This window comes from Hafnia paralvei ATCC 29927, from assembly GCF_001655005.1.
Lineage (GTDB): Bacteria > Pseudomonadota > Gammaproteobacteria > Enterobacterales > Enterobacteriaceae > Hafnia > Hafnia paralvei.
The window spans coordinates 1-84,772 of sequence record NZ_LXET01000064.1 but is presented as its reverse complement, the minus strand read 5'-3'; the positions used below and the strand labels follow the sequence as shown (position 1 = coordinate 84,772).

The 84,772-nt window shown below is 49.8% G+C and carries 83 protein-coding genes and 6 pseudogenes; 69 read left to right on the top strand and 20 right to left on the bottom strand.

From position 1 onward, the window contains the following. Positions 1-46: 46 nt before the first annotated feature. Complete coding sequence (locus M988_RS21325) at positions 47-382, bottom strand: hypothetical protein (RefSeq protein WP_064575698.1); 336 nt, start codon at positions 380-382, stop codon at positions 47-49. Then, entirely contained in the window at positions 379-630 is a 252-nt protein-coding gene (locus M988_RS21320) for a hypothetical protein (protein ID WP_223283632.1), read from the bottom strand. The genes M988_RS21325 and M988_RS21320 overlap by 4 nt, the downstream gene beginning before the upstream one ends. Positions 631-872: 242 nt before the next feature. On the opposite strand from M988_RS21320, the gene umuD reads away from it, so the two are divergent. The 4 genes from umuD (at position 873) to M988_RS21300 (ending at position 4,222) form a co-directional block, all read left to right on the top strand. Next, positions 873-1,298 (top strand): translesion error-prone DNA polymerase V autoproteolytic subunit, encoded by a 426-nt coding sequence (umuD, locus tag M988_RS21315; RefSeq protein WP_064575696.1) that lies wholly within the window; start codon positions 873-875, stop codon positions 1,296-1,298. A 1-nt stretch (position 1,299) separates the two neighbouring features. Continuing rightward, positions 1,300-2,559, top strand: a complete 1,260-nt coding sequence (gene umuC, locus M988_RS21310; protein ID WP_064575695.1) for a translesion error-prone DNA polymerase V subunit UmuC — start codon at positions 1,300-1,302, stop codon at positions 2,557-2,559. A 267-nt stretch (positions 2,560-2,826) separates the two neighbouring features. Further along, complete coding sequence (parM, locus tag M988_RS21305; protein WP_064575707.1) at positions 2,827-3,804, top strand: plasmid segregation protein ParM domain-containing protein; 978 nt, start codon at positions 2,827-2,829, stop codon at positions 3,802-3,804. Continuing rightward, positions 3,797-4,222, top strand: a complete 426-nt coding sequence (locus M988_RS21300) for a plasmid partitioning/stability family protein (RefSeq protein ID WP_064575692.1) — start codon at positions 3,797-3,799, stop codon at positions 4,220-4,222. The genes parM and M988_RS21300 overlap by 8 nt, the downstream gene beginning before the upstream one ends. Before the next feature lie 99 nt (positions 4,223-4,321). Here the strand turns inward: M988_RS21300 and M988_RS21295 are convergent, their stop codons facing one another. Next, on the bottom strand, positions 4,322-4,549 hold the full coding sequence (locus M988_RS21295) for a hypothetical protein (protein WP_064575690.1): 228 nt from the start codon (positions 4,547-4,549) through the stop codon (positions 4,322-4,324). Between the two features lie 42 nt (positions 4,550-4,591). After that, a complete protein-coding gene (locus tag M988_RS21290) occupies positions 4,592-5,218 on the bottom strand; it encodes a ParA family protein (protein WP_064575688.1) in 627 nt (208 codons plus the stop codon). Between the two features lie 258 nt (positions 5,219-5,476). Here M988_RS21290 and M988_RS21285 point away from each other — a divergent pair, with 258 nt between their 5' ends. The 3 genes from M988_RS21285 (at position 5,477) to M988_RS21275 (ending at position 7,443) form a co-directional block, all read left to right on the top strand. Continuing rightward, positions 5,477-5,710 (top strand): hypothetical protein, encoded by a 234-nt coding sequence (locus M988_RS21285; RefSeq protein ID WP_064575686.1) that lies wholly within the window; start codon positions 5,477-5,479, stop codon positions 5,708-5,710. A gap of 99 nt (positions 5,711-5,809) precedes the next feature. After that, a complete protein-coding gene (locus M988_RS21280) occupies positions 5,810-6,148 on the top strand; it encodes a hypothetical protein (protein WP_064575683.1) in 339 nt (112 codons plus the stop codon). A gap of 44 nt (positions 6,149-6,192) precedes the next feature. Next, complete coding sequence (locus M988_RS21275) at positions 6,193-7,443, top strand: hypothetical protein (RefSeq protein WP_064575681.1); 1,251 nt, start codon at positions 6,193-6,195, stop codon at positions 7,441-7,443. Between the two features lie 698 nt (positions 7,444-8,141). On the opposite strand, the pseudogene M988_RS21265 reads toward M988_RS21275, so the two are convergent. Continuing rightward, a pseudogene (locus tag M988_RS21265) lies at positions 8,142-8,610 on the bottom strand (tyrosine-type recombinase/integrase); the annotation flags it as partial. 88 nt (positions 8,611-8,698) lie between these two features. Further along, a complete protein-coding gene (locus tag M988_RS21260) occupies positions 8,699-9,070 on the bottom strand; it encodes a hypothetical protein (RefSeq protein WP_064575678.1) in 372 nt (123 codons plus the stop codon). A 234-nt stretch (positions 9,071-9,304) separates the two neighbouring features. Between M988_RS21260 and M988_RS21255 the strand changes: the two genes are divergently transcribed. Then, positions 9,305-9,541 carry a hypothetical protein gene (locus M988_RS21255; RefSeq protein WP_064575677.1) on the top strand — a complete coding sequence of 79 codons (237 nt, stop codon included), beginning with the start codon at positions 9,305-9,307 and terminating at the stop codon, positions 9,539-9,541. A gap of 251 nt (positions 9,542-9,792) precedes the next feature. On the opposite strand, the gene M988_RS21250 is transcribed toward M988_RS21255, so the two are convergent. Genes M988_RS21250 through M988_RS21240 form a run of 3 tightly spaced genes read right to left on the bottom strand, consistent with a single transcriptional unit; the run spans position 9,793 to position 11,690 of the window. Continuing rightward, entirely contained in the window at positions 9,793-10,566 is a 774-nt protein-coding gene (locus tag M988_RS21250; RefSeq protein ID WP_064575674.1) for a site-specific integrase, read from the bottom strand. Further along, positions 10,563-11,279 (bottom strand): hypothetical protein, encoded by a 717-nt coding sequence (locus M988_RS21245; protein ID WP_064575672.1) that lies wholly within the window; start codon positions 11,277-11,279, stop codon positions 10,563-10,565. The genes M988_RS21250 and M988_RS21245 overlap by 4 nt, the downstream gene beginning before the upstream one ends. Positions 11,280-11,324: 45 nt before the next feature. After that, on the bottom strand, positions 11,325-11,690 hold the full coding sequence (locus tag M988_RS21240; protein ID WP_064575670.1) for a hypothetical protein: 366 nt from the start codon (positions 11,688-11,690) through the stop codon (positions 11,325-11,327). Positions 11,691-12,220: 530 nt separating this feature from the next. Here M988_RS21240 and M988_RS21235 point away from each other — a divergent pair. The 4 genes and pseudogenes from M988_RS21235 (at position 12,221) to M988_RS21220 (ending at position 16,092) form a co-directional block, all read left to right on the top strand. Next, positions 12,221-12,489 (top strand): annotated as a pseudogene (locus tag M988_RS21235) (hypothetical protein). Then, the gene (locus M988_RS22720; RefSeq protein ID WP_064575668.1) at positions 12,477-13,142 is read left to right on the top strand and encodes a hypothetical protein; all 666 of its coding nucleotides are present in this window, start codon (positions 12,477-12,479) and stop codon (positions 13,140-13,142) included. Before M988_RS21235 ends, M988_RS22720 begins: the two are co-directional and overlap by 13 nt. 549 nt (positions 13,143-13,691) lie before the next feature. After that, positions 13,692-14,555, top strand: a complete 864-nt coding sequence (locus tag M988_RS21225) for a RepB family plasmid replication initiator protein (protein ID WP_046360943.1) — start codon at positions 13,692-13,694, stop codon at positions 14,553-14,555. An 871-nt stretch (positions 14,556-15,426) separates the two neighbouring features. Beyond that, on the top strand, positions 15,427-16,092 hold the full coding sequence (locus M988_RS21220) for a recombinase family protein (RefSeq protein WP_039187491.1): 666 nt from the start codon (positions 15,427-15,429) through the stop codon (positions 16,090-16,092). 99 nt (positions 16,093-16,191) lie between these two features. Here M988_RS21220 and copM read toward each other — a convergent pair whose 3' ends face one another. The 4 genes from copM to silR form a co-directional block, all read right to left on the bottom strand. Further along, positions 16,192-16,542 (bottom strand): CopM family metallochaperone, encoded by a 351-nt coding sequence (copM, locus tag M988_RS21215; RefSeq protein WP_008455279.1) that lies wholly within the window; start codon positions 16,540-16,542, stop codon positions 16,192-16,194. Positions 16,543-16,687: 145 nt separating this feature from the next. Next, a complete protein-coding gene (gene silE / locus M988_RS21210; RefSeq protein ID WP_000790483.1) occupies positions 16,688-17,119 on the bottom strand; it encodes a silver-binding protein SilE in 432 nt (143 codons plus the stop codon). Positions 17,120-17,369: 250 nt separating this feature from the next. After that, positions 17,370-18,845 (bottom strand): copper/silver sensor histidine kinase SilS, encoded by a 1,476-nt coding sequence (gene silS / locus M988_RS21205; RefSeq protein WP_032433718.1) that lies wholly within the window; start codon positions 18,843-18,845, stop codon positions 17,370-17,372. After that, complete coding sequence (silR, locus tag M988_RS21200) at positions 18,838-19,518, bottom strand: copper/silver response regulator transcription factor SilR (RefSeq protein WP_038633715.1); 681 nt, start codon at positions 19,516-19,518, stop codon at positions 18,838-18,840. The genes silS and silR overlap by 8 nt, the downstream gene beginning before the upstream one ends. A 189-nt stretch (positions 19,519-19,707) precedes the next feature. On the opposite strand from silR, the gene silC reads away from it, so the two are divergent. The 7 genes from silC to M988_RS21165 all read left to right on the top strand — a co-directional run bounded on the left by silC (position 19,708) and on the right by M988_RS21165 (position 29,386). Further along, positions 19,708-21,093 (top strand): Cu(+)/Ag(+) efflux RND transporter outer membrane channel SilC, encoded by a 1,386-nt coding sequence (silC, locus tag M988_RS21195; protein ID WP_038633711.1) that lies wholly within the window; start codon positions 19,708-19,710, stop codon positions 21,091-21,093. A gap of 28 nt (positions 21,094-21,121) precedes the next feature. Then, positions 21,122-21,475 (top strand): cation efflux system protein CusF, encoded by a 354-nt coding sequence (cusF, locus tag M988_RS21190; RefSeq protein ID WP_009654303.1) that lies wholly within the window; start codon positions 21,122-21,124, stop codon positions 21,473-21,475. Between the two features lie 113 nt (positions 21,476-21,588). Further along, positions 21,589-22,881 (top strand): Cu(+)/Ag(+) efflux RND transporter periplasmic adaptor subunit SilB, encoded by a 1,293-nt coding sequence (silB, locus tag M988_RS21185; protein WP_039187496.1) that lies wholly within the window; start codon positions 21,589-21,591, stop codon positions 22,879-22,881. 10 nt (positions 22,882-22,891) lie between these two features. Next, a complete protein-coding gene (gene silA / locus M988_RS21180) occupies positions 22,892-26,038 on the top strand; it encodes a Cu(+)/Ag(+) efflux RND transporter permease subunit SilA (protein WP_039187497.1) in 3,147 nt (1,048 codons plus the stop codon). Positions 26,039-26,124: 86 nt separating this feature from the next. Continuing rightward, entirely contained in the window at positions 26,125-26,565 is a 441-nt protein-coding gene (locus tag M988_RS21175; protein WP_000758228.1) for a DUF411 domain-containing protein, read from the top strand. 144 nt (positions 26,566-26,709) lie between these two features. After that, the gene (silP, locus tag M988_RS21170; protein ID WP_064575666.1) at positions 26,710-29,157 is read left to right on the top strand and encodes an Ag(+)-translocating P-type ATPase SilP; all 2,448 of its coding nucleotides are present in this window, start codon (positions 26,710-26,712) and stop codon (positions 29,155-29,157) included. A gap of 40 nt (positions 29,158-29,197) precedes the next feature. Then, on the top strand, positions 29,198-29,386 hold the full coding sequence (locus M988_RS21165) for a DUF2933 domain-containing protein (protein ID WP_033567140.1): 189 nt from the start codon (positions 29,198-29,200) through the stop codon (positions 29,384-29,386). A 33-nt stretch (positions 29,387-29,419) separates the two neighbouring features. Here the strand turns inward: M988_RS21165 and M988_RS21160 are convergent, their stop codons facing one another. Both M988_RS21160 and M988_RS21155 read right to left on the bottom strand, forming a co-directional pair. Further along, positions 29,420-30,157, bottom strand: a complete 738-nt coding sequence (locus M988_RS21160) for a peptidoglycan DD-metalloendopeptidase family protein (RefSeq protein ID WP_048797549.1) — start codon at positions 30,155-30,157, stop codon at positions 29,420-29,422. Positions 30,158-30,445: 288 nt separating this feature from the next. Then, a pseudogene (locus M988_RS21155) lies at positions 30,446-30,894 on the bottom strand (copper resistance protein). Positions 30,895-31,128: 234 nt separating this feature from the next. Here M988_RS21155 and pcoA point away from each other — a divergent pair. The 8 genes and pseudogenes from pcoA (at position 31,129) to M988_RS21115 (ending at position 39,138) form a co-directional block, all read left to right on the top strand. Beyond that, positions 31,129-32,946, top strand: a pseudogene (gene pcoA / locus M988_RS21150) (multicopper oxidase PcoA). 5 nt (positions 32,947-32,951) lie between these two features. Then, positions 32,952-33,842 (top strand): copper resistance outer membrane transporter PcoB, encoded by an 891-nt coding sequence (gene pcoB / locus M988_RS21145; RefSeq protein WP_179289136.1) that lies wholly within the window; start codon positions 32,952-32,954, stop codon positions 33,840-33,842. 39 nt (positions 33,843-33,881) lie between these two features. Continuing rightward, positions 33,882-34,262, top strand: a complete 381-nt coding sequence (pcoC, locus tag M988_RS21140; RefSeq protein ID WP_000025662.1) for a copper resistance system metallochaperone PcoC — start codon at positions 33,882-33,884, stop codon at positions 34,260-34,262. 55 nt (positions 34,263-34,317) lie between these two features. After that, the gene (gene pcoD, locus M988_RS21135) at positions 34,318-35,196 is read left to right on the top strand and encodes a copper resistance inner membrane protein PcoD (protein ID WP_306453573.1); all 879 of its coding nucleotides are present in this window, start codon (positions 34,318-34,320) and stop codon (positions 35,194-35,196) included. A 54-nt stretch (positions 35,197-35,250) separates the two neighbouring features. Then, positions 35,251-35,931: a copper response regulator transcription factor PcoR gene (gene pcoR, locus M988_RS21130; protein ID WP_001188930.1), complete on the top strand. Its 681-nt coding sequence runs from the start codon at positions 35,251-35,253 to the stop codon at positions 35,929-35,931. Next, entirely contained in the window at positions 35,928-37,328 is a 1,401-nt protein-coding gene (pcoS, locus tag M988_RS21125; RefSeq protein ID WP_008455299.1) for a copper resistance membrane spanning protein PcoS, read from the top strand. The genes pcoR and pcoS overlap by 4 nt, the downstream gene beginning before the upstream one ends. A gap of 217 nt (positions 37,329-37,545) precedes the next feature. Continuing rightward, a complete protein-coding gene (locus M988_RS21120) occupies positions 37,546-37,980 on the top strand; it encodes a hypothetical protein (protein WP_008455301.1) in 435 nt (144 codons plus the stop codon). 228 nt (positions 37,981-38,208) lie between these two features. Then, entirely contained in the window at positions 38,209-39,138 is a 930-nt protein-coding gene (locus M988_RS21115) for an Rpn family recombination-promoting nuclease/putative transposase (RefSeq protein ID WP_008455303.1), read from the top strand. Here M988_RS21115 and M988_RS21110 read toward each other — a convergent pair. The 4 genes and pseudogenes from M988_RS21110 to M988_RS23185 all read right to left on the bottom strand — a co-directional run. Further along, positions 39,135-39,746, bottom strand: coding sequence for a DUF2913 family protein (locus M988_RS21110; RefSeq protein WP_008455304.1), 612 nt, complete (start codon positions 39,744-39,746; stop codon positions 39,135-39,137). The two genes, M988_RS21115 and M988_RS21110, sit on opposite strands and share 4 nt — an antisense overlap. Further along, positions 39,743-40,138 carry a hypothetical protein gene (locus M988_RS21105; protein WP_034807919.1) on the bottom strand — a complete coding sequence of 132 codons (396 nt, stop codon included), beginning with the start codon at positions 40,136-40,138 and terminating at the stop codon, positions 39,743-39,745. Before M988_RS21105 ends, M988_RS21110 begins: the two co-directional genes overlap by 4 nt. 52 nt (positions 40,139-40,190) lie before the next feature. Beyond that, a complete protein-coding gene (locus M988_RS23395) occupies positions 40,191-41,054 on the bottom strand; it encodes a 3'-5' exonuclease (RefSeq protein ID WP_064575664.1) in 864 nt (287 codons plus the stop codon). Then, a pseudogene (locus M988_RS23185) lies at positions 41,047-41,166 on the bottom strand (DNA-binding protein); the annotation flags it as partial. The gene M988_RS23395 and the pseudogene M988_RS23185, both read right to left, overlap by 8 nt. Here M988_RS23185 and M988_RS21095 point away from each other — a divergent pair. Together M988_RS21095 and M988_RS21090 are read left to right on the top strand one after the other, a co-directional pair. Continuing rightward, positions 41,164-41,631, top strand: a pseudogene (locus M988_RS21095) (Tn3 family transposase); the annotation flags it as partial. The pseudogenes M988_RS23185 and M988_RS21095 overlap by 3 nt on opposite strands. Before the next feature lie 78 nt (positions 41,632-41,709). Further along, entirely contained in the window at positions 41,710-42,714 is a 1,005-nt protein-coding gene (locus tag M988_RS21090) for an IS110-like element IS5075 family transposase (protein WP_064575655.1), read from the top strand. A 1,018-nt stretch (positions 42,715-43,732) separates the two neighbouring features. On the opposite strand, the gene repA is transcribed toward M988_RS21090, so the two are convergent. Further along, entirely contained in the window at positions 43,733-44,584 is an 852-nt protein-coding gene (gene repA, locus M988_RS21085) for a plasmid replication initiator RepA (RefSeq protein ID WP_262984622.1), read from the bottom strand. Positions 44,585-45,611: 1,027 nt separating this feature from the next. Between repA and M988_RS21080 the strand changes: the two genes are divergently transcribed. The 40 genes from M988_RS21080 to M988_RS20885 form a co-directional block, all read left to right on the top strand. Beyond that, on the top strand, positions 45,612-46,148 hold the full coding sequence (locus tag M988_RS21080; RefSeq protein ID WP_064575649.1) for a transcription termination factor NusG: 537 nt from the start codon (positions 45,612-45,614) through the stop codon (positions 46,146-46,148). A 205-nt stretch (positions 46,149-46,353) separates the two neighbouring features. Next, positions 46,354-47,010, top strand: a complete 657-nt coding sequence (locus tag M988_RS21075) for a hypothetical protein (protein ID WP_223283629.1) — start codon at positions 46,354-46,356, stop codon at positions 47,008-47,010. A 58-nt stretch (positions 47,011-47,068) separates the two neighbouring features. Continuing rightward, positions 47,069-47,272 (top strand): TraR/DksA C4-type zinc finger protein, encoded by a 204-nt coding sequence (locus M988_RS21070; protein WP_064575643.1) that lies wholly within the window; start codon positions 47,069-47,071, stop codon positions 47,270-47,272. Between the two features lie 13 nt (positions 47,273-47,285). Next, on the top strand, positions 47,286-47,480 hold the full coding sequence (locus tag M988_RS21065) for a hypothetical protein (RefSeq protein ID WP_064575638.1): 195 nt from the start codon (positions 47,286-47,288) through the stop codon (positions 47,478-47,480). Between the two features lie 185 nt (positions 47,481-47,665). Then, positions 47,666-47,983: a hypothetical protein gene (locus M988_RS21060; RefSeq protein WP_064575637.1), complete on the top strand. Its 318-nt coding sequence runs from the start codon at positions 47,666-47,668 to the stop codon at positions 47,981-47,983. A 493-nt stretch (positions 47,984-48,476) separates the two neighbouring features. Then, positions 48,477-49,466, top strand: coding sequence for a TcpQ domain-containing protein (locus M988_RS21050; protein ID WP_064575632.1), 990 nt, complete (start codon positions 48,477-48,479; stop codon positions 49,464-49,466). After that, positions 49,466-49,897 (top strand): type IV pilus biogenesis protein PilM, encoded by a 432-nt coding sequence (gene pilM, locus M988_RS21045; RefSeq protein WP_064575630.1) that lies wholly within the window; start codon positions 49,466-49,468, stop codon positions 49,895-49,897. Before M988_RS21050 ends, pilM begins: the two co-directional genes overlap by 1 nt. Before the next feature lie 14 nt (positions 49,898-49,911). Further along, positions 49,912-51,537: a PilN family type IVB pilus formation outer membrane protein gene (gene pilN / locus M988_RS21040; protein WP_082919489.1), complete on the top strand. Its 1,626-nt coding sequence runs from the start codon at positions 49,912-49,914 to the stop codon at positions 51,535-51,537. A 4-nt stretch (positions 51,538-51,541) separates the two neighbouring features. Next, positions 51,542-52,822, top strand: coding sequence for a type 4b pilus protein PilO2 (gene pilO2, locus M988_RS21035; RefSeq protein ID WP_064575628.1), 1,281 nt, complete (start codon positions 51,542-51,544; stop codon positions 52,820-52,822). Next, positions 52,809-53,324: a type IV pilus biogenesis protein PilP gene (pilP, locus tag M988_RS21030; protein ID WP_064575626.1), complete on the top strand. Its 516-nt coding sequence runs from the start codon at positions 52,809-52,811 to the stop codon at positions 53,322-53,324. The genes pilO2 and pilP overlap by 14 nt, the downstream gene beginning before the upstream one ends. 2 nt (positions 53,325-53,326) lie before the next feature. Further along, a complete protein-coding gene (locus tag M988_RS21025) occupies positions 53,327-54,826 on the top strand; it encodes a GspE/PulE family protein (protein ID WP_064575624.1) in 1,500 nt (499 codons plus the stop codon). Continuing rightward, positions 54,819-55,934 (top strand): type II secretion system F family protein, encoded by a 1,116-nt coding sequence (locus tag M988_RS21020; protein WP_064575622.1) that lies wholly within the window; start codon positions 54,819-54,821, stop codon positions 55,932-55,934. The genes M988_RS21025 and M988_RS21020 overlap by 8 nt, the downstream gene beginning before the upstream one ends. A gap of 29 nt (positions 55,935-55,963) precedes the next feature. Continuing rightward, on the top strand, positions 55,964-56,560 hold the full coding sequence (locus tag M988_RS21015) for a type 4 pilus major pilin (RefSeq protein WP_046449666.1): 597 nt from the start codon (positions 55,964-55,966) through the stop codon (positions 56,558-56,560). A gap of 15 nt (positions 56,561-56,575) precedes the next feature. Continuing rightward, a complete protein-coding gene (locus M988_RS21010; RefSeq protein WP_064575620.1) occupies positions 56,576-57,049 on the top strand; it encodes a lytic transglycosylase domain-containing protein in 474 nt (157 codons plus the stop codon). Continuing rightward, on the top strand, positions 57,046-57,657 hold the full coding sequence (locus tag M988_RS21005; protein WP_082919487.1) for a prepilin peptidase: 612 nt from the start codon (positions 57,046-57,048) through the stop codon (positions 57,655-57,657). Before M988_RS21010 ends, M988_RS21005 begins: the two co-directional genes overlap by 4 nt. Next, complete coding sequence (locus M988_RS21000; protein WP_064575616.1) at positions 57,654-58,037, top strand: hypothetical protein; 384 nt, start codon at positions 57,654-57,656, stop codon at positions 58,035-58,037. Before M988_RS21005 ends, M988_RS21000 begins: the two co-directional genes overlap by 4 nt. Further along, a complete protein-coding gene (gene pilV / locus M988_RS20995) occupies positions 58,034-59,404 on the top strand; it encodes a shufflon system plasmid conjugative transfer pilus tip adhesin PilV (RefSeq protein WP_064575614.1) in 1,371 nt (456 codons plus the stop codon). Before M988_RS21000 ends, pilV begins: the two co-directional genes overlap by 4 nt. 30 nt (positions 59,405-59,434) lie before the next feature. After that, positions 59,435-59,884 (top strand): DotD/TraH family lipoprotein, encoded by a 450-nt coding sequence (locus M988_RS20990; protein ID WP_064575613.1) that lies wholly within the window; start codon positions 59,435-59,437, stop codon positions 59,882-59,884. Beyond that, positions 59,881-60,705 carry a type IV secretory system conjugative DNA transfer family protein gene (locus M988_RS20985; protein WP_064575611.1) on the top strand — a complete coding sequence of 275 codons (825 nt, stop codon included), beginning with the start codon at positions 59,881-59,883 and terminating at the stop codon, positions 60,703-60,705. The genes M988_RS20990 and M988_RS20985 overlap by 4 nt, the downstream gene beginning before the upstream one ends. After that, positions 60,669-61,871, top strand: coding sequence for a plasmid transfer ATPase TraJ (gene traJ / locus M988_RS20980; RefSeq protein WP_223283628.1), 1,203 nt, complete (start codon positions 60,669-60,671; stop codon positions 61,869-61,871). The genes M988_RS20985 and traJ overlap by 37 nt, the downstream gene beginning before the upstream one ends. Continuing rightward, a complete protein-coding gene (gene icmT / locus M988_RS20975) occupies positions 61,861-62,127 on the top strand; it encodes an IcmT/TraK family protein (protein ID WP_064575607.1) in 267 nt (88 codons plus the stop codon). The genes traJ and icmT overlap by 11 nt, the downstream gene beginning before the upstream one ends. Positions 62,128-62,138: 11 nt before the next feature. Next, positions 62,139-65,561 carry a DUF5710 domain-containing protein gene (locus M988_RS20970; RefSeq protein ID WP_064575605.1) on the top strand — a complete coding sequence of 1,141 codons (3,423 nt, stop codon included), beginning with the start codon at positions 62,139-62,141 and terminating at the stop codon, positions 65,559-65,561. 12 nt (positions 65,562-65,573) lie between these two features. Beyond that, positions 65,574-66,038 (top strand): hypothetical protein, encoded by a 465-nt coding sequence (locus M988_RS20965; protein WP_064575603.1) that lies wholly within the window; start codon positions 65,574-65,576, stop codon positions 66,036-66,038. Between the two features lie 63 nt (positions 66,039-66,101). Then, positions 66,102-66,779, top strand: coding sequence for a DotI/IcmL/TraM family protein (locus tag M988_RS20960; protein WP_064575601.1), 678 nt, complete (start codon positions 66,102-66,104; stop codon positions 66,777-66,779). Further along, positions 66,776-67,813, top strand: a complete 1,038-nt coding sequence (locus M988_RS20955) for a DotH/IcmK family type IV secretion protein (protein ID WP_064575599.1) — start codon at positions 66,776-66,778, stop codon at positions 67,811-67,813. The genes M988_RS20960 and M988_RS20955 overlap by 4 nt, the downstream gene beginning before the upstream one ends. Continuing rightward, on the top strand, positions 67,813-69,015 hold the full coding sequence (gene traO / locus M988_RS20950) for a conjugal transfer protein TraO (RefSeq protein ID WP_064575597.1): 1,203 nt from the start codon (positions 67,813-67,815) through the stop codon (positions 69,013-69,015). The genes M988_RS20955 and traO overlap by 1 nt, the downstream gene beginning before the upstream one ends. Continuing rightward, the gene (locus tag M988_RS20945; protein WP_064575594.1) at positions 69,012-69,767 is read left to right on the top strand and encodes a hypothetical protein; all 756 of its coding nucleotides are present in this window, start codon (positions 69,012-69,014) and stop codon (positions 69,765-69,767) included. The genes traO and M988_RS20945 overlap by 4 nt, the downstream gene beginning before the upstream one ends. 9 nt (positions 69,768-69,776) lie before the next feature. After that, the gene (gene traQ / locus M988_RS20940; RefSeq protein WP_046449679.1) at positions 69,777-70,307 is read left to right on the top strand and encodes a conjugal transfer protein TraQ; all 531 of its coding nucleotides are present in this window, start codon (positions 69,777-69,779) and stop codon (positions 70,305-70,307) included. A 15-nt stretch (positions 70,308-70,322) separates the two neighbouring features. Further along, the gene (locus M988_RS20935; protein ID WP_046449680.1) at positions 70,323-70,721 is read left to right on the top strand and encodes a DUF6750 family protein; all 399 of its coding nucleotides are present in this window, start codon (positions 70,323-70,325) and stop codon (positions 70,719-70,721) included. A 63-nt stretch (positions 70,722-70,784) separates the two neighbouring features. Continuing rightward, positions 70,785-71,393 (top strand): hypothetical protein, encoded by a 609-nt coding sequence (locus tag M988_RS20930; protein ID WP_064575592.1) that lies wholly within the window; start codon positions 70,785-70,787, stop codon positions 71,391-71,393. Beyond that, positions 71,390-74,452, top strand: a complete 3,063-nt coding sequence (locus M988_RS20925; RefSeq protein ID WP_064575591.1) for a hypothetical protein — start codon at positions 71,390-71,392, stop codon at positions 74,450-74,452. Before M988_RS20930 ends, M988_RS20925 begins: the two co-directional genes overlap by 4 nt. Before the next feature lie 17 nt (positions 74,453-74,469). After that, positions 74,470-75,690, top strand: coding sequence for a conjugal transfer protein TraW (traW, locus tag M988_RS20920; protein WP_064575587.1), 1,221 nt, complete (start codon positions 74,470-74,472; stop codon positions 75,688-75,690). Then, entirely contained in the window at positions 75,687-76,205 is a 519-nt protein-coding gene (traX, locus tag M988_RS20915; protein WP_064575580.1) for a conjugal transfer protein TraX, read from the top strand. The genes traW and traX overlap by 4 nt, the downstream gene beginning before the upstream one ends. A gap of 50 nt (positions 76,206-76,255) precedes the next feature. After that, positions 76,256-78,403: a DotA/TraY family protein gene (locus M988_RS20910; RefSeq protein WP_064575578.1), complete on the top strand. Its 2,148-nt coding sequence runs from the start codon at positions 76,256-76,258 to the stop codon at positions 78,401-78,403. Continuing rightward, a complete protein-coding gene (locus M988_RS20905) occupies positions 78,400-78,960 on the top strand; it encodes a hypothetical protein (protein ID WP_064575576.1) in 561 nt (186 codons plus the stop codon). Before M988_RS20910 ends, M988_RS20905 begins: the two co-directional genes overlap by 4 nt. Positions 78,961-79,694: 734 nt before the next feature. Next, positions 79,695-79,790 carry a DinQ-like type I toxin DqlB gene (gene dqlB, locus M988_RS23270; protein WP_021542841.1) on the top strand — a complete coding sequence of 32 codons (96 nt, stop codon included), beginning with the start codon at positions 79,695-79,697 and terminating at the stop codon, positions 79,788-79,790. A 143-nt stretch (positions 79,791-79,933) separates the two neighbouring features. Next, entirely contained in the window at positions 79,934-81,271 is a 1,338-nt protein-coding gene (locus M988_RS20900) for a secretion/conjugation apparatus DotM-related subunit (RefSeq protein ID WP_187989755.1), read from the top strand. Positions 81,272-81,371: 100 nt separating this feature from the next. Further along, a complete protein-coding gene (locus M988_RS20895; RefSeq protein WP_064575574.1) occupies positions 81,372-82,370 on the top strand; it encodes a thioredoxin domain-containing protein in 999 nt (332 codons plus the stop codon). Next, positions 82,333-84,546, top strand: a complete 2,214-nt coding sequence (trbC, locus tag M988_RS20890) for an F-type conjugative transfer protein TrbC (RefSeq protein ID WP_346211210.1) — start codon at positions 82,333-82,335, stop codon at positions 84,544-84,546. Before M988_RS20895 ends, trbC begins: the two co-directional genes overlap by 38 nt. Before the next feature lie 40 nt (positions 84,547-84,586). After that, the coding region (locus M988_RS20885) for a transposase (protein WP_001515700.1) at positions 84,587-84,772 on the top strand (186 nt) is incomplete at its 3' end.

Here is an 84,772-nt window from a genome sequence, read left to right as displayed (position 1 = left end):
ATATACAGACGTCGAAGAACAGGGCAGTCACTCTGCCCTGTCTGAATTAGCGGGTTATTTCCCGCCAGTCATTACCGTATTCGTCACAGATGACGGGGTCGTCCAGTGTTCCGGTCACAGGCCATGCATCAAGGAACTTCAGCCCACGCACAATACTGTTCTCAACATCGTCGAGCAAAATGATGCTGTTAAACCAAACACTCCCGCATGGCCAGCGCCAGCTGTACCCTTCGTGAACAGTTTTTCCGTCCTCCCACCACGTGCGTCCCATCATCATTGCTCCCGCATCGGCAAGCTCCGGGGTCTGCGCAGAAACCATATGGTAAACCATCATTTCCACGCCGCTGATTTCAACGGCGAATCCAACAAGCCACGTATTCATACGGATTTGACCTCATCAATCGCACACTGCAGAGCGTCCCAATTTAATCCGATATTGGCATCATGGCTGTCTTGCGCACGCTCCATAGCCGCTTCAATCATGTATTCATCGAGCGTGTCGTCGAGGGATAAAAAGTCGTCGGCCAGCCAGAACGTCCCGCAACACAAGGCATCGTCGGGGTAGCGTGAAAGTCGGCTTTTAAAGGCAGCAATTGTCATTGACCGCGCGGTTACATCAGGTTTCAACATAGAAATATCCTTCCACATAATGACTGCAGAACATTGTGGATAACCTGCCCGTAACCGATCGAGAGAGGGATGTGACAAGAGAAACCTGCAATTGTTTATTTTTTGAGCGACCGGAAGATAAAATGGCGAATTCTTTTTCAGTTAAAACACGTCATTAGGAAAAAGGAATTTTCCCAACTTGCCATATAGGAACATTCCCGCTCATAATACTGGTAATCCATACAGTATTGTGAGTTTTAACAATGAAAGCAGAAATCATCACGGCCATTACAACCTCACGCCTTCAACTGCCACTTTTTAGCGATACCTGCGCGGCCGGTTTTCCTTCTCCGGCTCAGGACTACATTGAAGCGCAGCTCGATTTAAATGATTTCTGTATCCGTCACCCTTCAGCGACATACTTCGTTCGTGCGCAGGGTGAATCAATGGTTGAAGCGGGCATTTTGTCAGGCGATTTATTGGTGGTAGACCGCGCCCTGACACCGTCTCACGGAGATACGGTCATCGCTGCAGTGGACGGAGAATTCACGGTTAAGCGGCTTTGCACACATCCGCAGCTCTGCTTGCAGCCGATGAACAGTGCTTACAGCCCAATATTTGTCGATCCTGACGAGTTGGATATCTTTGGGGTAGTCACGCACGCAATTCATACGCTGGACAAAAGTTAATATGTTCCTGCTCTGCGATGTAAATGCGATGTACGCCAGCTGCGAACAACTGTTTAGGCCCGACTTGAAGGGAAAACCGGTGATCGTGCTTAGCAACAACGACGGCGCGATTGTCGCAGCGAACAGAGAGGCGAAAGCACTCGGCATCAAACGAGGCGCCCCATTCTTTCAAGCTAAGGCATTGATACAACAGCATCAGATAGCCTGTTTCAGTTCGAATTACGCGTTATATGGCGACATCAGCCACAGGATAATGTCGATATTAGAGTCACTGGCACCGTCGCTGGAAATTTATAGTATCGATGAGGCATTTCTACAGATAGCCGGCATCGATGCCAGCGAGCCGTATCTTGATTATGGACGACGAGTTCGGGCGACCGTAGCCCAACGAACGGGCCTAACCTGTGGCATTGGTATCGCACAAACGCGGACGTTGGCCAAGTTAGCCAACCACGCAGCAAAGACCTGGCCCGCCACGGGAGGCGTCGTCGATTTAAGCGACCGCATACGTCAGCGCAAACTGATGGCGCTGCTTCCGGTCGACGAGGTATGGGGAATTGGACGCAAGCTGTCAGCAAAACTTCGCTTAATGGGTATCGAAACGGTCCTGCAGCTGGCTGACGCGAACTTGCAGTTGATGAAGAAAACATTCGGCGTCGTTGTTGAGAGAACCATCAGAGAGTTAAACGGCATACCCTGTATATCGATTGAAGCGCTGCCGGCAAAACAGCAAATCATCTGCAGCCGTAGTTTTGGAGAACGCATCACGCAGCTGCAGGACATGAAACAAGCGATATGTCAGTACGCCGAACGTGCTGCTGAAAAGCTGCGTGAGGAAAAGCAGTATTGCCGCCACGTTAGCGTTTTTCTGCGTACCAGTCCGTATGCCAACGAGCCGCAGTACGGCAACAGTGCTAATCAGATCATGATGTTGGCCACACAGGATACGCGCGATATTGTCGCAGCTGCGATGAAAGCGCTGTCTCAAATCTGGCGGGATGGATATCGCTATCAAAAAGCGGGGATCATGCTCAATGATTTCTGCAGTCGTCCGGGACAGATAGACATGTTTGATGAGACGCCGCCGCGCGCGAACAGTGAACAACTGATGAAAGTTGTCGATCGCATTAACAGCACAGGTGTCGGAAAAGTATGGTTTGGCGGACAGGGGATTGAGAAAGGCTGGAGGATGAAAAGAGAAATGCTATCGCCAGCATATACGACGCAATGGAAAGATCTCCCTATCGCAGCCTTGTCATAACCCCCCAGAGAACGCTTCAGGTCACACGCTAGATAGCTCGTTAACAAATACACCTACATGTCATATATATGACATGTAGGTGTGCGCAACTAAAAAACATCAACCATAAAATACTCATATGATAATACTTAAAAACACATATATGTATTGATATGAGATTTACAACCACTCACTAAGCCTGTAAAATCCCAACAAGAACACATATATGTATAAATGGTAATATATATGTGTATTTTAAACATGATTAGTGACTTTTTGAGGTTTATGATGCGTATATATGTTGATGACGGTTCTACGAACATTAAGCTCGCTTGGAAAGATAATGGTGAAGTTAAAACCTTTATCAGTCCTAACAGTTTTAAACCGGAATGGTCGCTAAATTTATTCAGCGATCAAATATCTGCCAACTATGAAATCGAGGGTGAGAAATTTAGCTTTGATCCAGGCAGCGTTGACGCTGTTGTTACAACCGAAACACGCTATCAATACAGTCTTGTCAATACAGTGGCTATCCATCACGCCTTACTCCAATCAGGAATTAAGCCGCAGGACATCGACGTTGTCGTAACTCTCCCACTATCCGAGTATCTTGATTCAGACTTCCAGCCTAAAACTGAAAACATCACGCGTAAGAAAAACAGCGTGAAACGAACTGTCTCTCTACAGGGAAATAAATCAGGGTTTTCAATAGGTAAGGTATCAGTATTGCCGGAGAGTATACCTGCCGGATTTAACGTGCTCACAGGGCTTGAGGATGATGATTCACTGCTTATTGTTGATTTAGGGGGTACGACACTGGATGTATCCCATGTACGCAGCAAAATGTCTGGTATAACCAATACGTGGTGCGATCCTAAAATCGGCGTTTCTATCATCACCAATGACATAAAAAATGTACTGGCATCATATACTCGTATCAGCTCACTTCAGGCTGATAAGATGATCATAAATCGCGATGAGAACGGTTGGTTAGAACACCGTTTACCAGATGCCGAGATGAGAACTCAAGTCATTAACGCAATTGAAGCTAAAAAGAAACTCCTTGTAAATCGTGTGCTTAATGTTATAGATCGGTTTAACGGTTATACACATATCATGTGTGTAGGAGGGGGCGCGAAATTGATTGCTGAAGATATCCAGAAGAATACAAACATCCCAGCCGCTCGTTTTTATACAAGTGATAATCCACAGTTTGATCTGGTTCTTGGCATGCTAGAAATGAAGGAAGGAAGCAGCAATGGCTAATACAGATGGTGCCCGTAAGATAGCGTTTAATTTATATCCGACAGAAGAGATAGGAGATAAGTTAGCCAGCGATTTACTAGACGAAACTCGTCTAAAAGAGCGAGGTCGAACTATGCGGGCATTTCTGTTAACTGGCGCTGCTTTAGCAGCAATAGACCGCCGCATTCCTAATCTGATAGCCGAACTAGCAACTAAAGACATAACCATCAGGGATATTCAACGAATTATCAGTAGCGTAATTCCAGATGCATTTTCACCCGATGATGCGATGGTAGAAACAATACTTAATCGCCTTGGTCAGTCGGTGACTGCAGAGCAAAGTAAAGGTTTTAAGAGCGAACCCACTAAATCTGAAGAAGATATCAACGTCATTAAGACTCGGTCTAACAGTAATAGTATGTTTCCTGACGACGACTAGCATCAGAGCACTACGGCTCCCAGCCTGCGAGATTGGGAGCCGTAAACAACTGAAAATTAATCATTTTTATAATAATGAAATCATGAAATCATACTTTCATTATTTCATTTTATTCCTATACATATCATAGCCTGCTAGAAGCATATCCGTCATCGATATCCCCTGCTCTGCTGCATAAGCCTTCATTTCTTTATGCTTAGACACTGGAACTTTTATCTGGATTGGTTTTACAGATGAATCCGGTGCAGCACCTTTCCCAGTTACATCCAGAGTTGGCTCATCCTCTTTTGGAGGTTCGATTTTGATTGTATTTTTTGGGCCCTTCATAGATAACCTCTCAACCTAAAATGAAATAATTAAATCATGCTATCATGAATTAATTATATCATGAACTTCTTCTATCATTTGCTTTGCTGTTTCGTTTAGCGATTTGAATGGTGTTTCATGCAACGCCTTTCCTGCGTCAAGAGCTTCTCCATAGCTGGTTTTAAATGGTATGACTGTATTAAGAACTTTATAGCCCCACGCTCTTATAGTGTCCTGAGCTTTTTCGCCTTGAGATGGCGAAGGAGATTTCGCGACTGCAAATACAATTTTCTCCTTATCAATGCCTTTTTTAATCAACTCACGCGCCAATTCGAGCGATGGCTCGAGATCATCAATAGTGGTACCAGTAGCGATAATGACAAGATCAGATTCATCAGCAACATCGAGAGATGTAGTTTCAGCGGCAGGACGGCCATCAATAATGAGCAGATGGCAGCTATCTTTCATTCTAATAGCGGTTTCTACACGACGATAAAGAGCGCAATCAATTTGGCTCAGACCACTTTTTTCACGTCGTTCCGCCCACTTCAAGGAAGTTTGTTGCTTCGTATCTATATCAGCTAAATGCGTTTTCCATCCAGCATCAGTAAATCCAACGGCTAACGTTCTAGCATCAGTACTTTTTGAACCACCACCCTTCTGGCCAACAATCGATATAACCTTTCCCATCACATCACCCCTTCATTAAATCATGATTTCATTATAGCAATCACGTAATTCATTCACTATGACATAGCTTACATTTAGCCACAACATTAAATCATGATTTAATGATTTCAATAAAACATGAAAAATATAACACAATGAATTATATATATAAAAACATGAATTAAATCATGCTTTCATTAAATCATGATTTAATGACTTGCGTAATAATCGGTGATATACTAACCATAATAAGTAAAACATCATCATATGGAGAAAGTCATGAAAGGCACTATCGAAACAACTGAAGGCCATATTTCTATTACGACTGATAGCCCATCTGTAGACGTCGCAGGTGATATTACTACTGAAGGCGCACCAGTAAACTTACGAAGCTTCAAAGTTTGTCGTAGTAAAAAAAATGAAAAATCTGCTTCTGAGACTCCGTTCTTTTTATCCAAACATGAACATAACGGACAAACATTTTACATGTTGGAATCGATGATAGATGAGTGAAGTGATAGAAGTCGTAATATAGTAAAAGTGGATGTCCTCTTATTAACATCCACACTGTCCACCTGATAGGCAGGCGGCAGCATAAAAGGAAATTGAGCCATGAAAGATACCATTCAAGATTTCATCATTGGTCAAATTGCTAATGAAGAAAGCGAGCAAGCTGCAAAGCTCGCATTCGCAATTCGTGAAGCAACTAAAGAGTACAAAGAAAACGCCGGTTATAACAAAAATAGCTTCTCTGTTGATGCCCAATACGAACACGGCGAATTTAATGCTCAATGCTCTTTCTCGGAAGACTCGACAATGACCGTAATGTATTACGAAGACACTGATAATATAACGGTTAACTCCTTGTTTAATCTCCAAAATGAAAAAGAACTGCGACGTTTGGCAGGCTTGATGCTCAGCCAAGGCTGGGTATCAGGATTCAAAGGTTAGGGTAGATAATAAGCCCAATTCGTCGTTTTATTGGAGTTAGACACATGATAGCTACGCACGCACCTAAGATGTTCAACGCACGCATTAAGTCCTCAGCTATTGCCGCAAAGATTGTGGGCAAAGTTCCGCCTTCGATGATTTGTTCACAGACAATTGAAATGCGCAGGGAAATGTGGGCCGCCCCAGTCAGCGCTGCAGAAATGAAAATATGGCGAGAAGCGGTGGCAAAACTCCCTAATGATTTTTCGCTTGAGCCACAGTTGCCTGACATTAAAGATCCTCAACTGAAACAACTTTTGATTCCAACTGATTGGCGCAATGATCAATATATTAGCGTTTCACCCGTTGCGAGCATGGGGGTCATACACGAGCTATATAAGCGGCTTTACGAGCAGAACCTCCTATTTAAAAAATGGGTTATTCAGCCGACACCTGCGGCGATGGCTAATCACGGTGAAGCTTTACTCATGCAAAGCGGTGCTGTTCGGATGTTATGTAGAGGACCTGCAAAAATCGCACAGGGAAATTGGCGAGGGGATTTCGTGCAGCTTACAGCTCGTTGCGAAGGCATGAACATATCTTCCGGAATGGTAGCTGCAGGCTTCCCAGCAATAACAGCAATTGGTGGTTTTGTTCACTCTCTTGAGCGAAAAATCGGTCAAGACATTGAATTCGCTTTTGGTTTTAAGTCTGCTGATTGGGTTTCTGGTGTACCCAAACTGACTCTTTATAAAGCTAGCGATAGATCTTCATCTCCAACTGGACGTGTGAAAGGGGCCTGTAAGGTTACCCCTGGGCCTGGATATTCCACAGAAGAGATTGTAGCGAACTGCGAGATAGTATTGCTTTTAAAAACTAAGGCAGACTCGGCAGAGTTGAAAGATATCCTTATGAATACTCACAGGATTTCTGGAGGTCGTTTGTTTAATGTGGAAGTTTCTGTGATTTCCAACGGCATCCCGCCCAAAGCGAGCTATATGCTGGATGCATCAGCCGATATTAATCGGAAGAGGAAAAACGAAGGGTTTGACAGTCTCCAAGCAGCACTAGAAATGTACGCGATGGACGGTGGATGGGTCGATGGTGAATGGTTTCAATTACGAAATGGCTACACATTAAATCAAACTGGCTACGCATTTCTAGAGCGTCCAATAGAGCGGACAGGCTCGAGGGGGAATTATCCGCACGCCTGGGCTGAACCTACATTCACATTGATCACACAAGGGAGTATGTCAGAAAACTGTTGGTGGTCGAAAAACAGTAACGATACTGGAATGTTTTGGAAAGGAAATTGACCTGACCACAATGCCGGCGGCAGAACTGGAGAGGGGGTTATTAAGTATAAGCAAAAATAACCCCCTTGCTTTATCCACCAACTGTCGATGGTGTAATGATGTAATGATGTAATGATGTAATTAAATCATGATTTAATGAAATAATGAAAAAATGAAAGCATCACACATCACTTGTATGTCTATTCATAGGATATGACGCTAGAGTCGCCTTGGGCGCGTAGTTTTACTAAACATCGTAACGGAAGCTTGTAGCGCGGCCTTTTGTGTTTGCACTCGAGCTTCAGGAAGTGGTTGAGCCCGTACCGTTCCGGGTCCTTCAGGGTACCTGACCTTAGCCTCATATTTGTCGCCAGAGAATCGCCGAAATGAAAACTCGCTCGTAGGCCGTAGACTTCCGTCCGGCATAATTTCCAGTAAAGTACGATCAGAATTGGTGACGACATGTCGTCGTGGGGGAATTATAGGTTCCCAAGATTGACGTATCTGTGTGGTCTCTTTTAACCAAAGTTCTGCGGGTTGAAAAATCGCGCGAAAGCTCGCCGTGATTTTATCGAAGAGTTCTTCTTCGCCAACAGCAATAATAAGCCGCTCTTTATTACTCATCTTAATCGTTATATTTGATCTGCGAACAATGCTTTTAGGTCATCTCAGTGACCTTCTTAAAACATAAAGCAGGGATAGTTAGGGAGTAGAGGATACTAACTGTTCCCTTTTAGCATGGCTACCGCATCGGTTTCTGGCATCTGAAACTGTACGCGGTGCCTTGCAGCGACATCGAGCGCAAACACCTTCGTATACACCTCGGTCGAACTGACCGACTTGTGTCCCATCAGGCTCTGCAGCACCTTCAGCGGAATACCGGCGTACAGCATGTGCATGGCATAGGAGTGCCGGAAAGTATGCGGCGTCAACAGCCTCATTGATCCACGTCCTGACGGTTCGGTCAGTCACGCTCCAGATCCGCGCCTTTTCCATTCTTCCGCTGCGTTTATTGCGTCGTTCCTGGGGAATTTTTAACGTCGCAATCATCATCTGCAGCTGCGAGACATACTGCGTGTCAGAGAGTGGGACCAGACGATGCGAAGTGCTTCCTGTCGGTGTACGACCTGCGGTTCTGGCGGCTTTTTCTTATCGCTGCTTTAACGTTGCCAACTGAACAAACGGGTATTCCCACGCCACTTTGGACATTTAGGTCATTCTGTCCAATTAAAGCCGAAGGATTACAACTCGGCTTCAATAAATTGGACATATCACATCATGCAAATGGCTGCACTGGAACTCTAGGTGTAGTGTAGTAACGATTTAGAACTATTTTCTGTTCATCAACACTGAGATGCTTTGGAGCATCATCATTAACAACTAAACACAGTTTCAGTCCATCTGCCGAACTTTCTTTCTGTACAACTTTTACTACTTCCTCGAATGCCTCAATTGCGTTTGTATTCGCGTGACAAATAATACGTTCGCAAAAAGTTTTGGGAAGCGGTGTCGTTACAGCAGTAATAGCTGATATTAATGCTCCGAATGTACCATCGCCGTGATGTTCAATAACGCCCCGCATAAATTTTGCGTCGGTTAGGTGAAACTCAAAGTTTTGGTGATATGGATACTTGTCTACTTGACTCATTACAAAACCTCTCATTAGGTGTTAGTTACTGTATTGTACCACTACGTCGCACACTATCGCCGTACCATTCGCAGTCCGGTTCACTCCGGCCTGGTTTATTCTCGCGGCCAACTGTACAGAAAGGTAATTCCTTCCAGTAACACTTGAATACTAAGTTCCCCCCCCAATATCTTGATTGCGGTGTTTCTCTACAAGCACAACCGATGAAAAACAATTTCACAATAAGGACTACATATGTCGTGGACACAGAGGGTTTCAACTTGTTTTGGCGATCAAGATTGCGTGTTTGCTGGTCATGCTACTGAAATACAGAATTCGAGGGTGGTGATTGAAGCCGCTAAAGAGGACGGAGCATTATTTGAGGATTTTGAAAAAGAAATGGTCTGGTACATCTACCAAAATTTTAAAGCCCCAGGAATGCTTCAGACTCACATTGAAAAACAAGTAGCCAAAGCTAAACAGATGTGGTGATACTTCAGGCTGCTGTAGCAGCCTTTTTTACTCCCCCCTTTAATTCCCCACGCCAGCTTGGACGTTCAGGTAATTCTGTCCATTTAGTGAAGACATCATCGGATTGCCTGCCGTACTCAACGAAAGACACATGAAAAATGCTGCTTGCCCTGGACATTCCGGCACTATCGGAAAAAATGTCCAGAGACACTATAATGCAGATCGTATTTATTCCGGTTGTCAAAAAACTAAAAATATGTGCTGGTTTTGACTTAACCTCGTCCTTTCAGCAACGCCACGGCTTCATCTCCTGGCATCTGAAACTGAACCCTGTGCCTCGCAGCGACATCGAGCGCAAACACCTTCGTATAGACCTCGGTCGAGCTGACCGACTTATGCCCCATAAGGCTCTGCAGCACCTTCAGAGGAATACCGGCGTACAGCATGTGCATGGCATAGGAGTGCCGGAAAGTATGCGGCGTCACCGGCACAGAGAACGTCACTCCATCGGCTGCTGCGGCGTCAACAGCCTCATTGATCCACGTCCTGACGGTTCGGTCAGTCACGCTCCAGATCCGCGCCTTTTCCATTCTTCCGCTGCGTTTATTGCGTCGTTCCTGGGGAATTTTTAACGTCGCAATCATCATCTGCAGCTGAGAGACATACTGCGTGTCAGAGAGTGGGACCAGACGATGCGAAGTACTGCCTGTCGGTGTTCGGCCCGCTGTTCTGGCGGCTTTTTCTTCTCGCTGCTTTAACGTGGCTAGTTGAACAAACGGGTAGGGCGGAGCCAGAGAAAAATCCCCCCGCGTCAACGCCAGCGCTTCATTAATACGCGCGCCGGTATTCCACAGCGTGGCCAACAGCATCTTACGGTGCAGATCGGGGACATAATGAAGCAGGGCACTCACTTCCGGTGCTAGCAGGTATTTCGGTAACTCGTCCTGAACAATCGCCATCTGACGCAGGGCAAGTGCCGACGAGTAGTCAATCGCGACAGGAAGATGTACAGAGGAGGTCTGGATATACTGAGCAGGCAGATTCACTGCGTTCCTCCTTGCTGATTGTTATTAGCAATATTGTGCTGTAGAGCAACATTGAGTTGAGCAAAAGCCTGTTGCCGCAACGTTGCCTGAACCGAACGTCTGGTTCGTTCCAGTCGCCACTCTTTCCAGAGAACGTTCTGTGCCGACCAGGGAGAAGCATCGAGACGAGTGTTCGGTAAGCCAGCAAACTGTCGCAACCGTCGCGCCTGGATGATGGCCTTGAGCCCGAGCCGGATGTATTGATACTGTCGTACCTCAAAAAATTCGTCGTAATCGGGAGGGTAAGCTTCAGCAGCATCGATGGCACGATCGGCCTCTCTCTGAATCACAGGCAATTCCCGTATACGGTACATCAGCTTAGCCGACAAAACCCGCCAGTCGCCTGTGACTGCATCGTAACTGAGGTTAGAAACAGTCGTTTCCGGAACGGTAATCCTGTCCTGGTTTAAGTAACCTTGATCGGTTGCGACGCTGGCGCAGGCTTCTGCAAATTGCTCGAGCAAAAAGACCAGCTCTGTGGCAATAAATAGTCGTTCACTGGATTGCTTCGCTGCTGCGGCCCTTTCCTCGCGCTTTCGGGTAAAATAATGCGTCAGACCCACGCCCCCCAGGGCCGCGCCAACCGACGCTACTGCCGTGATAATTTGTGGCGCCAGACTGGCGCCGTCCTTCACCACCTTTACACCTTCAGTGGCAATAAACCAGTCAGCCATGCTTTTTCCTTATTGAGAAATCCTGTTACTCATCATGATCGCTGCTTAATTTGTTGGTTGAGCGCGTTCTTTTATAATCTCCTTGGCGATATCACAAAATTGATCATGCTCACTCTCCAAATAGGCATAGTAGATCCGTGCATCCTGCTCGGTTAGCCCATTTGGGTTCCCTACAAAATACGCCCGCAACGTGGTAATGGCGTGTCGATAGGTGGCCAGATCATATGCCCAGTCGGCGAGCTCTCCTGCTGCGTCCATTTCTTGTTCAAACAAGACATACTGCTTTTCTAAGATATCCAGTCCAAGACGAGTCGCTGCATGGATATTACCTTCATCGCCATTCGCGATGGCGTTGCGGATTTTTTCAAATGAATATCCAAAGCCATCTTTACCGGTGATCGATTCAAACATCTCATTTTCCTTAAGGTGATAGTAATACGACTAAATATTATTTACGTGCATATAGATGTATAAGCATTTATCACTAAAAGTGAATACAACAGCAGTAACAGTCTCACCAAGTAATTATCGAATCCCGATGTCGGCATGATCCGATTTTCTTGGATATTAACATTTTTCGGAAGTCGGTCATGATGCTTAGGCGCACACTCTGGATGTACTCCCTCGCCACGAGTATGATAAGACAATATCAATACTACTATATATAGTGGCTAAAAATAAAATCCGACCGCGCATATTGATTTTTTCGACGAAGGACGACCTAGAGAGGAGCAAGATCCGTTTCTGCCAGAAATCGGATCTGCGTGATGAGAAAGGCGTAAGAGATATGATTTTATATAAAGATACATAAAATCATACTAGATGTGATATTTGTCATAATACATAAATTCATACCTGATTTGATATTTACCAAAGTAGAGATAAATCATTCACCATATAAATTTATCATTTTACGTACATAATCAGATGGAGCATGCAGGATGGATGAAAAAGTATACTTTCGCCTCAGCTATGAAACGATGACCGGCGATACGGAAGACTTCATTAACGCATGTCTTGAACGGGCAAACCGTGCGGACTGCAACGATACCGATGCGGAGATTGCCCGCGCACGCAGCGCCATCGAACTCTGGTACTGTCTGGCGCTGGCGGGTCGTGCCCAGACGACGTCGCCGACAGGGACCATCTGCGGTTCTCTGAAATGCTCCTGCGCGCCACGATAGCAGAACACCGCGCATGTCAGCAGTAACCTCCCGCGGGCCGTCGCCGCTGCAACGACGGGTGCTGATTGTGCTGGCTGCAATGGAACAGCGGGGGACACACCGCGTCCGTACCCGAGATTTAGAGCATCTGCTGGCGCAGGGTGGAGAGGTTCCGGTCTATGGACCCAACCTGCGCGCCTCCTGCCGACGGATGGAAACCGCAGGCTGGCTGCGTACCCTGCGGGCATCCAACTTGCAGCTGGCCGTGGAATTAACCGAGACAGGTCGGGAACTTGCCGAGCCTCTGCTCATCGAGGAACAAAACCGCTGTGAAGCCGAGCGTCGGGCAAGCGAAGTCAGAGTGCTCCCGCTGAGGGGATCACGCCCAACGGAATCCACGCAGGAAACGCCATTAGACATCCCCGTTGAGCTTGACGGTAACCGGCATACCGGTTGGCGTGGGGTTTATGTCATCCGTCTTGATGGCTCAACTTGCCTGCAGCTGTGGAACGCCGCTGGACAAATGAGCCGCCTCGAGGGGGACCCTTTACAGGTCGCCACGTGGCTACAAGCATGCCATGACGCGGGGTTAGATATACGCGTACAAATTAATGAAAGTCCCACTCAAACCGATGTCATCGATGTTCAGTGGCCAGCCGACCTAACCCCGACTCGTCCGAGCGAAGACGAAGAACAATAACTAAGTAAGTTTTATCAAAAGGTACAGCGAGTCACTTAAAGAAATGTCTTGGGTCAGCACGTTCATATCAGGATGTAGTCTCATTATATCCGGTATCGCCCTGATACTGACTAACGTGGTCTTTATGGCGGTTCTCGCATTTGCGATAGGGGTTATGGTCTGTGCGTTGTCTGGGGCAGTGTATCACGACAGCAAGCTGACAGAAGAGGATGAGAGTCGGTGAAGCGAGAAAGCACTATGGGCCTCCTGAAGCTATGAAACTCGTTATTGCCTGGCGTAGACATTATTTTTATCCACATATCCACTTAATAGATCCAATAACTTACCCTATATAGTCCAAATAGATCCAAACTGATCCCACTTACGCTGAGCCTTTTGATAGCAAGCCTCTCAGGGCATCTTGGTGTGTCGAAACGGGAAAAAGGTGGGTCCCAGTGGGGATATCGTGTGTCAAAACAGGAAAAAGGTGGGTAGAATTGGGAAAAATGGTGTGTCAAAGTGGGAAGAATAACCCATGATTCACAAAACTGCTGATACGGATATAACTATATGACCGGAAAGGTTTTTATTGGCGAGGTTCTAGGCCAGGATTCTGAAGTTGAACACAACAAACTCACAGTGACAAGTAAGGCAACTGTTCAGCCAGTCGCACTGATGAGACTTAACGTTTTTGTCCCATCCAGCAGACCCGCAAAAGGGCTACAAACGTCAATTGACGCAAGTTCAGTGTTTAAGGATCTTGAATATTCTCGTCGTGAAGGTTACGACGACATACGCATTACTGGCGAACGGCTGAGCATGGCCGTTGACTTCAAAGTCTGGGTCGGGATCATTGAAGCATTCAGCAAATATGGGCTTAACACTAACAGTGTTAAGCTTACCTTTCATGAGTTCGCGGGAATGTGCCGGTTTGAATCGAAAAGATTTGATTCTCGTCTTCGTAAAAGCATTTCAGATGCGCTTACCCGCATTCGTGGGAAAACAATTACTTTTACTAGGAATGGCACGGATGGGCCAAAAAAAGTATCAGTAACAGGCTTACTTAAAACCGGTGAACTGGACTTTGAGCGAGATCAGGTTGTGTTAGAAGCGGACCATCGATTGTGGGAACTCTATCAAACTGATTACACGGTATTACTCCGGTATAAACCCATAAATGCCCTTACTCGTAAAGAGGCAGCGCAGGCGCTATATACCTTCATCGAAAGCCTACCAACAAATCCAGTGCCCATATCGTTTAAAAGGATACGCGACAGACTGTCATTGTTATCTCCAGTAAAAGAGCAAAACCGTATCATTAAGCTCGCACTTAACCAACTGCAGGAAATTGGTTATCTGGAACATAGCATCACTAAAAAGGGTAAAGAAACTTTTGTAATGATCCACCGGCGTTCTGCAAATTTAAAACCTTGAAACGAAAGTTAGGTGTGTTGAAGTAGGAAGAACGAATTGAGTGTGTGGGAGTGGGAATTTCTGTTAGATGTGGCACAAGCCCTCAGATAACGGGTGTGTCCTAGTGGGATGCAGGCTTTCTTTCCCATACACTGGGATTTACGGACCCTACTGCTATCTGGTTTCCTTCAAGGTCATTATCAATACTTCCCGCTTCGGCCCACCTTTCCCATTTTGTATTCCCACTTCGACCCACTACACCAGATCAACATGATTTCCTCAGTACTCAGGTTGGCGAGCAGTGCGCAGCCAAGCTTTGAATGCCGCTTTGCGGCATGGAGGCGCCTGCTGATGTTTAATAAGGCTCTGTAAGTCACCGGCGCCGGTGACGCGGCGTAGCCGCTCTGTTCTGATAGGTATCCCCAATCCCTATCCCACCCCTGCAAAGCTAAACCCGCTTAAAGCAATGTGAGAGCTTCATTATGCGGTCGGAGTGACCACGACAAGGCTTAGCCGCAGTCGGGGTGTATCTCCGCGTTAGCGGGTCGTAGAGCCGCTTACGCGCATGTATTCAAACCTTTCCGCCACCTATCCAAGATTTTGTATGTGGTTAGAGTTATCTCGGATGGGGCCCGCCACTTGCGGTTGAAGGTACTTTCAATTATTTTTTCTTATCTCGGGTATATACATTCCGTCTCAAAAACCCCGTGTCCGTTCAAAACTCGCTTTTGGACTGGTGAGGGGGTTAGACAAGCCCGGAGGGCGCGTCAGCCAGCCACATTTAGGTATCCCTTAATGATACTATCTAACTAAATTCGAAAATCCTGTTATGATACCATTTAAAAGGTACCCCTATAATTGTTACCATTTAAAAGTTACCAGTGGTGAGAAAATGTACATTTATGCTTATCTTCGGGCATCTACAATTGAGCAAGACGCTCTTCGCGCAAAAAACAGGCTGAAGGAATTTGCAACTCATCATGGACAACGTATTGCCGGTTGGTATGTTGAGAATGCCTCTGGAGCCTCGCTTGACCGTCCTGAGCTTACCCGTATGCTTTCTGATATGGAGTCAGGGGATGTGATATTGATAGAGCAGGTCGATAGGTTGTCGCGTCTTAGCGATGAAGACTGGGACACACTGAAGCGTAGAATGCTTGAGAAGGACTTGTCAGTTATCAGTCTTGACCTTCCAACCAGTCATATAGCTCTTACTCATGCGGCTTCAGACAACTTTACACGAAGTATGCTTAGGGCTGTCAATTGTATGATGCTCGATATGTTGGCCGCTATCGCTCGTAAAGATTATGAGGATCGTCGCCGACGACAGAAAGAAGGTGTAGAAAAAGCCAGACAGGAAGGGAAATATGCCGGACGGCAACCTGATATGGCAAAACACGAGTTAATAACAACTTTACGGCTACATAACGGTAAATCCATAAATGAAACGGCGCGACTGGCAGGTGTATCAAGAATGACCGTTATTCGCGTATGCAAAACTAATAAAGGATGCTTAGAATCACAGTCGGAATCTGATGTTGCTTTAATATTAAAATGAAACCCCGAAATTAATCGGAGTTTCATTATTTTACGGTTAACAGGGTCCCGATCTCGGGAGTGATGTAAAAATACGCTTACAGAAGCGGTAATACAAATATTATTTTTGGCTGTCGAGCCATTTATTCATGTGCTCAATTTCACCTTTCTGAGCTTTTATGATGTCCTGCGCAAGCTTTCTCATTTCGGGATCTTTTCCGTATTTAAGTTCGGTCTCAGCCATGGCGATTGCCCCTTCATGGTGAGCAACCATACCTTTTGCAAACGCCTTGTCGGGATCGGACTCATTAACGGCGGCCATCATTTTGGCATGCATGTCTTTCATGCCTGCCATATATTCCTGTGACGATGCCGATGAGGACATATCAGACATTTTCATGTCCGAATGTTCGGCGGAAATGGCGGGCAGGGATAACATTAATATAACAAAAAGGCTGTTTCTGATTTTCATATAAAAATTCCTTTCAGGTAGGTACCGGTAAATTGTAGCTGAGTCAGTTAAAAAAGCCCCCTGGCGGGGGCAAAAAGAAGCAACAAATCCGGTAAAGGAATAATCTATCAGGGAAAAGGTAACAGCACGGATACTACCGTCGCATTCAGCCTGCATTGATCATGCGGCGGTGCGCTTCGGCCATGGCCTGATGTGGGCCGGATTGCCCGTTATTCATGAATTCATGGGCAACCGCTGCTCTTTCATGCTCATTCATCGCCGCGTAAGACGTTGACGGGACGGTCGTGGATACCGTGTTATTTCCCATCATCTTCTGATGACTTTCCACCATTTTCTGGTGCGCATCCGCCGAGCCGTTCGTCATGGTTTCATGAGCAATAATGGCCTGTTCATGCTGGTCCATACCGGTCATACGAGGAGCAGTCCCCTGGATCCCGACAGGAGCCGCAGCAGACTGCATCTGGTGAGCAGGAGCCTGTGCATTGTTGACGCGATCATGGATATTCACGGTTTCAGTGGCCCAGGCCGATGAAATTAAACCAAAGCCCAGCAAAGATGCTAATACGATATTTTTCATGATAACTCTCCATTTCTGAATTAGTGATGTCCGGGGAAGTACAACCGGTGTTTTCAGTTCCATAACTGAAACAAGTTCGGCAGCGTTTATTTCTCCGGAAGAGGGCTGGATATTCATTTCCTGGCGTACTCTGACGCCGGGTATTGATGAAGCAATCCAGCCTTCCTGATAAGTTGCACTAATTATATCGAATGGCTTCTGTTTGCTGCATGACAGGCTAATGACATCTTTGTCATTTACATCTTTATTTTCAGCATTGGGTTTCCGGGATCATTTTCTCCAGTCTGGGCACGGATAAGATAAAACGCGTGGAGCGTACGTCTGATTCCACCTGCACTCTTCCGTGATGTGCTTCCACGATTGACTTCACAATCGCAAGGCCGATGCCGCTGCCTTCTCCTTTTCGTTGTCTGGATGGATCCACCCGATAAAAACGGTCAAACAGCCTTGATAAATGTTCTTCAGGGATCGGTTTCCCTGGATTTTCAATCACAAGGTCAAAAAAGCTCTCCTGCTTTCTTATTGAGACGGTGATGGCCTGTCCCTCCGGGGTATAACGCAGGGCATTGGATAACAGATTATTGATCGCTCTTCTGAACATTTGTGGATCTCCCTCAACCAGGCAGGGCATCCCGTTAAATTTGAGCGTGATATTGCGTTCTTCGGCCCAGGCTTCGAAAAACTCGAAGACTTTCATGACTTCTGCTCTGAGGTCAAAACGGACCCTGTCAGGTATAAGCTGGTTATTGTCCGCCTGTGCCAGAAACAGCATGTCGCTGACCATTTTGGTCATCCGGTTATACTCTTCAAGACTGGAGTAGAGGACATCCTCAAGTTCCTTCTGGGTTCGATCCTGACTCAGTGCGATTTCAGTCTGCGTCACCAGATTGGTGATGGGCGTTCTGATCTCATGCGCGATATCGGCAGAGAAATTGGCCTGGCGGGTAAAGACGTCCTCAATCTTTCCAATCATATGATTGAACGAGATAACCAGTTGCTCCAGCTCAATGGGAACGCGTGTCGGTTCCAGCCGCGCATCAAGATTCTCGGAGGTGATGTTTTTAATGGCATTGCTGACATTACGAAGGGGCAGGTGCCCCTGACGGACAGCGATGCGAATGATCAGAACAATCAGCAGGCTTATCACGACGGCGATCGCAATCAGATTTTTTTTCAGCGCATCGAGGTAATGGAGATGGAAATTAATGGAGAGGCCAGTCAGCATGACATAATTCTGCTGTTTGCCCTGAAATATCGCCTGGCCAGAGGAGGCGATAATCCGGTATGTTTCCATCTTCATTTCAGACCCGGTATCCATCGGTCTCGCAGGATCCTCCACCGTCCAGAGAAAGACATCCCGTGCGCGGCTGTGCTCGCTAAAATCTGCGGAATTCACGGCCGGGTGTAGTGCCGCCCCCTGCGCTGAACTAAAGAGCACTTCCCCCCTGGGATTGAGGAGCAAAAGGGCAACGTTGCGGTAGCTGGCAATCGACTCCTTTATTTTGCTTACTTTTTTTTCATCCGGATCCACCGGGGACTGCAGTATACGGTTCAGGGTAGTGCTGATTTGTTGAAGATCGCTGACATCCTGCTCGGCAAAATGATTTTCAACAGAATGCAGCATAAACCAGGTGAAGGCGATAAAAGCCAGTATCGTGGACAGGCTGATAAAAAAGGTCAGCCGCAGGGCGAGTGAGAAAGGGCGCCTGGAAGGTTTGCTATGCATCCGGGGCCTCCAGCATATAGCCCACGCCCCGGACAGTCTGGATCAGCTTTGTCCCGTAATCGTTGTCTATTTTAGCGCGGAGTCGCTTTACGGCGACATCAATCGCGTTAGTGTCGCTGTCAAAATTCATGTCCCAGACCTGAGAGGCAATCAGGGAGCGGGGAAGAACCTCGCCCTGATGGCGAATGAAAAATTCCAGCAGGCTGAACTCTTTACTGGTGAGCACAATGCGGTTTCCGGCGCGACTGACTTTTCTGGATACGAGATCCATCGAGAGATCAGCCACCCTAAACTGGCTTTCCGTGATCATCGCGTTTCCCCGCCTCAGAAGGGTTCTCACCCGGGCCAGCAGTTCGGCAAACGCAAAGGGTTTAACCAGATAATCGTCCGCACCCAGTTCCAGTCCTTTGACCCTGTGTTCGATCGTGCCGAGGGCCGTCAGTAGTAAGACCGGCATACCCTTTCCGGCAGTGCGCAGCATGCGGATGATATCCCAGCCGTTCACATCAGGCAGCATGATGTCCAGAATGACTAAATCATACTCGGCTGTCATGGCGAGATGATATCCGGTAAGACCATTATCAGCGTGATCCACTACGAACCCTGCCTCTGTAAGCCCTTTGCTGAGATATTCACCTGTTTTAATTTCGTCTTCGACGATCAATATTTTCATCTTGCTCCCCGTCTGGCTGCTAATGTCATTCTATTGCGCCCACGATCGTAATCAACGAATTACCGTAAAAATGACAACATTGTCATTATTCTGTCACCCGACAAACAGAGTGCATTCTGTAAAGTAACCCTGGTAATACTCTGAACTTCATTTGAACCATTTACCAGGTCTGCCTGGACGAGAAGCAATATGTTCAAATTAAAACTACTCAGCATCAGCACAATCTTCATTCTGGCTGGTTGTGTCTCTCTGGCGCCTGAATATCAGCGTCCGGCAGCACCGGTACCCCAGCAGTTTTCACTGTCCCGTAACAGCCTGACGCCAGCGGTGAATGGCTATCAGGATACGGGCTGGCGTAACTTTTTTGTCGATCCCCAGGTCACCCGGCTGATTACTGAAGCCCTGACTAATAACCGTGATTTGAGAATGGCTGCACTGAAGGTTGAAGAGGCCCGGGCCCAGTTCAACGTCACGGATGCAGATCGTTATCCCCAGCTGAATGCCTCATCCGGGATCACATACAGCGGTGGTCTGAAAGGTGACAAGCCGACCACACAGGAGTACGACGCAGGTCTGGAGTTCAGTTATGAGCTCGATTTTTTCGGCAAACTTAAGAACATGAGTGATGCTGATCGCCAGAACTACTTTGCCAGCGAAGAAGCCCGTCGGGCCGTACACATCCTTCTGGTATCCAACGTTTCACAAAGCTATTTCAGCCAGCAACTGGCGTACGAACAACTTCGTATTGCGCGGGAAACGCTGAAAAATTATCAACAGTCCTATGCTTTCGTTGAGCAGCAGCTCGTGACCGGGAGTACGAACGTTCTGGCACTTGAACAGGCGCGAGGACAAATCGAAAGTACCCGCGCCGAAATAGCCAAACGAGAAGGCGATCTGGCTCAGGCAAACAATGCCCTGCAACTGGTGCTGGGAACGTACCGCGCACTTCCGTCAGAAAAAGGGATGAAAGGCGGGGAGATAGCCCCAGTAAAATTGCCACCAAATCTGTCTTCACAAATTTTGCTGCAGCGACCGGATATTATGGAAGCGGAATATCAGCTGAAAGCGGCTGATGCCAATATTGGCGCAGCGCGAGCGGCCTTTTTCCCCTCAATTACCCTGACCAGTGGTCTTTCCGCAAGCAGTACGGAGCTGTCCAGCCTGTTTACGTCAGGAAGTGGAATGTGGAATTTTATCCCTAAAATTGAAATTCCTATATTTAATGCTGGCAGGAATAAAGCCAATCTGAAGCTGGCTGAAATTCGCCAGCAACAGTCGGTGGTTAATTACGAACAAAAAATTCAGTCAGCCTTTAAGGATGTTTCCGACACGCTTGCGCTGCGCGACAGCCTTAGCCAGCAACTTGAGTCACAGCAGCGTTATCTTGATTCACTTCAGATAACTCTCCAGCGTGCCAGAGGATTATATTCCAGTGGTGCTGTCAGTTACATTGAAGTGCTGGATGCAGAGCGTTCTCTCTTCGCTACGCAGCAAACCATTCTCGATCTTACCTATTCCCGGCAGGTTAACGAAATTAATCTGTTTACCGCACTGGGTGGCGGTTGGGTAGAGTAAATTTATTTAATTAATCAGGAAATTTAAAATGCGTAATTCATTTAAAGCCGTTTTATTTGGTGCCTTCTCTGTCATATTTTCTGCCGGTCTTCATGCTGAAACACATCAGCATGGTGATATGAATGCTGCCAGTGACGCTTCGGTACAGCAGGTTATCAGGGGCTCCGGTGTCGTTAAAGCCATTGATATGAATAGTAAAAAAATCACCATTTCGCACGAAGCTATCCCTGATGTGGGCTGGCCTGCAATGACCATGCGCTTCACTTTTGTTAATGCAGACGACGCTATTAATGCCCTGAAAACTGGCAGCCACGTTGATTTCTCGTTTATTCAGCAGGGTAATATTTCTTTACTTAAAAGCATTAACGTGACGCAGTCCTGATTGGCTGTCCGGAGCGATTACATCCTGTGCGCCTGTACATTCACATAGGTATATGTGTGAGTTAACCGTCAGGCGCATATGCCAGGTGTTTTGATTTTTTAGCGGAAAATTGTATGGCTTCTTTAAAGATAAAATATGCTGCAATAATTATCAGCAGCCTCATAGCAGGGGGGCTGATATCGGTTACTGCCTGGCAGTATGTAAACTCAGCACAAAAGACAGAAAAAACAGAACAAAAGGCACCGGAACGAAAGGTGCTTTTCTGGTATGACCCAATGAAACCGGATACCAAATTTGATAAACCCGGAAAATCTCCCTTTATGGATATGGACCTGGTGCCTAAATATGCTGATGAAAGCGGCGAGAGCAGCAGTAGCGGGATCCGTATTGATCCAACTCAGGTTCAGAACCTGGGATTAAAAACGCAAAAAGTCACGCGTGGTATGTTGAATTATTCCCAGACAATCCCGGCTAATGTCAGCTATAACGAGTATCAGTTTGTTATTGTGCAGGCGCGTTCTGACGGGTTTGTCGAAAAAGTCTACCCCATGACGACTGGCGATCATGTGAAGAAGGGTACGCCACTTATCGATATTACCATTCCGGACTGGGTGGAAGCACAGAGTGAATTCCTTTTGTTATCCAGCACCGGCGGTACTTCCACGCAAATTAAAGGCGTTCTGGAACGGCTTCGCCTGGCAGGTATGCCGGAAGAGGATATTCAGAGACTGCGTTCTACCCGGAGCATCCAGACCCGTTTTACCATTAAAGCTCCTATAGACGGTGTTATTACAGCGTTTGACCTGCGTACCGGAATGAATATTTCGAAAGATAAAGTAGTGGCGCAGATTCAGGGGATGGATCCGGTCTGGATCAGTGCCGCAGTTCCTGAATCAATTGCCTATCTGCTGAAAGATACGTCGCAATTTGAAATCTCGGTCCCGGCATATCCGGATAAAACGTTTCATGTCGAAAAATGGAACATTCTGCCGAGTGTGGACCAGACAACCCGCACGCTGCAGGTTCGTCTGCAGGTCACTAACAAAGATGAACTCCTGAAACCGGGCATGAATGCCTATCTGAAACTGAATACCAAGAGCCAGGAGATGCTGCTGATACCAAGCCAGGCCGTTATCGATACTGGCAAAGAACAGCGTGTGATTACTGTTGATGATGAAGGCAAGTTTGTGCCGAAACAGATCCACGTTCTGCATGAATCACAGCAACAGTCCGGCATCGGTTCCGGCCTGAATGAAGGCGATATCGTGGTGGTCAGTGGCCTGTTCCTCATTGACTCCGAAGCCAATATTACGGGCGCGCTGGAACGTATGCGCCACCCTGAAAAAACAGAAAGCAGTATGCCAGCAGTGTCTGACCAGCCTGTAAATATGCATTCAGGGCACTGAGGAGACGACGATGATTGAATGGATTATCCGGCGCTCTGTCGCCAACCGTTTCCTGGTCATGATGGGGGCCTTGTTTCTCAGCATCTGGGGTACATGGACGATTATTAACACGCCGGTCGATGCCTTGCCTGACCTGTCAGATGTACAGGTCATTATCAAAACCAGCTATCCCGGCCAGGCCCCGCAGATTGTAGAAAACCAGGTCACCTATCCACTTACCACCACCATGCTATCCGTGCCTGGCGCAAAAACCGTGCGTGGTTTTTCACAGTTCGGGGATTCGTATGTGTATGTCATTTTTGAAGATGGCACTGATCTGTACTGGGCCCGGTCCCGAGTCCTGGAATACCTGAATCAGGTTCAGGGAAAACTGCCTGCCGGCGTAAGTTCTGAGATTGGCCCTGATGCCACGGGGGTGGGCTGGATATTTGAATATGCCCTGGTCGATCACAGCGGAAAACACGATCTGTCAGAACTTCGTTCTCTGCAGGACTGGTTCCTGAAATTTGAACTGAAAACCATTCCTAATGTCGCTGAAGTTGCATCCGTAGGCGGCGTGGTTAAGCAGTATCAGATCCAGCTTGACCCGGTAAAACTGACGCAGTACGGCATCAGCCTGCCAGAAGTAAAACAAGCTCTTAGCTCATCTAACCAGGAAGCCGGTGGCTCATCTGTTGAAATTGCTGAGTCAGAGTATATGGTCCGGGCCAGCGGTTATCTTCAGACTATTGATGATTTTAAAAATATCGTCCTGAAAACGGGGGAAAACGGAGTACCTGTTTACCTCCGTGATGTTGCCCGCGTACAAATGGGGCCGGAAATGCGGCGTGGTATCGCTGAGCTTAATGGTCAGGGCGAAGTCGCTGGCGGCGTGGTGATCCTGCGTTCGGGCAAAAATGCACGCGAAGTCATCACGGCGGTGAGGGATAAACTGGACACGCTGAAGGCCAGCCTGCCTGAAGGAGTGGAGATCGTAACGACATACGATCGCAGCCAGTTAATCGATCGCGCGATTGACAACCTCAGTTACAAGCTTCTTGAAGAGTTTATCGTTGTTGCTGTCGTTTGCGCACTGTTCCTCTGGCATGTCCGTTCTGCCCTGGTGGCGATTATTTCTCTGCCACTTGGCCTGTGTATCGCCTTCATTGTTATGCACTTCCAGGGGCTGAATGCCAACATTATGTCGCTGGGAGGGATTGCAATAGCCGTCGGAGCGATGGTGGATGCCGCCATCGTCATGATCGAAAACGCGCATAAACGGCTTGAGGAGTGGGACCATCAGCATCCCGGGGAACAGATTGATAATGCCACCCGCTGGAAGGTTATCACTGACGCCTCCGTTGAAGTGGGTCCAGCGCTGTTTATCAGCCTGCTGATTATCACATTATCGTTCATTCCTATTTTTACCCTGGAAGGGCAGGAAGGGCGTCTGTTTGGTCCGCTGGCCTTTACAAAAACGTATTCCATGGCGGGTGCAGCCATACTGGCAATCATTGTTATCCCTATTCTGATGGGGTTCTGGATCCGCGGGAAAATTCCTGCTGAGACCAGTAACCCACTGAACCGGTTGCTGATTAAAGCGTATCACCCGTTACTGCTCAGGGTACTACACTGGCCAAAAACAACCCTGCTGGTTGCGGCTTTATCCATTTTCACTGTTATCTGGCCACTGAGTCAGGTGGGCGGCGAGTTTTTACCGAAGATTAACGAAGGTGACCTGTTGTATATGCCGTCAACGTTACCTGGCGTGTCTCCTGGAGAAGCTGCTGCGCTCTTACAGACCACGGACAAACTAATCAAAACGGTGCCTGAAGTGGCCTCAGTTTTTGGCAAGACCGGTAAGGCTGAGACCGCCACGGATTCTGCTCCGCTCGAAATGATGGAAACCACCATCCAACTGAAACCTGAGGATCAGTGGCGTCCAGGCATGACGATTGACAAGATTATTGAAGAACTCGACAGGACCGTCCGTTTACCGGGTCTGGCCAACCTCTGGGTACCGCCTATCCGTAACCGTATTGATATGCTCTCAACCGGCATTAAAAGTCCGATAGGTATTAAGGTATCGGGTACTGTTCTGTCGGATATCGATGTAACAGCACAGAGTATCGAAGCAGTCGCTAAAACCGTACCTGGTGTGGTTTCCGCACTGGCTGAACGACTGGAAGGTGGACGTTATATTGATGTGGACATTAACCGGGAAAAAGCTTCCCGGTACGGGATGACTGTGGGCGACGTCCAGCTGTTCGTCTCTTCAGCAATCGGTGGGGCTATGGTGGGTGAGACGGTTGAAGGCGTGGCCCGGTACCCTATTAACATTCGCTATCCGCAGGATTACCGTAACAGTCCGCAGGCGTTGAGAGAGATGCCAATCCTGACCCCAATGAAGCAGCAAATTACGCTGGGCGATGTTGCCGATATTAAGGTCGTTTCCGGACCAACCATGCTGAAAACCGAAAATGCCCGGCCAGCCAGCTGGATTTATGTTGATGCCCGCGGCAGGGACATGGTGTCGGTGGTGAACGATATTAAGACGGCCATCAGTGAGAAAGTGAAACTGAGACCGGGGACCAGTGTGGCATTCTCAGGACAGTTTGAATTACTCGAGCACGCCAATAAGAAATTAAAACTGATGGTACCGATGACGGTGATGATCATCTTCATCCTGTTATATCTGGCATTCCGCAGGGTTGATGAAGCCCTGTTGATCCTGATGAGCCTGCCGTTTGCCCTGGTTGGCGGGATATGGTTCCTGTACTGGCAGGGCTTCCATATGTCAGTGGCGACCGGAACCGGGTTTATCGCCCTGGCCGGGGTGGCAGCAGAGTTTGGCGTGGTCATGCTGATGTATCTGCGTCATGCCATTGAAGCGCACCCGGAATTGTCCCGTAAAGAGACGTTCACACCGGAAGGCCTTGATGAAGCCCTCTATCATGGTGCCGTACTGCGTGTCCGGCCGAAAGCCATGACCGTGGCGGTGATCATTGCGGGTCTGCTGCCAATACTCTGGGGAACCGGTGCAGGTTCAGAAGTCATGAGCCGTATCGCGGCACCCATGATTGGTGGGATGATCACGGCTCCGCTGCTGTCCCTGTTCATTATTCCTGCCGCCTACAAATTAATCTGGCTGCGCAGACATAAAAAAAGCGTGTCCTGAACCTGAAAGGGCACCCCCTGTGGGTGTCCTTCTTTACTGATTCACCCTGACGTCAGGGTTTATATCGATAATATACAGAGGTGAGTATGAAAAAAGTGGTTCTAATGGCGCTGGCTCTCGGCCTTTCACTACCCGCGATGGCGAGTGAAAAAGTGATTGATATGTACAAATCTGAAAACTGTGGCTGTTGTTCCCTGTGGGGCAAAGCGATGGAAAAAGACGGGTTTGAAGTACGAACTCACGTCATGAATGATCAGGCGCTGTCAGCCCTGAAAGAAAAGCATGCTATTCCTGCAGGACTACGAAGTTGTCATACCGCGGTTGCCGGTAATTTGATCATTGAAGGCCATGTGCCTGCGACAACGATACATAAGGCAATGCAGTCTGGTTCGGGTATATACGGTCTCGCCACCCCCGGTATGCCAGCAGGAAGTCCTGGAATGGAGATGGGAGCCCGAAAAGAGGCTTACGATGTTATCGCATTCTCACCGGATGGAAGTAAAAAAGTCTTCCAGCGAATCGAATAGTCAGCGGAACGGCTGATAACGGGACGCCGGTAGCAGGCACTCCTGTGCCGGCGATATTCGTGGTAATCGCATCCATGACATACCCTGAAGACATGACATACCCTGAAGACAGAAGATGCTTCGGTATGCATAAGGAGAGTTACTGTGAAAAATGACAATGCAGTGCAACACAACAACCAGACTGCTTCTGAGCAGACATTATCCCCGGACGAGGGCCACGTATTGCATAAGGTGAGAGATCCCGTGTGCGGGATGGCCATCCTGCCCGACAGGGCGCACAGCAGCATTCGATACCAGGACCATCAACTTTATTTCTGCTCCGCCAGCTGTGAGAGTAAATTTAAAGCCCATCCCGATCGTTATCTTACCGAAGATGCCAGTGAACATTCCCATCACCATCACCACGATCATCACGAAGTCAGCCCTGATCAGATAAAACAGCCTCACCACCAGGCGGAAAAAGAGAATTCTGAAGGTGTGTGGACATGTCCGATGCACCCGGAGATACGCCGCAGTGGTCCCGGAAGCTGTCCTGTCTGTGGAATGGCACTGGAGCCGCTCGTAGCTACGGCATCCACGGGGCCGAGTGATGAACTTCACGACATGACAAGACGCTTCTGGCTGGGGTTGTTGCTGGCGTTTCCGGTTCTGGTACTCGAAATGGGATCTCATCTGTTTCCCGACTTGAGGAATATAGTACCGCCACAGTACAACACATGGCTGCAGCTGCTTCTGGCCTCCCCTGTCGTGTTGTGGTGTGGCTGGCCATTCTTCGCCCGGGCCGGAATGTCGTTACGTAACCGCTCCCTGAATATGTTTACCCTTGTTGCAATGGGGACCGGCGTAGCCTGGGTTTACAGCGTCATTGCAACCGTCTTCCCCTCCTGGTTTCCTGCATCGTTCAGAAACATGGATGGCCTGGTGGCCGTTTATTTTGAAGCCGCAGCAGTTATTACGGTGCTTGTTCTGCTGGGACAGGTTCTTGAGCTGCGGGCACGGGAACAAACCTCAGGCGCCATTACTGCGCTTCTGAACCTTGCCCCCAAAACCGCCAGACGGCTGGATCATGACGGTCATGAAACGGATATTAATGCGGAAGATGTCCTGCCTGGCGATAAGCTCCGCATCAGACCTGGAGAGAGTATTCCGGTCGACGGTATCGTGATCGAAGGCAAAACAACCGTTGATGAATCGATGGTGACCGGGGAGTCTATGCCGGTTACCAAAACGAAGGGTGACCCTGTCATTGGGGGGACGATTAATCAGACAGGTAGTCTTATCATCCGTGCAGAGAAAGTCGGTGATGAAACGATGCTCTCACGAATTGTTCAGATGGTCGCTGATGCACAGCGTTCGCGTGCCCCCATCCAGAGAATGGCTGACAGCGTTTCAGGCTGGTTTGTTCCTCTGGTGATACTTATCGCGGTTGTTGCTTTCGTGATCTGGTCTGTCTGGGGCCCCGAGCCCAGGATGGCGCACGGTCTGATTGCGGCTGTGTCGGTCCTGATTATTGCCTGCCCCTGCGCACTGGGGCTGGCCACACCGATGTCGATAATGGTGGGGGTAGGCAAAGGAGCCCAGGCCGGGGTGTTAATCAGGAATGCCGAAGCCCTTGAGCGTCTTGAAAAAGTGGACACGCTGGTTGTCGACAAAACAGGCACGCTCACGGAAGGTTCGCCTACGGTGACAGGGATTATCAGTCTCAATCCGGGTGGGGAAACATCTCTTTTACGTGTAACGGCCGCAGTGGAAAAAGGCTCGCAACATCCGCTGGGTATGGCAGTAGTTAAAGCAGCACAGGAAAAGGAGATCGCAATACCCGCAGTCACTCATTTTGATGCGCCGTCGGGTAAAGGTGTCTCAGGCGATGTCGAAGGTCAACGGGTTGTTATCGGTAATGAACTGGCTATGCAGGAAAACAGTATCGTTATTGATAATCAAAAGGCCGTTGCGGATACGTTGCGGATGGAAGGCGCTACCGTTATCTATGTGGCCACAGACGGGCACCTTGCAGGCCTGATAGCTATCTCGGATCCCGTGAAAGCAACCACGCCGGATGCGCTTAAAGCTTTGCGTCAGGCGGGGATCCGCATTGTTATGCTCACCGGGGATAACCAGCTTACTGCTGAAGCAGTCGCACGGAAACTGGGAATAGATGAGGTTGAAGCCGGAATTCTGCCGGATGGCAAAAAAGCAGTGATAACCCGACTGAAAGCGTCTGGCCATGTGGTTGCGATGGCCGGAGACGGTGTGAATGATGCCCCGGCGCTGGCAGCGGCTGACGTGGGTATAGCCATGGGAACGGGTACAGATGTGGCAATTGAAAGTGCCGGAGTCACCCTTCTCAAAGGCGACTTGATGATACTGAACAGGGCCCGTCATCTGTCAGAGATCACCATGAAAAATATCCGACAGAATCTGTTTTTTGCATTTATCTACAACGCACTTGGCGTGCCTGTGGCTGCAGGTCTGCTTTATCCTGTGTATGGAATACTGCTGTCGCCAGTTATTGCGGCAGCGGCCATGGCTCTTTCCTCCGTCAGCGTCATTGTGAATGCGTTGCGTCTGAAAAGTGTCAGGCTCGGGAAATAACTCTGAGTGAAGGGTCTGTTACGAACAGAAGGAGTCCAGTATGAAAAGTACCACCTATGCGCTTATTGCTGTCGCCGCGATCGCGGCTTTTGCCCTCCTGCGCGAACACTGGTCACATGTGGCAGGTTACTGGCCATATCTGTTATTGCTGGTCTGCCCGCTAATGCATCTTTTCCACGGGCATGGAGATCACCAACATCACGATGGTGGGAACGATAAAAAAAATTAATTCGGCAAACGGGGCCGCGTCGCGGTCCCGTTATCAGTCCAGGTATCGTTCGTAGTCTCTGGCATGCGCAAAGGCATGCTGTTCGAGTTTGTTATCAGCGGGTGCCGCTGCCCGGAACGCCAGTGAGTTAACAGGATTGTTATTGATGACCAGCTCGTAATGCAGATGAGGACCGGATGAACGTCCGCTGTTACCGGATAACGCAATAGCGCCTCCCCGGGTAACCCTGGCCCCTTTAGTAACGAGTATTTTATTGAGGTGGAGATAGCGAGTTTTAACACCGGCTTTTCCCGTTACTTCAACAAAATATCCCATGGTACTGTTGTATTCGGTCCGGGTGATTTTTCCGTCGATGACGCTGACTATTTTAGTGTTCATGGGCATGGAATAATCAATGCCATTATGGGGACTCACTTTTCCCGATACCGGGTTAAGTCTTGCAGGATTGAAAGGTGAACTGAGTCTTGCTGTGGCCGGTAACGGATAATCGAGACTGCCTTTCCCGGAAGTATCGGAAAGGTTATAGAATTTTTTGTCGGATATACGATACGCCGTGTAATTAAATGAACCGGACGTAAATTTATAGGCCACTACACGTGATTTTCCCGCTTTCTTTTGCAGTACGAGTTTTAATGATTCATTTTTTTTCAAATGCCGAAGATTAAACCGGGAAGGCAAAGAGCGCTGAAGGGTAGCGATCTCGTTCGATTCCAGCCCCGAGCGGGAGGCTGAAAGGTAAGCATTTTCTTTTACGATATCGGTAGAATACATTTGCTGGAATTCGCCGTTAGCATGAACACTGCGGCGTATGCTAGGGGTTTTCAGGAGACGTGTCATCCGTCAGTTAATCGGGAGCACCGTTGATGTTCGGCATTTTTGTAACATACCTTGTTTCCCGTTTGTTCCTGAAGCTCTGGGAACTGTATGACCAGCCCGACGGTGATGATTAACGGGACTGAAACAGGTTACGGCAGAGCAATATGGGGCTCATGTCCTGCTACGTAACCCGCCAGTAAAACCCTGCTGCGCACCCGACGCTGAGCAATAACCCGCCTGCAGTTACCTTGATGAATACAGTCCGCGAAGCTTTCTTGCCTGCGTCTGATGTGCTTCCGCACCGGCATTATTGACCTGCTCATGCACGAGGGCGGCTTTCTCGCCGACATTCAGTTCGTTAAAAGAAGAAGATGAGGTCTTTGAATTTGCATCACTGCCGGACAGCATTTTTTATGTTCCTCAATCATTTTTTGATGTGCATAGGACGCGCTGTTGTTCATAAATGAATGAGCAACAATGGCCCTTTCATGTTCATTCATTTCAGAGAATGAGGGCGTGTTGTTTTTATTAACCCTGTCCGGCAAGTTTTCATGCGTCGATGAATTCACATGACTGACGGCTGAGGCATTATTCACGAATCGATGTGCTTCATGGGAAATATCACTGGGCAGAGCAAAAGCTGCCCCACAAAATAAAGCTGTAAACGCAGTGGTCGTAATTAATATATTCATGTGTAATTACCTTCTTAGGTACATAAAAGATGTCATCACGATCATATATAAAAATAATCAACCTGTGGGGAAGATGACGTAAATGTAATACAGTTGCGTACATTACACGATTGTAATGAATTTGTTTCTTAAGGTGTGTTAGCTTCATTTCATTGTAAGAGGATGAACCAGAAATTTAATTTAAATCGGTTCTCGAATTCTGTCAGTAACCATACTTTATATAAGGGAACGCGCATGCTGTTGAAAACGTCTCGACGAACTTTCCTGAAGGGGTTAACCCTCTCTGGCGTAGCCGGAAGTCTTGGCGTATGGAGTTTCAATGCGCGTTCCAGTCTGAGCCTGCCAGTTGCCGCATCCCTGCAGGGTACTCAGTTTGACCTGACCATTGGTGAAACGGCAGTCAATATTACGGGCAGTGAGCGTCAGGCCAAAACAATCAATGGAGGCCTGCCGGGGCCCGTTCTTCGCTGGAAAGAAGGTGACACCATTACCCTGAAGGTCAAAAACCGTCTTAATGAACAGACGTCCATTCACTGGCACGGCATTATTCTTCCGGCCAATATGGATGGTGTTCCGGGGCTGAGTTTTATGGGTATCGAACCTGATGATACCTACGTTTACACCTTTAAGGTTAAGCAGAACGGGACTTACTGGTACCACAGCCATTCCGGTCTGCAGGAACAGGAGGGGGTATACGGTGCCATTATCATTGATGCCAGGGAGCCTGAGCCGTTTGCTTAGGATCGTGAGCACGTGGTCATGTTGTCTGACTGGACCGATGAAAATCCTCACAGCCTGCTGAAAAAATTAAAAAAACAGTCGGATTACTACAATTTTAATAAACCAACCGTTGGCTCTTTTTTCCGCGACGTGAATACCAGGGGGCTGTCAGCCACCATTGCCGACCGGAAAATGTGGGCTGAAATGAAAATGAATCCGACTGACCTCGCGGATGTCAGTGGCTACACCTACACCTATCTCATGAACGGGCAGGCCCCGCTGAAAAACTGGACCGGACTGTTCCGTCCCGGTGAAAAGATACGCTTACGGTTTATCAACGGCTCGGCAATGACCTATTTCGATATCCGCATCCCCGGGCTGAAAATGACGGTCGTGGCTGCAGATGGCCAGTATGTAAACCCGGTTACCGTTGACGAATTCAGGATTGCCGTTGCCGAAACCTATGATGTCATTGTGGAGCCGCAGGGTGAGGCCTATACCATCTTCGCACAATCTATGGACAGGACCGGTTACGCTCGCGGGACACTGGCCACGAGAGAGGGGTTAAGTGCTGTCGTTCCCGCCCTCGATCCCCGTCCTCTGTTGACCATGGAAGATATGGGTATGGGAGGAATGGGACATGATATGGCAGGAATGGACCACAGCCAGATGGGAGGCATGGATAACAGTGGAGAGATGATGTCTATGGACGGTGCTGACCTTGCCGATAGCGGGACGTCCTCCGCGCCCATGGATCACAGCAGCATGGCCGGTATGGATCATTCTCAGATGGCCGGAATGCCGGGTATGCAAAGTCATCCTGCGTCAGAAACGGATAACCCACTGGTTGATATGCAGGCGATGAGCGTCTCCCCGAAATTAAACGATCCGGGTATTGGTCTTCGAAATAACGGAAGAAAGGTTCTCACGTACGCGGATTTGAAAAGCCGCTTTGAGGATCCTGACGGACGTGAACCTGGCCGCACCATAGAACTGCATTTAACCGGCCACATGGAAAAGTTTGCCTGGTCATTTAACGGAATCAAGTTTTCAGATGCCGCACCGGTGCTGCTGAAATACGGTGAGCGACTCAGGATCACGCTGGTCAACGATACCATGATGACTCACCCCATTCACCTGCATGGCATGTGGAGCGATCTGGAAGATGAAAACGGTAATTTCATGGTTCGTAAACACACAATAGATGTTCCCCCTGGTACAAAACGCAGTTACAGAGTGACAGCAGATGCGCTTGGCCGCTGGGCGTATCACTGCCATTTGCTCTATCACATGGAAATGGGAATGTTTCGTGAAGTCCGGGTGGAGGAATGATGCGAATGAAGAGAAGTTTTAAGGCCATACCTGTTCTGGTCGCCGGTTTGTTTACCTCACAGCTTTCTATTGCGGCGGGCTCCGTCTCTGCAGATCCCCACGCCGGGCACGACATGTCTGCCATGCAGATGCCAGCAGATGAGAATTTCACTGAGATGACGTCAATGGAGCCCATTGTAACTGAGAGCAGAACGCCAATTCCGCCTGTTACCGATGCCGACCGGAAGGCTGCATTCGGCAATTTACAGGGGCATGCGATTCACGACAGTGCGATTAATTATCTGGTTCTGCTGGATCAACTGGAATGGCAACGGTCGGATAACACCAACAATTTCAGCTGGAGTGTTAACAGCTGGATTGGAGGCGACACAGATCGGATTTGGCTAAAGAGTGAAGGTGAACGAAGCAATGGGGAAACGGAGGCGGCTGAAGCGCAGTTACTCTGGGGACATGCGGTTGGCCCATGGTGGGATTTGGTTGCGGGTGTCAGGCAGGATTTCAGACCTGCTTCTGCCCGGACCTGGGCTGCTGTCGGTTTTCAGGGGCTGGCACTCTATAATTTTGAGTCTGAAATTACGGGTTTTGTCAGTAATGGCGGAAAAGCAGCCCTTCGTCTGGGAGGAGAATACGACGTTTTACTGACTAACCGGCTCATACTCCAGCCATCCTATGAGGTGAATTTCTACAGTCAGGATGATGAATCGCGGGGTCGCGGCAGGGGACTGACTGACACAGAGCTGGGGCTCCGGCTGCGCTATGAAATACGCCGTGAGTTTGCACCCTATATAGGCGTTTCCTGGAATCAACTTTACGGGAAAACATCCGATATGGCGAAAAGAGAAGGTGAGAAAGACCATCAGGTAGTATTCCTGGCGGGAGCCAGAATCTGGTTTTAACGCACTGATATAAAACACTCAACTAAACAGGTAAATAAAATGTCGATTTTAAATAAAGCCATTCTTACAGGCGGCCTCGTTATGGGCGTTGCTTTCTCTGCTATGGCCCATCCGGAATTAAAAAGCTCTGTGCCACAGGCTGATTCAGCCGTAGCGGCCCCGGAAAAGATTCAGCTTAATTTCTCGGAAAATCTGACCGTGAAATTCTCAGGTGCAAAATTAACGATGACGGGTATGAAAGGCATGTCATCACATTCTCCGATGCCGGTCGCGGCAAAAGTGGCGCCAGGCGCTGACCCTAAATCGATGGTCATTATTCCGCGAGAGCCTTTACCCGCTGGCACTTATCGTGTTGACTGGCGCGCGGTTTCTTCAGATACGCACCCTATTACCGGTAATTACACCTTTACAGTGAAGTAATATTATGAACGACCTGATTATGATTGTTATTCGTTTTCTTCTTTATCTGGATTTGATGGTAATATTTGGATTGCCATTTTTTCAGATATATGGAATAAGCGGTGTCAGATATGAAACCTATAACCTGACTAATTTCAGGTCGTTTATAACCTTTGCTGTTGTTACAGGCATCATTCTTACTGGCATTAATATGCTCCTGGTATCTAATGCCATGAGTGGAGTAACTGACCTCAGAGAATTATCCATCCATGTTATCGAGATGGTGATAGAAGAAACTGATGTGGGTATTAGCTGGATTGTCAGGCTCTGTGCCCTGTTTACCACACTCGGTGCTTTGTTCCTTTACACTAATAAGAGAGTATTGTCCTGCCTGCTGATGACGATGAGTGGGGGCGTGGCGCTGGCTACACTTGCCTGGGGAGGACACGCCGTTATGCATGACGGTCTGCATTACTATCTCCATTTACTGAGCGATCTGACCCATCTCGGCGCTGCAGGTGCCTGGACAGGTGCTCTGGTTGCATTTGCTATCCTGCTGATGCGCAGAAACGAGCATAATGCACAGAGCGTCATTGTGATATCTGACTCCCTGGCAAAATTTGCCACGGCAGGAACGGTGATTGTTGTAGCCCTGATCCTGAGTGCGCTGGTCAACTATCTGTATATTGCTGAGGGTAACTTAACTCCCTTATTCAACAGTTCCTGGGGGAGGATATTGCTTGCCAAGACGGCTCTGTTTGTTCTGATGCTTCTTCTGGCTGCAGCAAACCGGTTTCACCTGGGTCCCCGGCTTGAAGTTATGGTCAGGGAAGGGAATTATGATCGCAGCGTTGCCCTGATGCGAAACAGCATCCTGACAGAATTCGTTGTTGCGATTATCATTCTGGGCGCCGTAGCGTGGCTCGGAATGCTTGCTCCGTCTCAGGTCAGCTAGGGGACAGCCAAAGCTCATGCGTGAGATTTTTACTTTCATATCAGCGAGTTGACCATGCAGCGTATTTTAATCGTTGAAGACGAACAAAAAACAGGTCGTTACCTGCAGCAGGGACTGGTTGAGGAAGGCTATCAGGCCGATCTCTTTAATAATGGCCGCGATGGTCTCGGGGCCGCGTCGAAGGGACAGTATGATTTGATAATACTGGACGTGATGCTGCCTTTCCTCGACGGGTGGCAAATCATCAGCGCACTGAGGGAGTCCGGGCACGAAGAACCGGTCCTGTTTTTAACCGCAAAGGACAACGTGCGGGACAAAGTGAAAGGACTGGAGCTTGGCGCAGATGACTACCTGATTAAGCCCTTTGATTTTACGGAGCTGGTTGCACGTGTAAGAACCCTACTGCGCCGGGCACGCTCGCAGGCCGCAACAGTCTGCACCATCGCCGATATGACCGTTGATATGGTGCGCCGGACCGTGATCCGTTCGGGGAAGAAGATCCATCTCACCGGTAAAGAATACGTTCTGCTTGAGTTGCTGCTGCAACGCACCGGAGAAGTGTTACCCAGGAGTCTTATCTCGTCCCTGGTCTGGAACATGAATTTTGACAGTGATACGAATGTGATTGATGTCGCCGTGAGACGTCTGAGAAGTAAAATTGATGATGACTTTGAGCCAAAACTGATCCATACCGTTCGCGGTGCCGGATATGTCCTGGAGATCAGAGAAGAGTGAGGTTCAAAATTTCCCTGACCACACGCCTGAGCCTGATTTTTTCTGCGGTGATGCTTACGGTATGGTGGTTATCAAGTTTTATCCTGATTAGCACCCTTAATGGCTATTTCGATAATCAGGACCGCGATTTTCTGACAGGTAAACTTCAGCTCACCGAAGAGTTTCTTAAGACAGAAACGTTCCAGAACAAGACGGATATAAAATCATTAACTGAAAAAATAAATGATGCGATGGTGGGGCACAATGGTTTATTCATTTCTATAAAAAATATGGAAAATGAAAAAATCGTGGAGCTGTATGCTAAAAACTCTGTTGTCCCTGCGATCCTGCTGAATAAGTCGGGTGATGTTCTCGACTATATGATCCAGACTGAAGAAAATAATACCGTGTATCGCAGTATCTCGCGTCGGGTTGCTGTGGTTCCGGAACAGGGTCGAAGCAAACATTTCATCATTACGGTTGCCACGGATACCGGGTATCACACCCTGTTTATGGATAAGCTCAGTACCTGGCTGTTCTGGTTCAATATCGGTCTGGTCTTTATTTCTATTTTTCTGGGCTGGCTGACCACACGTATTGGTCTGAAACCGCTACGGGAAATGACCAGTCTGGCTTCCTCCATGACCGTACACAGCCTGGATCAGCGTCTTAATCCCGATCTGGCTCCGCCGGAAATATCTGAGACCATGCAGGAGTTCAATAATATGTTCGATCGCCTGGAGGGGTCATTCCGGAAACTGTCAGATTTCTCTTCTGATATCGCACATGAGTTGCGTACCCCGGTCAGTAATCTGATGATGCAGACGCAGTTTGCACTGGCAAAGGAAAGGGATGTTTCGCATTACCGTGAAATTTTATTCGCGAACCTGGAAGAACTGAAAAGATTGTCACGAATGACCAGTGACATGCTTTTTCTGGCACGTTCAGAGCATGGTCTGCTGCAACTGGATAAACATGATGTGGATCTGGCCGCCGAACTGAATGAATTACGTGAGCTGTTCGAGCCTCTGGCAGACGAGTCAGGAAAGACAATCACGGTTGAAGGAGAGGGCGTTGTTGCCGGAGACAGCGATATGCTGCGACGTGCTTTCAGCAACCTGCTTTCCAATGCAATCAAGTATTCTCCCGATAAGACCTGTACTGCTATACGCCTTGAGCGTGACAGTGACTTTGTAAACGTGATGATTACGAATGCGATGTCTGGCTCAGTTCCCGCCAATCTTGAACGTTTGTTTGACCGGTTCTATCGCGCAGACTCATCACGGGTTCACAACACCGAAGGCGCGGGGCTGGGATTATCAATAACGAGGTCAATCATTCTCGCTCACGGTGGCGAATTGTCAGCAGTACAGCGGGGGCGGGAAATTGTGTTCAAAGTGCGTTTATTAAGGGATTAATCCCGTTATTCAGGAGAAACATGGAAGGTGACAAAATTGTCATCATTCAGTCACGCGATAAACAGAGGCGGTTTTTTATAATCATTCATAAATCAGGAGCAGAGTGATAACGCAATCGCCTGGTTCCTGGAGTGATGAATAACCCGCCCTGAGATCAAATGCTTTCTCTGTTATAAGCCGTTGATTGTTTGGGTATGAAAACACCGGAGACCCAACCATGAAAAAGATCCTTGTATCATTTGTTGCCATTATGGCTGTCGCTTCATCCGCCATGGCTGCAGAGACAATGAACATGCATGACCAGGTAAATAATGCCCAGGCACCCGCCCATCAGATGCAGTCAACCTCTGAAAAAAGCGCTGTTCAGGGAGACAGTATGACAATGATGGATATGAGCGGACACGATCAGGCTGCAATGTCCCATGAAATGATGCAAAACGGCAACGCTTCTGCCCACCAGGACATGGCGGAAATGCATAAAAAAATGATGAATGGCAAATCAGGAGCCACCAACGAAACCGCAAAGTCATTTTCTGAAATGAACGAGCATGAAAAAGCCGCAGTTGTGCACGAGAAGGCGAATAATGGTCAGTCTTCAGTGATTCATCAGCAGCAGGCTGAAAAGCATCGCAGCCAGGCCACTCAGAATTAACCCGCAGCCCCACTTGTTAGACCCTCTTTTGACGCCGATTTCACTGGCTTACGCTCCCGTCCGGGAGCGTTTTTTTATTCACTTATTTATCGTCAACTATCATGGTGACTGTATTTTATTGTGCTGTCCTACATGTCTGAGAAATTACCAAGGCTACCTCCTTGTAAACCAACGCAGGGGGACGTGATAAGATATGTCGGTTATTTTGCAGGCTCAGGACAGAGACAGATGAAGAAAAAAAACATGACGCCAACACCTCACGATGCGACGTTCCGACAGTTTCTGACACAGCCGGATGTGGCCCGTGATTTCATGGAAATCCATCTGCCCGCAGAGCTGCGCGCAGTCTGCGATCTCAGCACGCTGAAACTGGAATCAGGCTCGTTCGTTGAGGATGATCTCCGCCAGTATTTCAGCGACGTTCTCTATAGCCTGAAAACCACAGCCGGCGACGGCTATATTCATGTGCTTGTCGAACACCAGTCAACGCCCGACAAACATATGGCTTTCCGCCTCATACGCTATGCGGTGGCTGCCATGCAGCGCCACCTGGAGGCAGGGCATAAAAAACTGCCACTGGTGATACCGGTGCTGTTCTATACGGGTAAACGCAGCCCGTATCCGTACTCCACCCGGTGGCTGGATGAGTTTGACGATCCCGGGCTGGCTGGCAAACTCTACAGCAGCGCTTTCCCGCTGGTAGACGTTACGGTCATTCCGGATGATGAAATCGCTGGCCATCGCAGCATGGCCGCCCTGACTTTACTGCAAAAGCATATTCACCAGCGAGACCTGGCAGAACTGGTTGACCGGCTGGCGCCCATCTTGCTGACGGGATACTTGTCTTCATCGCAGGTGATATCGCTGGTACACTATATAGTGCAGGCAGGCGAAACATCCGACGCCGAAGCCTTTGTACGCGAACTGGCACAGCGTGTGCCGCAACACGGAGACGCACTTATGACCATCGCACAACAACTCGAACAAAAGGGTATTGAGAAAGGTATCCAGCTTGGAAGACAGGAAGGTCGTTCAGAAGGTGAGCGCGAAGCGACTCTGAAAATAGCCCGTACCATGCTGCAGAACGGCATTGACCGCAATACCGTCATGAAAATGACCGGTCTGACCGAAGACGACCTAGCGCAGATCCGCCACTAATCACCCTTTCCTGGCACTCCCTGTCCGGCCATCAGCGAATACTGGTGGGGCAGGGAGGCACCAGACTCAGGCTCTGCCTGCCAGCCACAGCGATTAAACAGCTTCATCACCCCCGCTACGTTCCCAGTCAGACGCGCTGTCAGCGGATTTATCTGTCGGCCGCTGTCGTCAAAAGCAACATCGAGGTTGGCCCGTGAGAGATAAATGCCGTTCACGCCTGCACTGAACGCCACAGCATTCCGGCCGGACCATTCCCGATCGCTCAGCAGACGGTAGTTCCAGTGCATATCTTTGGCTGTTTCCAGCGCATAGGTCAGCCGGAACAGATCGTTCTGTTCAGTCAACTCGCCGGTGCAGGAACGCCAGAGGTAATTCAGCTTGCTGACCAGCTTCGCGCTGACGCCCAGCTGACGTCCCTGTTTCAGAAGCCACTCGATATCGGGGGCAACATCACGCGAAAAACGCCGTTGCTTCAGCGCGGTCGCCAGCCATCGGGTGAGAAAGAGATTTTCCTGAGCCGGTGACAGCACATCGCCGTTCTGTCTGGCCAGCGCAAGCGCCACCAGGGCGCACCATGCCAGATGGCCTGATTTTTCTGTCAGCGTCACTGCTTCTCCCGTGAGTCAATAAACTGATGTAATTCATCGAGCATAATCAGCACACGTCGGCCAGTCTTGCGGGGAAACATCCTCCGCATCTCACGCGTCAGCTGCTTCTTCTCCCATCCGTAAGGGAAAATAATGCTGTATTCCCTCCTGTCAGGGAGGATATCAGGGCCCGCGACGATGCGCGCCACTTCCTTATTCAGGCGTTCTCCTCGCCAGCCATAAGCCGCCAGTCGCTTACGGATACGTGCAACGGGAAAACGTTTATCGGAGTGACGGGGGAAGAGTAACGTCCCGTCCTCATTTCGTTTGATACCAAACATATCCAGAGACTGTTCGATCACCACTTTTCGCGCAGAGAAATGCTCACGCATAGTTTTCATCATATTTTCCATTCCAGACTCCTGAATTAATACCTGCAGCTGTCTGACCAGCCAGAGAGCAGCGTTATGCTGGCTCACTCCCTGCGTCATCATTTATTTCACACTGGAGCTCATGCCAGTATCCGGCAATATTGTTTACCACCTGTGCCGTCATAACCGCGTCAGTGACGGCGGAATGAACCTCCCCGTTCCAGCTCAGGCCAGCCTGACTGACAGAACCGGAAAGCGATATGGTACCGTAACGATTGGTGGGTCCGTAATAACCCGCAGCGAGCCGCATGGCGCAGTACACCGTCAGAGAGTCCAGCCAGCTGGCAGGGTCGTTATGCGCTGCCGCAGTCTGCTTCAGAATGCGCGTATCAAACTCAGCATTGAAAATAACCAGCGGGCGCCGGCCGATATGGTGCTGCAGCTGCTGCGCAATATCGGGCCACGATGGTGCACTGACCAGATCATCGTCACTGATACCGTGTACTGCAGCTGCTGCCGGATCGATGCCGACAGTGGGTTTCAGGCGGGTCTCAAATATCCTCTCACCGCGGGCATTCACCAGACCGATTTCCAGCGCCTGCGCGTCGGCATCAAGTCCGGTCGTTTCGGTATCGAGGAAGACGGGGTCCAGCGCTAACCAGGTATGTGCCAGCATGGCGAACCTGCCACGCTCACTTTTCATCCGGGCCTGCAGGCCCAGACGTGTGCTGGCCAGCCGCTGTTTTTCTGTCTGAGGGCGTTTCGCCCGCATCGGGACACAGTCAGCCAGCCGCCATACGCCGTATTTCCCGCCGTAAGGACTTTTGTACATTCTGACTGGTTCCGCACCGGGGGCTGGCTTCATCCTGAACTCATCCCGAAGCCGCCCTTTGGTGTAGCATTTATCCTCCGCCCGGGGCGTTTCATCACAGGCGTCTGAATTGTCATCATCACGCATTCTGGCCACCTGTCTGTTTATTGCCTGAAAGCGCCGCCATCAGTGACTGGTTCTGACGCTTCAGGGCTTCAGCCTCACCACGCAGTGCCGCGACCGTTTCTTTCTCCCCTACCCAAAACAGAACGGACTCGCCAAAGCGCTGAGAGAGATTGGCCGCATCGAGCGGACACTATTTATGCTGGACTGGTTCCGAGATCCCAGTCTGCGCCGACGCGTACAGGCGGGGCTGAATAAGGGTGAGGCCCGTAATGCCCTGGCGCGAGCAGTTTTTATGCACCGTCTGGGTGAGATAAGAGATCGTGGGCTGGAGAATCAAAGTTACCGCGCCAGCGGGCTGACGTTACTGACAGCGGCGATCACGTTGTGGAACACGGTATATATAGAAAGAGCCATTGAGTTACTGAAACGAAAAGGTATCCCGATAAATGAGCAACTGGTATCTCATCTTTCTCCCCTGGGCTGGGAACATATCAATCTGAGTGGAGATTACGTCTGGCGTAACAATCTTAAGCTGGGATCCGGAAAATACCGCTCATTACGCACAGTCGACACCACATTGTACAAAAAACAGTCTTAGCGTGGGATAATTAATGAGATGGTCACTCCCTCCTTCCCAGTACTATGCTGAGGACAGGCTTTCATTCGGAGAACCATCATGGAAAACATTGCGCTTATTGGTATCGATCTGGGTAAGAACTCTTTCCATATTCATTGTCAGGATCATCGTGGGAAGGCCGTTTACCGTAAAAAATTCACCCGACCAAAGCTAATCGAATTTCTGGCGACATGCCCGGCAACAACCATCGCGATGGAAGCCTGTGGCGGTTCTCACTTTATAGCACGCAAGCTGGCAGAGTTAGGGCATTTTCCAAAGCTGATATCACCGCAATTTGTCCGCCCATTCGTTAAAAGCAACAAAAATGACTTCGTTGATGCTGAAGCTATCTGTGAAGCAGCATCACGTCCATCTATGCGTTTCGTGCAGCCCAGAACCGAATCTCAGCAGGCAATGCGAGCTCTGCATCGTGTCCGTGAATCCCTGGTTCAGGATAAGGTGAAAACAACTAATCAGATGCATGCTTTTCTGCTGGAATTTGGTATCAGCGTTCCGCGAGGTGCTGCCGTTATTAGTCGACTGAGTACCCTTCTTGAGGACAGTAGTTTGCCTCTTTATCTCAGCCAGTTACTGCTGAAATTACAACAGCATTATCACTATCTTGTTGAGCAGATTAAAGATCTGGAATCTCAGTTGAAACGAAAGTTGGACGAAGATGAGGTTGGACAGCGCTTGCTGAGTATTCCCTGCGTTGGAACGCTGACTGCCAGTACTATTTCAACTGAGATTGGCGACGGGAAGCAGTACGCCAGCAGCCGTGACTTTGCGGCGGCAACAGGGCTGGTACCCCGACAGTACAGCACGGGAGGTCGGACGACATTGTTAGGGATTAGCAAGCGGGGCAACAAAAAGATCCGAACTTTGTTGGTTCAGTGTGCCAGGGTATTCATACAAAAACTGGAACACCAGTCTGGCAAGTTGGCCGACTGGGTCAGGGAGTTGTTGTGTCGGAAAAGCAACTTTGTCGTCACCTGTGCTCTGGCAAACAAGCTGGCCAGAATAGCCTGGGCACTGACGGCGCGACAGCAAACTTACGAAGCATAAAGGCAGAAATACACCAGTTTAAACAATCATTCATCTGGTTTTGCGAATACTGATATTGATGATACTAACGGCCCACCGGCCTGTTGAGGAACCTGTAAAACGGAAAGGCTCATTGAAGCCGTATATTTTCTGGAGGTTCATCAGGCGCGGAACTCATCGAGGCGCGGGAATAAAATCCCATTCAGACGCCGGATAGATTCAAGCAAGCCAACTTGTCGTCAAAATCGGTGTTGCAAAAACGGGAGTGACCATAGATTCCGTTTTCCAAGCGGACCCCAACATGATTTCCTCAGTACTCAGGTTGGCGAGCAGTGCGCAGCCAAGCTTTGAATGCCGCTTTGCGGCATGAAGGCGCCAGCTATTGTTAAATATACCTCTGTACGTTAATGGCGCCGGTAGCGCGGCGTAGCCGCTCTGTTCTGATAGGTATCACCAATCCCCCTTCCATCCCTGCTAAGCCAAACCCACTAAAAGCGATGTAGAAGCTTCATTATGCGGTCGGAGTTAGCCCGACAAGGCTTTGCCGCAGTCGGGGTGTATCTCCGCGTTAGCGGGTCGTAGAGCCGCTTACGAGCATGTATTCAAACCTTCCCGCTAGCTATCCAAGATTTTGTATGTGTCTAGGTTGTCTCGAATGGGGCCCGCCGCTTGCGGTGGGAGGTACTTAATAAACTTCTGAGCGGCACGGCATGGCCGGAGCAAGCGAAGGCATTATTGTATTTTTACTTTATCCCCGTTATCCACAAATTTAATCCAGCGAATAATAACGTATTTATTAAAGAGAATAGGTAAGGGTGAAACCCTGAATAAATTGCAGGTTTCTCTTGGTCGGTTGCAAGTAACCTTCTCTGACTATTTGCAGATAAGTGTGGATAAAATGATAAGACTGGCTATGACGACACGGTTTGATCACCGATGCCACCTTTTAGTGACAGGGAGTGTTGTTTTTTTCACCAGAAATAAACCGCAGGTGTAGCGAAGCCTCCGCAGGAAGCGGATGGTTGAAAAGTAGGCAGGGTTAATGTGGCGGTGCTGAACCCGGCGGCTGGAGGTTCACTAGCTCCAACTGGTAAAGCTTCGTCCAGACCATTTTTTCGAATTGTTGTGGCGTCAGGTTCTGTGTCTGACCTTTCATTGAGCGGAATATCTGCTCAGCGACTTGGCGTTTACGTTCATCAAACGGGAGGTCTTCAAGCTGACGGCGCTGTTTACCCTCAATCGCACGTGTACGGCGGCTGAGAATAGTTTGTTGCCGGCAGCGTTCATACCAGCGCTTTCGCGCTTGCCTAACCGTTAGAAACTCACCAGGCTGTAACACGCCATCGTTGATAGCCCGCAGGCGCTCGTCACGTTCGGCACGCAGCTTATCCATGTCAACGCCCGTCAGCTGCCAGCCAATATCGGTAATGATGACATGCTTGGGAAAACGACAACCGTTCACAAAATCCCACTCAGTTTCCGGCGATAGGATGATGTTGAACTTGGCCAGCTCATCGATAAGACGAGAGACGCGGGAGGTGGTCACCGCTTTCTCGGCAATCACATTCCCTTCGTCATCATGTGGGCTCAGTTCTTCGGCCAAGCGCGTGATATTGATGGTGACTATACCGGTGGCCAAGTCAGCTTTATTGACCAAAAGCACAAAAAGCGCATCTAGAAGACGTCGACGGACTTCGCGAAACGCCCGCTTCCGGTCGCAGAAAGGACGTAAATAGGTAAAGACGGGGTCAGCTGATACACGGCGACGTATAACCCATTCACCGGTGGTTTTATCCCGGCTCATCAGGTTACGCAGAGCGCGACCATGTTGTTTGCTCAAAGGTTTATAGTGCGCAGGCCGCACATAAAGCGGGGAAGGACATTTGCACACCGTGGAATGTTCTCCCCGATGGCGTCTATCTTCTTTGCGATTTTCGAATGGACTTACATTATTCACGCCCGCCGACACTTATGGCGGTCTTCGGGTATTGTTTTCTGATTTGCATGCGTTATAATCTCTCACAGGCCAGCGCCTGCTTTGTGATCCCCTGATATCTGAGTCTTCCGCCAAGTTGATAACAGATTTCGGGGGATTTTTGCATTCAAGGCCCGCTGTTTTGAGCCTTTTTCCCTGAGCATTTAAGGATATGCCCTATCCCATCACGAAGTCCGGTCGATGACCGATCCCCGCTTTAATCCATTTTCAGCGCAATTTAAGGGCAAATTAGCCTAGAATTCAGCGCAGAGTGCGTAAATCTTACCGTATTTTCGTTGTCTTGCAACCAATGGATCGTGAAGAGCTGACTTGGTATCACTAATTTTTCTTTTGGCCCATTAGGTTCACCCGTCACGGTGACGTCAACGCCCATCTATCCTGCGCTAAAAACCACTCCATTAAAAGCCATACTTTCCGTGCGTGAATAGTACCTATTGAAAATATAACCATTCACAACAATGTGTTGCATCAGTAACCATGAGAACTATGTGACATATATCACGTTTTGCACTCTTTTTTTGAACAGTCGATTTATCCGACAAAATGGCAACTAGCGATCTAAAAGATCGTCTTTTCTTCTATTTCTGGTCAAAGGATCTAATAAATGGATCTGTACTAGTATTTTATGCTACAAAAACAGGCATTTAATAAAATATAAGATCGACATTTTACCTTTTAATAGATGTTTAGATCGTATCTACTATTACAACTAGTTTAAAACACTATTCATATAAGAACATTCCGCCATGTGTTCTTTCGGTGTTTTAGAGACAAGAATAGGTTGAGCTATAACGCTGTCAGAACTGCAGCCAACGTGCTTAGGTGCGCGTCCATAAGCCTGCTTCAGCGTTATCACTGAATGTATTCGTCCCCACATGAATACAGAATGGTCCCTACGGGGATCGGTTCGTGCGGAGCCTTCATGAATATTGAACAAGTGCAGCACTATCAGTGGTTTTTAGCGCAATACATCACAGGGGGACGTAATAGGGAGTATTTGTTTGACTGGTTATCGAGTCAGCACATGGTGCCTTGGACGCCGTTAACGGTCACTCATATCAAACGCAGCGATAAGATGTACAGCTATCGCAAGCGAGTGACTCCGGTTTTTCCCGGTTACTTTTTCTTGAAAGCCAACTTTGATGTACACAGCATCGCGAACATTCGTTGCCATACCGCTTTCTGCGACTTTGTTCATGTTGGTGGGACCATCAGTCCTGTTAGACCAATGATTGTTGAAGCATTAATGAAAACCTATCCAGACGTCGCGCTTAATATTGCGGCACAACCTGAGTTAGAAGCCGCTTCACGTCTTTGGTTAACACAAAAGCAATATGATTATTTGCTGGCTTTGGATAAAACGTCACAGCCTATATCACGGATCAGTATGTTGTACGAATTGGCGTTTAACACCGCCAACACCGCTTTCTCTCACTTTCCAACACCAGAGAAACTTTGAACCATGTAGCAAGTTCCTTTTGCCCCAATGGCCCCAAATTTTGGGGCATTTTTTTGACTATTTTGGCCTGATGCCTGACCGGCACCTTTCGATGAACATCCCCCGTTCTTTTGCCGTGAACTGTCTCAACCCTCGTTAACCTCAAGACAGCAGGGAAAACAGGCATCAGTCCAAAATAGTTTTCTACTCACCTTTGGTATCGCCTATGTCTCAACTCGAAAACCCGGTATCACATCTATTGTGGTGCATGCTGGTTGCTCTGCGTTGCGCCCATGATGACACACCCTTTCAATCTGAATCTTCACAACGAAAATTTCTGGCTCAGTGGCTCACTCAAGCACGTAGAGTGACGACTTTTTCTGGATTAGCCAGAGAGTTCAGTTCTCTACGAGAGCTTCTGGCCAAAGACAAACACATGCCCATCGAAGGTGTCTTAAGCGCGCTTTGGGAGCAGTCTGTGCTGAGTGACCAATGTGATTTTATTCGCTTACGTGATGCCAAAAATGCGCTGCATAGCAATCACTGGCGCAGCTGCGTGTGCCGTTTTCCAGAAGAAATCACCCTCGAAGTCATGAACAGGGCAAAAACGCGACACAACCACTATTTGCAGCTAACGCGTACAGAAGAGTCATTTCAGGCCACGGGGCAGATGAGCGCGCCGCTGACGTTCCAGCTCGTACTCAATAAGGAAGATCATCATTTTGAGGAGGTTTTTCATCAGTTCGGGTTTGCGGTTATGCGAGGCAATGAAATGGCGTTAGGCCGCACGGTATTACGCACACTGTACATCGGCATGTCGTCGTTATCTGAAAGTGTGTGGGGAGCAAAACCCGATAAGCTTTGGACACCGCAATACCACTGATTTTTCAGCAACACCATCCCACCTTCACATTTCCCAGCTGTTAACGATGGAGAACGCTATGTCTGATATTTGTGATCGCGCCGACGAAGAGATGGAATTTTTAAATCAGTTTCAATTTACCCGCACTTATTCATTACATCGACCATCAGCCACGCATTGTTGTGACTGTCACGACCCCATCCCTGAGCTGCGTCGAAAAACGCTTGTCGGCGTCCAACGTTGTGTGGATTGCCAGTCCATTCTCGAATTAATCTCACAATAATAAGGAACCTCATATGCAGCGTTGTTTTTCACTCAAAAAACACTATGCCCAAACGTTAGAGTTTCAGGCTATTCGTTCAACAAACGCCTGCAATATCCCGGTGAGTGCGCGTCATGTGCTTTGCGCTCTGATCGAGTTACTGCCAACACTTGAACCTGACGAACTCAATAAAGCCATTTCGCAGCTCAATCAGAGAAAAAACCCATGACACACTTATTGCGCCCCCGTCGTTGTCAACACGTTCTCCTCCTTCTTTCTGCACTTGCACTGGCATCGTGCACAACATCACAGCCTAATGAGCAGGTATTACCCACACCACGAACCTGTGATGTAAAAACAGGGATATGTCAATTTTCATGGGAAGTGTGGAGAGAGGTCCCGTCGAGCTCGGATGTGTCTCACAAAGAATTATGGGTTTCAGGAAGCGGTGCATACCCCGTCGATCAGGTGACAGCCGTGCCTTTCGAAGTAAAGGATAAAGACGACAACCAGCTCTCATTACTTTTCAACATTGTATCGTCCAGCCGTTCAAAATTTTCGGTTGTCACTCTCACAGGGAATATACAGCGTGGCAGTCTCAACAGCACGTTTGCGCATAAGCTGGCTTTACCTATAAAGGGAACACATGTGCAAGCGGGTTTCGGTGCTGAGTTGTTTGATATTTATATTTATCCACCAACATTTACCGCGCCTCCTTCGTTTACTCGTTAGCAATCTTAGGTAGACGGTGACTGGAAAATATGATGAAAACTTATCCTAATAAAGACCTGATTGTAGAGAACACCGATGATTTTATAAAAAGATTATCCCTGTTCAATCTGTCAAAAAAGTTGCAGTTAGAGGATAAGATAAGTCTGCTAAAAACATGTGTAAGGGAAGAGAGTTATGATTGGTCCGAATACTCTGATGTAGGGTATTCTCTTTTGAAAGCCATGATTAAAGTCAAAATGAAATACAGAAGGATTTTAGACAGTGATATAGCCGAGTGTATAACTCTATTTATCTATGAGCTCAGGGCCCTTCTTATTTTAAACATGGATTATGCGCTTTTCCTTCTAGAACTGGACATCTTCTCTGCTAACCCTTTTTACCAAGCCCTACCCGTCGTTATCTTACTCGTCATTTTGGCCACATGTATTTATGTATTCTCCTAGTTCTCATCCTAAAGCCACTTAACAAAAAAATCTCGCACCATGGAGCCCCCATGAAACAACACACTGTCACCGCCTTTGGGCTGTTGCTCAGTGGCTGCGCAGCTCAGGGAAGCCATGTACCTGATGTACCAGCCAATGATGTTGTCGACTCGATGATGGCGGTCAATACACAGAAAGTCAGCTTCGTACAACAACAACTGATTGCGGCCCTGACGCCTGTTTTGCCTGCACCTCCCCGAATCTCTCGCACAACGTCTTCGCTCCTGACTCAAAACGCCCACGGATTATCCCAACCCAAGCCGAACAATGCGCCGTCGCGTACTCCAGTAGCGACATCAGCACGCTTACCGACATTAACGTATCTCGGAAAGACGCCGACCATCCCCGCATTGGCGGCAGCAGGTAAAGCGCCAACGCTCCGGCAAGCCCTCGTTAACATTGTGCCGAGCGATTGGACCATCCACTATGACATTGGGCTCAAACCCGAGGTAAGGCGTCCGCTGGCATGGTCCGGCAATGACCAATGGCCTTATGTTCTCAATCGCGTTTTGGCACAAGAAAAACTCCGCGCAGAGATAAACTGGCCTGAGCAAAAAGTATCAATTTTTGATGCAGCCCAAACGACCGAGAACACCTCAAAGACAGCTGCAGTCAAATCAGCAACAGACAAACCTACAGGAAAAAATCCATTCACGGGAAGTCGCGTAAAAACATCAGCCGTCGTGGTAACAAATAGCCACGCGGTGGTGAAACCTCCCGTTATCAAGCCCCTCATCTGGCAGGCGAATACCGGTGCCACACTCAAGGACACCCTGCTGGATTGGACTATCCGTGAGAAATGCGCAGTCGGAGGCACTTGGAAACTCGCATGGAATACCAGCGTCAATTACCGTATTGACGCGCCATTGGTGTTCACAGGAACATTCCAAAAAGCCATCAACGACATTTTTATTCTCTACGGTACCGCTTCGACCCCGCTCTATGCGGCCACGCAGTCAGCGCAATGCGTGCTCTTGGTTGATGATAAGGAGCCACGCTGATGCCTTGGCTATTCTATTGTCTGGGGCTGTTTGCCGTGGTGATTTATGGCGGATCTTTTTCACCTTTAGGGCAGGCACGGGAAGAGCAGAACATTCACAATCAGCTACCCCAGCAGGCCAGACAAACCTTCACCTATGTCACCGCCCTCAATGACTGGCGATATAGTCATCCTTTAGAGAATGGCACCATCGATGTCCGTCAATTGGGCATCCCTCTCTCAAACCATCTGAAAAATCAGGTCGTCAACAGCCGTCTGTGGGTATGGCAACCGACGAAGCCCGGATTGTTTAACGCCTTGTTGGCCCAAAGCGATCGCACGGCATTAGTGGGTCAGGTACGCAGTCGGCGACTGTTTGATGCCACTAACACCGATATGCAGGTCGCAGTCCCTAGCACCGTGCCTGACGGCAGTCTGGTCTGTCTTAATTAAATAAGAGAACTCCAATGATGAAAAAAACGCTCACTGCGTTGGCGATGGCGTGCCTGCTCCCCGGCTGTAGCACGTTAGACAGAATTGACTCACTGGGTAAACAAGTCAGTGAAACCGAGACCACCACGACAAAGCATCTGCAGACCTTAAAAAGCGGCAATGTCGTTCGTGAGCTCCCGAGTCAGTGGATAAACCCGGTTCCTCTTAACGCCAAAGGACGCGATAGAGAACGCCTGCCCGCCTGCCTTATTCCAATTAATCGTCCCGGTGCCATATCTCTTAATGACATCAGCGCTTTTATTACCCGTACCTGTAATATCTCTGTGGTACTCACACCGGATGCACGTCAGATAACACAGGAAGGCGGCGCAACAGAACAAATCAAGGGCAGTTTGCCCGCCCCCGATGCCAACGGCATGATGCCGCTGGCACAGATGGGAGGCAGTTCGCCTGCACCGTCCCTATCCCGGCCAAGTGCCGGCCTTTCTCTACGTGGCGTTTACTGGAAAGGGTCACTCGACGGTTTTCTGGACAATATCACGGCGCGGCTAGGTCTTTCCTGGCGTTATGAGGACGGTCGGATAGTGATTTACTATCTCGACACGCAAAACTTTCCTGTTTTGTTTATGGACTCACAGGCAGGGTTCAGTTCAAAAACCGTCAGTGGCACAACATCCTCAACGGGCAGCAGCGGCGGAGGTAGCGGCGGCGGGATTAGCGGCGACTCCAACACCTCGCAGTCCACCGACATGTCCATCAAGTCAAACCTGTACGGTGATGTCTCTGCGACGGTGAAGTCGATGCTAACACCGGGTGTCGGCCGCATGAATCTCGCAGCGGGTGTTCTGACGGTTACCGATACCTCTCGCGTCCTGTCACAAATAGGCCAGTATATTGACGGCCGCAACCGTGAGTTGAACCGTCAGGTTGTACTCAACGTTCAAATCTACAGCGTCGAAAACAAACGCACTGACCAGCTCGGCATCGACTGGGACGCCGTTTTAAGCCTTGGTAGTGTCAAAGCGACCTTCTCAAACGCGTTCACCAACGCTAACGACGCGATTTCCAGCGGCGGTGCGATGATCGTCGATGGGAAAGGCGCAGGAACAAAAGCGCTGGTCAAAGCTTTATCAGAACAAGGCAAAGTCAGCGTTGCGACGCAATCATCCAGTCTCACCACGAACCTGAGTGCCGTTCCTATTCAGGTTGCCCTGCAGCAAGACTATATCTCTGATATTAGCAGTGACCAGACGGCCAACGTCGGCACGAGCGTTTCTGCCACACGTTCAACGATAACCACCGGCTTTAATATGACGGTGCTGCCGTATTTGATGCCTGACAGCAGCCAGATGCAGCTGCAATTCAGCGTCAATATGTCTGATGACCCGACCATGCGTACAGTCAAAGAAGGGGAGAACAGTTCTGTTGAACTGATGAAAACCCGTCTCAAAACCTTCACGCAGCGCGTCAATATGAAATCAGGTCAAACGTTGATATTAAGCGGCTATGAGCAGCTTAACACCACGGCAGATCATCAGGGTGTTGGCTCACCACGCTTCTTTGGTCTGGGTGGCGGTGCAAGCGGTGAGCAGAACCGGACTCAATTGGTCATGTTCGTTACACCAATCATAATGGGATAATTTCATGGAAAAACTGCCGAATATTTACGTCGTTGACCATGAAAAGTGTCACTACGTGGCGGGGCTCAACTGGGAGGTCACTTCACCCCAGTCGACTCGCCGTTCCCGCAAGAAAGCCCAAACAGAAGGTGCTGACCATTTCCTGGTGTGGCGCGGTGAAAAATGGCTTCTGGGCACGACGGTCCTGTCGGCCTTTCGTGAATCCCGTGACCGTCAGCCGTACCGCTCACTGGCGTTGCATCTCTTGCCTCATTTGCCACAAAACGGCTACGCCGTTATTCCTTTATCGGAGGAGCAATGGTGGTTTGTGGCCACGCTTGGCGGCCAGCTTTCCCCACTGAGCGATATCGTCGGCACAGCCGAGCAGATAAAGAACGCCATCAATGTCTTTATCATGATGAATCCCCTGCCCCCCGCAGGCTGGCAGGTCGTCGCGCCTGACAGTTTTGGGCTTGAAAATACGCAGCCTTCACCGAGCTTGGATGACTTATTGGCACGTGTGAAAGGACGTAAAACACCGCGTCTGGTGCCGACCAATGTCAAAGCCGCTGCGATGCTATGGCTTGTCCTTTTGGCGCTAATTATTGCCGGTCACTTTAGCTGGCAATACTGGGAGCAATACAAGGAACAGGAAGAAATTGCGGCGGCGCAGGCCGAACTGGCAGCAAAGCGAGCGGCAATGAAAAGTGAAAACGGGCATCGTCCGTGGGCCGACCTACCGCGTTTTAATACCGTATTACAAACGTGCCACAATCACTGGAAAACGCTGCCACTGTCTATCGCGGGCTGGACGTTTGCACAGGCGCAATGTACACCGATCGGAAGCCTGTCAGTTAACTACTCGCTACCTGAAGGGGGTACCGTAGCCGATTTTGCCAATCGACTTCCTCATTGGTATCCGGGGGTGGCGGCGGAATTTAATATTCCTGGTGCGGCTAATATGGGTAGTTTTTCGCTCAGCTTCACCGCCCCGCCAACCACAGGGGCGGAAAACGTACCGAGCAATGCCATACAAACGCAGCGCTTCACCAGTTTCGCTCAACGCATCAATGCAGCGCTGCAAATCGTCAAACAAGACAATTCGCTACGTGATGACGCCGGGAACCTTATCGACGTCCCGTGGAATACCTATGCGTTTACCTTTGTCACCGACATTCCCCCTGACCGCCTGTTTTTAACTCAACACTTTGATGATACCGGACTGCGTTTGTCGCAGGTTTCGTTGACTCAGCGTGACGGTCAACTGACTTATACCCTAGAGGGATATCTCTATGCTGCGAAATAGCCTACTGGTTTCACTGGCACTGTTTCCCGTGCTGGTTTTGGCTGCATCTGAACCCACACCGCCCCCGCCTGAAGCCATGATGGTTTCAACACCGCCATCGGGCGGTAATGTTGTCAATATGGAAGATATACAGGCGCAAACCATGCTCTATCAGGCTCAACTCCTGCGCGATAAAGCGCTCGTTGAGCTTCAAAAGCTCGGCAGTGATGGCGACAGTCGCACACTCGCCAGCGCGCCATTGCCTTATGATACTTCGGCCTCTCAGTCAGCTGCGCCGGCAGCACAGGCAAAAGATGATACCCCGCCTCTGGTAATCCAAATCACGGGGGCCGGAAAAACAGTCTCCGCGTTAATCAGAACCAGCGGGGGTAACCAACTGATGGTTCAAGCCGGCAACGCTATCCCCGGTACGAACCTAAAAGTCGAGAAAATCTCCTTCGATGCCGTCACCGTCAGCAGACCAGGCAAGCAGCCTTGGATACTGGCTTTTGCAGAGGATTAATTATGAGTGAATCGGCAGAACGCTATCTGTGGCAGACACACGATAAGCTTTACGTGTCGGCAGACCATGCAGCCTTACCCGAAGTGCAGAGCGCTGTCGCGCGAACGCTTCGCGAAGGCTCCGGTCTCATCCTCGAGACCTGCTCTCTGCAGCAACTTCGCGAGTATCAAAGTGGACCGCAAGCGCAGGCTGCTATGGCCAAAGGTGCCGTTGATAACTCTCAGGAACAAAACCGTGTACTGGCGTATTACCGTGACGCGCTAAAACAACACGCCTCTGATATTCATTATCGCATCGGTGAAAACGGACTGACCCGAATCCTGTTTCGCATTCACGGTGAACTCGGGGAGATCGGGCACCTTGAACCGGACGAAGGTTACACGCTGGCTTCAACCATCATTCAGTCGATGTGCGACGAGGCGGAACCGAGTTTTCACGCAAACCGCCCTCAAAGTGCGCGTCTGCGTAAAGAGTTTCTGCGTCAGGTGGGGCTGTTTGGGGCGCGCTATGAGCACTATCCCACGGAGTTTGGCCTGTTAGCCGTGATGCGCCTTATACCCGATGACGGTGACAATCCACCCTCACTGCCCGAGCTGGGTTTTCTTCCTGCGCAGATTGCCCTACTTGAACAGATGCTGATGACGCCCGAAGGGATGCTGTTAATCTCCGGTCCCACCGGTTCAGGGAAATCCACGACGCTGCGCACGATGTGCCGTATGTATATGGAACTCACCAACGGCACCCGACATCTCTTAACCTTTGAGGACCCCGTTGAAGGCGGAATACCCGGCGCTGTTCAGTGCGGGATCAAAGCGGACCGCAGTAAGCCTGACGCGGTGAGTCAAGCATGGAGCAGTGCGTTATCCAGCGGAATGCGACTCGATCCGGATGCGATTTTGGTCGGCGAGCAACGTGACCGTAACTCGGCGATGGCCAGTATTATCGCCGCACTCACGGGACATATCGTTCTAAGTACCGTCCATACTCCTGATGCTATCCGTATTATCGACCGTTTGATTGAAACCTTTGGTGTCAGCGCCTCATTGGTCATTGATCCACAGGTCATGATGGGGCTGATGTCACAGCGATTGGTGCAGGCGCTCTGTCCACGTTGCAAACTGACTTATGCAGAGCGACTGAAAACCCAAGCGCTGCCCGCCTTGCATCCGAGTCAAAAAGATCTGCTGGATGAACACACCGATACCCAGCACATTGCATTCCGTCATCCTGACGGTTGCCCTGATTGCTGGAAAGGCGTGATTGGACGCCGCGCTATTGCCGAAGTCATCCGACCCGATGCCATGTTTATGGACATGTACCAGCGTCACGGCAAACTGCAAACCCGCAGTTACTGGGTACATTACATGCAGGGCATCACTCGCCGCGCGCACCTGCAGCATTATCTAAACGCCGGTCAGGTCGATCCCCTCAGTGCGCACTTCACCTGCCCACTGGATGAAGACAAACGCCTGCTATTACCGAAAGAGGCCGTCAATGTTTGATATCGATGCGATCCATAAACAGCTCGCGCAGCTGCTGTCTCCATTACAAAAAGGATGGGAAAAGGCTGAGATTTGGCTGGGACGAAAGACCTTTAATGCCAGCGATCGCTTAATGATTTATGAGGATTTAGCCTTTTTACTCGATAACAGCGTCAAGCTCGAAGATGCCGTCAAGGGCATGGCTGCCAATCGACGAGAAGGGATATTTCGCCCCGGTGCCAGTGTCTACTGCCTTGAGGATATCGCCCAATCGCTCACGCAGGGCAAGTCACTGGATCAGGGACTTCGCCACTGGATACCCCGCAACGAAGCAGCCATCATTCAATCCGGCGTACAGGAAAAGCAATTAGCGGACGCCCTCAGACGTGCTAAGCAGCTGGTGTTATCTGTCCGTGATATTCGCTCAACGGTCATCGAACGGCTGACCCAGCCGCTGCTGCTGTTTTTTAGCCTGTTAGCACTGGCCTGTATGATGTCATGGAACTTTGTTCCGCAACTGGAAACCTTACAGCCGCGAGACCAATGGCAGGGAAGCCTGATGTGGATGGCCAGCATTTCTGATTTATTTGGTCAACACCTCAGCGTGTGGCTCATTGGGGTCCTCTTTATCGCCGCATGGACTTACTGGTCTTTGGGTAACCTGACAGGCCCTGCCCGACGCTTCATGGATAAATGCCCGCCTTGGTCAATTTATCGTGAAATTCAGGGGGCAACATTTCTACTGAATTTCGCCGCGCTATCCCGCGCGCAGGTGAAAGAAGAAGACGCCTTACTGCAATTGAGCCTACACGCGTCCCTCTGGCTACGACAACGACTCAACGCGACAACTCGGTTGATGAAAAGCGGTCGTTCACTGGGTCACGCGTTGTATGAAACTGGCTATCAGTTTCCTTCCAAGGATGCGATCAACCGCCTCAAACTCCTCACGCAAGGGGACGGGGGGGAAACCATCATCGACAGTTTTGCCCACGACCAGCTAGTCCGAACGCTGGCCAACATCAAGAGTCTGGCCGGGTGGTTAAACCTGATTATTTACGCTTTGTCAGGCCTGTATATGGCGCTCGTCGCCGTTTCAACGCAAAACCTCAGCGCTGTCACCGGCGCATAACTTAATCCAATCAAAAACAAGGAACCTTTATGGACAACATCACGTTATCCCGATGCCCTGCGTCTGTTCACCGTGGCGAGGCCAACTTATTGGCGCTGGTCATCACACTCGCTGTTGTCGCCGTTATGGTCATCAGCGTCATCAAATTTGGGTCGGGTATCTCTGATTCCAATAACGTCCAAGCCGAGTACAGCAACGGGACGAGCATTATCACTAACGCCCGAGCGCGACTGAAAACTGACGGGATTTATGATTTCAGCGGCGCAGCGGATATGACCGGTACGCTTATCCAGTTTGGCGGCGCACCCGGGGGAATGAAGATTGATGGCAACAAAACGTCAGGCACTGCCACATTAAGAAATTCCTTTGGCGGTACCGTCACGCTGGCTCCTGCGACCAGCAGCGGTTCAGCAAAATCAGCCTTTACGCTGACTTACAACGGTATTCCGTATGAAGCCTGTACACAGCTCGCCACATCCATGAGCAGCGCCCCAAGCATTATCACCACGTCGATTAACGGCACCGCAAACAACGGCACCGTATCTGCCGCTAACGCAGGTAAACAGTGCACCGCTAACAGCGGGAGTACCGGGCAAAACACGCTGGCGTTCACCACCAACAACTAAGGGATAGGAGGAGGCATGGCTGTCTTACGCAATACGCTCCTCCTGCTGGTATTGAGTCTGGGTCTAACGGCTCAGGCTCATGCCTGGTGTTTTACTGAGGCGGGACAGCGTTATCACATCGATCCCCTATTGCTGAGGGCCATTGCGATTCAAGAAAGCTCACTGAATCCCAAAGCTGTCGGCGTTAACCGAGACAAACAAGGAAAAGCAACCAGTCGCGACTATGGGCTGATGCAAATCAATGATGCGAACGCGAACCGACTCATATCGATGGGGATCATTAGCAGCCATCAAGAGCTACTCAGCAATGCTTGCCTAAATGTTCAGGCGGGCGCTTGGGTGCTGGCGAGGCATTTTCAGGTCTGTGGTATTACGTGGGATTGTTTGGGCTCGTATAACGCAGGATTCAGGGACAAAAATTCTCCCATCAGACAGCGCTATGCGCGGCAAGTATACACAATCTACCAGCGGTTACGGGGGGTTGGATGAGCCTGCTGTCAGGAATAGTCACTCTCTCGTTGTTGTGTTTTTGTCTCTATTTGCAAAGGAGGCAAGTTAACGCATTTTTGCGTGAACATGACGCGCCCCCATTGCCCGACCGTCTGTCCGACGCTGTATCGCTGGTCTTTTTGATGCTCGGCCTATTTCTCACCTATCAGGAGAAATTCTCCGCGCTGCTCATGTTCACCGCCCTACTTCCACTGCTGTGGCTCGATACCTTTCGACACTGGCTGCCGTTACGTTTCACCAACGCCTTCTGGTGTATTGGTCTGCTCACGCAGTTACTGTCCATTGAGCACGACTTATCGCTGCTATCGGCTGTCCTTGGTAGCACCCTCATGTTCTGTCTGATGGGAACACTATGGTGGGGCCTCAAACGCTACCACCGACGTGAAGTTTTAGGCTTGGGGGATGTTCATCTTATTGCAGGCCTTTTTGCGTGGCTCTCTCCCGCGACCGCACTGTACAGCTGTGGCGGCGCATTTTTGCTCATGCTTTTGCCGATGAGTCTCAATAAAAGCCCACAGCCACTCGCCCCCTATTTGTGCCTGTCATTACTGACCGGCCTCTTTATTGTGGAGTTCACCCCAAAATGAAGCACTTACCGCCGCCTCTCTTTGTGTTGTTGGTCGGCTTCACGCTGGGTCTTGGCGTGGGCTCTATCGCTAATTATTACCTACTCAATCTTCAAAAAGATGAGCTACTCAGTAATTTGAACAACCTACATGTAGAAAGCATCTACAACCTCAACACCAATGAATCGATATTAACGTTCAAAAGTGTTCATCAACGTCTGTGTGGCGAATATATCGGCCAGCTAGCCAGCTCACCTTTGAAAGAGATAAACGTCATCATCAATGGTGTACGTTTCGCGCGTTCAAAAACACACAGTAAAGCCGAAAATGCATGCTTACCTGATGATGGGTTTTTGGGTCAGAACGAACTTGTACTCTATTCAGCAGGGAGGTCGAAATGAAAAGAATCAACCAAGGTAATGCGCAACTGATAGCGCTCGCACTGGTTTTAGGGCTCGGGATGATGGCGGCTCCCCGAGGGGTTAAGATGATTGCACAGCAGCTATCAGAGCGAACATGGGACGTCACTGCCAGCCAATTTAATGCTGTTCAGCTGGCTGCCCGCCGCTACATCAGCGACCATATCGATACGCTCGCCACTCAGGTTAAGCCCAAACAACCTGTTTATATCAACATCACTACGCTCAAAAACGGCGGCTATCTTCCCGCAGGATTGGGGGCTAACGATCACCACCAAAACTATCTTATTGCGGTGGTCAGCAACCCAAAAATAGCCAGCCAGCTGCAGGCCTTTGTGATGACCACCGGCGGAACGCCGTGGGATTTTGGCGCGCTGCGCCATATTTCCAGCAATATCTCCGGACTGGGGGGCTATGTCTGGCCTGACAATCAGGCGATAGGGGCAGGCGGTGGGTGGAAAATGAGTCTCGCGGACTATGGCATGAGCAGTAAGCAAGGCGCGCTGGTCACCTTCATTCCGTCAGACCTGCTGGGCACATCTGGTCAGGGTAATGACAGGCTTTATCGCTACGCAGTCAACGGCCATCCCGACTTTAACCGTATGCATACGGCTATCGACATGGATGGTAATAACTTAAATAAAGCAGGAACGGTATCGGGTCAAAACGCGACCTTTAGCGGTGATATCAAAAGCACTGGGGGTTGGATAACCACACAAGGTAGCAAAGGTTGGATGAATGAAACTCACGGCGGTGGGTTTTATATGTCCGATAGCAGTTGGGTTCGCAGCCTGAACAACAAGGGTATTTACACCGGCGGGGAACTCAGAGGCGGCCAAGTTCGCTCTGAGGGAGACTTATCGGCAGGCGGCATTTTAAAACTCGATAAAGTCAGCCTGATAGGTTCGACATGTCCTGCCACGGGCGCAATAAGCCATGATGCGGCGGGCGCACCGCTTATCTGTAAGGATCGCGTGTGGAGCTCAATCGGCGACAGTTATCCTATTGGCAGCCCTATCCCGTGGCCGTCGACTACGCCGCCGACAGGCTATTTCCTTATGGCAGGCCAAAGCTTCGCCTGTGGTTCTAACCCTCAACTCGCGCGCGTCTATCCGAGCTGCGTACTACCTGACTTACGCGGTGTGTTCATTCGCGGTTGGGATAACGGACGTGGCTTCGATGCCAGACGTGCTCTGCTGAGTTATCAAGCAGATCAAAGTGACATGTTCTTGAATACGGGCGGGAGACTGAAGGGGCATCACAGCGGAATGGAGCACTATTATCGCTCGAAGGGACAGGAAGTCCGGCCTAAAAACGTCGCGTTCAATTATATCGTCAAAGCGGGTTAACCCCTCTTCTACTTCATTTAAGGCAAGCTCATGAAAAGACCTATCCTTATCGGGATACTGGTGCCATTCCTGCTGTCTGGCTGCCAGTACGCCCCAGCTTCAACCTCGACGTCTTCCATCCTGACACCCACGCCCGCTCAAATCGCTTTCAAACAAGAGCAACAGCGTCTTGCATTGACACTGACTGAAGAGGGTTGGTTGCTCCCCGGTCGTATTACGGCCAATTCACAACGCGTTTCGGTAGATTGGGATGGTGATGCCCTTGAGCTGCTGTCTCAGTTAGCCCATCAACGCGGCATTACCCTGCGCTATTCCGGCGTGCGCTTACCGCTCCCCGTCACTATCCATGAGCGAGACGTCAGTTTTGAAACGCTTCTGCGCCTTATCCGAACCCAAATCAGCTGGCGCGCGACCGTCACGCAACAGGCCGACGCGTTCGAAGTTGGATTTATGCCGCCGCTTAAGGGGAAACTGTCATGACAAAGTCCCGTATTCGTGCGGTGAGCGTCATCCTTTTGACGCTCATTTACCCGCTCAATAAGGTCATGGCGGCCACGGCGACGCCACCTACCGATATGCCTGCGCCGCCCTCGATGTCGGCTTATCTCAGTCCTGAAGCCGATGACCATGATGGCGTCAACGACACGGTCTACCAGATGCTGACTGAGGCGGGGAAAACCGAAGGCTTTCGCGGCGGCAAAGCTCAGCGGGCATGGGAGCTACGTCAGTCATTAGAACAACGTGCGAGCCAGCTCGATACAACGTATCTGTTTTCACCCTTGATTAATCGTCAAGGCTGGCTACCTCCCGTGATTGCCGAGGCGACGTCTCTGGCCACCATTACCGACAAGCAGATGCGTACTGCCAATCACGTTTACAACATTCTGGTGCCTGAGCGCTTTGTCAGTAATCCGCCGAGCTGGCGCCAATATCTCTTTGCTGGTTTATCCGTCAAATCATCGCCTACCGACACGGTGATCCCTCGCAACCGTGCAGAGCGCAATGTCTGGCAAAACGCCATTAAGAAGGGCTGGGAGGAAGGCAGACAAAGCGCTGATGACACGCTGGCGGCTAACTTCAACCGTCTGACACGTGATTACACCGGCATGATGCGCTATTCGCTGTTAGTCAAACAAAAGATGGTGACTCCGCCTGTGGTAACCGAACAGCAACAGACTGTCAGCGGTACGCGTGAAGAGTTGATGCTCGGCGACAAAGTGCGTGACCTAAAACAACGTGCCGGCTTTGAACTGGATAAAAAGCAGTGGAAACCGGTTATCCAAACAAGGGCTACACCATGATAGACGTGGATAAATTTGATTTTTCCAAGGGATTAACGCCGGATATCTTTCGAGCCTTCTTTGTCCATTGCTATCGGAACGGCGTATCCGATATTCATTTGCAGTCCAATGGACCGCTCATCATCGGCTTACATGGACGACTGATCCGAGCCTCATCCTTCTTGCTCGATCACTCGTCGCTACTCATGCTCATTGATTTTCTCTTTAACCCAACCATTAAAGCGCGCATTCAAAGCGGTAAAGGCGACGATGCTGCATTGCAACTCGAAGGGGACAGCCAGCAACGGTTCGGACTTGAGCGCGGCGAGCGCATTCGATTTCGCGCCAACTTCGTTCAATCCACCATACGCGGTATTAACACCGCCGTGGCAGTTACCCTACGTATTATCAATAACGACCATCTAAGATTAAACACACTAGGGCTTCCCGCCCCACTGTATCAGGCGCTCGCTAATCTTCCGGTGGAAGGTGTTGGCCTCGTTGTCGGTCCAACCGGTTCGGGAAAAACCACGGTACTGACCTCCGTTTACCAACACCACGGTGAAACCAACCCCAATTGTAAAGTCACCACCTATGAAGATCCGGTCGAGGGTCTATTGGGGGGACCTAACTGGTTGCTTCAGCCACAGCAGTGTGAAGTCGGTCGTGATGTGCCGAGTTTTGCTGAGGGACTCAGGCTATCAATGCGACAGGCACCGACCGTTATCGGTATTGGCGAAGTTCGCGACGGTGAAACGGTTGAAGGCATGGTGAGTGCGGCGCTGTCTGGCCATCTTTGTTTAGGCACCGAACATGCGTTTTCGCCGGGTCATGCGTTCTCACGTAGCGTGCGTATGCTTCCCGCAGAGAATCGCGAACCCTTGGCCCACGACATGCTGGAGTTGATGAGGTTTATCGTGATGCAGCGTTTAGTGCCAACGACCGATGGCAAGCGCCGCGCCGTACAAGAATACGTGCTGTTTGATGATGAACTGCGTGAGTCATTGCGCAAGCACGACTACACCCAATGGCCAACGTTGCTCAATCGCGACCTAACCCATCGGGAGGCGCGCATTAGCGATCATGTTTGGAAAATGTATCAGGAAGAGGCGGTAACCGAAGAGACGGCGCGCAGCTATATCGGAACTCATGAATTCAATCAACGGAGTCAACAACATGGCCAATGATTATCACCCCGGCCGTGATGCTTCACCGCCGGTATGTATTTTTGGTATTCCGGCGCTGGCATGGCTGGTGTTTGCTCTCTGGTTTAAGTGGCCCTCCACAAAGATGTTCATCTTCTGCGTCGGGCTCATCGTCTTTTACGCCGTTCTGGCACATTTTGGCTTCACGATAACCGTGCTTAGCCAACGTATCTTCCACCTGCTTCGCGGTCATCGACTTAATGGCCGACCTTGGTGGTATCGGAAATTCTTTGATTAAAGGAGATAACGATGAATACGCCCCATTCGCGTACTTATCTGGCGGTACCCCACAGCGAGAAAGATGAGGCTCGTGTGGCTGCAGGCAAACTGGAGGATAACAAACCGGCACTGCGCTTTGATGACGAACGTAAGCTTTGGTACGCCATCCCCGGTGCAGATATGAAAGCACTCCAGCCGTGGAAACCCGATCCGTTGATTGTCGGCGTGAGCGCGGGGGACGCGCAGACTCAGTTTGCCGATTTCTTACGGGCAAACGGAGCTGATCTGTCTAAACCGCTCGTCATGGACGGTACTAGGCAACGTATTCGTATGAACGACGACAAGCCCGGTAAAAAATCCTGTACCTATGTGGGACATCTGGATGGTCTACCCAATGGCTGGTTTAACGATTTTAGGGATGGCGGTACCGAGAACCAAAGCACCTGGTACTTTAGCGGTGAGGAACCCGATCCTACGGCGGCGCTGCATATCAAAGCGGTGACGGCACAAAGCCAGTGGGACCGTGCCGAAGCCAAACGGGTATTGCAGAATAAAAAAGCCAGCAATGTGCGCTACGTCTATAGCAAGAATAAGCAAGCTGACAAAAAGCATCCCTATTTGGTGAAAAAAGGGGTTGATGTGGCAAAGGGCGTACACATCGACGAAAAGCAAAAATTGCTTATCCCCCTGCAAAACATCGACGGCGTCATTCGCTCGATGCAGACCATAGACGCAGACGGTAATAAGCGGCTGACCAAAGACGCAGAGAAAAGTGGCAATTTTTTTGTCGTCGGTGGCTCGCTAAAAAATGGCAAACCCATTGTCTGTGCTGAGGGATATGCCACCGCCGCCAGTGGCGCAATGGCGCTAAAAATGCCCGTTGTGATGACCATCGATTCCGGAAATCTGGTCAAAGTTGCTGAGCAGCTCCATCAAAAATACCCCGACAGCCCAATGCTGTTTCTTGGGGATGATGATCCACCAAAGCCTAAACGTCCCGGTAATCCCGGCAAAGAGGCGGCAGAGAAAGCCGCCGAGCTTACTGGCGGGATTGCCGTGCTGCCTGCATTGACCCCCGCCGAAAAGGCACAAGGCTTCACTGACTTTAACGATCTCCATCAATCACGCGGACTCACAGCGCTCATTGATGAGCTCGCCCCATACCGTCAACGCTTGCTCCCCGAGTCCACACCGGACTCGCCGCCATCCCGACAACCGATTGAGACTGTTACCATGAATGAACCAGAGAGCGTCAATAATGAACCTGTAGGTCAGCATGAAGTTGAAAACCTAGAGGTAAATGGCGTCGAAAACGAACAGATATATGATGCAGAAAATCAGCAGGCCTATGAAGACTGGATGGCCAGAGGTCAGGCGACGCCTGAGCCGCCAATAGCACCAGAGCTGACGGTTTCGCCTCCTGAAACGCCTACGGTCACACCACCGAAAAAAACACGCAGAGCCAAGAAAATAGATCAGCCTGCCACCGGCGACGACAAAGGTAACGCCAGCACAGTTAAAACACCTGAAAGCCCACAGCAACAGACAACGGCAACCGCTGTTTCGCAGGAGAGTGCAAGCGCTGAGCCGCTTATTCCGATCGAGAGTGATGTTTTACCAGCGGCACCTGAAACCGCTGAGGCAGTTGAACAAGAGAACCACGTATCAATCGCGTCGTTATTAACTCAGGAATCTCCCCCCGTGGTGTCGGCACCGACTACCGAGGAGCAGGAAATATCGACGGTCACGCCGCACCAAGATGAACAGAAACCGCCAGTAAGTAAGAAAGCACAGACACCGACAGGCGAAAATGACACACCGGTAGATGAGGCGGCACCGGAGATCGAACCTGACGGCATTAAGTTTGAAAGAAGTCAGCAGGCACGAGAACGTATTGATCTCGTCGCATTGGAAGGGGCTTTATTGCACAAAGCGGGCAGTGAGCGCGGTACTCAGCACTATTTACTTGACGGCGAGCGTGCCTTTACACGCTATATGCAGCAAGGTCGTATCATTATGGCCACGCCGCAGGCGAGTCAAAACGACCGCATGATCCTCGGCGCGTTATTGGTGGCCAAACAGGATATGGTCCTGCAGGGAAACATCGAACTCACCGGCAGTCCCGCGTTTAAACAGCGCGCGATAAACCTGATTGCTGAATACGATTTACCGATCAAGCTCACCAACGATGAGCAAATAAAAATGCTCGAGGCAGCGCGAGAAAAATTACGCTCAGAGCCCCCATTACCTGATGAGCCAACGCCACTAGGTAGTGAGGCGGCTGAAATTCTGGTTCATCCGAGCCAGAGCAACGCAACATCTGCCCCTGCCTCATCGACGGTGCCAACGTCTGCACCACCAAACACGCCGGCAGATAACCTTCCTGCGGATATTCTGCCGCAGAAAGCACCTTCATCAGGCCCAATGAATGCCAGTCATGATGAGGCGTCTTCAGGACTCACGGGGACGTTGCTTAAACATGGTCCTGCGCCCTACAACTTTAAGAAGGGAGAAAGCAACAGCTACTACGCCCGTCTGCGTACCGCTGACGGGGAGCGTGTTGTCTGGGGGACAGAATTGCGCGCCGCCATTGCTGATGCTGGACTAAAAAACAATGACTTGGTCACGCTGCAGATGACCGGAAAAACCACGGTAATGGTGGAGGTCAAACAGAAAGATAAGGACGGGAAGCCGGTGTTGGATGATAACGGTAACGCCGTCACACGCAAGGAAGAACGCAACCGCAATAATTGGATAGCCAAACAGGCCATTGACCCTAGCGTTGTCAACACCAATACCCGTGAGATGACGCCGCCAAGCGAGATGCTGGCGTACTCACTGAAAACCTATCATGACCTGCAGGCCGAAGTGACTGAGTTGGCGAAAAAGGCCGAAGTCGCCTTGCCTGACTGGCCCAATCTTCCCGATGCATTGTGGATGGAACCCAATGGCAAAGGCGTCCCAACCCCCGACAGGCAACCTGATAGCCCAACGCTTCCCTCTGCGTCACGTGATGCAGGTAAAGCGTTGTTTCAATCGATGGATGCCGAAGGGCAGCTCAAATTATTACTGGTTAAAGCCCACGGCGATTTTGTTCAGGGTGTTGTGCTGCATGAGGATCGTTATAAACCCGTGCTGGGGCGTCTGTGTAAAAACGCTAACGGAAGCCCGCATATGACGCTCAATGAAATCACCCCTGACGGACTGCAACCGTTGGGTTACGGCAACCCCATTAACAATGAAACCGGCAGTTTTAACGACTACGTTTTTCGCCTCAAGAATGAGCCACAGCGTTTATATGCACAGGGCACTGAGCCGGAAAAGCGCTCGGCGGCACTACAGCAGCAGCTGGGGTTTGACAGTGCACCGGTGGCACCTGACCAGTTAGTAGTCCGCCGTGAACCTGAATCCACCCACCGGCACGCCCCTACCATGCCGCGTCCGGGTCACTAATGGAGCTTCCCCATGAAACAGATCGCCCTCACCGGCTTGTTGCTGCTTACCGTGCTTACTGCGCCCGCAGTACATGCCGCCAGCTGTGCGGCGGCAAACGCGGCACTTTCGGGAGCTCAGGCGGGTTACGAGCAAGACCGCAAAGCGGCGGAGTCTTGGGCTCAGCGAGAAAAGCAGGCAAACAGCGGCTTTTCTCAATGCCTTGGGGACATCAGCACCAGTATTACGGTGCCCACGTTCCCCGATTTCAGTCAGATATTTGACCAGATCAAAGATAAAATCTGTTCAGCGGCACGGGATAAGGTGTCATCGCTGTTGCCCGGAAATATCGATCCGTGGGGGGATTTAGGGCAAGGATATATCCCAACCACGAACGTTCCCGTCGGTACACGGAGCACACCACGGACCGAGTACAAACAGTCAGCCCCTACGTCCGTCACACCGCCTGCGGGCACTGCTTACCCCTTCTCGCTGTAACTTCTCTTGCCAACGTCTGTCCGTCTGAGTGTTCAGGCGGACACCGCTCTATGGAAATGTGTTATGAATAAAAAAAATGTCGCACCGAAGGTGACGGCTGAACAACCGTACTCGGCTGCGGTAGCACAGCATCAAAGTGCGCAACTGAATGTGGCCTTCACGCGAAAAAGTCTGTCAGTCAACGTATGGCAATCCATCGCTATCGTTATTCTGTTACTCAGTAATTTCTATCTCGCTTGGAAAGCGGCAAATCCACCACAAAGCGTTATCGCCAGTGACCACGGTCGTATCATTCCTATTCCGACTATCAACGAACCGGTGTACAGCGACGCCGATATTATCGATTACGGTGCTAGCCATATTCGCAAGGATTTCACCCTCGACTTTGTCCATTACCGCGAACAAATCAACGCCCGTCAGGACAGTTTTTCGACGGCCGGCTTTACCAGTTACTACAACGCACTGGTCAACTCGAACGTTCTGGCCAACGTCCGGGATAAAAAAATGAACCTGTCAGTGCTGACCTCAAACGGTGTCGTTAACAGCAAAGGTGTGCTGGATAACGGTGCCTACGCATGGCGGTTGCAGTATCCCGTCACATTCCGACTCACCGGACAGACATCATCACTGCCACCACAAAACTTCACCCTCGTCATGCTCGTGACGCGCGCCGATCCTCGGTTGAAAAAAGACGGATTGGAAGTGATACAAGTGGTCACCAGGGAGGCATCGGCACAATGAAGCAAACCCTACTCATTATCGCGGGTCTATTAAGCAGTGCGTCGGTTATCGCCGCAGACACACCGCCGCCGCAATGGCAACCGGCACAGTCATTATCAACCACGCCGACCGTATCGGTTCCGCCTGCGCCGGCAGCACTGCCCGTTGCACCGACACCGCCAGTCGCACCAGCAACGGCACCGACGACGCCCCCCGCAGCGGCGGTGGCAGACACGACTGCCACGAGTATTCCGACGCCGATGCCGCCCGATGCTGCTCTGCAGTATGCTGAGAACGTCACCACGCCGTTATCGGCTGAGGCCATTAAACAGCTGCGCTCGGGTCTTGATGGTGTGCAACGGAGTACCGGAATGGCGCCCGTCACCGCCGTCCCACGCATACGTTCACTGACCGTGAATCTCGAGCCGGGTTCGTCGCTGCCGATGGTGCAAGTGCTGCCCAACTATCCGGGTGTCGTGAATTTTACCGACCAGACAGGTGCGCCTTGGCCTATTGCCGCCCCCCCGGTCAATGGCAATCCCGCAGGATTTCAGGTGAATTACCTGCCCGACACCCCCTCGATGGCCATTCAGGCACGCCGTGCCTATGACACCGGGAGTGTGACGGTCTATCTCAAAGGGTTAGCGGTGCCCATCTCTATCAGTATGACCAGCGGTGAGCCCAGCAATACCCAAGCCTCTCAGCCCACCGACAGTCGTCTAGATCTGCGAATACCCCAGTCTGGCCCTTCGGCACGCCCAATGGCAGCACCTCGCCAGAAAGTGGGCCTATATGACAACACGCTGCAGGCATTTCTTGACGGTGTTCCCCCGAAAGAAGCCCAGCGCATCAAAACGCAGGGCGGCGTGCCCGATGTTCAGGCATGGCAGCTGGGCGATGATGTTTATCTACGCTCTCGCGCTGAGTTGCGCGATGCGTTTGATAGTACGTTGTCCTCCGCTGACGGCACGCACGTCTGGAAAATGCCGGTGACTCCCTATGTCACCTTCTCAGTTCAGGGACACAACGTCCCACTGACTCTGGAGCTGCAATAATGTCGATAGAAAAGGACGCAGCCAGCGACGGCAAAAAAACGCTCGGCTTGGTGGCGATAGGCATTATGGTTGTTGCCGCCGGTGGCTATCTGGGATGGGGGTGGATGCATCAGTCTGCCACCCCTGAGTCACAGTACAACTTAAATCGCGTGGCCAACAATGCATCAGTCACCTCACAGGAAAGCCGTCAATACCGCGACTTATTAAAACTGTCCAACCAACAAGGCGCTCAGGAGGCCGAAAGCGACGGTAATAGCTTTGTGGCCTCACTCAGTGAAAGCCAACGACTAGACGAGACGCCGCTGGTTCCTCACGTTCCCGCAACACCCGTTGCGCTCAATACCCAAAGTGATACCTCACCATCCCAAAACGGACAGCAAGGCGGTTTAAACGACGAGCAGAAGCAGCAAATCAACAACCTGCTGACTCAGCTTAGCGCGCGCTGGCACACCAGTGATATGCAGTTGGCCACCGCGTTTGGCAGTGAGAGCCAAGACGGGCAATCGCCCTTCAGCCAGTGGGCTCAGAGCGTACCAGGACTGGCATCTCATGATGCTGCGTCATCCGTGCAAACCACCGCGACATCAACAACAACGCCCGCAGTATCGCGTATCAGCATCCCCGGATTGGTTCGTTATCCGGGCACAATTGACACCGCGATTGACTCAGATAACCCCGAGTCAAAAGTGCTGGCCACTATCCCTGCGGGGCAGTTAGCGGGGGCGGTACTGGCAGCACAGAACGTTCAGCTGGCAGGGGATGGCGTCATCGTGAACTTTAAAACGCTCGATTTTAAAGGGATGACCTGCACCATCGATGCCTATGCATTGGATGATGAAACTCAGCGTTCGTCGGTGGCCAGTGATGTGAATCATCGCTATTTCACTCGTATCGTTTTACCCGCCATTGCAAGCGGCATCGGCAAAGTGGGACAGCTGTATGAGGACAGCAACACACAAATTCTGACGACCAACAGCGGCACCGTGACTGGTCGAACTGGATCACCCGATGGAAAGGCCGTCGCTGGCGTGATTGCTGGCGGTATCGGGCAACAGACGGCTCAAGTCATGTCGCAGGACGCTTCTCGTCTGCCCGTCACTCAGGTCAATGTTAATCGTCGTCAGGTCGTCTCTATCTTGTTTATGAAACCCGTCACTGACAAAGACTGCATACCCGCGCCCGTAGGAGAAAACGCGAAATGAAACCACACTTTGATCCCGAGTTAACCGCGCCCGAACCCTTGGACGACGATGAGCTCACGGCAGACTCGCCCATTATCTCATCGGATAAGCCTAAAAAGCGTCCGTTATATGACCAGCCCAAAGTTCAAATCGCCGCACTGGCGATTTTTGCTATTTTGGGGTTAACCTGGAAAATGAGTGGGAGCAGCACACAAGCGCCAGCTCAACCCCAATTCACGGCAGCGCAGCCCGTGGAAACCACGAGTCCGGTGGCAGTAACACCACCTCCCATACCTGAATCTTCACCGTCCCCTTCTCAACCGACAGCATTAGACCAAGACACGCCAACAATAGCCCCGCCCGAGACGCCCACGGACTCTCTCGCAGAGGAAGTCTCGAGGGCGTTAAATTCCCAACAGGTCTACAGCGAGAAAACGCGTGAAGGATTAACGGCATTAGCGCGCCGCCTTGACCACGTTGAGCAACAGCTCTCAGAGATACAAAAGACGCGTCAGGCCCCCACGGTCATTGCGGCACCGACCCAAACGGCATCGATGGCCAAAACCCCAGTAACGTCGACTAAAACGTCAGCGAAAACACGCTGGTCAGGAAATAAGGCGAAGATTAACAGCCTGTATCCCGGACTGGCATGGGTGACGTGGCAAGGCAGCAGCTGGGCATTAAGACCCGGTGACCACTTTGCCGGCGCGACGGTTTTACGCATCGATGAAAGCAAACGTGAAGTGGTGACCTCATCGGGCGTCATTCGTTAAGGAGAGGATATGGACTTTGTCCAGATGTTGGCCAATGCGGCAAACAGTTTATCCGCTATCACAACGCAACTGGTTCTAGCCATCGCAGGCGTCGGTGGCATCGCCCTTATCATTCTTTATCTGTCTGGTCAGGCGGGACGAACTCGGCGCGGTCAGCGAGCTGACTCCGCTGGCACCTTTCTCGCTGTCCTACTACTCGGGTGTTGCATCATCAGCATTGAGAGCGTTGTTAATGCTGGCGCCAATCAGTTTGCGTTAGGTGCCGTGACATACGATGCCATCTCGTATGTACCGGAGGCCCGTTATGGTCCCGCAGCCCAAGCGGTCAATGCGGGCCTAACCGTCTTGCAGACGGTGGGATGGTTTTTTGTTCTCAATGGACTGTTGCGCCTGCGACGGTCTCAAAAAGACGGTCACACCGGGCTATCACGCGGTGATGACATCACATCAGGTATCAAGCGCTTCGTTTGCGGCGTGCTTTTAATCTGCAATCCGGCGGTGCTTAACGCCATTCAAAACACAATCAATATTCACTGGTAATAATTAAGGAATACTATGAAAACGTTGAAAAATATCATGCTGTGGTCTGCAGTAGAACTTTCCCTGCGCGTTTATCAACTTCGCCGCCGCACTTCACTGTGGTTAAGCGGGCTGTTATTAAGCGCACTGGCCAGTCAACCTGCCCACGCCGCTGGCGATGACCTGAGTGGCATGGTGAATAGCGGACTGGGATTTTTCACGGACATTAAACAGCCGCTACTCGATGCGGCTCCCGTGATTGGGATCATCTTCATCATTTTGGCACTGCTGATGATGCGCTGGAAAAAGAACAACCCACAAATCAAACCGTGGGAGATTGCCGTGATGTTTGGCATTGGCCTGTTCTTATTAGCGCTGAGCCAGATTGTCAGTCGTGGTCAGAAACAGATGGGGCTAAACCCAGTAGGAATTTAATGAACAGAACTCCCCGACATTGTCGGGGAGTTTCACTTTATTCCTCACACAAAAGGGGGTTGCATGCTTAAGTTAGACCTTAAACACACCATTGCCGGTGACTCGCCTGAAGAAGACAGTGCGCTCAAAAATTCCCATGCGCAATCATTGGGCTGCGAATGTGAATATTGTGGTTATCCTTCTGGCCACAATACGGCAATACACCGTGATGGAAACCCACTCAATCGCGATGACAGCAATCTAACGGTAGTCGATCCGTTTTGTCGCGCATGGAAAGAACTCAATACGCTTACCGCAGACAGTGCAGTCATGGCAATCCTACCCGGCTTGTCACCTGAAGATATCAGCCACTTCCAACGCACGTTGTACGTGGCACTTCGTTGTGACGATGAACAGACGCGTCAGGATGCCCAACAACTGCTGGAATGGCTTACTGAGCATAAAACGCTGGCAGAAAAGCGCTTTGACACCTCACATCCCGGTGCTTTTGCGCAAGCGTTACATAGGACGGCACCCTTACAACGCAACGGGATACGTACTGCATGGCACAGCCTGTCACCGGTGCTAAACCCCTCACGTCTGCCAGCCCCCACTGACTTAACCCCACTCGAATCCACCCCTGATTGGTGGCCATTGATGTATCAACATTACCGCAAGCAAGGTGGAGCATGATCCTCGATAAAATTGAAGACGCACTGGCGTGGCTGTCACGCTACACGCTGGGCCAAAACTTCGCAGACTATTGTGACCTGCGCACCGTTATCGGCTTAACAGACGATGACAAAATCCGCCATCCGTCTATGGATGCGGCCTACATTCAGACGACCAAGAATAATGACTTTGTCAGCTGTCTGGAAATTAAGGGCGCATTTCGAGATTTCAGCTTTGAAGAATCCCCCGAAGGACAACCCCCTAAGTCAGGCACATTTCAGTTCTTTTATACCCATCTGGCCGACAAGCTGACAGGTGATTTTAAAGCATTAGGTTATAAGCTCAGTGTTGTGTTTGAACACGATCCCGATCGTGGAAAAGAAGAAATGACCGAGCTCATGAAGCCGCTGCGCCGCGGATGGAAGCACCTGCATCTGGATATGGACGACGTGGCACAAGAGCGTATCGAAAAGATGTCGCCCTATATGGCGCGTGAGCGGGTTTTTCTAGTGGTGTATACCGCCATCGGTGCCCTGCCTGCCGATGAACACAAAAACGAAATCCGCAGACAAAACGCGCTGGGTGAATTACCTGAAGCGCGATTCTCACAAAACCCGATCTACTCTGAATTTGAAGGTTTAAAACTTCGTCATGATGCATTTCTAGACAAGCTTATCTTCGACATGAACGCAGGAAACAACGGTGTGTCTGTCCGTCTTATGGATGCGCACGAAACAGGCCGCATCATTCGTGATGAAATCGAAAAAAGCAGCACGTCACCGTACTGGCAACCTTTACTTCCCGGTGACCGCGTCATGCCACATGGCAAAATAAGAGGTGATGGCAAAGATATCAGTGCATGTCTTGCCCCTCACCTGAACTATCAATACTGCGATACCCAAGTCTCCACAGAAGGGGCCATTGTGGAAGTAGACGGGTTCTTCCACGGTCAACTGGCCATGACGTTATTCCCGCAGCGGCCGCAAATCTTCCCCGAACTCTTTGCCAACGTCCCCCGTCAGGTGCCGTGGCGTTTACGGTTCGATATTATGCCGGGCGGTGCCTCACAGCTCGGTTATAAAAATTTCCTATTAACCTTTCTGGCGATTATCCCTGCCCTGCGTCAACAGTATGAATCCGTACAGTGGTTGCTGGAGCAGGATAAAAAGGACCCGATTGTCGTATTAAGCATTACCGCCAGTACGTGGCACCGCGACAATAAAGCGCTGCAGCGTAATCTCACCCTGCTCAAGAAATCACTGCAGGGGTGGGGGATCACTGATGTCACGGGAACCTTTGGTGATCCGGTGCGTGCATGGATATCAACACTACCCGCAGTTTCCAGCTATAGCGGCCCTAACCTGATGTTCTCTACCCTGTCTGACGCATTACGCCTGTTACCGCTGCAGCAGCCGTGCAGTCCCTGGTCTGAAGGCAACGTTGTCTATCTGACTCCGGGGCGCAAACCGTTCGTCATAAAGTTAGCCAGTCCTTTGCAGGAGAAACACACCGAGATCATTATGGGGCCACCCGGCTCAGGTAAGTCGGTGATCGCTAACAGTAGCCATCTCTCGTTTCTGGCCAACAGCAATATTGATATTCCCTTTATGTTACTCATCGATAAGGGATACACCACGCAAGGGTTCTACGACATCGTCCATGATGCGCTGCCAGACGATGCGAAACATAAGATTGTCAGTATTGTTCTGAAAAATACCGCTGAGCACTGCCGTAATCCGATGGATATCCAGCTGGGATTAAAAGCCCCACTAAGTACAGAACGTGATTACATTTTGAGCTTACTCAAAAGCTTATGCGCAGATCCAGCGACAGGATTGCCGCCTGACCCTACCAGCTGCGCCGATATTCTTGGGAGGATTGTCGATAGTGCTTTCAAAGAAAAGGGAGAAATTAACCCGACGCGCTATGGGGCAGGGCTTGTTCCTGAAGTTGATCGTGCACTCGAAGAAAGCGAAATTCTTCATGCTTACTCGCCAGAATGGTGGGTGTCGGCAACATGGTATGAAGTCCGCGATATGTTGTTTGATAAAGGCTATGTCTCGGAAGCAACACTGGCACAGTCACAGGCGGTGCCGCTACTAAACGACCTGCAGAATGAACTTAGCAAAAAAGAGCTAGCCGATAATTTTGTTGGCGTGACACGACCAGGAACTCAAGAATCCTTACTGCAGTATGTTTCACGGTGTCTGGCCAAAGCCCTGACCGACTATCCCCTGCTGTCAGGTAGAACTCGGCTTATATTCAGTCCAGAAACCCGTATTGCGATTGTCGATGTCAATAACGTCGCTGGAAAACCCACACCGGAAGGCAAATTAAAGACCGGCATCATGTATCAATTTGCGCGTCAGATTGGCGGAGGAAATGACTTTTACCTGCCGCAAATTCAGGATGAACTTTATGCCAATCTTGATCCTCGCTACATCCCGTTGCATCGCAAACGTATTGAACAGTTGGATCAGGAAACCAAACTGATATTCATCGATGAAATGCACAATATCAAAGGAGTACAGGTGTTGTGGGATGCGCTGCAGACCGAAGACCGTGAACAACGTAAGTTCGGTGTACGCACGGTTTTTGCTTCTCAATATCCTGATGACTACCCGCCTGATCTGCTTGAGTCAGCGAACTCCGTCTACATGATGCGCGTCCGTGAGAAAGATTTTTCACTACTCACCAAAGCCTATCAAATTCCGGAGATAACCCTGCGGCGTCTGCTGACAACCCCACCGGGCGCAGCGCCTGATGGTTCGGGAACCACCTTTTTGGGCATCTTCAAAACCTCACGCGGCAATGTTGCGCAATTGCTCAAACACGCCGTTGGACCTCGCGAACTGTGGGCGCTGAACTCAACGCCCGCTGACCGTGCCTTGAGGAAACGACTCACTGAAAAACTAGGGTCGCATGTCGCCCGTGAACTGCTGGCCACAAAATTTCCTCGCGGTAGCGCCAGCGCGCAACTTAACCATATGAAAGATAAGGCAAGTAATGAGGATGACACCAGCGTGGTCAATCTCCTTGCCAATCAACTTCTCAGCGATTACGGCTACCTGCAAGGGTGACAAACAGAGAGCGTAAAATGGACAAAAAAACTCACCGATATACCCGCCCCGCTATTTTCACGATATCCCTGATTTCATTACTCGTTACCACGCCAACGTGGGCCGCTACGGTTAACGTAAACAGTAGCGTGCCTATTACGCGCGATGTTATGCCTCAACTTCGCGCGGCTAATGGCACATTAACCGAGATATCGACGACGCAGCATCAGGTGGGCGCGGCCATCAATGCCAACGGCGACAAAATATCTTCTATGATCGAGCAGGCTGAGCAATCAAGAGCAACACAGGATAGCTTCGCGCGCCAGTCTGAACGGCTTGAACAAGCCCGACGAAGCTTTGCCGTTCCTGAAACGATTTGTACAGAATCTACCTCGGGAGCAGCGGCCCGCGTCAATAGTCAAGCCCGTGCCACGCAGAGCGGCTATTCGCGTGGCGGCGGCGTCAGTAATAGTCAGTTGAAGACGGCCTTAACCGAAGCCACACCGGCACCAGAACAGGTGCAATATCAGAGCGCAGCCCTACACGGGCAGTGGTGCGATGCCACAGATTATGCGGCTTACGGCGGTACCGATTTGTGTCCAAGCGTATCGCAGTATCCGGGCGGTGATAAGCAGTTAGCGTCTTTACTCGACGGTGCCGGAAAGGTGGGCAAAACGCCTGATTTGACGTTCACGCAGACTCAGATTGACGCAGCCGTCGCCTACACCCTCAATACCACCGCCCCTTCAGCGGGGCGTCAATTAGGTAAAGGCGAGGTCAAAACGGCTTCGGGTAAGCAGTATGCAGGACTGATGACACAGTACGAGGGCATCATGGATGCGGCCCGCGAACCGCAAATGGCCATGATTGCTGCAAGTTCTCCGAATGCGGCCACTAAAGATGCCTTGAAAGACGCGCTGAAGGTGCCTTCGGCACAAAGTTACTTTAATGACACCGCATCGCAACAGGCGCAATCATCCGGTCAAATGTCTCAGCGTGAATTTGAATCATTCGAAGTGGGAAGGCGCTATGCCAATACTGCCTACTTAGCTGACCTGCAGCAGATGGAAGGTGACAACCTTGTTCGCGAGCAAATTCGCGTGCAAAACCTGGGTAACTGGCTGGCGTTAGGCATCAAGCACGAACAGGAAAAGAGCAACATTCTGGTCGGTCAGCAGCTGGCGCTGATGGCCACAGAACATTACCGACCGCAGTTGGCTGGCAAGATGGAACAAGTTAAAGCGGGGGCTGCGCGATGAAGATAAAAACCGGCCTGTATTTTCTGGCCAACCTCTTTGTTCCGCTATCTGAAGCACGCTACACCAAAAACCGTATTATTCCTTCACTGGGTAAGCAACTGCAGCGCATGCGTGTGGCCAGAAAACTTATTGCGCGGCGTCGCCGGCAGCCCGAGTTAAGTTGGCAGGAAGCTGTAACAGCCAGCGGCATGGATATCGAGGCTATCGAACGCCAGCAGATCCGACGTAAACGGCTTTATCTGGTGATGAGCGCTATCCCCGCCCTATTGGCCTTCGGTTTACTGTTAGCCGTACTCGCCAGCGGAATATCGACTTTCTCATTACTGTTGCGAGCGAGTGTGATTATGGTGGTCTTGTTGGGACTGAGCAGTATTCCTTTTCTGCAGGCCATTGTCTGTACGTGGCGGCTCTGGCAGCTGCGTGAGCAACGGGTAAATACAGGTGAAAAAGGCACCTTCACTGATTTTCGTCATGAAACTCCGTGGATACGCATGACCTTATTTCCTTGGCGTTAGCGCCTCCCTCCCTGTCTTGCATCAACGGTCGTTCAGGCCGAGGTCAAAATATGAAATGGTTACGAACCCTTTATGCCAGTGTACTGGTCAATTTGCTTTGGGCGTCATACGCCTGCGCTGATACAGCGGTGAGTTTTGACAGCATTGAAGCGGCGGCAAAACGCTCAACTGACTTGTCTCGTCAACTCTTGGTGATGATATTCGGTGACGTTGTCACAGACCCGCTATCCACTAACGCGACAATGGTCGGTCAACTCTTCTTCATTTTTAACGGTATCGTCTTTGCCCTCGCTGTTATCTGGTTCTTGATGATAAGCCTCAAGCACATCACCAAAGCGGGACACACTGGGAAAGTGTTTGGCAGTGGTGCTACGCCAATGGCGGTCGTCACAACGGTCGCGGGTTTTCTATTTCTGGTACCCACGGTATCAGGCTGGTCACTAGCACAACTGGTCTTTCTGTGGGCCGTATCCGTTATGGGTATCGGCAGCGCTAACCTGATGACAGACAAAATTGCTGACCTGATGCAAAGCGGCTATTCACTGGTGATGCAACCCGTCGCGCCGCAAACCGTGAGTTCTGCGCGCGCTATTTATGAAATGAATTTGTGCATGTACGCGACCAACGCTGAACTCAGCAGCATGTATGGCCAATATGGGAAAAGCGATACGCCGCTCATGGCCATCAAGAGTGTCACGGACGGATTTGAAATCACCAACGGCAGTGCCAGCTGTGGTTCGGCGCGATTACCGGCGTCGAGTAAGAACAGCATGACGGGCTGGTTGTTCTCACCTAATGTGAACACGGATGCTATCGAGTCTGCGCAGCGTAATGCCATGAATCAGATGCAGAACACATTAAGTCAAAATGCCTCGGCGTTCGTCACTGCCCTGCTGAATAAGCAAAAGAATGGAAGTGGCGCTATCCCTGATGCAGAAACGGCCATCCAGCAAGCGGCACACACATATGAAGATACCATCAATAAAGTGGTAAACGCGCAGGGGAATGGCAACGAGCTAGCGACCGCCATGACAGCACAACTCAAGAAGAGTGGTTGGCTTTCACTGGGAGCGTGGTATCAGACATTCGCAACAGCTAACCAAAAAGTCAGTGATGCAGTGGCACTCAAACCCGTGGTCAGCGGTCAGACATCGCTTGGCGATATTGGTGTGAGTGATACGCTGAATAATGTGATGACAGCCTATCATGCACAACTTCAAAACTCCCCCTACACACCGCCTTTAGGTACCCAAACAGCAAAGAATACCCAAGAGGCCAAAGACGCATCAGATGCAAGTGCGGTCTTTGTAGGTATATTGGGGTCACCTATGCAGAGATTCACCAATGCAATTGCTACTTATGACCTAGGTAGCGATCAGGTCAATAGCAACCAGATGAGTCCTTTATTAAAAATGAAGGCAATAGGAGATCTGACATTAGGTGGCGCAGAAATTAGTTTTGGTCTTTTCACTACAGCTAAAGTGTTATCTCGAGCAACAACAAATGGCATTTGGGGTAGTGTATTATCGTTTCTATCAGGAAATACTTTAGAAGCAATTGCAGCAGTGCTCGACAGCATATCTCCATTTGTATATTTCATTTTGCTTATGCTTCTAGGTGTTGGATTTAGCCTTTCTATATATCTACCTATGATTCCATTTATATTCTGGTTATCCGCTGCAGCTAATTGGATTGTAAGTGTATTAGTTGGTGCGACAGGAGGTTCATTATGGGCTGCAACACACATAGGTACAGAGGAAGAAAAAGGGAGTAGATCAGCATACGGTTATATATTTCTAATAGATGCTCAGATACGCCCCATGTTAATGGTTTTAGGCTTTGCCTTTGCAAGCTTAGTTATCGTTGCTATTGGTACATTATTAAATATGTTATTTGGCCCTGTCATTGCAAACGTACAAGCAAATTCAATAACGGGAATTGTTTCTATGGTTGGCCTATTAATGGTTTACGCAAGAGTTTGTACTACTACAGTGACTCGTGTATTCGCATTACAAGTCACAATGCCAGATTATGTAATATCATGGTTAGGTGGCCGAGAAGCAGCGAGTATTTTAGGCGGAATGGCAGAGTCAACTAAAAGCATGTTTGCTGGTTTTTCTCATGGACTACAACGAACTCCAGGTGTAAAATCAAATAGTAACCAAAAACCAGGTGGTGGAGAGGATGGAATAAAATGAAATTTATATTTATATCACTTATAAGAGTTGTTTTTTGGGTAGCAGCTATATGGTCAATTGGGTTTTCACTTTTATTATTTATTAGTCCTGGACATGAGCTATGGCAGTGTTTCTTTTTAGCCTTTGGCATAGTAACAATATTCTTACTTAGAAAAACCATTGCCATTAGGAAAAAGAACAACAATGCACTGATTAGCAAATTCCAAGGTTCAGATTTCAACCCTCAAAACGAGCTCATATTAAATAGACCATATTTTGGTGAGTATTTAGGTATCGACACCACCAATGGTAATATTTTAATGATATCCAAACTTCAGAATATTGCTAAGGGTAGTAATTGTAAAAATCTTCTGGGATACGATTGTAGAGGTAAAGAACTCACATTAAAGTTCAATGACCTTTCATTTCCTTTCTTCAAAGCTTGCTTTAGTAGCGAAAAAGAAAGTATGGAGTTTTGTCATCGACTCGATGTCCTTTTATCAGCACAGTACCACCCGACAAAAGAATCTAATATAGATTTTGATAGCTTTGTAAAAGATAGGTTTCAAACAGCCTAAATAACTCACACCATCCCACCACTCCACTAAGGGCACCTTTTCAGGTGCTCTTTTTTCTGTCTGGTGCAAACAACCAGAAGGTTCTGTTTCTTTGAAAAGTCAGAGATTGGTTTTCTTCAGGCGTAAAAAAACCGACTGGTGAGGTCGGCTTTTTACTGTTCCAGCACTGAGTTGGTAGCTCTGGCCGGAGGAAATCACTCTACATCTAACTCTTTTATTGTACACCAAAATCCAGACGTAAAAAAACCGACTGGTGAGGTCGGCTTTTTACTGTTCCAGCACTGAGTTGGTGACTCTGACCGGAGGAAATCACTCTACAACTGACGTTGTTATTGTACGCCAAAATCCAGACGTAAAAAAACCGACTGGTGAGGTCGGCTTTTTAACTGTTCCGATACTGAGTTGGTGACTCTGACCGGAGGAAATCCCTCTTCATCTAACGCTGATAATTATATCCCCTAGAGCGCATTTTGCAAACAGCATTCTTTTGTAGTGGATGTATACCTGCGAGTAAGTATAATCAGCACGTTAGCGCTGTTCTGTGATTCTCCTGCCATTTATTCCAGCTTGCTGGATATGAACGATTTTAAAGTCCTGACTAAACAAACAGGTGGTGCTGTGTTTAGTGCTCTGGCAGGAGGAAATCCCTTTTCATCTAACAATGAGAGATCCGTTGTGACAGGCAATGTAAGAGTAAACAACGGTGATTTCTTCCAGTTTATCTGGAGAAACGGATGGTTAACCTGTTAATCATCGTTCTGAGAGCAGTAGCAGCGCTTGCAAATGCGCTGATTGCCATTCTCGAACTGATCCGCCAATTCATCGACTGATGACGGCTGAAACGTAGTTAAGGGTGGGGAGTTTACCGCTTCCCGCCCTTTAATAAATATTCCCTTCGTCAATATCCAGCTCGTCTTTCCGAACTCACCACATCCCGACTTCACAACCTGAAACCTTAATTGGAGACTTTGTCATGTCTGCCGCTCACCCGACTCCATCCTCAAATAATGATCAGGGGACCATGACGCTAATGGCGCTGGCGCTGATACTGATTGCCATCGTCATTTTTCATTCGATTTTCTACTATGCCTGCTGTGCCTTGCTTTATTACCTGTGGGCTCTGGCAGACTTTGCATCGATACATACCTACGTTGCCGATAAAATGAATCTTCTCGCGTGGGCAAGTAAACGGGTGGAAGAACTGAGTCTTGGCCAGTTTCTTGAGGTCATGAACCAGACTGCAGGAATTTTATATGTCTTTATGCTTCCCATCACGGTGTACGGCCTCATCACGACTCGAAACCATCCACTGAGTCTGACTCGCCGCAAAATTGATATCTATACGCTGCCAAAAATCATGTCCAAATTCTCCCCCGCCATTATTCCCGCATTGCAGTATGGCGACCCTAAAACGCAGCTGCTCAATGTCGATCCGCCTGAGCATCGAAGCGCCCAGCGCCCCGATGAATTTGCCATCGAGCATAAACTGGTGATCGGACAACGTCTCGACCATGAGCGCGCTAAGCGGGCTTTTGATGCTCAACTCGGGACGCCGTTGCACAACGCATCAAGCTTTAGCGCGCATGAGCGTGCATTAGTGGCCATCATCGGCTTACAGGTATTTTGTGATGACAGACCTGCCGCTCTCGAGCTGCGAGACGCTTTGAATCGCTCATGCGGCAAACGCCAGAAAGAGCAAGGAAAGAAGCGGGGTTATCCAAAGTTAAGCATTGCAGAAAAGGCTTTTCAGCTGGTTATGGCCACGCCTCAAGCTAAAGCGTGGATTAAACACCACAGCACAACGCGAACGGCCCTCTCTGCCCTACATGCTCAGGATTTGCGTTTACCTGCAGGTCAGTTTCGCTGGCTTAAGGGGCTAGACAGAACATTATGGTATGTCCTGTCGTCATCGGATCGCAGCAAAGTCTTTGTTGAAGGTGCTGGCGCAGTCGCTGCCGCACAGTGGGAAGCGCTCGTATCGAAACTATCGAAAAAGATGCGAGTGGTTATTCCACCGCCTGACAACCTCACCGTTTACGCTGTACAGGGTTTAGAAAGCGATTTACGCAGCATTGGTATGGTTATTGATGACCACGAACCTGACACCAGTAGCGAAGCCCAAGAAGACAGCACAACATTTGATGATCTGGTTTTCCTGCATAATGTTTCAAACCAATCAAATACTACTCAGCCAAAAGCCTCACTTCCAGACCAGCCTCATGAACGAGTACCCCCAGAGCCTTCTCAAAACTCAGCAGTAAAAAAACGCATCCCTCCACTATTTGTCCCTAAAAATGAAGACAGCTATTGAAGGTTGCCGTTCTATTTTTGGCCTGATTTATATTTTCTTTTCGCATCCAGAATTTATCCCCAAAAACGATTTTTATTATCTCTTTTAAAAGGATTACACAATGCAATCTAAATGCTCCGTCCTCTATAAGAACGGGATGTTAGCGGCTTACGCCGAAAATTCATCTGCGCCGTTATTTCTCATCATGCCTGGTCCATCAAGTCGCTTTTTCATCCAAGGAAACGTGCTGATGCATGACAGCAAAACACAAACACCACAGGAGATTTATCGTGCATCAACGCACGAAAATGCGGCTTTGTTGCTGCAGGCAATCCACGAAGAACGACAGCGCCGGATGGGAAAAATATCCATCGCCTTACTAAGATTTTTGGGTGTACCAATCATTCTCATCTGCCTTTACATGGCTTTCTCTGCGTTCATAAGATATCCAAAACCACAAACTCCACCGTCACCACCGACTGAGGTCAGTAGAAACACCACTATTCCCGAAGCACCACAAATAGAGCTTCCCGTCGCGGTTCCTCCTCCCGCAGCGGCACCTTTAGCGCCGGCAATCAAAGAAAGCAGCAATAACGCGTTGGCCATTCGCGCGGCGAGTCTTAAAAAGGCAGCGGATAGTGGCCGTTACACCATTAATTTATCAAGCGGTCGTACACGGACGATATACGTCTTCTCCGATCCTCTTTGTCCTCACTGCCAAGAAATCGAACCTACGCTCGAGGCACTCACCCGTGACTACAACGTAGTCATCTTCCCTGTAACACTTGTTGGCAAGCAGGACACGGTCGCAGCTGTTTCCCCTATTTTGTGTGTCGCACCCGATAAACGCACGTCGCTGTGGCAATCACTCTTCAGAGCAGACGGTAACGTATCTCTCTCACCGACTGCCAGCAAAGAAACCGCGCCCGACAGCTGCACTGATGGTCAGCACGCCATCAGCATTAATGACCGCGCTTTTGACTATTACCAGCTTCCTGGTACGCCGCAGTTAATCGCTGATGATGGCCGGGATATTCCTTTTAGCGCCCTTACCAGCGATGACGCGCTGGCCAACTTCATGAATGCACCGATACAGGGGGCCGATAATGCCATCCGATAATACTCAGCCCGTTGATAAGGTCAGAGTTAGGCAAACAACACAGTCAACATGGATAGATGATTATTTACTTGCGCCGGTTACTGTTCAGGCTGGACTTGTCGTTATCTTGATCCTCACTTTTTTACGTACCTGGGTGCTCATTCCGGGAGTATTTGCAACCGCCATATGGCTGCTGACATTCTTCGGTCAGCTGTTCAGGATGCCGTTGCGAATGCCCAAGGATATCGGTGGCCTCGATATGACAACCGAGCGGGAAAACGCATATGAATTTAAAGGCCCGATGGGCCTTTTTCGATTTACGCGCCGACGACTGTCGTGGGATAAGTCAGCCGGTATTATGTGTCTGGGCCATGCCAGACGACGCTTTCTCGGCCGAGAGCTATGGCTAACGAGAGACGACTGCCTTCGCCATATGCAACTGCTGGCCACCACGGGATCGGGGAAGACAGAAGCCCTACTGTCCATTCAGCTCAACAGCATTTGCATGGGGCGGGGAATGACGTTCTCCGATGGTAAAGCGGAAACCAATCTTGCCTACGCGATCTGGTCACTGATGCGACGCTATGGGCAGGAAGATAACTACTACGTACTTAACTTCCTCAATGGTGGCCGTGATCGCTTCGATGAACTACTCGGTAATGACAGAACGCGTCCACAATCAAACTCGATAAATTTCTTTGGCGATGCTACTGCCACATTCATTATTCAGCTGATGGAGTCACTGCTCCCCCAAGTCGGGGCCAGTGAAGCCGGCTGGCAGGATAAAGCGAAACCGATGCTTTATGGGCTGGTCTATGCGTTGTATTACAAGTGCAAAAAGGAAAGTCTTCGCCTGTCTCAATCAATGATACAAAAACACCTGCCATTGAAAAAAATGGCTGAACTCTACATCGAAGGTAAGCAAAATGGTTGGCACGACGAAGCCTTGAACGCGCTGGAGTCCTACCTCAACAATCTGGCCGGTTTCCGCATGGAGCTAGTGAGCAAACCTTCTGAGTGGGATCAAGGCGTTTATGACCAGCATGGCTTTCTTATTCAGCAATTCTCTCGCATGTTAGCCATGTTTAACGATGTCTACGGCCACATATTTGCAACTGATGCTGGCGACATCGATATCCGCGATGTTTTGCATAACGATCGCACGTTGGTCGTGCTTATCCCCGCCCTCGAATTATCCAAGAGTGAATCCGCAAACTTGGGGAAATTATATATTTCCGCTAAACGCATGGTGATTGCACGTGACCTCGGTTATCAGTTGGAGGGGAAACGTAAAGACGTTCTCATCGCCAAAAAGTTCGTTAACCCGTTCCCCTATCCAGATATACATGATGAGCTAGGGAGTTACTTTGCACCCGGAATGGATGACCTCGCCGCCCAGATGCGTAGTCTTGGCATGATGCTCGTCATTTCCGCGCAGGATATCCAGCGATTTATCGCGCAATTTAAAGGGGAATATCAGACCGTCAACGCCAACATGCTTGTGAAGTGGTTTATGGCGCTGCAGGATGAAAAGGACACCTTTGAACTGGCGAAAGCCACGGCAGGGAAAGACTACTACGCCGAGCTGGGTGAGATGAAACGAACACCTGGCACCGTCAGCAGCAGCTATGAGGAGGCCAACACAACCTATATCCGTGAGAAAAATAGGATATCGCTCGATGAGCTAAAAGATCTGAATCCCGGCGAAGGCTTTATCTCGTTTAAAAGTGCATTGGTACCCAGCAGCGCCATCTATATCCCTGATGATGAGAAGTTATCGTCCAAGCTTGAGCTCAGGATCAATCGTTTCATCGATATAGGAAGCCCGACCGAAGCCGACTTAATCGCGCAAAATCCGCACCTGAGCCGTCTACTGCCGCCTTCTGAAATGGAAGTCAGCATGGTATTACAAAGAACGGATGAAATCGTCGCCGGCAGTGAAACACACACCATACCGCCGCTCATGGACCCGATTCTGGCGAGACTGATGAAAGTAGCGATGGATCTCGATAACCGTTGTGACATTAGTTATAGCCCCACGCAGCGGGGAATACTCCTCTTTGAAGCTGCCCGCGATGTCCTCAATAAACGCGGGAAAAAATGGTTTACGGTGAAAACACAGCCTAATCCCCTCAAAGTCTCGGATGCAATGGCCCGCCGTTTGGCTAAGGAAGGTGCGAACAAGTTCCTGATATGAGATCATCATATTCATCCGGAGCGCATCCCAGAGGGACATCATGAGCCATCAACTCACCTTCGCCGATAGTGAATTCAGCACTAAGCGCCGTCAGACCCGAAAAGAGATTTTCCTCTCCCGCATGGAGCAGATTCTGCCATGGCAGAATATGACCGCTGTCATCGAGCCGTTTTATCCCAAGGCGGGCAATGGCCGACGGCCCTATCCGCTGGAGACCATGCTGCGT

Coding starts and splice junctions, on each gene's coding strand:
- M988_RS21325 (WP_064575698.1), bottom strand. CDS start 382: ATGAATACGTGGCTTGTTGGATTCGCCGTTGAAATCAGCGGCGTGGAA.
- M988_RS21320 (WP_223283632.1), bottom strand. CDS start 630: ATGTTGAAACCTGATGTAACCGCGCGGTCAATGACAATTGCTGCCTTT.
- umuD (WP_064575696.1), top strand. CDS start 873: ATGAAAGCAGAAATCATCACGGCCATTACAACCTCACGCCTTCAACTG.
- umuC (WP_064575695.1), top strand. CDS start 1,300: ATGTTCCTGCTCTGCGATGTAAATGCGATGTACGCCAGCTGCGAACAA.
- parM (WP_064575707.1), top strand. CDS start 2,827: ATGCGTATATATGTTGATGACGGTTCTACGAACATTAAGCTCGCTTGG.
- M988_RS21300 (WP_064575692.1), top strand. CDS start 3,797: ATGGCTAATACAGATGGTGCCCGTAAGATAGCGTTTAATTTATATCCG.
- M988_RS21295 (WP_064575690.1), bottom strand. CDS start 4,549: ATGAAGGGCCCAAAAAATACAATCAAAATCGAACCTCCAAAAGAGGAT.
- M988_RS21290 (WP_064575688.1), bottom strand. CDS start 5,218: ATGGGAAAGGTTATATCGATTGTTGGCCAGAAGGGTGGTGGTTCAAAA.
- M988_RS21285 (WP_064575686.1), top strand. CDS start 5,477: ATGAAAGGCACTATCGAAACAACTGAAGGCCATATTTCTATTACGACT.
- M988_RS21280 (WP_064575683.1), top strand. CDS start 5,810: ATGAAAGATACCATTCAAGATTTCATCATTGGTCAAATTGCTAATGAA.
- M988_RS21275 (WP_064575681.1), top strand. CDS start 6,193: ATGATAGCTACGCACGCACCTAAGATGTTCAACGCACGCATTAAGTCC.
- M988_RS21260 (WP_064575678.1), bottom strand. CDS start 9,070: ATGAGTCAAGTAGACAAGTATCCATATCACCAAAACTTTGAGTTTCAC.
- M988_RS21255 (WP_064575677.1), top strand. CDS start 9,305: ATGTCGTGGACACAGAGGGTTTCAACTTGTTTTGGCGATCAAGATTGC.
- M988_RS21245 (WP_064575672.1), bottom strand. CDS start 11,279: ATGGCTGACTGGTTTATTGCCACTGAAGGTGTAAAGGTGGTGAAGGAC.
- M988_RS21240 (WP_064575670.1), bottom strand. CDS start 11,690: ATGTTTGAATCGATCACCGGTAAAGATGGCTTTGGATATTCATTTGAA.
- M988_RS22720 (WP_064575668.1), top strand. CDS start 12,477: ATGTCAGCAGTAACCTCCCGCGGGCCGTCGCCGCTGCAACGACGGGTG.
- M988_RS21225 (WP_046360943.1), top strand. CDS start 13,692: ATGACCGGAAAGGTTTTTATTGGCGAGGTTCTAGGCCAGGATTCTGAA.
- M988_RS21220 (WP_039187491.1), top strand. CDS start 15,427: ATGTACATTTATGCTTATCTTCGGGCATCTACAATTGAGCAAGACGCT.
- copM (WP_008455279.1), bottom strand. CDS start 16,542: ATGAAAATCAGAAACAGCCTTTTTGTTATATTAATGTTATCCCTGCCC.
- silE (WP_000790483.1), bottom strand. CDS start 17,119: ATGAAAAATATCGTATTAGCATCTTTGCTGGGCTTTGGTTTAATTTCA.
- silS (WP_032433718.1), bottom strand. CDS start 18,845: ATGCATAGCAAACCTTCCAGGCGCCCTTTCTCACTCGCCCTGCGGCTG.
- silR (WP_038633715.1), bottom strand. CDS start 19,518: ATGAAAATATTGATCGTCGAAGACGAAATTAAAACAGGTGAATATCTC.
- silC (WP_038633711.1), top strand. CDS start 19,708: ATGTTCAAATTAAAACTACTCAGCATCAGCACAATCTTCATTCTGGCT.
- cusF (WP_009654303.1), top strand. CDS start 21,122: ATGCGTAATTCATTTAAAGCCGTTTTATTTGGTGCCTTCTCTGTCATA.
- silB (WP_039187496.1), top strand. CDS start 21,589: ATGGCTTCTTTAAAGATAAAATATGCTGCAATAATTATCAGCAGCCTC.
- silA (WP_039187497.1), top strand. CDS start 22,892: ATGATTGAATGGATTATCCGGCGCTCTGTCGCCAACCGTTTCCTGGTC.
- M988_RS21175 (WP_000758228.1), top strand. CDS start 26,125: ATGAAAAAAGTGGTTCTAATGGCGCTGGCTCTCGGCCTTTCACTACCC.
- M988_RS21165 (WP_033567140.1), top strand. CDS start 29,198: ATGAAAAGTACCACCTATGCGCTTATTGCTGTCGCCGCGATCGCGGCT.
- M988_RS21160 (WP_048797549.1), bottom strand. CDS start 30,157: ATGTATTCTACCGATATCGTAAAAGAAAATGCTTACCTTTCAGCCTCC.
- pcoB (WP_179289136.1), top strand. CDS start 32,952: ATGAAGAGAAGTTTTAAGGCCATACCTGTTCTGGTCGCCGGTTTGTTT.
- pcoC (WP_000025662.1), top strand. CDS start 33,882: ATGTCGATTTTAAATAAAGCCATTCTTACAGGCGGCCTCGTTATGGGC.
- pcoD (WP_306453573.1), top strand. CDS start 34,318: ATGGTAATATTTGGATTGCCATTTTTTCAGATATATGGAATAAGCGGT.
- pcoR (WP_001188930.1), top strand. CDS start 35,251: ATGCAGCGTATTTTAATCGTTGAAGACGAACAAAAAACAGGTCGTTAC.
- M988_RS21120 (WP_008455301.1), top strand. CDS start 37,546: ATGAAAAAGATCCTTGTATCATTTGTTGCCATTATGGCTGTCGCTTCA.
- M988_RS21115 (WP_008455303.1), top strand. CDS start 38,209: ATGAAGAAAAAAAACATGACGCCAACACCTCACGATGCGACGTTCCGA.
- M988_RS21105 (WP_034807919.1), bottom strand. CDS start 40,138: ATGGAAAATATGATGAAAACTATGCGTGAGCATTTCTCTGCGCGAAAA.
- M988_RS23395 (WP_064575664.1), bottom strand. CDS start 41,054: ATGCGTGATGATGACAATTCAGACGCCTGTGATGAAACGCCCCGGGCG.
- M988_RS21090 (WP_064575655.1), top strand. CDS start 41,710: ATGGAAAACATTGCGCTTATTGGTATCGATCTGGGTAAGAACTCTTTC.
- M988_RS21080 (WP_064575649.1), top strand. CDS start 45,612: ATGAATATTGAACAAGTGCAGCACTATCAGTGGTTTTTAGCGCAATAC.
- M988_RS21075 (WP_223283629.1), top strand. CDS start 46,354: ATGTCTCAACTCGAAAACCCGGTATCACATCTATTGTGGTGCATGCTG.
- M988_RS21070 (WP_064575643.1), top strand. CDS start 47,069: ATGTCTGATATTTGTGATCGCGCCGACGAAGAGATGGAATTTTTAAAT.
- M988_RS21065 (WP_064575638.1), top strand. CDS start 47,286: ATGCAGCGTTGTTTTTCACTCAAAAAACACTATGCCCAAACGTTAGAG.
- M988_RS21050 (WP_064575632.1), top strand. CDS start 48,477: ATGAAACAACACACTGTCACCGCCTTTGGGCTGTTGCTCAGTGGCTGC.
- pilM (WP_064575630.1), top strand. CDS start 49,466: ATGCCTTGGCTATTCTATTGTCTGGGGCTGTTTGCCGTGGTGATTTAT.
- pilN (WP_082919489.1), top strand. CDS start 49,912: ATGATGAAAAAAACGCTCACTGCGTTGGCGATGGCGTGCCTGCTCCCC.
- pilO2 (WP_064575628.1), top strand. CDS start 51,542: ATGGAAAAACTGCCGAATATTTACGTCGTTGACCATGAAAAGTGTCAC.
- pilP (WP_064575626.1), top strand. CDS start 52,809: ATGCTGCGAAATAGCCTACTGGTTTCACTGGCACTGTTTCCCGTGCTG.
- M988_RS21025 (WP_064575624.1), top strand. CDS start 53,327: ATGAGTGAATCGGCAGAACGCTATCTGTGGCAGACACACGATAAGCTT.
- M988_RS21020 (WP_064575622.1), top strand. CDS start 54,819: ATGTTTGATATCGATGCGATCCATAAACAGCTCGCGCAGCTGCTGTCT.
- M988_RS21015 (WP_046449666.1), top strand. CDS start 55,964: ATGGACAACATCACGTTATCCCGATGCCCTGCGTCTGTTCACCGTGGC.
- M988_RS21010 (WP_064575620.1), top strand. CDS start 56,576: ATGGCTGTCTTACGCAATACGCTCCTCCTGCTGGTATTGAGTCTGGGT.
- M988_RS21005 (WP_082919487.1), top strand. CDS start 57,046: ATGAGCCTGCTGTCAGGAATAGTCACTCTCTCGTTGTTGTGTTTTTGT.
- M988_RS21000 (WP_064575616.1), top strand. CDS start 57,654: ATGAAGCACTTACCGCCGCCTCTCTTTGTGTTGTTGGTCGGCTTCACG.
- pilV (WP_064575614.1), top strand. CDS start 58,034: ATGAAAAGAATCAACCAAGGTAATGCGCAACTGATAGCGCTCGCACTG.
- M988_RS20990 (WP_064575613.1), top strand. CDS start 59,435: ATGAAAAGACCTATCCTTATCGGGATACTGGTGCCATTCCTGCTGTCT.
- M988_RS20985 (WP_064575611.1), top strand. CDS start 59,881: ATGACAAAGTCCCGTATTCGTGCGGTGAGCGTCATCCTTTTGACGCTC.
- icmT (WP_064575607.1), top strand. CDS start 61,861: ATGGCCAATGATTATCACCCCGGCCGTGATGCTTCACCGCCGGTATGT.
- M988_RS20970 (WP_064575605.1), top strand. CDS start 62,139: ATGAATACGCCCCATTCGCGTACTTATCTGGCGGTACCCCACAGCGAG.
- M988_RS20965 (WP_064575603.1), top strand. CDS start 65,574: ATGAAACAGATCGCCCTCACCGGCTTGTTGCTGCTTACCGTGCTTACT.
- M988_RS20960 (WP_064575601.1), top strand. CDS start 66,102: ATGAATAAAAAAAATGTCGCACCGAAGGTGACGGCTGAACAACCGTAC.
- M988_RS20955 (WP_064575599.1), top strand. CDS start 66,776: ATGAAGCAAACCCTACTCATTATCGCGGGTCTATTAAGCAGTGCGTCG.
- traO (WP_064575597.1), top strand. CDS start 67,813: ATGTCGATAGAAAAGGACGCAGCCAGCGACGGCAAAAAAACGCTCGGC.
- M988_RS20945 (WP_064575594.1), top strand. CDS start 69,012: ATGAAACCACACTTTGATCCCGAGTTAACCGCGCCCGAACCCTTGGAC.
- traQ (WP_046449679.1), top strand. CDS start 69,777: ATGGACTTTGTCCAGATGTTGGCCAATGCGGCAAACAGTTTATCCGCT.
- M988_RS20935 (WP_046449680.1), top strand. CDS start 70,323: ATGAAAACGTTGAAAAATATCATGCTGTGGTCTGCAGTAGAACTTTCC.
- M988_RS20930 (WP_064575592.1), top strand. CDS start 70,785: ATGCTTAAGTTAGACCTTAAACACACCATTGCCGGTGACTCGCCTGAA.
- M988_RS20925 (WP_064575591.1), top strand. CDS start 71,390: ATGATCCTCGATAAAATTGAAGACGCACTGGCGTGGCTGTCACGCTAC.
- traW (WP_064575587.1), top strand. CDS start 74,470: ATGGACAAAAAAACTCACCGATATACCCGCCCCGCTATTTTCACGATA.
- traX (WP_064575580.1), top strand. CDS start 75,687: ATGAAGATAAAAACCGGCCTGTATTTTCTGGCCAACCTCTTTGTTCCG.
- M988_RS20910 (WP_064575578.1), top strand. CDS start 76,256: ATGAAATGGTTACGAACCCTTTATGCCAGTGTACTGGTCAATTTGCTT.
- M988_RS20905 (WP_064575576.1), top strand. CDS start 78,400: ATGAAATTTATATTTATATCACTTATAAGAGTTGTTTTTTGGGTAGCA.
- dqlB (WP_021542841.1), top strand. CDS start 79,695: ATGGTTAACCTGTTAATCATCGTTCTGAGAGCAGTAGCAGCGCTTGCA.
- M988_RS20900 (WP_187989755.1), top strand. CDS start 79,934: ATGTCTGCCGCTCACCCGACTCCATCCTCAAATAATGATCAGGGGACC.
- M988_RS20895 (WP_064575574.1), top strand. CDS start 81,372: ATGCAATCTAAATGCTCCGTCCTCTATAAGAACGGGATGTTAGCGGCT.
- trbC (WP_346211210.1), top strand. CDS start 82,333: ATGCACCGATACAGGGGGCCGATAATGCCATCCGATAATACTCAGCCC.